We start from the raw sequence: 101,034 nt of genomic DNA, 5'->3' as shown, positions 1-101,034 counted from the left end.
CGCATGGCCATGCGCGGCGACGGCAAGCACAAGGTCAGCCTGGACAAGGTCATCAAGACCATGCGCGACACCGGCCGCGACATGCAGGACAAGTACAAGGAAACCAGCCGCGGTGGGCTGGCCGTCAATGTCATCGAATGCTGAATGCGACTCATGATGCTCAAGTCGCCATTCAAGGAGCCGCTATAGCTTTCGATGTAACCTCATGGAAGTGCGGGATTCAGGGGGAATCTCGATCGACAATCCATCCACCATCCGCCATCCGCGCCGGCCGCTGGCAACCGGCGCCGGACTGTTGGCTTGCCTATGGCTGCTGGTCCTGCTGGCGGTTTCCCTGCCGGCGGCCGCGCTGGATGCCGGCAAGCCGTTCCGCGATTACGTCACCGACACCTGGGGGGTAGACCAGGGCCTGCCGCAGATCAGCGTGCTGGCCATTGCCCAGGACCCGGCCGGCTATCTGTGGTTCGGCACCCAGACCGGACTTGCGCGGTTCGACGGCGTGCGTTTCGTGCGCTACACCCAACGCGACGCCCCCGAACTGGGCAACAACATCCTGGCCCTGCTCGCCGACGACAATGCACGGTTGTGGATCGGCACGTCCCAGGGGCTGCTGGTGCTGGAGGACGAACACTTCCGCGCCATCGCCCCCACCGTCGCCGACCGTCCGGCGCCGGCCAGTGCCCTGCTGAAGCTCGATGGCCGCATCCTGGTCGGTTGCGCGGAAGGCATCTGCGCACCGCAGGAGGGACGGCTGCGGCGGGTGCATGCGCTGCCGGAACCGGCACTGAGCCTGCTGGCACGCGACGATGGACTATGGGCCGGCGGCGAAGGCCGGGTATTCCACATCGTCGCCGGCAAGGTACGCACCCTGCCCCTGCCGGCAGCGGCCAACGGCGCATCGGTCACCGCGCTGGCGCAGGCCGATGGCGATCTCTGGGCCGGTACCCGCCACGGCCTGTTCCGCCTGCGCAACGGCAGCTGGCAAGCGGCTGACACCCATCCGGGCGACGCCCTGACGGTGGAAGCGATGCAGACCGACCGCGACGGCAACCTGTGGGTGGCCACGCCGCAATACCTGGAACGGCTGCGCGCCGGCCAGCCGCCCGAACGCATCCGCAACGCGCCCGGCGCCATCGCCGTCCGCTCGATCTTCGAAGACCGCGACGGCAACCTGTGGCTGGGCAGCATGGTCGAGGGCGTGACCCGCGCATGGAACGGCTGGGCGCGGCGCCTGAGCCAGGCCGATGGACTGGAAGACCCCCTGCTGTGGTCGATCGCCCCGGCACCGGACGGCAGCATCTGGGTCGGCAGCAGCGATGGCGTTGCCGTCTGGCGCGATGGCCGTTTCCGCAGCCGCGTGCCGGGCAACCGGCTGCCGCACCCGGAGGCCTACAGCCTGCTGCCCGAGCGCGACCAGACCTGGATCGGCACCCGCGCCGGAGTCGCCGTGCTGCGCGGCGACCGGATCGAGGAACCGCCCGAACTGGCCCCGCTGCGCGACGCGCAGATCAACGGCATCGTCCGCGACCATGCCGGCCGGCTGTGGTTCGCCACGACCCGCGGGCTGTTCCTGCTGGAGGACGGCAAGCGCCTGTCGCGCTATGGCGAACGCGACGGACTGGCCGATCCGCGCATCCGCCTGGTGCACGAAACCCGCGACGGCCGCATCCTGCTGGGCACCTACCAGGGCCTGTACGAATGGCGCGACGGCCGCATCCTGCCGACCGGCCGGCAGGGTGGACTGTCCGACGACACGCCGGTCACCGCCTTCCTCGAACTCGAGGACGGGCGCTGGGTGCTGGGCACCAGCAATGGCGAGAGCCTGCGCCTCTACGACGGCCATCGCTGGCACTGGCTGGACCGCGAACGCGAGCTGCCGGCCAATGTCGCCTTCCATCTGGCCGAGAACGGCAACGACCTGTGGGTCGCCGGCATGCGCGGCGTCTACCGCCTGCCGCTGGCGTCGCTGGACCGGGCGCTGGCCGACCCGCAGCAACCGCTGACCGCGCAGATCGTCATCAATTCCGGCGCCGACCGTGCCGGCGGGCAGCAGGACAAATGCTGCAACGGTGCCGGCAACAGCCGCGGCGTGCTGCGCGACGGCCAGCTGTGGCTGCCCACCCGCGACGGCGCGCTGCTGGTGGACGTAGGCACGGCCGCGGACAGCGCACCGCGCAAAATCAGGATCGACGACGTGCAGGTCCAGGGCCGCCGCCTGGCCGCCGGCCAGGGTGCGCTCAAGCTGCCACTCGATGCCCGCGACCTGCGCTTCGAATTCAGCCTGCCCGACTTCCAGCCGATGCATACCCCGCAGCTGCGCTACCGCCTGGCCGGCTACGAGAAAGACTGGCACGAGCTGGACAATCCGGCGATGCGCAACGCCAGCTACGCCAGCCTGCCGCCCGGCTACTACACCTTCGAGGTCGCCGACTTCAGTCATCCCGAGCCATTGCGCAACGCCGCCCATGTCGCGGTGGAGATCCCGCGGCGACTGCACGAGACCCTCGCCTTCCGCCTGCTGGCCGTGCTGGGGCTGGCGGGACTGATCTGGCTGGGCTACCTCGGGCTGCAGCACCGTTACGCCCGCCAGCGTGCGCAACTGGAACGCCTGGTCCAGGAGCGTACCCGCGACCTGCAGGCCGCCAACGCGCAGCTGAAGGCGATCAGCTTCACCGACCCGCTCACCGGCCTGCACAACCGGCGTTACCTGTCCCAGCAGATTCCCACCGACCTCTCGTTCTACGAGCGCGACGAGGGTTACCGCGACGGCAGCGAGGCGGTGGTGTTCGCCCTGCTCGACGTGGACCATTTCAAGTCGGTCAACGACACCCACGGCCACGCCGCCGGCGACCGGGTGCTTGAACAGATCGGCCAGCTGCTCGGCGAACTCAAGCGCAGTGGCGATTACGTGGCGCGCTGGGGCGGCGAGGAATTCCTGCTGGTGTTCCGTCCGCTGCCGCGCGGCAGCCTGGCGCGGCTGGGCCAGCGCCTGTGCACCCGCATCGCCGAGCATAGTTTCGACCTGGGCAACGGCCAGCGGCACCGCCTCACCGCTTCGGTCGGCCTGATCGAATGCCCGTTGTTCCCCAGCCATCCACGCCTGCTCGGCTGGGAGCAACTGGTCACCCTCGCCGACCGTGCGCTGTACCGGGCCAAGACTTCCGGGCGCAACGGCTGGATCGCCTACCAGGCGGTACCGGGCGCGCGGCTGCCCGATGACCTGTCCGCGCTCGCCGGCGATCCGTGGTGGCTGGTGGAAAACGGCCTGCTGGAGATGTTCGGCATCGAAGGCGAGATCCGCTGCGAAGCCACTCCGTAGCCTACGGGCGACGCGCCCGGTCCGGCTCCCGCCTCATTCTGCCGTGCATGCCGCAACGTATTGCGCTGGCTCTGGGCGACGCACCAGAATCCCACCTCACCATGGAGCCCCGGAGTTACGGATGCAGAACGGACAGCAATCCGATGGACCGGCACCGCCACGACGTCCCCGCACGGCCACGCCGGCGGCCCCGCGCAGCGGTGGCGGCCTGACCCTGCCCCGGCTCGTGTTCGCGGTGATCGTGCTGCTGGTGCTCGCCTGGTTCATCGGCAAGCGGCCGGCGGCAGTGGATCCGGCTGCCGCCGCAGCCACGCCGGAAGCAACGGCACCGGTCGCGTCCACGCCCGCCGCACGACCGGAAGCGCACGTCGTCCACGGAGAGAAATCGACCACGCTGGCGGACATCGGCGAAGCCCGCATGTCCCTGCAGGAGCAGGGCGATGCGTTGCGCGTGGAAGGCGGCGTGGGCCGTAACTTCGCCAGCGACCTGAAGGCGATACTGGACGCGACGCCCTCGGTGCGCCGCATCGATATCACCAGCGGTGGCGGCTATGCCGTCTCCGGACTGGAAGCAGCGCGGATCGTCCGCCGCAACAACCTCACCGTGCGCGTGCGCGGGTACTGCGCCAGCATCTGCGTCGCGCTCTGGGCCGCCGCCGCGCAGCGCCAGATGGAGCCCGATGCGGTGATCGGCCTGCACCAGCGCAACGCGCAGTGCGATGCCCTGCCGTCGCCGGCGCGGGAGGAATGCCACTACCAGGACCAGTTCGCCACCGAGCACGACTCCAGCTACAGCGCCTGGCTGCAGGCGGCCGGCTTCAACCGGCGCCTGCTCGACCTGCAGGCCCGCACCGCCTCGGAGGACATCGCCGTGCTCATGGCACCGCAGCTGTGGGACAACGGCGTCGATTTCAGCGTCGTCGACCGCAATGGAGCGCGCATGGGTCGTACCGAAGTCGAACGCTTTCTCAGCGAGAAATCCGCGCGGCGTTGAGAAGCCGCCCGCGCCCGCCATCGCTGCCCTGCGGGTAGCGCCCGACCATTGGCCGGGCGGGACTTTCATGTGTACCGGGCAATCGTGCCGACCCGCAGTCGGCACCACCATGGTCCGGTGGATCGCAGCCCACTGCACCGGAACATTGCATGCGATCCGCATGCTGGACAGGCCTGCATCCACCAAAAGCCTTGCGGCAGCAGCCGGCCGTTGGTCGGTGCCCACCGCGATGGTCGCGGACTCCCGCCCTCAACGATTGGCGATGCCCAGCACGTCGTCCAGCAGCGCGGCCGCGGTGACTTCGGCACCCGCGCCCGGTCCCTGGATCAGCAAGGGCTGCTCGCAATAGCGGTCGCTGTGGATCGCCACGCGGTTGTCGGTGCCGCGACCACCGGCCAGCGGATGGTCCGCCGGCAGCGCGCGCAGACCGACACTGGCGCCGTGCCCGTCCAGACGGGCGACGAAACACAACGACAGGCCTTGTTCGCGCGCGCTGAGCAGATGACCGGCGAGCGGCGCATCCAGTTGCGCCAGCGCGGCATCGACCTGCCCGGCCGGCAACGCGGCCAGCGCCGGCGGCACCAGCGATTCGACCGCCACCTGCTCCGCTTCCAGCGCCACGCCGGCCGCGCGTGCCAGGATCAGCAGCTTGCGGCGCACGTCCTCGCCGGACAGGTCGATGCGCGGATCCGGCTCGGTATAGCCGGCCGCGGCCGCCTCGCGCACGCAGTCCGAGAACGGCCGGCTGCCGTCGAAACGATGGAACAACCACGCCAGCGAACCGGACAACACGCCTTCAATGGAATGGATACGGTCGCCGCCGGCCACCAGCGCGCGGATGCTGGACAGCAGCGGCAGGCCCGCGCCGACCGTGGCCGCGTCGCCATAGCGCGTGTTGCCGGCGGCCACGATCCCGCCGATCTGGCGCGCGCGCGCCAGCGTGGTGCCGTTGCCCAGCTTGTTGGCGGTGACCACGTGGATGCCCCGCGCCAGCCAGTGGACGTGTTCGGCGGCGACGTCCTCGCTGGCGGTAGCATCGACCACAATGTCGCCGGCCTGCAGGCGTTCGATTTCCTCATGGTGCGCCGGTGCGTCGCCCTGCCGGTCCGCGTCGCGGGCGCGCGACAGCACGGCCTCGGGCGCATCGCCACAGGCCAGTGCGATGCGCGAGTTCGCCACCACGTGCAGCGACGGCAGTTCGAGCTGCCGTTGCCGCAGGGCCTGGTAACGGGCCACGAAGGCCGAACCCACGGTACCGGTGCCCAGCAGCACCAGCCGCGCCTGCGCTGCCGCCTGCGGACGCAGCTGTGCGCTCATGCATCCACCGTTTTTCGCTGGGCGTCGAGGCGGCTGTCGGCCAGCACGCGCGCAGCGCGCAGCAGCCCCGCCTGCAGGTCGGCCACCAGGTCCTCGCTGGCCTCGATGCCGACCGACAGGCGCAGCAGGCCGTCGCTGATACCGGCCTTGGCCCGCGCTTCGGCGGTCATCGCGGCATGGGTCATGGTGGCCGGGTGCGCGACCAGGCTCTCCACGCCGCCCAGCGATTCGGCCAGGGTGAAGTAGCGCAACCCTTCGACGAAGGCGCGCACCGCCGCGTGCGGGTCGGCGCCTTCGCACTGCGCCAGTTCGAAGGACAGCATCGCGCCGAAGCCCTTCTGCTGGCGCGCGGCCACCGCATGGCCCGGGTGCGATTCCAGTCCCGGGTAATAGACCCTGGCCACCACGTCGCTGGTGGCGAGCAGATCGACCAGGGCGCGGGTGTTCTCCTGGTGCACGCGCAGGCGCGCGTCCAGCGTACGCAGGCCGCGCAGGGTCAGGAAGGCGTCGAACGGCGAGCCGGTCAGGCCCAGTGCATTGGCCCACCACGTCAGCTGCTGGTGCACCTCGGCCTCGCGCGCGATCACCGCACCGCCAACCACATCGCTGTGGCCGTTGACGTACTTGGTGGTGGAATGCAGCACGACGTCGGCACCGAAGGCGATCGGGTTCTGCAGTGCCGGCGACAGGAAGGTGTTGTCGACCACCACCTTGGCGCCGGCCTTGTGCGCGGCGTCGATCACGAAACGCAGGTCGGTGATGCGCAGCAGCGGGTTGGACGGGGTCTCCACCAGCACCAGCGCCGGCGACTGCGCCAGCGCATCGGCCAGCGCGCGCGGGTCGGTCAGGTCGGCGGTGATCAGCTCGAAGTGGCCCTTGGTCGCCAGCGCGTTGAACAGGCGCCAGCTGCCGCCGTAGGCATCGTGCGGCACCACCAGCTTGTCGCCCGGCTGCAGCAGCGCGTTGAGCACCAGGTTGATCGCGCCCATGCCGGTGGAGGTGATGACGCCGCCGGCGCCGCCCTCGAGTTCGGCCAGCGCTTCGCCCAGCAGGTCGCGGGTCGGGTTGCCGCTGCGGGTGTAGTCGTACTGGCGCTTGTTGCCGAAGCCGTCGAAGCTGAAATTGGACGACAGCACGATCGGCGGCGTCACCGCGCCATGGGCGGTATCGCGGTCGATGCCCGCACGCACGGCCGCGGTGGCGCGGCAACAGGACACATCGGAAACAGTGGACAGGCTCATGCGTTTTCTCCGGGAAGGCGAAGGGCGTTGGCGAGAATCGCGTCGATGCGATCGGTTTCTTTCAGGAAGGCGTCGTGGCCGTAGGGCGAGCGCAGCACGCGCAGGCTGCCGCGCGTGCCCAGGCCCTCGACCAGCGAGACCAGGTCGGACAGCGGCACCAGGCGGTCGCCCTCGACCGCCACCACCAGCGTCGGCACGCTGACGGCGGCCGGATCGACGCGGTGCAGGTCGATGGATTCGGACAGGCGCAGATAGGCGTTGACGCGGGTGCGCGCCACGTACTGCGCGCCGGCGGCGTCGAGGTAGTCCTCGGCGGCCACGCGCACGCGACCGTTCACCACCTCGGGCGCGGCGTCGAAGCGCTCGCCGAATTCTTCCGGGGTGCGGTAGCTGAGCATGGCGAACTGGCGTGCCAGCGCCAGCCCATGCGTTTCGGCGCACTGCAGCTGGCCCAGCGCGACCGCACGCCGCTGCAGCGCGCGCCAGGCCGAGGCGTACGGATGCGGACGATGCGCGCCGCTGACCGCCACCAGCCGGCCCAGCCGCTGCGGGTGGCGGATGGCCAACTGCTGGCCGACCAGCGCGCCGTAGGAATAACCGACATAGCCGTGCAGGCAGTCGATGCCCAGCGCATCCAGCAGCGCGGCGACGGCATCGGCCTGGTCGGCGGTGTCGATCGGTGCATCCAGCTCGCCATCGGCGCCGATGAAATCAAAGCCGAGCAGGCGGCGGCGTTCCGGATCCAGTGCGCGGCCGACGCCGACCAGGCCGTCGGCCCAGCCCTTCTCGCCGAACACCGCATTGGCGGCGATGTGGCGGTGCGCGGAAATGCCGCCGGCCACCAGCACCACCGGCGCATGGGCGCGGCCGACCAGTTCATAGCGCAGGCGCAGGACGCGCTCGCCGGCGTGGCGCATCGCCAGGCGCACTTCGATTTCTCCGCGTACGGCGGCGACGGCATGCGGCGCGCTGTCGTGCGCGGCGGCCGGGAATTCACGGATGGCGGTAGCGGTGGCGAAACTCATGGCGATATCCGGTAAGGAGCAGCCATCGAGCTTCGCGGGCCCGTGTTCGCCGTGCGTGGCACGGATCGAACCATCTTTCGGCGGACACAGTGGTCACCGCAGGATTTGGCACCAGATACAGACGCTTGCGCATCTGCTGGTTGCCCCGGCTTCAAAGGGCCTGTCCCTCTGCCGGTCTCGATGGTGGGCACACGATGCCAGCCGCTCCGCCGCCTGTCAATCTCTTTATTCGGATGGAGCGATGGAGTTTCCGATGCAACCATGCCGGCATAATCCGGAGCCCACCTCCACCGCCACCGCATGCGCCGCCTGCCGCTCCTGCTCCTGTCCGCGACATTCGCCCTGCCCGCCCACGGCGATGACCCCGCGCCGCGCTGGCGCCAGGGCTGGGGGCTGAGCGCATCGACGACGCAGGCGAGTGACATCGGCCACGACACCGGCTTCGCGCGCCTGGTCGTGCAGCGCCGTGCCGGCGGCCACGAGGCGCAGGTGTGCAACCTGCTGTCCGGTCCCGTACAGGTCCGCCTGCGCGACGGCAGCGATGGCACCGGGGTGGTCGCGCCGGTGCTGCTGCCGGCCGGCGGACAGCGTCGCCTGCTGTGGCTGGCCGATGACGGCGCCCCCGTCCGCCTGCTGCTCGACGCCTTTCCCGGCGATCCGTCCGCCCGGCCCATCGACCATCTCTACCGGCTGCCGTTCGACAGCGTCCCGGTACGCGTCAGCCAGGGCATCGGCGGACCGCGCAGCCATGGCGATGCGCAGAACCGCTACGCCATCGACTTCCCCCTGCCCGAAGGCACGCCGGTCCTCGCCGCCCGTGCCGGCACGGTGATGCAGGTGGTGGCCGATTCGCCCGAGGACGGCTGCCTGGTCCGGATGCTGCACGCCGATGGCAGCATGGCGCTCTACGCCCACCTGCAGGCGGGCAGCCTGGCGGTCCGGCCCGGGCAGGCGGTCCAGGCCGGGCAGGCACTGGCCCGTTCCGGCAACACCGGCCACAGCACCGGCCCGCACCTGCACTTCGCCATACAGGCCAACACCGGGCTGGCGCTGGCCTCGATCCCGTTCCGCATGGCCGGCCCGCGTGGCGAACTGCGCTTCGCCCATGAGGCGGGCGCCCTGCCCTGAGCGGCTATAATCGCCGGCTTCCCTTTCCCAATGCGCGCCCGCCGCGGGCGCAGCCGCCATGTCCGAAGTCGCCTCCGAAGCCGCGCGCCGCCGCACCTTCGCCATCATTTCCCACCCCGACGCCGGCAAGACCACGCTGACCGAAAAGCTGCTGCTGTTCGGAGGCGCGATCCAGATGGCCGGTTCGGTGAAGTCGCGCAAGACCAGCCGCCACGCCACCTCGGACTGGATGGCGCTGGAGAAGGAGCGCGGCATCTCGGTCACCTCCTCGGTGATGCAGTTCCCGTACGAAGGCAAGATCGTCAACCTGCTCGACACCCCCGGCCACGCCGACTTCGGCGAGGACACCTACCGCGTGCTCACCGCGGTGGACTCGGCGCTGATGGTGATCGACGTGGCCAAGGGCGTGGAGGAGCGCACCATCAAGCTGATGGAGGTGTGCCGCCTGCGCGACACGCCGATCATGACCTTCATCAACAAGCTCGACCGCGAGGGCAAGGACCCGATCGAGCTGCTGGACGAGGTCGAGACCGTGCTCGGCATCCAGTGCGCGCCGGTCACCTGGCCGATCGGCATGGGCCAGCGCCTGAAGGGCGTGGTGCACCTGCTCACCGGCGAAGTGCACCTGTACGAACCGGGCCGCAACTTCACCCGCCAGGATTCGACGATCTTCCCGTCGCTGGACGCGCCCGGCCTGGCCGAACGCATCGGCGAGAAGATGCTGGCCGACCTGCGCGACGAGCTGGAACTGGTGCAGGGCGCGAGCCATCCGTTCGACAAGGACGCCTACCTGCGCGGCCAGCAGACCCCGGTGTTCTTCGGCTCGGGCGTGAACAACTTCGGCGTGCAGCCACTGCTGGATTTCTTCGTCGAGCACGCGCCGGCGCCGCGGTCGCGCGCCACCACCGGCCGCGACATCGCCCCGCAGGAAGACAAGCTGACCGGCTTCGTGTTCAAGATCCAGGCCAACATGGATCCGCAGCACCGCGACCGCGTGGCGTTCATGCGCGTGTGCTCGGGCAGGTTCAGCGCCGGCATGAAGACCTTCCACGTGCGTACCGGCAAGGACATGAAGCTGGCCAACGCGCTGACCTTCATGGCCAGCGACCGCGAGATCGCCGCCGAGGCATGGCCGGGCGACGTGATCGGCATCCACAACCACGGCACCATCTCCATCGGCGACACCTTCACCGAGGGCGAGGCGGTCACCTTTACCGGCATCCCCAACTTCGCCCCGGAACTGTTCCGCCGCGCGCGCCTGAAGGACCCGCTCAAGCTCAAGCAACTGCAGAAGGGCCTGGCGCAGCTGTCCGAGGAAGGCGCCACCCAGTTCTTCCGCCCGATCATGAGCAACGACCTGATCCTGGGCGCGGTCGGCGTGCTGCAGTTCGACGTGGCGGCCTATCGGCTGAAGGATGAGTACGGCGTGGAAGCCATCTTCGAGCCGGTCGGCGTGGTCACCGCCCGCTGGGTGCATTGCGGCAACGCCAAGAAGCTGGAGGAGTTCCGCGAGAAGAACGCCAGCAACCTGGCCATCGACGCCGCCGGGCAGCTGGTCTACCTCGCTCCGACCCGCGTGAATCTGCAGCTGGCGCAGGAACGCGCGCCGGACGTGCGCTTCTCCGCCACGCGCGAAGCCGCGCACACCGTTTCGGTGGAATGAATGCCCATGTAGGAGCACACCTTGGTGCGGGAGGGGCTTTCCCGGGAGAGCCTCATCGCGCACCAAGGTGCGCTCCTACCCCGCTGCATGACGCCATCCGGAACAGGCGCCCGGCGTACGGATGCAGCCCGTGCTGCATTGCGGTAAGTTGCAGCCCATGCCTACCGCCGCCCCCCTGCCGCATCACATCGCCGATATCCGCGAGGAAATCGCCAGCGCCCTGACCCATGGCCTGGGCGCGGTCACCGCGCTGGGTGCCAGCGCCGTGCTGATCACGTTGGCCGCGATCTACGGCGACGGCTGGCAACTGGCCAGCGCCATCGTCTTCGGCATCGCGCTGCTGCTGCTCTACACCGCCTCCACCCTGTACCACGCCATCCAGCATCCGGTGGCCAAGGGCCGGCTGAAGATATTCGACCACTGCGCGATCTACCTGCTGATCGCCGGCACCTATACGCCATTCACCCTGATCGGCCTGCGCGGCCCCTGGGGCTGGGGCCTGTTCGCGGCGATCTGGACCCTGGCGCTGGGCGGCGTGGTGTTCAAACTTTTCTACACCGGTCGCTTCAAGCGGCTTTCCACCGCCATCTACATCGCCATGGGCTGGCTGGTGATCGTCGCCATCGAGCCGATGTGGAATTCGCTGGACGGCTTCACCCTGGGCTGGCTGCTGGCCGGCGGCGTCTTCTACACGCTGGGCACCTATTTCTACCACCGCGAATCGGTGCGCTATTCGCACGCCATCTGGCACCTGTTCGTGATCGGCGGCAGCGTCTGCCACTTCGTCTCGGTGACCGCGCAGATCCTCTAGCACCCACTGTATTCCACCGGCGCGGCACACGCCGCGGCAACGATACCTGCACGCGGCGCGAATGAGCGCTTCGCGCCGCGTGCACGATGCCGCGGCAACCATGGCCGCGTGGATACTCCGCCTGTCCCCGCCACGCCGCGCGCGTCGCGCTGGCGTCCCAGCCGCCCCGGCAAGCGTGGCCAGCGCTGGCTGGCGGCGGTCGGCCTGCTGCTTGCGGCCATCATCGTGCTGCTGTTGCTGTGGGACTGGAACTGGTTCAAGGGCCCGCTGGAGCGCATGGTGCAGGCGCGCACCGGCCGCGCCCTGCACATCGGCCATCTCGATGTCGACCTGGGCGGCACCACCACCATCGGCGCCGACCGCGTCAGCTTCGCCAATGCCAGGTGGGCGCAACGGCCGGACATGGCCCACGCCGACCGTGTCGAGATCGACCTGCGCCTGTGGCCATTGCTGCGCGGCAACGTGCGGCTGCCGGAAATACGCCTCCTCCGTCCCGACGTGCTGCTGCAGGCCGCTCCCCGGCACGGCGAACCCGGCAACTGGTCCTTCCCCGGCGGTGGCGGCGGCCAGCGGCTGCAGCTCAAACGGCTGCGCGTGGACGACGGCAGGCTGCGGTTCCTCGACGAAGCCGGCCGCACCGACATCCAGCTCGCCGTCCACAGCGGCGCGCCGAAGCAGGCCAATGCCGCACCACCGCTGCTGCTGGAAGGCGAGGGCCGCTGGCGCGGCGCTTCGTTCACCGTGCGCGGCGGCACCGAATCGCCGCTGGAACTGGCCGACAGCGACCATCCTTTCCGCCTCCACCTCGACGGCCATGCCGGCGCCACCCACGCCATCGCCAGCGGCACCCTGACCAACCCGTTCCAACTGCAGGTGTTCGACCTGCGGCTCCGCCTCAGCGGCAAGGACCTGGACGACCTGTATCCGCTTATCGGAATCGCCATGCCGTCGTCGCCGCCCTACCGCCTCGAAGGCTGGCTCAAGCGCGACCATGACCTCTGGCGCTACGGGAAATTCAGCGGGCAGGTGGGCGACAGCGATCTGGCCGGCGATGCGCAGATCGACGTGGCTGGCGAACGCCCGCGCCTGACCGCGGACCTGGTTTCGCGCCGGCTGGACTTCGACGATCTCGCCGGTTTCGTCGGCGCGCCCCCGAAAGCCGGCGCCGGCGAGACCGCCAATCCCGGGCAGAAGGCCAAAGCCACGGCGCTGGCGGCCAAACCCACCGTGTTGCCGGACACGCCCTACAACCTCGACAAACTGCGCGCGATGGACGCCGACGTGCGCTGGAAGGCGCATCGCATCGATTCGCCATCGTTGCCGCTGGACGACATGGACGCCCACCTGCTGCTCGACGCCGGCCTTCTACGACTGGAGCCGCTGAACTTCGGCGTCGCCGGCGGCACCATCCGCAGCAACCTCCGCATGGACGCACGGCAACCACGCATCACCACCGCGCTCGATGCCAGCGTGCGCGGCGTGCAGTTGGGCCAGCTGTTTCCCGACGCGCGGCTGGCCAGGCAGGCGTCCGGCGGCATCGGCGGCCAGTTGCGCCTGTCCGGAAACGGCAACTCCGTCGCCGCCATGCTCGGCAGCAGCGACGGCAGCGTGGCCATCGGCATGGGCCGCGGCCATATCGGCAACCTCCTGATGGAACTGGCCGGGCTGGACGTGGCCGAGTCGCTGAGGTTCCTGTTCACCGGCGACCGCCAGATTCCACTGCGCTGCGCCTTCGCCGACTTCGACGTGAAGGACGGGCGGATGCAGGCGAACGCGCTGGCCTTCGACACCACCGACACCCTGATCGTCGGCGAAGGCAGCATCGACCTCAGGCATGAGCGGCTGGACCTGCTGCTGCGGCCGCGCCCGAAGGATGTCAGCATCCTCGCGCTGCGCTCGCCGCTGCATATCGACGGCAGCTTCAAGGACCCGTCGTTCCGCCCCGATTTCAAGGCGCTGGGCCTGCGCGGCGCCGTCGCGCTGACGCTCGGCAGCATCGCGCCGCCGGCCGCGCTGCTTGCCCTGATCGAAACCGGGCCCGGCAAGGACGCGGACTGCGGCGGCCGCTACGCGAAGTAGCACCTCCGGCATGCCGGGGCGTCAGCCGCCGACGATGTACTGCTGCAGTTGCCCGAGTTCCTGGCGCTGCTGCTCGATCACCGCCTTGACCAGGTCGCCGATGGAAATCACCCCCAGCACGGCGTCGTCCTCCACCACCGGCAGGTGGCGGATGCGGCGGTCGGTCACCAGTTGCAGGCAGTGTTCCACCGTGGCCGCTGGCGTCACCGTGACCAGGTCGGCGGTCATGATCGATGCCACCGGCGTATCGCGCGAGGAGCGGTCGCGCAGCACGATCTTGCGCGCATAGTCGCGCTCGGAAAGGATGCCGGCCAGCCGCGCGCCATCCATCACCAGTACCGCGCCGATGCCCTTCTCGGCCATCAGGCGGATCGCATCGATCACCGCGCTCTGCGGCGCTACCGCATGGATCTCAGGGGACTTGGTCCCGAGCAACTGACGAACGGTCTGCATGGCGTTCTCCCTTGCTGGCGGATGCGTCCGATAGTGCCACGTCCGCCGGCCGCCAGGTGTCAACCAGGTACAGCGGCCGCTGCTTGGCCTCCATGTACAGGCGACCGAGGTATTCGCCGATCAGACCCAGTGCGATCAGCTGCACGCCGCCCAGGAACAGGATCACCGCCATCATCGTCGGCCAACCCGCGACGCGGTCGCCATACAGCGCCGCCTTGCCCACCACCCAGGCGCCAAAACCGAACGACGAGGCTGCGGTCAGCAATCCCAGATAGGTCGCCACGCGCAGCGGCGCGGTGGAAAAGCTGGTGATGCCTTCCAGCGCGAAGTTCCACAGCTTCCAGAAACCGAACTTGCTGCGCCCGGCCACGCGCGGCGCGCGGTGGTACGGCAGGGCTACCCGGCGGAAACCGATCCAGCCGAACAGGCCTTTCATGAAGCGCTGCCGCTCGCGCAGCTGCCGCAGCGCCGCCAGCGCGCGCGGCGACAGCAGGCGGAAGTCGCCGGTATCGGCAGGAATCGGCGTCTTCGACAATCGTCCTATCACCCGATAGAACGCGGCCGCGGTGGCACGCTTCAACCACCCTTCGCCATCGCGCGCCAGGCGCGTGCCGTAGACATCGTCATGGCCTTGCCGCCACAGCGCGACGAACTGCGCGATCAGCTCCGGCGGGTCCTGCCCGTCCGCGTCCAGGATCAGCGCCGCGCCTTCGTCCACCAGGTCCAGTCCCGCGGTGAGCGCGGCCTCCTTGCCGAAATTGCGCGACAGGCGCAGCGCCGCCACCAGCGGATCGGCCTCCGCCAACTGCTGCAGCAGCGACCAGGTCGCATCGGTGCTGCCGTCGTCCACGTACAGCATCCGACCATCGATGTCGGGCAGGCGCTCCAGCTCGGCGCGGATGCGCGGATGCAGCAACGGCAGGGCATCCTGTTCGTTGCAGGCGGCGATGACGATGGTCAGCCGTTCGCGGTTTGTCATGCGCGCATTCTACGGAAGATGGAACGCGGGCCCGGGCGCCTCCCGCGCAGGGCGCCTTCAGTCATCGCCCACGGCATAGCCGGAACCGCCGAGCTGCCGCGCCTGGCGCTGGATCCAGTCGGCGCGCCGCTGCACGAACGGACCGGGATTGGTCGCACTGTAGCGGCGCGGCGATGGCAGCACCGCGGCAAGGCGCGCGCTCTCGCCCGCCGACAACCGCGCCGCATCCTTGCGCCAGAACCGCTGCGACGCGGCCTGCACGCCATAGACGCCATCGCCGAACTCGGCGACGTTGGCATACATCTCCAGGATCCGCTGCTTCGGCCAGAGCGCTTCGATCAGCACCGTGTACCAGGCTTCCAGCCCCTTGCGCAGCCAACTGCGGCCCTGCCACAGGAACAGGTTCTTGGCGACCTGCTGGCTGATGGTGCTGCCGCCGCGCAGGCGCTTGCCACGGGCGTTGTGGTCCATCGCCTTCTCGATCGCCTCCAGGTCGAACCCGTTGTGCAGCGGGAAACGCTGGTCTTCCGCGGCCACCAGCGAGATCGGCACGCTGGCCGCCATCGCGTCCAGGTCGCGCCACTGGTAATGGATGCGGAACCCCCAATCGCCCTGCCCCCAGGCTTCGGCCTGCCGCAGCGCCATCACCGTGGAAAACGGCGGGTCGACGAACCGCAGCACCGCCACCTGCACGACACTGAACACCGCCAGCCCACAGGGCGTGATCCACAGCCAGCGCCGCCACCTGCGCCGCGGTCGCATCTTGCGCTTGTCCTGCTCCGTCCCCATCTGACTGCCCGACCCCATGAATCCCGACATCGGTGCATTATCCGGCACCGGCGTCCCCATACGTGCAGATTCCCATGACCGAAACGTCCGATCTCCTTGTCCGCTTCCTCCTGCCCGAGGCCGGCGTGCGCGGCGTCCATGTCCGGCTCTCCGAGAGCTGGCGCGAAATCCTGTCCCACGGCGGCTACCGGCCCTCGGCCATGCGCCTGCTGGGCGAGGCCTGCGTCGCCTCGGCCCTGTTCACCGGCCACATCAAGATCGACGGGCGGTTGTCGGTCCAGCTGCGCAGCAGCTCACCCCTGCGCACCCTGTTCGCCGAATGCACGTCCGCCGGCACCCTGCGCGGCATTGCCCAGGTCGAGGAAGGCCAGGATGCCCCGGCCGACCTGGCCCAGCTTGGCGAAGGCGCCCTGCTGGCCATCACCATCGAGAACCCTGGCCTGGACCCGCGCGAACCACAGCGCTACCAGAGCCTGGTGTCGCTGCAGGGCAACAGCCTGGACGAAGCGTTCGAGGACTATTTCCGCCATTCCGAGCAGTTGCCCACCCGCCTGCTGCTGGCCGCCGACGGCGAACACGCCGCCGGCCTGCTGCTGCAGAAGCTTCCCGGCGACCAGGGCGACGACGATGGCTGGGTCCGAGCCGGCGCCCTGTTCGACACGCTCGGACGCGACGAACTGCTCGCCGTGGCCGGTCCCGGGCTGCTGCACCGCCTGTTCCATGAGGAACACCCCGAGACGATGGGCGACAAGTCCCTGCGCTTCGGCTGCTCCTGCTCGCGGGAGCGGGTGATCGGCATGCTGCAGTCGCTGGGCGAGGAAGAAGCCCGCGCCGCCGCGGCCGACACCGGCCAGGTGGAGGTGCGTTGCGAGTTCTGCGGGCGCGAATATCACTTCCCTTTGACCGAATTCGGCGTATTGTTCGAAGTCACACCAGCCAGCCAGGCCGCTCCAGAGCGGCTGCAGTAACGGCACCGACGAGCTGCGTTCCGGGGAGGACGGAGTCTTGTTAAGAAAACATAAACAACATACGATCAGAACCTCACGCGCCGGGAACTTCCCGGCCTTGGCCCTGTCTGATTGAATCCATGAACGCCTTCCTGCGCCTGCCGCTAGCCTTGCTGATCGCCCTCGGGGTGGCCACGGGCGCGCATGCACAGAGCAAGCCGCGCGCCACACCGGACAGCACCGTGCTGCCGGTGTGGAACAAGGGCAGCGGCAAGGTCGAGGCGCTGCTGTATCTGGAGCCCACTGGCGAACAGATGGCCGGCGCGCGTTGGCACTTCGGCCGCAACTCCCTCGACGCCGCCTTCGGGCTGTCGTCCGGCGACTCGCTCGGCCTGCTGTGCAACAGCAGCCGCGGCAGCAGCATCAGCGGGCTGGCCAGCCACTGCATGCTCGCCAGCCTGGGCGACGACGATGACGCCGGCGCCGGCCGCCACCTGTCCGCGACCACGGCCTTCAACCGTCCCGGCGGGCGCATCGGCCTGAGCGCAGGCACCGGCCGCGACACGCTGCCGGCCTGGCTGTCCGGCAACACCCGCGCGCCTGCAGCGCGCATGGAACAGAACGACCTGACCGTCTTCGGCCAGAAGAACATCGGCCGCGAAGGCTTCGTCTCCATCGGCGGCACCTACGCCAAGGCCCGCCTCGTCCCGCTGAGCGACGCTTCGCCCGCCCTCGTCGATCAATGGGACAGCAAGAGCCTGAGCATCGGCGGCGGCTATGGCCCCTTCAGCGCCAACATCATCGGCCGCGTCGTCGACGCCCCGGGCCAGGCGGGCAAGTGGGAAGGCATCGGCCTGGGCCTGACCTGGCGTACCCCGTGGAGCGGCCAGCTCACCGTGGGCGCCGAGAACGTCATCACCCGCGGCAAGAATCCCTTCTCGCCCCGCAACGAGAGCAACGACGAGGGAGCCATTCCCTACGTCCGGTACGAGCAGGACCTGTAAGGCTCCTCCATCCCCGAAAAATCACCAGAACGCCTCCGCAAGGAGGCGTTTTTGTTGCGCTTGCAACAATACTTTGCCGTATTTCACCAAATTCATGCAATTCATTAACGAAGCTTTAATTTCAGAAGAGACGGAAGTACTATCCGATCAGCCTCGCGGCTTTGGGACCGCATCTTTCGTTCCCACCCGCGCAGGTGATTCCACTTGTAACTACCAAGATCACTTGGAGAGAGAGCCCATGTATTGCAAGTCCAACAAGCTGCGTGACGCAGTGGTGCTGGCCCTGGTTGCAGGCGCCGCCGGCACCACCGGCACTGCCTTCGCCCAGGACAACAGCGGTGCCACCAACCTCGACCGCATCGAAGTCACCGGTTCGCGCATCCGCCAGGTTGACGTCGAAACCGCCCAGCCGGTCCTGACCATCTCCCGCGCCGAAATCGAGAACCAGGGCTTCAGCTCCGTCGCCGACATCCTGCAGAACATCTCCGCAGCCGGCAGCCCGTCGTTCAGCCGCGCCTCGCCGCTGACCTCCAACCAGGAAGCCGGTGGTCAGTACATCGACCTGCGCAACCTGGGCGCCCAGCGCACCCTCGTGCTGGTCAATGGCAAGCGCCTGGGCATCAGCCCGGCCGGCTACCAGGATATTTCCTCCATTCCGTCCGTCATCGTCGAGCGCATCGAAGTCCTGAAGGACGGCGCCTCCGCGATCTACGGCTCCGACGCGATGGCGGGCGTGATCAACATCATCACCCGCAAGAACTTCGACGGCGCCGAAGCCAACGTCTACACCGGCCAGTACAGCGAGGGCGACGGCCAGAAGCAGACCTACGACTTCATGGTGGGCTTCTCGGGCGAACGCGGCTCGGTCACCATGGGCGCCGAATACCACAAGGAAGACCCGGTGTGGGCGCGTAACCGCTGGTACACCGCTGAAGCCGACCCGCGCGATCCGGGCGGCAACAACACCACCGTTGGCCAGTGGGGCAACTGGCGCCCGTCGGGCACCAGCGGCGCGTGGCAGGCCCCGAACCGCGGCGGCAGCGCGATCGGCGCGGGCAGCTTCCACCCGCAGAATAGCGATGACACCAGCAACTCCATCGATCAGATGCAGCTGCTGACTCCGCTGGAGCGCCGCTCGCTGTTCGTCAATACGAGCTACGACATCACCGACAACGTCCGCTTCACCAGCGACATCGGCTATACCAAGCGCTCGTCGAACCGCCAGATCGCTGGTTATCCGCTGCAGTCCACGGCCGTCGGCGCCCCGATGTCGAAGGACAGCTACTTCAACCCGACCGGTGGCACCAGCGCCGTGGACTGGCGTCGTCGCGGCTGGGAAATCCCGCGCACCACCGATACCGACCAGACCACCTGGCGCTTCACCGCCGCACTTGAAGGCTCCTTCGAGATCGGCGAGCGCTATTTCGACTGGGACGCCKGCTACATGTTCAATGAAGCCGACACCAGTATCATCAACAACGGCAACTTCTATGTCCCGGCGGTCAAGGCTGCCGTGGGTCCGTCGTTCAAGGACCCGACCACGGGCAAGATCGTCTGCGGCACGCCGGGCAAGGTGATCGCCGGCTGCACGCCGTGGAACCCGTTTGCCGGCTTCGGCACCGGCGTCGTGGAGAATTCGCTGGACGACCCGGCCGTGCGCAACTTCCTGTTCAAGGAAGAGCATGCCGTCGGCAAGACCAAGACGCACGACTACTTCGTCAACGTCGCTGGTTCGATCATGACCCTGCCGGCCGGCGATCTGGGCTTCGCGCTGGGCTATGAACACCGCAAGGAAGAAGGCGGCTTCACGCCGGACGCCATCGCCCAGTCCGGCGACTCGACCAACCTGGCCTCGGGCCCGACCTATGGTTCGTACAAGGTCGACGAAGGCTACCTGGAACTGAACGTACCGGTCCTGGCCGACCTGCCGGGCGCCAAGGAACTGACCTTCAACGCGGCTACGCGCTACTCGAAGTTCGATACCTTCGGCAACACCACCAACAACAAGTTTGGCCTGAAGTGGCGTCCGATGGACGACCTGCTAGTGCGCGCCACCTACGCTGAAGGCTTCCGCGCTCCGACCATCGGCAACCTGTATGGCGGCGGCTCGCAGACCTTCGCAACCGGCTTCCAGGACCCGTGCGACGTTGTTTACGGCAAGGCCGCCAACTCAGCGCGCTGCCTGAAGGACGTTGGCGCGAACTTCCGCCAGCTGAAGCAGGGCTTCGTGCCGATCACCGGCCCGAACGGCAATCAGACTCCGATCCCGTTCGTTTCCGGCTCCAATCCGAACCTGCTGCCGGAAACCTCCACCTCCAAGACCGTTGGCCTGGTGTACAGCCCGCAGTTTGTGCAGGGTCTGACCATGGCGCTGGACTGGTGGCAGGTGCGCATCGACGACACTGTCGTGTCCGACTCGCCCAACAACATCATGAATGACTGCTATGTCAATCTGATCGAGTCGCGTTGCGCCATGTTCAAGCGTGACCCGGCCCAGGGCAACATCGTCAGCGACCTGACATATGGCACGCGTAACGCCGGTTACTACCTGACCGAAGGCTTCGACTTCGATGCCACGTACGCGCTGGACACCGATTGGGGCCGTTTCAGCGCCAAGTGGGCCACCACCTACGTCAGCAAGTTCGAGATCAAGAGCACCAACGACAAGGACGCCAAGCCGAGCCAGGCCAATGGCTTCGAGGACTACTTCCGCATCCGTTCCAACCTGAGCCTGGGCTGGAGCAAGGGCGACTGGGCCGCCAACTACGGCGTGCGTTACTACTCCAGCACCAAGGAAGACTGCTCCTACGACGACATCTGTTCGGATCCGAACTACTTCAGCCCGACCGCCAACAAGATCCTCCCGCAGAACCGCCTGGGCGCCGTCACGTTCCACGACGTGCAGGTCTCCTGGCAGGCTCCGTGGAATGCGCGCATCGCCATCGGTGCGAACAACGTGTTCAACCGCGTTGGTCCGATCATGTACAGCCAGGGCGCGTCTAACTTCTCGTACTACGGCGGTTTCGACACCGGCCGCTTCCTGTACCTGAAGTACAACCAGAAGTTCTGATCGGCTGATTGATCAGTGTGTGAAACAACGGCCCCGGAAGGGGCCGTTGTCTTTTGCACGGGGCGCGGCCCCCGAACGGAACGCATGAAAAAGCCGCGGCATGCGCGGCTGTTTTTCAATGGACGTCAACGTCCACCTCTCACCCGTTCGGAATCAACGTCTCGATCACATGCTCGACGTAGGACTCGAACTCCTCGCGCGCCTGCTTCGGTTGTTGCAGCTGCAGGGAAAGCTGCAGGAAGCCCACGTAAGCCGCATAGGCCAGGCGTGCGCGGTGGCGGGCGTCGGTGGAACTCAGCCCGGCCTGGCGGAACGAGGCCATCAGGTAGTCCAGGCGGCGCTGCGAGACGCGGTCGATCACCGGGCGCACCAGCGGGTTGTCCAGCGCCTTGAGCAGTTCGCTGTAGATGACATGCGGCGTCACTTCGTGCGCGACGAGCTGGAACAGCGCGCGCAGGCGGGTGCGCGGATCGGGCACTTCCTCCAGGCTGCCGAACACCTGCTGCTGCTCGACCAGCTCCCAGCGCTCCAGCGCGGCCTGCAACAGGGCGTCGCGGGACGGGAAATGCCAGTAGAAGCTGCCCTTGGTGACGCCGAGGCGGCGGGCCAGCGGCTCCACTGCGACGGCGCTGACACCCTGCTCCGCGATCAGGTCCAGGGCCGCCTGGGCCCAGTCGTCCGCGCTGAGGCGGCTGTTGCGCGTACCGCGGGTTTCCGCCGGGGAAGCTGAAGATTCGTTCATCCGCTGATTTAACCATACGCCGGGGACTGGTTGCAGTATGCGTCGCGCCAATGCCCCGCGCGACCGCCCATGGATGCCCGCCAAAGCCATGGCAGACAAGGCATCCCAATCCATACCCATCAGTATTGACAAGCGCAGCCGCGAATCCATACCATCGAGTACGGTTCCATCTTCGTGACCCTCGCATGCATGCGCAAGACATCCGGCTGGAAGGTGCCCATGGCATCGGACTGGCCGCCTCGAAAACCACCGGAAGCAGGCCGCCGATCCTGTTCGCGCATGGCTTCGGCCAGACCCGCGGCGCGTGGACGGCAACCGCCGAGGCGCTCCATGCCGCCGGCCATGCCACGCTGGCCTTCGATGCGCGCGGCCATGGCGGCTCGGACTGGAATCCGGCCGACCTGCCGTATCACGGCGAACAGTTCACCGACGACCTGATCATCGTCGCCGGCGAACTGCCGCGGCCGCCCGTACTGGTCGCCGCGTCGATGGGCGGGCTGTTCGGGCTGATGGCCGAAGCGCGCTGGCCCGGCCTGTTCGCGGCGATGGTGCTGGTGGACATCACCCCGCGCTGGGAAACACGGGGTGTCGAACGCATCCTGGCCTTCATGAGCGCGCATCCGGAAGGCTTCGCCTCGCTGGAAGCCGCCGCCGACAGCATCGCCGCCTACATGCCGCACCGCCCGCGCAAGAGCGAGGACGCGCTGCGCGCCCTTCTGCGTCCCAACGGCGACGGCCGCTGGAGCTGGCACTGGGATCCGCGGCTGGTGGAAGAACTGGCGCGCGACAGCGAGCAGCACCAGGACGCCATCGCCGAGGCCGCGCGCCGCGTCGAATGCCCGGTGCTGCTGGTCAGCGGTGGCCGCAGCGACCTGGTCACGCCGCAGACCGTGGCCGAATTCCTGGCGCTGGTGCCGCATGCGCGGCACGTGCATCTGCCCGACGCCACGCATATGGTGGCAGGCGATGACAACGACGCGTTTACCGCCGCCGTGTTGAACTATCTGGACGCGCTCTCCCCGGCTTCCGCCGCAGCGTCCGCCCGTACCGAGCACGTTACCGGAGCAAGTCCATGAGTATTGTCGTTCCCTTCCTGGCCCTGCTGCTGGCAGGCGCCTTCGTCGCCTACCACCGCATGCGGCTGGTCACCTGGACGGTGATCGGCGTCGTGCTGCTGGGCATCTGCTGGCTCGCTGGCGTCGACCAGACCGCGGTCATCGTCGCCGCGGCGATCCTGGCGCTGGTCAGCGCGCTGGTGCTGCTGCCGTTCCTGCGCAAGCCGCTGATCACCTCGCCGTTCATGGGCGTGTTCCGCAAGGTACTGCCGCCGCTGTCCAAGACCGAGCGCATCGCACTGGAAACCGGCTCGGTCGGCTTCGAGGGCGAATTGTTCACCGGCGACCCGGACTGGCAGAAGCTGCTGGACTACCCCAAGCCGCAGCTCACCGCCGAGGAACAGGCCTTCCTCGATGGCCCCGTCGAAGAGCTGTGCAGGATGGTCAACGACTGGGAAATCACCCATGTCCATGCCGACCTGCCGCCGGAGCTGTGGGCCTTCATCAAGAAGAACAGGTTCTTCGGCATGATCATCCCCAAGCAGTACGGCGGCCTGGGTTTCTCCGCGCTGGCGCACCACAAGGTGATCCAGAAGCTGGCCTCCATTTCCAGCGTGGTCAGTTCCACCGTCGGTGTGCCCAATTCGCTGGGGCCGGGTGAGCTGCTCAACCACTACGGCACGCAGGAGCAGAAGGACTACTACCTGCCGCGCCTGGCCGAAGGCATCGAAGTGCCCTGCTTCGGCCTGACCGGCCCGTTCGCCGGCTCCGACGCCACCTCCATCCCCGACTTCGGCATCGTCTGCAGGGGCATGTGGAAGGGCGAGGAGGTGCTGGGCCTGAAGCTGACCTTCGACAAGCGCTACATCACCCTGGCCCCGGTGGCCACGCTGATCGGCATGGCCTTCCGCATGTATGACCCGGACGGCCTGCTCGGCGACACCAAGGACATCGGCATCACCCTGGCACTGCTGCCGCGTGACACTGACGGCGTTGAAATCGGCCGCCGCCACTTCCCGCTGAACTCGACCTTCCAGAACGGCCCGATCCGCGGCAAGGATGTCTTCATCCCGCTGACCCAGCTGATCGGCGGCGCCGAGAAGCGTGGCCTGGGCTGGAACATGCTCAACGAGTGCCTGGCCGTCGGCCGCTCCATCACTCTGCCCTCCACCGCGTCGGGCGGTGCCAAGGCCGGCGCGGTGGTGACCGGTGCCTATGCGCGCATCCGCAAGCAGTTCGGCCTGTCGGTCGGCCGCTTCGAGGGCGTGGAGGAGGCCCTGGCCCGCATCGGCGGCAAGGCCTACAAGATCAGTGCGCTGTCACAGGCCACGGCCGCGGCGGTGGACCGCGGCGACGTGCCGTCGGTACCGTCGGCCATTGCCAAGTACCACTGCACCAACATGAGCCGCGAAGTCATCTCCGATGTGATGGACGTGATCGGCGGCAAGGGCATCATCCTGGGGCCGCGCAACTTCGCCGGCCGCAGCTGGCAGGCCGCGCCGATCGCCATCACGGTGGAAGGCGCCAACATCATGACCCGCAGCCTGCTGATCTTCGGCCAGGGTGCGATCCTCTGCCACCCGTGGGTGCTGAAGGAAATGAAGGCCGCGCAGGACGAAGACCGCGCAGCCGGTCTGCGCGAGTTCGACCAGGCGCTGTTCGGCCACGTCCGCTTCGGTATCTCCAACGCCGTGCGCTCGCTGTGGTTCGGCCTGACCGGCGCTCGCTTCGGCGCCGCACCGGGCGACGCCTACACCCGCCGCTATTTCCGCAAGCTGGACCGCTATTCGGCCAACCTTGCACTGATGGCTGACATCTCGATGATGACCCTGGGCGGCAAGCTGAAGTTCAAGGAGTCGCTGTCCGGCCGCCTGGGTGATGTGCTCAGCCACATCTACATGACCAGCGCGATGCTCAAGCGCTACCACGACGAAGGCGCGCCGACCGCCGACCAGCCGCTGCTGGCCTGGGCGTTCCACGACAGCGTGCACCGCATCGAGGAGTCGCTGTCGGCGGCGCTGCGCAACTTCCCGATCCGTCCGATCGGCTGGCTGATGTGGGCGCTGATCTTCCCGTTCGGCCGCCGCGCCGAGGCCCCGGGCGACCGCCTGAGCCGCCGCGTCGCCGCCACCCTGATGTCGCCCAACGAAGCCCGCGACCGCCTGGCGCAGGGCGTGTTCCTGACCCCGTGCGAGAACAACCCGGGCGGCCGCATCGCCAGCTATCTGACCAAGGCGGTCATGGCCGAGCCGGTGGAGCGCAAGTTCCTCAAGGCGCTCAAGACCAAGGGCATCGAGGCGCTCACCTTCCCCGCGCAGCTGGACGAGGCGGTAGCCGAGGGCGTCATCACCCAGGACGAGCGCACCCTGCTGGAAGAACTGCGCGCGATCACCCTGGACACGATCACCGTGGACGATTTCGAACCGCACGAACTGCGCGCGGCCTCGTACTACGACCGCCAAGGCCAGCAGCCCTCGCAGGTCGCCTGAGTCCAGGCAGCCATCGGCAACCGGAAACGGCGGGCGCAGGCCCGCCGTTTCTTTTCAGGAGGAAGGCATGACCGCTCCATTGCTCTCGCTCTACCGGCGCCTGTCGCGCTGGCCCTGCGGCCGCTGGCTGTTCGCGCGCGCGGTGTGCTTCAAGGCGCCCTACTTCGCCAGCATCTCCCCGCGCATCACCCTGCTCGAGGCCGGCCGCTGCGAAGGCACGCTCGCCGACCGCCGCAGGGTGCGCAACCACATCGGCACGGTGCATGCGATCGCGCTGTGCAACCTGGCCGAACTCACCGCCGGGCTGATGGTCGATGCCTCGCTGCCGGCCGACATGCGCTGGATTCCCAAGGGCATGGACGTGCGCTACCAGGCCAAGGCGCGTGGCACCCTGAAGGCGGTGGCCGTGCCGGAGCGCTTCATCGCCAGCGCCACGACCGGTTACGAACTGCCGGTGCGGGTCGGTATCCACGATGCCGCGGGTACCGAAGTATTCGTCGCCCGCATCGCGATGTGGGTGTCGCCGCGCCGCGGGAACGGATGAGCCATGGAGGGCGCCGAACTGCTGGTACGCCTGGGTGGCGTGCACAGCCTGGGTTTCGCGGCGTTCCATCTGGGCTTCTGGGAGCTGTTCGACTGGAAGCACGACCTCGCCCGCAACAGCCCGGCCAACCGCGCGATCATGCAGATCCTCAATCTGCGCTGGTCTACGTGTTCCTTGGCATGGGCGCGGTGTCGCTGGCCTTCGCCCGCGAGCTGCCGGCCACGCCGCTGGGGCGGGCGCTGCTGGGATTCATGGCGCTGTTCTGGCTGGGACGCGGCGTGGAGCAGTTCATGTTCCTGCGCATCGACGATTGGCGCGTACACCTGCTGAGCGCCCTGTTCGCGCTGGGGATGGCGCTGTATGCGGTGCCGCTGTGGCTGCTCTGGTGAGCATCCCTCGACGCCCGCCAGGCTCCAGCATCAGGCCGAAGGTCGCGCTTCCTGCGCCGACACGCCCTCGGGACGGCGCGACAGACGCCAGCCGATGCTGGCGGCGACCACCGCCGCGGTCGCGCTGACGCCGGCGAAACCGGCAGCGCCTACCCCAAGCAGGCGCAGCCAGTTCATGCCCAGGGCGATGGACATGTCGCCGAACCGCCATACTGCGGTATCCACCGCGTTCTGTCCCTTGTAGCGCACGTTGCGCGGCACGCGCGTGTACAGGCTGTGCCGCGCCGGCTCGGCCATGCCATAGGCCAGGCCGCGGCTGACGATCAGCGCGATCGCCACGGCCGGCATGCCCAGCAGCACCGGCGCATGCGGATCGTGCGCAAACAGCACCAGCGCCAGCGCGCAGACGCTGACCAGCGCCCAGATCATGATGACGATGCCCGGCCCCTTCCTCGGCAGCAGCCAGCGGGTCAGGGTGAGCTGGGTGATGGCGGTCAGCACGTTGCCGGCCAGGTCGATGTTGGCGGCGAAGCGCGTGCGCGCCACCGCATCGGCGAACGTAGCGCCGGAATAGTCGGTGACCAGCGCGTAGTTCACCGTTCCGATGCCGTCGGCCAGCAACAGCAGGATCGACATGTTGCGGATGAACGGGTCGGCGAACACCTGCTTGAGCCCGTCGAACATGCCGCCGCCGACCGCCGCCTCATTGCCTGGCTCATTCCGGCGCGCTCCGTGCCGCCGCGCCCAGCGCCCGAGCGCGACCACGCAGCCCAGTGCCAGGCACAGCAATGCCGCCGACACCACCAGCAGCGGCGCCACGCCGATCACGCCGACCAGCGAACGGGTCAGCATCGGCCCGGTGACCGCGCCTACCGTGCCGGCCACCGCGATGACCGGGAACAGGCGCCGCGACTGTTCGCTGTCCCAGATGTCGGACATGAAGCTCCAGAACACCGACACCACGAACAGGTTGAACACGCTGACCCAGACGAAGAACATCACGCCCAGCGTCTTCGGTGCCAGCAGGTCCGGCCACGCGAACAGCGGCACGAAGCCGATCAGGCAGGCGATGAAGAACACGTAGACCACCGGCATGACCACCCGGCGCGGCCAGCGCGTGACCAGCGCGCCGAACAACGGCGACAGCAGCAGGGTGCCGATGAAGGTGGCGCCATAGAACCACGGCAACTGGGTCGAGCCGACGGCGGCGGCCAGCTGCTCGCGCAGCGGGCGGATCACGTAGTACGCGGCCAGCACACAAAAGAAATAGGCGAAGGACAGCGCGACTGCCAGCCGCTCCCCCGTATGTACCCTGCCCTGACCGGACCGCATCGGCCTGTATCCCTTGCAACGAAGCGCGCAAGGTATCCGATGCACTGCAACATCGCCAGTGCGCGCGGACTTGAAACGCCGCCATTGCGGACCTCCTGCCATGGCGCCGGCAGCATCCACTGCAGCACGCGCTGGACGGTCCACTGCAGAGACCGGCGCCGCCAACGGCCGCCACTTCGACTGCCAACGACAAAAATCAGCAATATCAACGCGATGCCCATTCATCTTGCTCCTGTTTGTGCAATCGCGAAGAGCGGCGCTAGAATCGCCGACAGCCTTAGCTAGCAGGCATCGATCACGATGAAAGACAACAGCAGACGCCGGCGTTTCCGTCCGGTGGCATCGGGATTGCTCGGTGTGTTGATGCCCTTCGCACTGTCATCCACCGCCCAGACGCCCACCGCCCCGCAGCCGCTGCCGGAATCGGCGCCGCAGTTGCCGGTGAACCTGGAAAACGCGCCGATGCAGTCGCCGACGCAGCCGATGCCCTACCGGGCCGCGCTGCGCCCGGACCAGGTGCAGGCCCTGCCCGACGGCTTCAACGTCGCCGCCATCGAATCGATGGCCGAGCAGCTCACCTACGGCAACCGCGTGCCCGGCATCGCCATGGCGATCGTGCAGAACGGCCGCATCCTGTCCGCGCGCGGCTTCGGCGTCACCGACATCGGCAACCCGCAGCCGGTCGATGCGCATACCGTGTTCCGCCTCGCCTCGCTGTCCAAGGCCTTCGCCGGCACGATGGCCGGCCTGTTGGTCAACGACGGCACCCTGCGCTGGGACAGCAAGGTCACCGACTATGTGCCCGGCTTCCAGCTGGCCACGCCCGAAGCGACCGGCCGACTGACCGTAGCCGATGTGCTGAGCCATCGCGTCGGCCTGCCGTACAACGCCTACGACCGCGACATCGAAGCCAACGCCGACTACTACACGCTGACCCGCAGGCTCGCCAGCGCGCCGCTCAAGTGCGAGCCGGGCGATTGCTATGCCTACCAGAACGTCGCCTTCAGCCTGATCGGCGACGTGGTCTATGCCGCCTCCGGCAGCTTCTACGAGCAGGCGGTCGAGCGCCGCATCTTCAAGCCGCTGGGCATGAACGACGCCAGCCTCGGCCTGGCCGGCATCCAGGCCAGCCCGCGCTGGGCGCACCCGCACGTCCGCAGCCGCAACGGCTGGGTGTCGCTGTCGCCCAAGCCCACCTACTACCGCGTCGCTCCGGCCGCCGGCGTCAACGCCAGCGCCAGCGACATGGCGCAATGGCTGCTGGCCCACACCGGGCATCGCCCCGACGTGCTCCCCGCGCCGCTGCTGGCGACGCTGCACGCGCCACTGGTCAACACGCCCGGCGAGATGCGCTCGGGCTGGCGCCGCGAACGACTGGACTCGGCCGGTTATGCGCTGGGCTGGCGCGTGTTCGACTACGCCGGCCACACCGTGGTGTTCCATGCCGGCGCGGTGCAGGGCTACCGCGGCCTGGTCGCCCTGCTGCCCGAGCGCGATCTCGGCATCGCCGTATTGTGGAACGGCGAGAGCACAGTACCCAGCGGCCTGATGCCCACGATCCTGGATCGCGCCATCGGCCTGCCCACGCAGCGTTGGCTGGATGTGGATACCGACTTCGGCAGCGACAACCTGATGGCCGAGGATGCACCAGCCAGCGCCCCCCGCGGCAAGAAGGGCGTCGCCTCCGACCGCGCCACCGCCTCCCCGCGCTGACACGGCGACGCGGCATCTCTCTACCTGCAAGGCGGCTTCGGCCGCCTTTTTCATGACGCACATCCCTGTGCGTCACCCTTCGGGCGGCTTCGCCGTGAAAAACGGCTGTCCTGCCGTTTTTTCATGATGCATATCCCTGTGCACCACCCTTCGGGCGGCTTCGCCGTGAAAAACGGCTGTCCTACCACTTTTTCCATGGCGCACGTTCTTGTATGTCACCCTTCGGCTGGCTTTGCCCTGGAAACATCTGTCCTGTCGTCATCCAGGCGCGGGCGCCGTGCAACCAACATGCCGCTGCAATGACAGCCATGCCCCCCGCCCAGCAGCGAACGGGGCGGATCGATGAGATGGCGATGCCCCGGCACCGCGACCTTCGCCTCGGCCTCTGCCCGCGCCTTCCTGCAGTCGCGCCTTCGCCGCCTTCCGCGTACCCGGCATCCCGCTCGTCATTCCACCCGGCGGCCACTCCGTCGATGGCCCACCGTTCGTCCGCGCTGGCCGGACCACCGGACGAGCACGCATAAAAAAACTCCCTCCCCGCTGGGCAGTCGGGGAAGGAGTTCCAGGTACAGCTCAGCGCTGGATCAGATCAGCGGCGCCGGGGTGGCCGGAAGTGCGACCGGAGCCGCCTTCTTCTTGCGGGCAGCCGGCTTCTTCTTGGCAGCGACCTTCTTGGCGGCCGGCTTCTTGGCAGCAGCCTTCTTCGCGACCTTCTTCACCGCCTTCTTCGCGGCGGCCTTCTTGGCGACCTTCTTCACCGCCTTCTTCACTGCCTTCTTGGCAGTGGCCTTCTTGGCGACCTTCTTCACCGCCTTCTTCGCGGTGGTCTTCTTGGCAACCTTCTTCGCCGCCTTCTTCACTGCCTTCTTGGCAGTGGCCTTCTTGGCGACCTTCTTCACCGCCTTCTTCGCGGTAGTCTTCTTGGCAACCTTCTTCGCCGCCTTCTTCACTGCTTTCTTGGCAGTAGCCTTCTTGGCGACCTTCTTCACCGCCTTCTTGGCAGCAGCTTTCTTGGCGACCTTCTTCACCGCCTTCTTGGCGGCCGGTTTCTTCGCAGCTTTCTTCGTGGCCATTGGATGGCTCCTCGTCAGTGATCTATGGAATTGAAATGCCCAGTTGAAGCAAATCCGCGGTGTACCGCGGAGGACCGACGATGCGTCAGCCGCATCGTGACGGATACAGAAACACCCGCAACGATTCCCGCCACGGGTGCCATGTCTTGTTCGGGGGTGTTTCGCGGAAGGAAGCGGCTCCTGCTCCACCATCTGTGCACGTGGCGGATGTCCAGGTTGTGCTTCGCATCTGAATGTTGATCCGGCTCACTCGCTTCCGCAGCAAAGGTCTGCTGGGCGAAACCTAATCACGCTTTTTTTTACTGTCAACTACCCGCGCGAAACTTTTTCCGAAAAGCTTCACGTCGGTCGTGCCGACGACGCCCGTCTTCGCCGCGCCCACACCCATGGGCGACGCCGCCCGCATCGCGCATGCGTTCGCGGCGCATGTAAAAAACATCGTAAAAAAAGCACTATTCGTTCGCGACATGCGCGCACGCCGTTCCGCATCGCACACGCGCCGTGCGCTGGCGCGCGGCTCGGGCGGTGTGAAAAAAAAATGCCGCCGGAACCTGGATTCCATCCGCCGCGATCGCACTTTCGCGTGCCGCGGGCAACGTTTTGCGCAAACACTTCGCGCCTTCGCGAGCCGTTGTTGCCCTCCCGCGAATCGCGACGACGATATCCGGGCGTCGCTTCGTCGCCCCGATCGACTGTCGTGCGCGGCCATCGTCCATCGTCGTCGACACCCCTGGAACCGGGCGACGGATATCCGTCGTCATGCCGGTAGTCGCCTTGGCGATGCCCGGGATCATCGCCAAGGCGGCGCAGCGGCGACATGACGCCAACGAGCCGGATGCCGGAAACAGAAACGGCCGCACTGGGCGGCCGTCCTGTACGTCCGATGCGACCGGATCAGTGGTCGTCGTTTTCCAGCAGCTCGGCGTAGTCGTCCGGGCCCAGCAGTTCGTTCACCTGCTCCGGCTCGGACATCTCCACGACGAACAGCCAGCCTTCGCCGTAGGCGTCTTCGTTGATGGTCTCCGGCTTGTCGGCCAGGGCTTCGTTGACTTCGAGCACGGTGCCCGAGACCGGGCTGTAGACGTCGGAGGCGGCCTTGACCGACTCGACCACGGCGGCGGCGTTGCCGGCCTGCACCGTGTCGCCCACGCCGGGCAGTTCGACGTAGACCAGGTCGCCGAGCAAGCCCTGCGCGTGGTCGGAAATGCCGACGGTGACGCGGCCATTGCCTTCGACGCGGGCCCATTCGTGGGACTTGAGGAATTTGAGGTCGCCAGGGATCTCGCTCATGGAACTGCTCCGGAAGAAACGGTGGACGGGATGGATGCTTAGTTTAACGGACCGCGCTGGACGATGCCCCGCGCGGCCAAGGGGAATCAGACGTTGATGCCGGGCTGCGGCTGGCCGTCGCGCACGAACGGGAACTTGACCACGCGCACCGGGACTTCCTTGCCGCGGATGTCCACGCGCACGTCGCCCGGCTCGCCGGCCGGCACACGGGCGAAGGCAATGGCCTTGCCGAGCGTCGGCGAGAACGTGCCGGACAGGATCTCGCCTTCGCCGTTGGCGGTGAGCACCTTCTGCCCATGGCGCAGCACGCCCTTCTCGTCCATCACCAGGCCGATCATCTGCCGCGCGTTGCCGGCGGCCTTCTGCGCTTCCAGCACGCTACGGCCGGTGAAGTCACGGCCCTCGTCCAGGGCGACGGTCCAGGCCAGCGCCGCTTCGAACGGGCTGACGGTTTCGTCCATGTCCTGGCCGTAGAGGTTCATGCCCGCCTCCAGGCGCAGCGTGTCGCGCGCGCCGAGGCCGGCCGGCTTCACGCCCGCGGCCAGCAGTGCGTTCCAGAACGCGACGACCGCCGCCTGCGGCAGCAGCACTTCATAACCGTCCTCGCCGGTGTAGCCGGTACGCGCGACGAACAGCGGCACGCCGTCGGCGGAGGCGACCTCCAGCGCGGCGAAGCGGCCGAGCTTCTCGAGCGCGGCGCGGTCGGCCTCGGCGACCAGGCCGGCGACCAGTGCGCGCGCCTGCGGGCCCTGCACGGCGACGATGGCCAGGTCTTCGCGCTCGACGACCTCCACACCGAAGGCGGCGGCATGCTGGCGGATCCAGGCCAGGTCCTTCTCGCGGGTGGAGGCGTTGACCACCATGCGGAAGAAGTCGTCGGCCAGGAAGTAGACGATCAGGTCGTCGATCACCCCGCCCTGCGCATTGAGCATGCAGGAATACAGCGCCTTGCCGGTGACCTTGAGCTTGTCGATCGAATTGGCCAGCAGCTGGCGAAGGAACTCGCGGGTGCGCGCGCCCTTCAGGTCGACCACGGTCATGTGGCTGACGTCGAACATGCCGGCGGCGCGGCGTACCAGGTGGTGCTCGTCGATCTGCGAACCGTAATGGATCGGCATGTCCCAACCGCCGAAATCGACCATCTTGGCGCCGAGCGAGCGGTGGGTTTCGTTGAGGAGAGTCTTCAGGGTCATGGCCGTTCCATGCGAGGAAAGACGCCATTATCCCAGATGGCCGCGGGCAAAGCCCATGGCGGCGCGGGGAAGCCGCGCCGCCGTCGCCTCAGGCTTCCTGCACCTTCAGTGTCATGCCATCCACCGCCACCACGCGTACGTGGCTGCCGGCGGGCAGCTCCGGGCCGGCCACCACCCAGAACGCATCGTCGACCTTGGCCCGGCCGGCGCCGTTGGCGATGGCCTGGTCCAGCACCACCACCCGCCCGATCAGCTGCTCGGCGCGGCGGTTGAGCAGCGGCTGGTCGCTGGGCCGCGCGCGCCTGCGGAACCAGGTGCGGTAGATCTGGATCGAGACGAAGCTGAGCAGCACGAACAGCACCACCTGCATCAGCACGGCCAGGCCGTCGTATGCCCAGACCACCAGGAACACGGCGGTGGCGGCGAAGCCCATCCACAGCATGAACGCGCCGGGCGCCATCGCCTCGGCGGCGAACAGGATCACCGCCAGCGCCGCCCAGCCCATCACTTCCCAGCGCATGGCTCAGCGCCCCAGCGGCGGCGGATTGCCGCGCGACGCGGAAGCCTTGCGCTCTTCCTGTTTGGCGAACGCCTCCTTCGCCAGTTCCGCGACGCCGGCAATGGAGCCGATCACGCCGCTGGCCTCCATCGGCATCAGCACCAGCTTCTGGTTGGGCGAGCTGGCCAGCTCCTTGAAGGCTTCGACATATTTCTGCGCGATGAAGTAGTTGATCGCCTGCACGTCGCCCTGGGCGATGGCGTTGGACACCATCGTCGTCGCCTTGGCCTCGGCCTCGGCCGAGCGCTCGCGCGCCTCGGCATCGCGGAACGCGGCCTCCTTGCGGCCTTCGGCTTCCAGCACGGCGGCCTGCTTCTCGCCCTCGGCGCGCAGGATCTCGGACTGGCGTGAACCTTCGGCCTCGAGGATCTGCGCGCGCTTCTCGCGCTCGGCCTTCATCTGCCGCGCCATCGAATCGATCAGATCGCGGGGCGGCTGGATGTCGCGGATCTCGATGCGGTTGACCTTGATGCCCCAGGGATTGGTGGCATGGTCGACCACACCCAGCAGCTGCGCGTTGATGGTCTCGCGCTGGCTCAGCGATTCGTCCAGGTCCATCGAGCCGATCACGGTACGGATGTTGGTCTGCACCAGCGCGATCATCGCCACCTCCAGGTTGGCGACCTCGTAGGCGGCCTTGGCCGCGTCCAGCACCTGGAAGAACACCACGCCGTCCACCCGCACCACCGCGTTGTCCTTGGTGATGACGTCCTGGCTGGGCACGTCCAGCACCTGCTCCATCATGTTGACCTTGCGGCCGACGCCGTACACCACCGGGATCAGGAAGTGCAGGCCGGGCGACATGGTGTGGGTGTAGCGGCCGAAGCGCTCCACCGTCCATTCATAGCCCTGCGGCACCATGCGCACCGTCTTGAACAGCACGATGGCGCCGGCCACCAGGATCACCAATGCGAGAAAAACACCGCTGCCCATCAGTACGCTCCTTGTGGAATCCGATTCATGTCCGACCCGAGTATAGCCAGCCGGCGGACGCTAGAACGGCAATCGCCCGCGCAGCACCTCGGCGAACATCACCCAGTCGCCGGCGAAGGAATACAGCGGATGGCTGAACGTGGCCGGGCGGTTCTTCTCGAAGAAGAAATGCCCCACCCAGGCGAATCCATAGCCGCAGAACAAGGCGGCCAGCGCCCACGGCCAGCGCCCGGTCAACAGGGCCGCCAGCAGGCACAGCAGGGCGGCGCTGCTGCCGAGCACGTGCAGCCGGCGGCAGGTGCGGTTGCGGTGTTCGCGCAGATAGAACGGATAGAACTCGCGGAAGCTGCCGAAACGGGCCATGGCGCATCCCTCGACGGGCGATGCGCGCAGCATAGCGCCCTAGACCGTTCCGCCGCGCGGGCCGGCCATGATCACGCCCATGCCCAGCAGGCACAGGCCGGCGCCGAGCAGGTCCCAGCGGGTCGGCGCCACGCCGTCCACCCGCCACAGCCACAGCAGCGCGACGCAGACATAGACGCCGCCATAGGCGGCATAGACGCGGCCGCTGGCGGTCGGGTGCAGGGTCAGCAGCCAGGCGAACAGCGCCAGGCTGGCCGCGGCCGGCATCAGCAGCCACGCGCTGCCCTGCTGGCGCAGCCACAACCACGGCAGGTAGCAGCCGACGATCTCGGCCAGCGCGGTCAGCAGGAACAGCGCCAGCGTCTTGATCACGTCGCGCTCTTTTCGTCGCGCTTGACCGCCTGCCACAGCGCTTCCTGCTGTTCCAGGTCCAGCGCGGACATCGCCTGCCCGCGCGCGGCAGCCAGCGCTTCCATTGCGCGGAAGCGGCGCTCGAACTTGTGGTTGGCGCGGCGCAGGGCGCTGCCGGGGTCCACCCTGGCATGGCGGGCGAGATTGGCGCAGACGAACAGCAGGTCGCCGATCTCGTCTTCCAGGCGCGCATGGTTGTCCGCATAGGCCGCGGTCGCGAACTCGGCCTGCACCTCGCCGACTTCCTCGCGCAGCTTGTCCAGCACCGGCGCGACGTCGGGCCAGTCGAAACCGGTGCGCGCGGCGCGCTTCTGCAGCTTCAGCGCACGCTGCCACTCGGGCAGGCCGCGGGCAATGCCGGCCAGCGCCGAGTCATCCGTATCGCCCGCGTCGGCGCGCTCGCGCTGCTTGATCTGCTCCCAGTTGGCGACGACCTCGCCCGCATCATCGGCCCGCACATCGCCGAAGACGTGCGGATGCCGGCGCAGCATCTTGCCGCTGATCGCCGCGACCACGTCGGCGAAGCCGAACGCGCCCTGCTCGCTGGCCATCTGCGCATGGAACACCACCTGCAGCAGCAGGTCGCCGAGTTCGTCCTTGAGATCGGCCAGGTCGTTGCGGTCGATCGCGTCGGCGACCTCGTAGGCTTCCTCGATCGTGTACGGCGCGATGCTCGAGAAATCCTGCTGCAGGTCCCACGGGCAACCGCCCTGCGGATCGCGCAGGCGCGCCATGATCCGCAGCAGGGTGCCGATGTCGCCCGGCTCGCCCATGTCGCCGGCGCCGCTCACAGCCCGGCCACCCAGTCGCGCCAGGGCAGCGCCGGATCGCCCAGCGCCACGAAGTCGCCATTGAGCAGGCGCGGACGCCGGTTGTAGTGGAAGGGCTCGCCGGTATCGGCGGCCAGCAGCACGCCGCCGGCCGCTTCAAGCACGCATTGCCCGGCGGCGGTATCCCATTCGCTGGTCGGGCCCAGCCGCGGGTACACGTCCAGCGTGCCCTCGGCGATGCGGCAGAATTTCAGCGAGGAACCCTGCGCGACCAGTTCGATCTCGCCCATGCGCGCCAGCAGTTCGCCGGTACGCGCATCGCGGTGCGAGCGGCTGGCCGCCACCCGCAGCGGCAGCGCCGGTGGCCGCCGGGTGATGATCGCGTCCTCGCGGCCGCCCTCGCGGCGCCAGGCGCCCTCGCCGCGCGTGGCGTGCCAGGCGACGCCGGTCACCGGTGCCTGCACCACGCCGAACACCGGCGCGCCGTCGCGGATCAGCGCGATGTTGACGCTGAATTCGCCATTGCGCTTGATGAATTCGCGCGTGCCGTCCAGCGGATCGACCAGCCAGTAGTCCTGCCACTGGCGGCGGGTTTCCCATGGCAGCTGCGCCGATTCCTCCGATAGCACCGGCAGGTCCGGGGTCAACTGCGACAGGCCATGCACGATCACGTTGTGCGCGGCCAGGTCGGCGCTGGTGAGCGGGCTGTGATCGTCCTTGTGCTGGACGTCGAAGCCCTCGGCATAGACCTGCATGATCGCCGCGCCGGCCTGCTGGGCGATGGCGATGACGGCTTCGCGCAGTGCCGCGTCCAGGGCGCTCATCGCGCTTTCCCCAACCATTCGCGGGCGATGAACAGGGCCGCCAGCGAGCGGCCTTCGGAGAAATCCTCGCGCAGCATCAGACCGTCCAGGTCAGCCAGTTTCCAGGGCACCACTTCCAGTTCCTCGGGTTCGTCGCCGGCAAGGCGTTCGGGGTAGAGATCGCGCGCCAGCACCAGCCACGACTGGTGGCTCATGTAGGTCGGCGCCAGGGTCAGGGTGCGCAGCACGTCGATGCGGCGCGCACCGTAGCCGGCTTCCTCCTTGAGCTCGCGGTCGGCCGCCTGCTCTGGCGTCTCGCCGGCATCGATGCGGCCTTTCACCAGCCCCAGCTCGTAGCGGTGCAGGCCGGCGGCGTATTCGCGCACCAGCAGCACGGTGTCCTCGTCCAGCATCGGCACCACCACCACCGCGCCATGCCCGTGGCTGACCAGCCGCTGGAAATGCCGGCGCTCGCCGTTGGAGAACTCCAGGTCCAGGTGTTCCTGGTGGAACGGGCCGATGTCCTCCTCCACCACCTTGTGGATGAGCGGGAGCGGCCGGCTCATGCGCGGCCCCGGTCGGAGGATTGGCGGATCGCTAGAATGCGCACTGGCAGATACGTTTCCATGAGTCCGAAATGCTAGCAGACCCCGCCGTCGCGACGTTGATCCCGCTCCGTGGGAGCCGCGCATGCGCCTGACCCGCTGCGCCGTCGAACTGCCGCTGCGCGTCGGGCAGACCCTGCCGCTGCCGGAGGAAGCCGCCAATCACCTGGTGCGGGTGATGCGCCTGCGCGAAGGCGATGCCTGCGTGCTGTTCAACGGCGACGGCAGCGACTACGCCGCGACGCTGGTGGCGGTGGGCAAGCGCGACGCGCTGGTACGCATCGACGCCGCGCAGGCGCTGGACAACGAATCGCCGCTGGCCATCACCCTGCTGCAGGGCATCGCCCGCGGCGAGAAGATGGACCTGATCCTGCAGAAGGCCACCGAACTGGGCGTGACCGCCATCGTGCCGGTGAACGCCGAACGTACCGAAGTGAAACTGGACGCCGCGCGCGCGGAGAAGCGCATCGCGCACTGGCGCAGCGTGATCGGCTCGGCCTGCGGCCAGTCGGGCCGCGCGCGCATTCCGGCGCTGTCGCCACCGCTGGCGCTGTCCGCCGCGGCCGCGGCGCTACCCTTGCTGAGCCTGCGCCTGACCCTGGACCCGCAGGGCGAACACCGCCTGTCCACGCTGCCGCCGGCGCCGGCCGGCGGCGTGGTGATCGCCATCGGCCCGGAAGGCGGCTGGTCGCCGCGCGATCGCCAGCAACTGGCCGACGCCGGTTTCCAGGGGCTGCAGCTGGGCCCGCGCATCCTGCGCACCGAGACCGCCGGGCTGGCTGCCATCGCGGCGCTGCAGGCGCGGCTGGGCGATCTGTAGGAAGGCGACCGGCGGGATCGTCCGCGCGCAGACCGTCCCTCGCAACCGGCGTGGTGGCGGCGTCCCGATGTGGAAAGCGGCGCAACGCGCCGCTTCGATCGGACTCTGGTGTGCCGCGGCCGCTCCGGTCAGACCACCGCCGCCAGCGCGGCGAGCACCGCGCTTTCGATCGCATCGAGGTCCGGCAGCAGCGCACTCTGTTCGCCCAGCAGCACGCGCATGTGCACGCCCTGCGGCAGGCTTTCCTCGGAGGCGTCGGCCAGCAGGCCATCGCGCGGGACCGCGATCAGCTGCGGGAAGGACTGGGTCAGCAGCGCGAAGTACGGCATCTCCGGGTTGCCGCCCAGCGCCTTGAGCACCACCACCTTGTTGCTGCCGGCGACCGGCTCGTCACCACCGTTGAAGCGGGCATAGGACAGCAGCGGCACTTCCCAGCCCTGCCAGGCGATATAGCCGGCCAGCCAGTCGGGCGCGCCCTCGATGGGCTCCACCGTCACCCGCGACATCATTTCGGCGACGGTGGCGTTGGGCAGCAGTACGCGCTCGACGCCGGCCTGGATCAGGACGCCACGGACTTCATCGTTGCTTGCATAACTCATGGTCGATTCCTTGATCGTATGCGGCTCAGCCGAAGCTGCGCTGGACGAGCTCGCCGGCGAGGTATTCGGGCGGACCGGCCGGATGGCCGGCCACGGCCAGCTGGCTGGCGGCTTCCGGGTCGTAGCAGCCGTCGCCGCTCTGCCCGGCCACCCAGCCGCCGCGCCCGGCGAATTCCAGCGCCGCCGGCACCAGCGCCGGGTCGGCACCGCTGAGCATCACCACCGCCGAGCGCTCCACCGGCAGCGCCTGCAGCACCGGCGCCGGCTCGGCGGCGAAGCGCAACCCGCCCGCCTGCGGCATCACCCCGACGCCGTCCTGCAGCACATAGACATTGCCGCCTTCCAGCGCCTGCCCGGTTTCGGCCAGCGCGACCGGCAGCATGGTCACGCGCGACATCTGCTTGACGAGGTTGGCGTAGCGGCCGCCGTCCAGGCGCATCTGCACCAGCACCGGCAGCAGGTAATCGTCCGGCAGCGCGCTCAGCAGGCGGCGCACCGCATCCGGTCCACCGATGCCGGCCAGCACCAGCAGCACGCCCTGGGCTGCAGCCTCTGCTTCCGATTCCAGTTCGACCAGCGACAGCGCGCCGGTGCCGATGGCGGCGGCTGCGGCCTCCTGTGGCGCATCATCCACGGCCGGCGTGGCGACCGGCGATGCCGCAGCAGCGTAGGCATCGTCCTCGAGCAGCGACCAGCTGTGGAAGCTGCCAGGCAAAGGCCCGGTACCAACCGGAGCCGGCTCCGCGGCATCCGGGAGCGGCGGCAGTTCGGGCGGCAGCACCGGCGCGGCGCCAGCGTCGGGCTCCGGCCTGGATGGCGCCATGGCCATCAATTCCTCGAAGGTCAGCACTTCCGGCCGGTCGATGGCAGCCGGCGGCGCATACAACGTGTCGGCCGGCACCTCGTCGATGTGCAGCACGGCCTCGTCGACGTGGAACTGCAGCGGCGCATCGGCATGGCGCTCGTCCGGACGCTCCGGCATGCCCGGCTCGAGCAGCGGCAGCGCTTCTTCTTCCTGCCCCGGCGGCAAGACCTGGTCGTGGCCCTGCAGCTTGGCGGCGAGGTGTCGCGTCCAGCGCTGCGCGTCCCAGCCTTCACGGCGCGCGGCCAGTTCGGCCTCCTCGAACATCAGCTCCAGCTGTGGCGCTTCCAGTGCCGGGGCAAGGCGCTCCAGCGCGTCCTCCACCGCCGGCTCCAGCGCCACCAGCACCATCGCCGGCCCGACGGCCTGCAGTGCGGCCGGGTCCAGCGCGGCCGGATCCTCTTCCAGCACCAGCGCGCCGCCAGCGGCGAGCACCGCCTCCTTCAGGCGCTCGCGGGCCGCACCGGGCCGCGCCAGCAGGGCGACCGGCCTGACGGCGGAACGGTCACTCGCGGACACGGGCGATCCCCAGCAGGTCATAGACATTGCGCATCAGATCCAGCTCCTGGTACGGCTTGCCAAGATAGCGCTGCACGCCGATCTCGAATGCGCGCTGGCGGTGCTTGTCGCCGCTGCGCGAGGTGATCATCACGATCGGCACGTCCTTGTAGCGCGGATCGGCGCGCATCGCGGTGGCCAGCTCGTAGCCATCCATGCGCGGCATTTCGATGTCCAGCAGCATCAGGTCCGGTACGCGTTCTTCCAGCCGTTCCAGCGCCTCGATGCCATCGCGCGCGGCCACCACTTCGAAATTGTGGCGTTCCAGCACGCGGCCGGTGACCTTGCGCATGGTCAGCGAGTCGTCCACCACCATCACCAGCGGCACATGGCGCTGCTGGCCGACCGCGGCCACTTCCACCGGCTGCTGCGGCTGCGACAGGTGGCGACGCACCAGCGGCGCCACGTCCAGGATCACCACGACGTTGCCTTCGCCGGTGATGGTGGCGCCGTAGATGCCCGGGACCGAGGCGATCTGCAGGCCCACCGGCTTGACCACGATTTCGCGGTTGCCCAGCACCTGGTCGATCGCCACGGCGGCGCGCAGGTCGCCGGCGCGCACCAGCAGCAGCGGGATCTGTGGCTGGCCTTCGGCCTTGGCCGCGGCCTGCCCGACCAGCGTGCCGAGATCGTGCAGCGCGAAGTCCTCGCCGTTGTAGTGGTAGCCGCCCTGTCCGGATTCGAAACGCTCGCGGGCGATGCGGCCGATGCCGCTGACCGATGCGACCGGCACGGCGAAGGTGGTCTCGCCGATGCGCACGAACACCGCCTGGGTGACGGCCAGCGTCTGCGGCAGGCGCAGGGTGAAGGTGACGCCCTGCCCGCGCACGGTGTGGATGTCCACCGAACCGCCGAGCTGGCGCACTTCATTGCGCACCACGTCCATGCCCACGCCGCGGCCGGCGAGCTGGCTGACCTGCTCGCTGGTGCTGAAGCCGGAGGCGAAGATGAGGTTGTCCAGCTGCGTGTCGTCGAGCTGTTCGCCGGGCTGGATCAGGCCGCGCTGCTCGCCGCGGCGACGGATCGCCTCGCGGTCCAGGCCGGCACCGTCGTCGGCCACTTCCAGCACGATTTCCGAACCTTCACGGCGCAGGCGCAGGGTGATGCTGCCTTCCTCCGGCTTGCCGGCGGCGACGCGCTGTTCCGGCGTCTCCAGGCCATGGGCCACGGAGTTGCGCAGCATGTGCTCCAGCGGCGCGACCATGCGGTCGAGCACGTTGCGGTCGAGTTCGCCGTGCGTGCCTTCCAGGTTCAGGTGCACCTGCTTGCCGATGTCGTGCGCGGCCTGCCGCACCACGCGGCGCAGGCGCGGCACCAGGCCGTCGAACGGCACCATGCGCGCGCGCATCAGGCCGTCCTGCAGTTCCGAGCTGACGCGCGACTGCTGCTGCAGCAGGGCATCGTAGTTGCGTGACAGGTCGTCCAGCACGCCCTGCAGGCCGCCAAGGTCGGCCGCCGACTCGTTCAGCGCGCGGCTGAGCTGCTGCAGCGTGGAGAAGCGGTCCAGCTCCAGCGGATCGAACGCCTGGTCGGCCTGCTCCTGCTCGCGGCGGTAGCGGGCCACGATCTGTGCTTCGGTTTCCAGGTCCAGGCGGCGCAGCTGGTCGCGCAGGCGGGCGTTGGTCCGGTCCAGCTCGCCCATGGCGCTGCGGAACGCGCCCAGCTGCTGTTCCAGGCGCGAGCGGTAGATCGCCACTTCACCGGCGTGGTTGACCAGGCGGTCGAGCAGGTCGGCGCGGACACGCACCTGCTCCTGGGCACGGGTGGCGCCCTCCTCGTCCACGGCCTGCGTCTCGACGACCGGCGCCGACAACGGCTCGGCGGCGATGCCGGCAGGCGCCAGCGGCAGCAGTTCGGCGACCGGTGCGTCGGCAGCGGCCGGAAGTTCCTGGGCCATTTCCGCGTCGGGCGGAACGTCCGCGACGGCATCGTCGCCGGCATCGGCCATCGACAACGGTGCCAAGGTGGCGGTCGCTTCCGGTTCCGGCAACGCTTCCATTCCGGCGGCCGGCATCGATTCGACCGGCTGCAACGGCTGCGCGATGGTTTCCGGCGCTTCGGCGCGACCGGCGGTGCGGGCTTCGAACGCCTCGATGAGATCGACCGGCATCTGTACCGCGCGGTGCGCGCCGGTGCGGATCAGCAACTGGTGCAGGCGGTCGAAACCGCGCTCCAGCAGTTGCACGTCGCTGCGGCCGATCTCGGTACGGCTGGCCGCCACCGCTTCCAGCAGCGATTCGATGCCGTGGCCAAGGTCGCCGATGGCATTGATGCCCGCCATGCGCGCGCCGCCCTTGAGCGTATGCAGGTCGCGCTGCAGCCCGGCCAGCAGTTCGCGGTCTTCCGGCGCCGAACGCAGTTCGCTGATGAGGCGGTCGCAGTGGTCGAGCAGGTCCTTGCCTTCCTCGACGAAGATATCGACCAGTTCGCGATCGAGGTCGTCGAAATCGAGCGGGCCGGCATCGAATGCCGCCGCTTCCAGGGCTGCCGCGGGAACCGCGGTGTCCTGCACCGGCATGGTCAGCGGCGCCAGTTCGATCGGCGCTTCGACGACCGGCACGACGGGTTCGGGTTCGGCGACAACGTCGCCCTGCGTGGCCTCGATGGTGGTTTCAGTCGGTTCATCGACAAGCTCGGCCGCCGGTTTGGCAGCCTCCAGCACCGGCTCGACCGGAGCAGCCGTCTCTTCCACGGCCAGCGCGGCGAGCGAGTCGTCGAACGCGGCCACGGTATCGCCGGCCGCACTTTCTTCGAATGCACCCGCCTCGAACGCATCCGCCGGCGCAGCAACGGCATCGTCCACCACCAGCGAATGCCCGGACGGCTGCGGCTCCTTGTCAGCTGCGGCGACCGGTGCATCGTCCGTCACCGACGCCTCGACAGGCTCGACGACGGCCGGCGCCTCTTCCATCACCGGTTCGGCCACCAGCTCGGTGCCCGCATATTCCTCCGGCGCGACGGCATCCAGCGACAGCGCAGTCCCGGCGGCATCCGCCCCCCCGCCCAGCTCAGCGTGCGTTTCCGGCGCATCGTGCGACAGGCCGGAAACTTCCGGCTGTGCTTCGTTTTCAGGCTCGGCCGGCCATTCGAAGACCGACACCGCGGCCGGCTCTTCCACTGCGGCGGCAGGCGTTTCGGCCTCCACTGGCGGATGCTCCGCGGTGGCCTGGCCCGGCGAGCCGGCAAACGAGGTTTCCAGCAGCGCGGGATCGAAATAGGCGGAAAGATCGCTGATGCCGGCCAGTTCCTCGGCCACCGGCAGCGCTGCCGGCGTCGATTCCACGTCGGCGGCCGACGCGGGCGCGGCCGGCATGTCTTCCTCGTCGATGTCCTCGTGCACCTGCGGCGGCCACTGCACCTCCGGCAAGGCATCGGCCAGCGCCTGCAGGCGCGCGGCCAGCGGCGCGAACGACGGGATCAGCGGCGACGGCGCCTGCAGCGCGGTGATGGTGGTGGCCACGGCGGTGGCGGCCTCGCCCAGCGCGGCGACGCCCTCAACGGACGGAACCACCGCGTTGGCGAGCGAGCGCTTCACGAACGACTCGACCGGTGCGGTCACCGCGGTGATCTCCGGCACCTCGGTCATCGCGAAGGCGCCGCTCATGGTGTGCACGGCGCGCAGCAGCTCCTCGCTCGCCGGCTGCGGCTCGGGACGCGACTGCGACAGCCAGGCCTCGACCGTGGCCAGGTGCTGGCCCACTTCGGCTTCGAGGATCTCGCGCAGCACGCTGTCCACCGAGGCCGGCGTACCAGTGGCGGCCGCGGTCGCGGGCACTGCTGCCACCGGGGTCGTGGCCGGTGCCACGGCAGCCCCAGCGACATGGAAGGCTTCCTCGCCGGCGGCGACGCGGTCGGCGATGTCCTGCAGGCCCGGCACGTCGGCGTGGATGCGGCCGTTGTCGCGCAGTGCGGCATTGAACTGCGGCAACACGTCGAAGGCCTGGTTGACCAGGGCCACCACCGCCGGGCTGGCAGGACGGCTGCCGTCGAGCACGCGGTTGAGCATGCTCTCGATCTTCCAGCTGAACTCGCCGAGCGTGCGCGCGCCGACCAGGCGGCCGCTGCCCTTGAGCGTATGGAACACGCGCCGCACCGGGCGCAGGCGCTCCATGCTGTCCGGCGCGGCACGCCATGCCGGCAGCAGGCGCCCCAGGTTCAGCAGCTCCTCGTCGAACTCCTCGATGAACACATCGCGGATGTCCTGGTCGATCTGCTCGGCATCGTTGTCGAAACCGCCGTCCAGGCCTTCGCCAGCCTCAAGGGTGGCAACGGCCATCTCGGCCGGCGCCGCGGCGACAGGCGCCGCTTCCGTTTCGGCCGGCAACTCGAACGGATCGAAGGAGGCAGCGGCCTTGTCCAGCTCGGCCATGAAGGCTGCCATCTCGTGGTCCGCCGCGGGCGCCGCGTCGGCAGGGCCGATCGCAGCGGGAACCTCGGTTTCCATCGCGGCGTCATCGGCCGGCGTGGCGTCCATCCCGGACCGCGCGGCCACCTCGGCGGCAACCGGCTCCTCGATGGTGAATTCGAATGGCGATGCATCGATGGGCAGCTGCGTGCCGGCGTCGCCCGCCGCGGCCGGCGTCCACGACTCGGAACCGACCGGATCGAAGGCCAGGAAATCGCTGGAAGCAGCGTGTTCCGCCTGCGGCATGCCGTCGTCGGATGCCGGCTGGAAGCCGGTATCGAAGTCCAGCGGCGCGACGGTCGCGGCCGGACCATCCGCCTCGGCGGACAGGTCTTCGGCAGCCACTGGATCGAACGAGAAGGAGGAAGCGGCATCGAACGACGGCAGCGGCGGCGGCTCGGTGGCCGCCACCGGCGAAGCCAGCGCCGTACGTGCGTGGATGGCGTCGCCGAACACCAGCGGACGGGCCGGCGGCGCGAACGAAGCAACGGCCTCTTCTTCCTGTACCACCGGCGCGCCAGACAGCTGCCCAGCGTCTTCGACGAACGCCGTGACATCCCGGGTTTCCTGCCGATCCTGTACCTCGTCCACGGCGGACGCGGCAACCGGCGCCAACGGGGCGGAAACAGCCTCCTCCTGCGCGCCTGCCACCGGTACCGGCCAGTAGCGCAGCGCCTCCAGGCTGCTGCGGGTGATGTCCAGGATCTCCTCGCGGCCCGGGCGCCGCTCGCGCAGCGCTTCGAGGTAGTACTCGAGGCTGGCCATGGCATCGGCCAGCGTATCCAGCTGGCGCCCGCCGGGGATGCGCCTGCGCCCGATCAGTTCGACGCCGATGTACTGGCGGATGCCGTTCATGTAGTCCGCGGGCGCCTGCAGGTCAAGCATGCGCAGCGCGCCGGAAACCTCGTCGAGCAGGCGCGGCACGTCCTGCAGGCGCGCGTGGTCCCAGTTGGTCTCGATGAAGGCGACGAAGGCTTCGCGCGCGGCGGCGAAATTGGCGATGGCCTCGTGCGCCAGCACCTCGACCGTGCGCCGGGTCTCCACCGCGGCCGGGTCTTCATCGCCCTCCAGGTTGGCGCCGAGGTAGGCGACCTGGTCGTCCAGCGAGGCGTCGACGTAGAGCAGCGCGCCCGCGATGTCGAGCAGCAGGTTGTCGTCGATGGGACGGCTGCCGTCCACCACTTCGCGCAGCGCGTCGCGCTGCTGCGCGACCACGCCGCGGGCCACGCCCAGCCCCATCACGCCCAGCGTGTCGGACACGGCGCCCAGTTCGTTGACCTGGGTCTGCAGATCGGCGGTCGCACCGCCCAGACGCACATGCAGGTCCAGCGCATCCTTGATGCGCAGCAGTTCTTCCTTCACCGCGTTGCCGACCGTGTCCAGCAGCTCGCGGTTGCGCCCCTGCAGGCTGCCCCGCGCATGTTCCAGTTCGGCCTCGCTGGCCTTGCCCGCTTCCGGGTCGAAGGCCAGCAGCACGCCTTCGTTGATGCCCTCGGCGGCGCGCGCGGCGCGGATTTCATTGAGCAGCGGCAGCAGCACGATCGGAATGTCGCGGTGGCCGTTCTGCAGGCGCTCCAGGTAATCGGGCAGCAGCACGGTGCCGCGCATCAGGGTGGCGCAGGCTTCGTCGCGGTCCGGCACGGCGCCATCGCGCACGGCGTCGGCCAGCAGCTCCAGTTCCTCGGCCACCATCGCCGGGGCATACAGCTCGACCATCCGCAGCGTGCCCTGCACCTGGTGCAGGTAGCTGGCGCAGAAGCGCATGCGGCTGGTGTCGGCCGGATCTTCGACGAAGTATTCGATCTCGCTGCGCGCCTGGCGCAGGGTCTCGTCCAGCTCCGGCTTGACCCAGCCCAGCGCCGCGTGGCTCATCGCATCGCGCAAGGTACTCATCGCACTCCCCCGTGCAGCATCGTTCGCTTGCCGTCCGGGCGGCCCTGTTCTGCGGTATGACGACACATCATCTGCTGGTTCCTTTCCATCCCCGCCCGTTCAACCGGTTCAGGCCGGCAGCTTGAAGTCGGCCACCGAACGGCGCAGGTCCGCGGCCAGCTGGTTGAGCTGGCCAAGCGAATCGGCGGTCTGCCCGGCACCCTGCGAGGTCTGGCCGGTGATCTGCCGGATCACGCCCATGGTCTGGGTGATGTCGGTAGCGGCGGCGGCCTGCTGGTGGGCGGCGATGGAGATGTTCTTGATCAAGGTGTTGAGCGCGTTGGACACGCGTTCGATTTCGGTCAGCGCGGTACCCGCGTCCTCGGCAAGGCGCGCACCGGACACCACTTCGGCGGTGGTCTGTTCCATCGAGGTGACCGCTTCGTTGGTATCGGCCTGAATCGCCTGCACCAGGCCTTCGATTCGACGCGTCGCGCCCGAAGTGCGTTCTGCCAGTCGCTGCACCTCGTCGGCCACGACCGCGAAACCACGGCCCGCCTCGCCGGCCGATGCCGCCTGCACGGCCGCGTTCAGCGCCAGGATGTTGGTCTGTTCGGAAATGTCGTTGATCAGTTCCACGATCGAGCCGATTTCCTGCGACGACTCGCCCAGACGCTTGATGCGCTTGGAGGTTTCCTGGATCTGGTCGCGGATCTGGTCCATGCCCTGGATGGTCTGGCGCACCACGCCGGCGCCCTCGGTGGCGATGACCACCGAACGCTGTGCCACTTCGGCCGATTCGCTGGAGTTGCGCGACACCTGTTCGATGGACGAGGCGATTTCGCCGATGCGGTCCGAGGCGCTGGTGATCTCGTCGGCCTGGTGGCCGGCCGCTTCGGCCAGCTGCATGGCGGTGGCCTGGGTTTCCTGCGCCGACACCGCCACCTTGCTGGAGATGTCGTTGATCGTGGTCACCAGGTGGCGCAGTTCGTCCACGGCGTAGTTGATCGCGTCGGCGATGGCGCCGGTCATGTCCTCGGTCACCGAGGCCTTCACCGTCAGGTCGCCTTCACCCAGCGAGCTGATTTCGTCCAGCAGCCGCATGATCGCCTGCTGGTTGCGGCTGTTGAATTCCACCTGGGTCTGGTAACGCAGCTCCTGCTCGCGCGACCGGCTGCGCACCGTGCTCCACACGAAGCCGATGATCGACAGCACCGACAGCGCACCGAACACCACGCTCCACCAGAAATTCGGGAAGATGCGGGTGTCGCGGGTGGAACCGAACGCGGAGAAGGCGTCGAACAGCTTGCGGCTGTTGTCCAGCATGCGGTCCGAGCCGCTGGCCAGGGCCGCGGCCGAGGACTGCGCGGCGAACAGGTTGCGCGAGCTGGCCAGGATCGCGTCGGCGTCCTTCTTCATCTTGGTCCACTGGCTGGTCGACTGCTCCAGCGCCACCTGTGCGTTGGGGTTGCGCACCGCGGCGATGCCCAGCTCCTCGTTGCCGCTGCGCAGGCCTTCGAGCACCTGGGTGAACACCGTCATATCGCGCGCCAGCGCGTCGCCGGCACCGCTGGCGCCGGGGCCGCCGGCGCGGATTTCGGTGACGCGGCGGGCCATGGAGCCGACCACCACGACCTGCTGCAGGCCGTTGTAGATCTGCGCGGACTGGGCGCCGCCGGCGGTCATCGCGCGCACCACTTCGTTCAACTGCGCCTGCAGCTGCGGCACAGCGCCGACGAAGCTGTCGGCGTTGCCGGCCAGCGCCAGGACGGCGGGCTCGCTGGCCACGATCTGTTCGGCGTTCTTGGACAGCGGCTGCCAGGTCTCGACCAGCTGGCGCAGCGGCGCGGCCACGCCGGCCTCCTCGCCGAAGCGGCTCTTCAGCTCGCCCACGGTGCGGTCGACCTTGGCGCGGGTGTCCTTGAACGCGGCATAGGCCTCGCGGTTGCCGGCCACCGCCTCGCGGCCCTGGTTGGCCAACTGCTGCGACAGCACCTGCAGGTCGGCCGCGCCGGTGCCCGCGCCTGCCAGACGGCTACCCTGCCAGGTCGCGACGCCGGTGTTGGCGCCGAACACGATCATCGACAGTACCAGCAGGCCCAGCCAGAAATTGGTACCCACGTTGCCAAGCTTGCCGGCCTTGGCGGTGTCCGGAGCAGTACTCATGTTTCGACCTCGGTATCCAATACGGAAAGGCAGACCCGCACTCAGGCGGCGGCCTGCCGGAATTCAGGCGTGCGCGACAGGAGGGAGAGCGAGAACACGCCCCAGTCGTGGCCGCCATCGTTGAAGGCATGTTCGACGAAGTGGGCGTAGCGGCCCTGGGCGATGTCGCCGGCCGGGACCTGGCTGGACAGCTCGAAGCTGCGCTGCCCGTAGAGCTCGTCGATGCTGATGGCGACGTCGCCGCCGCTCTGGCGCATGATCAGCACGCGGTGGCCTTCCTGCTGGACGGTGCGCTGTCCTTCCAGGAAGTACTTCAGGTCCACCACCGGGAACAGGTTGCCGCGCAGGTTGCCCACGCCCAGCAGCCACGGCTGCGCGCCGGGTACCGGCGTGATCGGCGGCATCGGCACGATCTCGACCACCTCGCGGAAATCGGACACCAGGCGCCGGCCGCCGATGCGGTAACCCACGCCGCGCCACACGTCCGTGGAGAAGTGGCGTTCCGGCAACTGCACCGCATGCGCCAGACTGCGCCGCTCGTAGGCCTCGAGGATGTCGAAGGGAGATCGCATCAACCCACCAGTTTGTTGATCCGCGCGATCAGGTCGTCCTCGCGCGGCGGCTTCACCACGTAGTCCGACGCGCCCTGGCGCATGCCCCAGGCCATGTCGGTCTCCATGCTCTTGGTACTGACGATCAGCACCGGAATGCCGCGGGTGGCCTCGTCGCGCGACAGCGCGCGGGTGGCCTGGAACCCGCTCATGCCGGGCAGGACCACGTCCATCAGCACCAGCTGCGGCGTCTGGCTGCGCGCCATCTGCAGGCCGTCCTCGGCATTGTCGGTGGCGAGCACTTCGTGCCCGGCCTTTTCCAGCCATTGCGTGAACACCGCCCGGTCGGTCGGTGAGTCCTCGATCAACAGGATTCGAGCCATGTGCCTTACCCCCTGGTCAGGCGTTGACGTATGTGCGGATGGCGCCCAGCAGTTCTTCGCGAGTGAATGGCTTGGTCAGGTACTGCTCGGAGCCGACGATGCGCCCGCGCGCCTTGTCGAACAGGCCGTCCTTGGAGGACAGCATGATCACCGGCGTGGACTTGAAGAGCTGGTTGCCCTTGATCAGCGCGCAGGTCTGGTAGCCGTCCAGGCGCGGCATCATGATGTCGACGAAGATGATCTGCGGCTGCTGGTCGGCGATTTTGGCCAGTGCCTCGAAACCGTCGGTCGCGGTCACGACCTCGCAGCCTTCGCGCTTGAGCAGTGTCTCGGCGGTACGCCTGATGGTCTTCGAATCGTCGATGACCATCACCTTCAGCCCTGCGAGTTCCCCACCCGCAGCCATGTTTTCAACCATTGCGATTTCCCCGGGCGCGCAGCGCGCCATCTGAACGTGGCGCTGCTGCGAAAGCGGTCTATATCCCAGCCCTGCCGCGAACTGTCAAGGGCTGTCGTCGTTGCGGGGCCGGCGCCGCGCGCAGTGTGAACCCCATCGCAGTCGCTGCGCGGGGCCATTCAGCCCCGCAACGCTCCGGATCGCGCATGGCGCTGGGCGCCCGTCGCGCCGGGACGCTACCATCGCCACCTGACCCGAAAGGCCGTGGATCATGCTGGACGTCATCGTGGTGATGGACCCCATCGCCCAAATCAAGATCGCCAAGGACACCACCTTCGCCATGCTGCTGGAAGCCCAGCGGCGCGGCCATCGCCTGCATTACGTGCGCCCCGGAGGGCTGGCGCTGGAAGGCGGCCTCGCCGTGGCCGAGACCGCGCCACTGCAGGTGCGCGACGACCCGGCCGGCTGGTTCACCCTCGGCGGCTTTGCCCGCATGGCGTTCGGCCCCGGCCAGATCGTGCTGATGCGCAAGGACCCGCCGTTCGACAGCGAGTTCCTCTACGACACCCAGGTACTGTCGGTGGCCCAGGCCGCCGGCGCCTGCGTGGTCAACGACCCGCAGGGTTTGCGCGACTACAACGAGAAACTGGCCGCGCTGCTGTTCCCGCAGTGCTGCCCGCCGACCCTGGTCAGCCGCAGCAACGCCGCGCTGAAAGCCTTCGCCCACGAACACGGGCAGGTCGTGCTCAAGCCGCTGGACGGCATGGGCGGGCGCTCGATCTTCCGCAGCGGCACGGGCGATGCGAACCTCAACGTCATCCTGGAGACGCTCACCGACGGCGGCCGCCGGCTGGCGCTGGCGCAGCGTTTCATCCCCGACATCAGCGCCGGCGACAAGCGCATCCTGCTGATCGACGGCGAGCCGGTGGACTACTGCCTGGCGCGCATCCCGCAGGGCGACGAATTCCGCGGCAACCTCGCCGCCGGCGGCCGCGGCGAAGGCCGCCCGCTCAGCGAACGCGACCGCTGGATCGCCGCCCAGGTCGGCCCGGAAATGAAACGCCGCGGCATGCGCTTCGTCGGCCTGGACGTGATCGGCGACTACCTCACCGAGGTCAACGTCACCAGCCCGACCTGCGCCCGCGAGCTCGATGCCCAGTTCGGGCTGAACATCGCCGGCCAGCTGTTCGACGCACTCGAGGCCGGCCTGTCGCGATGAGCGTATCCGCGGATGCCCTGCCGCCGCCGGCACGGGTCACCGAACAGCAGCGGCTGGGCGCCACGCTGACGCTCTCGCTGCTGGTGCATGGCCTGCTGATCCTGGGCGTGGGCTTCGCGGTCGGCGGCAACGCACCGCTGGTGCCGACGCTGGACGTGATCTTCAGCCAGACCAGCACGCCGCTGACGCCGGAGCAGGCCGATTTCCTGGCCCAGGCCAACCAGCAGGGCGGCGGCGACCACGACAGGCCGCAGCGTCCGCGCGACAGCCAGGCCGGCATCGTGCCACAGCCCGACGGCGGCCTGGCGCCGGTACCCATGCAGCGCCAGGACGCGGCGGCGCCCCCGCCGCCGCAGACCCGCGTGGTCAGCAGCACCCAGGGCGAACAGGTCGTCGCCGAGGCGCAGCCGCGGCCGTTGCCCGAGCACCCCGACCTGGATGCCCCGATGACCGCGCGTGAGCAGCGCGACGCGGAGATGGCGCGGCTGGCCGCCGAAGTGCACCTGCGCTCGGAGCAGTACGCCAAGCGCCCGAACCGCAAGTTCGTCTCGGCCAGCACCCGCGAATACGCCTACGCCAACTACCTGCGCGCCTGGGTCGACCGCGCCGAGCGCGTGGGCAACCTGAACTATCCCGACGAAGCGCGCCAGCGCCGCCTCGGCGGCCAGGTGGTGATCACCGTCGGCGTGCGCCGCGACGGCAGCGTGGAAAGCAGCCGCATCCTGCGCAGCAGCGGCACGCCGCTGCTGGACGCCGCCGCGCTGCGGGTGGTGGAACTGGCGCAGCCGTTCCCGCCCCTGCCCCGCACCAGCGACGACATCGACATCCTGCAGGTCACCCGCACCTGGGTGTTCCTGCCCGGCGGCCAGCTGCACGACGACCGCTGAAGCGGGAGCGCCGGCCATCGCCGACGCTCCCTGCACGTCACTCCGCCTGGCCGAGCAGCGTCTTCTTCCAGAACTCGATCCCGGCCCAGAAGATGTAATCGCGGTTCTCGCGCTTGTGGAAGCCGTGGCCTTCGTTGCGCGCCAGCACGTGCCAGGCCTCGCCACCCTGCCCGCGCAACGCCTTGACGATCTGCTCGGCCTCGGAGGCCGGCACCCGCGGATCGTTGCCGCCGGCGGCGACCATCAGCGGAATGCGGATTTTCCCGACATTGCGCAGCGGCGATATCTCCGCCAGCCTGGCGCGCTGGGCCGGATCACGCTCGTCGCCGTACTCCACCCGCCGCAGGTCGCGCCGGTAGGCCTGGGTGTTCTCCAGGAAGGTGACGAAATCGGAAATGGCGACGGCGCAGCTGGCCGAGCGCAGGCGGTCGCTGTAGTGCACCGCCGAGGCATAGCACATGTAGCCGCCATAGCTGAAACCGTAGACGGCGAAGCGCGCCGCATCCAGCCCCTGGTCGCCCGCCAGCGCATCGATGAACGCGCCCACGTCCTTGACCGAGTCCTCGCGCTTCCACGGCCCGTTGTCCAGGTCCAGGAAACGGGTGCCATAGCCCGAGGAACCGCGCACATTGGGCAGGAACAGGGCCACGCCCAGTTCGTTGACCAGATAGTTGTCGGCGCCAAGGAACCCTGGCCGGCTCTGCCCTTCCGGGCCACCGTGGATGTCCATGATCAACGGGCGCTTGCCGGGGAAGCGGGCCGGATCGGGACGGTACAGGAAGCCGGAAACCTTCTCGCCGTCGAAACTGGCCACTTCCACGAGTTCAGGCTCGCGGTTGCGCTCCAGGTCCAGGCCGCCGGCCTCGCTCCAGGTCCAGCGCTTGACCGCCAGCGTCTGCGGGTCGATCGAGTAGACATCGCCGGGCACCCTGGCCGAGGACAGGCTCAGGCCGATCTCGCCCCACGGCGCGATCTGCAGCAGGCGGCCGATGCTCCAGTCCAGCACGCCGTCCGGCAAACCATCGACCTGCCGCAGGTTGCCGCCCTGGCCGTCGCCCACGCGCAGCCGCGACACGCCGGCGTCGTTGATCGCGTAGACCAGTACCTGTTCGTCATCGGATACCGCGTAGTCGGTCACGTCCCAGCGCGGTTCGCGGCTGACCGCGGCGAACGCGCCGTTGCGCGGGTCCAGCTTGCCCAGCCGGACGAAATCCGAATCGCGGTTGGACAGCACCCAGATCCGTCCATCGCGGGCATAGTGCGCATCGGCGTAGGACGCGCGTCCGCGCGCCGGCGTCAGCACCTTCATCCCGCCCTTGCGCAGGTCGATCTCGGCCAGCACGGCATGGTTGATGGAGAGCCGGTTGATGGCCAGTGCACGGCTGCCGTCGGGCGAGAAGTCGGAGATGTTCCAGCCACCGCCGCTGACCTGGGCGACCATGCGGTCGCTGCCTGGCCGGGACGGGTCCAGCACGTAGAGATCCATGTCCGCGCCGTTGCGCCGCGAGGAGGCGTAGCCGAGCAGGTGGCCGTCGCGGCTCCAGCTGCCGAACCAGTTGCGCGACCTGCCGTCGGTCAGCAGTTCCAGGCGGCCATCCTTCAACAGGTAAAGCTGGAAGAACTCGTTGCCGCCGATGTCCTTCTGCACCACCAGGTGGCCGCTGTCGCCCGGCGCATGGCTGGCGAAGGGAACCGGCTCGGCCTCGAAGCTCAGCTGGGTACGCGCAGCCCCAGGCGACCGCACGCTGTGCAGCTGGTCGGTGCTGCCGAAGCGGGTCTTCATCAGCACGGAGCGGCTCTGCGGATCCCAGCCGAGGAAAGCGGCGCGGCGGAATTCCAGGTAGCGGGCGCTGGCCTCGGCGGTCGCCTCGGGAATGGCGGGAACGCCGTCGGCGTGGATCGCCGGCGGCACCGGAACCGCTGCGGCCGCATTGCCGGCGACGGCGACTGCCGCCACCAGCAGGGCACGGATTGCATGATTCATTTCTGCTCCTCGTCGGTTGGCGGCGAGGCCGCTCAGAACTTCACCCGCACGCCGGCGGTGTAATAGGCACCCATGACGTCGTAGTAGGGCGAGAACGTCGCCGCGATGGGCGCTTTCTTGTTGAAGACATTGTTGGCGCTGGCGTACAGCTCGACCCTGCCCTCGCCGCCCAGCCGGTAGGCGCCGCCCACGTCGTAGTAGACGTAGCTGCCGATGCGGTTGTTGACGATGTTCTGGTTGCGGTCGTAATCGCCGGCCGACAGGTAGCGCGCACGCGCGTTGATCGAGAAGGCATCGCTGTCGAAAGCGACGCTGGACACCGCGCGCCACTTCGGCACGCCGAGGCCGAAGGCATAGCCCTGCGAACCGACGTACTCCATGCGCTTGACGCCGTCGTCGGTGCTCAGGCTGTTGACCCAGGTCGCCAGGGTGCGGAAGCGCAGGCGGCCGGAGACGCCGAACAGGTTGGCGTCGCGGCGGTACGAGGCTTCCAGGTCGACGCCGTCGGTCTTGTACTGCGACAGGTTGGTGTAGGTGGAGACGATGCGGGTGATGTTGCCTCCCGCGTCACGCTCGACCCGGCTGCACAGCTCGGCGTTGCCGGCAGCGCAGCGGCTGAGGATGTCCTGCAGGCCGATGGTGGTGATCACGTCCTTGATGTCGATGTTGAAGTAGTCCACCGAGAAATCCAGCCCTTCGACCGCGCGCGGCGACCAGCTCAGGCCGGCGGTCAGGGTGTCGGCGGTCTCCGGCCGCAGCCCCGGATTGCCGCCGCCGTTGCTCAGCGCGTAGACGGTCTGGTTGTTGGTTGGATCGGTGACGTAGCTCCAGCCGGTGGTGGTGGTGGTGAACAGCTCGCTCAGGTTGGCCGAGCGGATGTCGCGCGAACGGGCGAGGCGGCCACGGAAGCCATCGAAGAATTCATTGGTGAAGCCAAGTTTCCACGACCAGATCGCGCCGGTGGTGTTGTAGTCGGAGATGCGCGCTGCCGCGCTCAGGGCCAGGTTGTTCAGGCCCGGCACGTCTTTGACCAGCGGTACCAGCACTTCGCCGAAGGCTTCCTTGACGTTGAACGAACCCTTCATGGCGCTGAAGTTGAACGACCGGAAGGCCTTGGCCGCGTCCAGCTCGCCGACGCGCTGGTCGATCGCTTCGCGCCGCCCTTCCACGCCGAACGCCACCGAGACCGCGCCCGCCGGCAGTTCCCAGGGCTCGCCACGCAGGCTGGCGCCGAACACGTCCAGCGTGGTCTTGGCACGCTGCTGCGGGGTGCCGGTCACGTAGTCGATGGCCTCCTGCGACGGCGCGCCCTCGCCGAACACATTGATCGGCACGCAGTGCACCGCCGGGTTGCCCAGGCTGACGCGGCACACCGGCTTGCCGGTGACCGGGTCGGTCACCGAGTCGATCGCATTGGCCCAGGCATCGCGCAGGATGAACCCCGGCGTGTCGAAGTTGGCTTCGGCCTCGCCATGGCTGTAGTAGGCGCTCCAGCGCCAATCGCCGGCATAGCCATCGAGCGCGAGCGTGGCCTGGGTGGTCTTGCGCTCGAAATCGATATGCGGGTAGTTGATGTCGTTGTTGAAACGACCGATGCGCAACTTGGTTTCGCCGGCCTGCTGCATCGCCTCGCGCACATGCTGCGGCAGGAAGGCATTGTCGATACCGATGTCCAGGTTGTTGCGGTTGTGGTCGCCGAACCAGATGTAGTTGTTATACATCCGCGAATGACGCACTTCGGCAGTCAGGCGCACATCGTCGTTCAGGTCGTAACGACCGCTGGCCAGCACCGAGTAGCGCTTCTGCGGCGCGCTGAGCGGGCTGTAGTCGTCGTTCGACGGCCCTTCGCCGCCGCTCATCAGCGCGCCGACGACATGACCGTAGCGGAAATCGCGCAGCGAACCATCCGGATTGAAGGCCTTGCCCTTGAGCACGCCGGACAGGATCAGGCCGCCGTAGCCGGCGTCGGAGAAGCCGACATCAGGCATCAACTGGTACTGGCCGTTGCCGACCGACAGCGTCGACCAGCGGCCGGCACGGCTGCGCGAACTGCGCGGCACGATGCCGTCGTTGTCGAGGAACTCGCCACCCACCAGGAAATGGCCGCGCCCATCGGCGAAGTCCGTGCCCCAGGCCGCCTCGAAGCGCTTCTCCTTGCCGTCGTCGTAGGTGGATTGCCCGGCCTGGGCGCCGGCCTTGAAGCCGACGAAGTCGTGATCCAGGCTGATATTGACCACGCCACCAACCGCGCCCGAGCCCCAGGCCGCGGAGGCACCGCCGGTCACCACGTCGACGCTTTTGACGACGATCGATGGAATCGTGTTGAGGTCGTTGTCGCTGGAAATGCGGCGACCGTCCTGCAGCACCAGGGTGCGCGAAATGCCCAGGCCGCGCAGATCGACCGGCGCGTTTCCGGCGCCGGTGTTGGAACCGGTGGTCTGCGGCGAACTGGTGGCGCGGAACTGCGGCAGGTCGTTGAGCGCGGCGCCGATGTTGGTGCGCGAGTCGAGCTTCAGCTCCTCGGCGGTGATCGGCAGGGTCGGCGTCGGTGCCACCAGGTCGGGGCGGTCGATGCGCGATGCGGACACACTGACCGCGGCGAGATCGCTGACCTTGCGGTCGCTGCCTTCGTCCTTGGTCTGGGCATGGACGCTGGCCGAAGCGGCCAATGTCGCCAGGACGCACAACGTCAGGGGATGAAGCTGGAGTGGCTTGCGCATGTGTTCGTTACCCGGATTCGCAATGACTGGGGGGCCCGGTGTGCGGGCGCGCCGACAGTGCCAACTCGTGAACGAACAATGCCTAATGTCTATGGAAAGACAAACTTCATTACGGATGCAACGGGATTCGAGTACCGATGGCAGCGTCGAAGCGGCCGCATCGCATGCGCCGGAAAGTGCTTGTTTCGCAGCGTGTGGCGCATCTTACCGGGATTCCATTTCAAAATCCGCCCTCTTTTTCGTTGGACGGATTCCGTCACAGTCGACGAAGCCGCGGCGAGCGCATTGTTTCTTTCGCAACTTCGCCTGCGTGGCCGGATACGACCCTGGATTGCGCGGATTTCCCGCCCTCCTCACGAGGGCGGGAAGCCCGGCAGGCCGCATCAGCGCCAGTTGTAGTTGAACGAAACGCCGACGATGCGCGGCTCGTTGTAGACGGCTGCCATGTAGTTCTCGATCACGCCCTTGAGGTTCTTCTCGTTGGTGATGTTGCGCGCGAACGCCGCCACTTCCCACGCACCGTAGCCGCCGCTGTAACCGACCCGCAGGCCACCCTCGAAGTTGCCGTTGGAATAGAACTCGTCGGTGCGGTACAGGACGAACTGTGTCCGGCCCTGCCGGTTCCAGTCGGTGGCGAAGAACACCGCGCCATCGTCGCCTACCGGAATGTCGTAGCGCGCAGCGAGGTTGAGGTTGTACTTCGGCGCGTTCGGCAGCGGGTTGCCGTCGATCTGCGCGTAGACGTTGCTGCCGATCTTGATGGTCGGGTCCTTGACCGTGCACACGACCACGCCGTTGAGCGCGCAGACCTGCGCATACACGCGCTTGTCCTGGATCCTGCTGTGCAGCAGGCTCAGGCCGGCGCTCAGCGACAGGTTCGGAATCGGCCGCCAGTCCATGTCCGCCTCCAGACCGTAGGCGCGCGCCTTGTCGGCGTTGAACAGCACGCCATTGCCGTTGGAATCGTTGCCGTTGAGCTGGATGTCGTCCACCGCATAGGTGAAGCCGCTGACGTTCAGGCGCAGGCGGTTGTCGAACAGGCTGCTCTTGATGCCGGCTTCCCACGACAGGATGGTTTCCGAATCGGCGGTGGTGAAATCGGAATTGAACACCGCCGAACGGCCCTGGATGGTCGGCCCGCGGAAGCCGCGCGCCACGCGTGCGTAGACACTCAGTGCCCGATTGACTTCATACATGGCGCTCAGGTCCCAGCTGGGCTGGGTATCGGACATCTCCACGTTGTGGCGACCCTTGTAGGTCACCACGCCCGCGGCGGTATCGGCGGTCTTGAGCAGGCGCGTGCTCTTCTCGTCCCGGGTCGCACGCACGCCGGCGGTCAGGGTCAGCGCATCGCTGGCCTTCCAGCTCACCTGGCCGAAGCCGGCCCACGACGTATTGATGTTGCGCAGGCGTACCCAGTTGTTCGGGTTGCGCGCCGCGCCCTGCAGGAACCAGGCGCGCTGGTAGAAATCGGTGGTGTCGCGGCCGTCGAAATAGAACGCGCCGACCTGCCAGGACCACGGATCGGTGGTGTTGCTGGCCAGGCGCAGTTCCTGGGTGAACTGGCCGAGGTCTCGCACCTGCCCCATCGACTGGCCATAGCCGTTCGGCACGCCGCCGACCGGGAAATCCGCCGCGGCGCCGCCATCGGTATCGCCGCGGCTGTAACCGGAGGTGGTCTCGTAGGCGCTGATCGAGGTCAGCGTCGTCGCGCCGAAGTCGTAGATCGCCTTGATCGAACCGCCATGGGTCCGGTACGCCTGCGGGTTGTTGCCGGCCTCGTCGTAGGCGACCTTGTCGCGCGCCACGTCGACCTTGTTCGAGCCCTTGTGCATCGCCCCGCGCAGGAACAGCGTGGACGTGCCGTCATAGTCGCGGGTATGCGCCGAGGCCAGCAGCGAGAACCGTTCGCTGGGCTTGAACAGCATCTGCAGGCGCAGGTTGCGGTCGTCGTAGCCGCCCATGGCGTTGTTCTTCGGACCGACCGTGCCGTCGGCGCTGGGGCCGCTGTAGGTGTTGTCCACCCAGTCGCCGCGGTGCTGGTACAGCGTGGACACGCGGAAGGACAGCACGTCGTTGATCGGCCCGCCGATGCCGCCGTCGATCGCCACGGTGTCTTGGCTGCCATAGCTGGCGTTGACCCGGCCGCTGAACTCCTCGCCGGGCTTCACCGTGTCGAACTTGACGATGCCGGCGGTGGTGTTGCGGCCGAACAGCGAGCCCTGCGGACCGCGCAGCACTTCCACCTGGTCCACGTCGTAGACCGGGTTGGACTTGAGCACCACGTGTTCGAGCACGACGTCGTCCTGGATGATCGACACCGGCTGCGAAGCGCCCAGGTAGAAATCGATGTTGCCCAGGCCACGGATGTAGAAGCGCGGGAAGATGCGGCCGGTGGTGGTCTCGGCATAGAAGCCGGGCACCTTGCCAGACAACGCCAGCAGGGTGTCGTCGCCGCCCTCGGTAAAGGCGCGCATCGCCTCGCCCTGCACCACGCCCACCGAGACCGGTACATCCTGCAGGTTCTGCTCGCGGCGCTCGGCGGTCACGGTGATCGTGTCCAGCGCGGTGGCGGCGCTGCGTGCGGCCGGGTCGGCCGCCTCCTCCGCCATCGCCGCGGAGGCGCCCATCGACAGCACGAGCAGGGCGCAGGCCTGGGAAAGAGTGGAGCGACGGAGGAAGAAACGATGGGATGGGCTGCGGTCTACGGCACCGGAGCGGAAGCGGAGCTGCATGGAGTTCGCCTTGATGTTGGCGTGGGAGAAGCCCTCCGGCCGTGGCTGGCCCGATGGCGCGCGATTGAAGCGCGCAGAGCATGGGCAGCCAAGGTTGCAGCGTGGTTTCAGCGCCGCGGGGCGATGGCCTCCGCGGCGCCAGGAAGGTCAGCCCTTGTCCGCCGGTGGCGCGGCCTTGTAGACCGGCTCACCGTCGACCCAGGTGGACAGCACCTTCAGCTCGTCCAGGCGGCCACCGTTTTCGTCGAGCGGATCGCGGTCGAAGATGACGAAGTCCGCGCGCATGCCGCTGCGCAGGCGACCGACCTGGGCCTCGTCGTGACCGGCATAGGCCGCATCGCTGGTGAAGCCGCGCAGCGCCTCGGCCGCGCTCAGGCGCTGCTCCGGCTGCCAGCCGCCCGGCGGCTGGCCATCGCGGTCCTGGCGGGTCACCGCCGCGTACAGGCCCAGGCGCGGATCGACCTGCTCGACCGGGAAGTCCGAACCCAGGGCCAGGCGCGCGCCGCTGTGCAGGTAGTGCTGCCAGGCATAGGCGCCCTTGATCCGTTCCGGCCCCACGCGCTGCTCGGCCCAACCCATGTCCGAGGTGGCGTGGGTAGGCTGCATCGAAGCGATCACGCCCAGCTGGGCGAAGCGCGGGATGTCCTCCAGCGTCACCACCTGCGCGTGCTCCACGCGCCAGCGGTGGTCGTTGTCCTTGTGCGCGCCCAGCACCTTCTCGTAGGTGTCGAGCACGATGCGGTTGCCGCGATCGCCGATCGCGTGCGTGGCGACCTGCACCTTGCAGCCGTCGGCCCTGCGCACGGCCACCTCGTATTCCTCCGGCGAGGTCATCAGCAGGCCGCGGTTGTGCGGGTCGTCGCTGTAGTCGGCCAGCAGGGCCGCGCCGCGGCTGCCCAGCGCGCCATCCATGTACAGCTTCACGCCATGCATCTGCAGCCGCCCGCCCGGATGGGTGTACAGACCGTTGGCGCACAGATCGTCGAGCGCGCCGTGGTTGCCATCGGCGTAGGCGTCGATGCGCAGCGGCAGCTTGCCCTGGTCGGCCAGCCGCTTCATCACCGCCAGGTCCCCGCGCGACACGCCCATGTCGTGTACGCCGGTGAGCCCGTTGCTGACCGCCAGCTGCACCGCGGCCTGCAGGCGCTTCTCGCGCACGGCCTCGTCCGGCGCCGGGATATGCGCGCCCACCAGCGACGAGGCGCCATCCACCAGCACGCCGGTCGGCTTGCCGGCGGCGTCGCGCAGGATGCGCCCGCCGTCGGGCTGCCAGTCGCCGGACAGCGGCTTGCCCGCCTTCTCCGCGATCCGCAGCGCGGCGCTGTTCACCCAGCCGGCATGGCCATCGACGCGCTCCAGGTACACCGGCCGCCCGGGAAAGGCCGCGTCCAGGTCGGCCGCCGTCGGAAATGCGGTGTTGTCCCAGCGGTTCTGGTCCCAGCCCGCACCGAGCAGCCATTCGCCCGGCGCCAGCGTCTTCTCGAACGCCTGCAACCGCTTCACCACGTCGGCGCGGCTGCGCGCACCGGTGAGGTCGGCCTGCGCCAGCGTGTCGCCGAGACCGACCAGATGCGCATGCGCATCGATCAGGCCCGGCACCACGGTGACCTTGCCTGCATCGATGCGCGCGGCCTGCGGATAACGCTGCAGCACCGCCGCACGCTCGCCGACCGCGAGCAGACGACCGTTGTCCGTGTCCCACGCCAGCGCGCTGGCCGTGGGCTGCTGCGGATCGCCCGTGCGGATGGTATCGGCGAGCAGCACCCGCACTTCGGCCGAGGCCGGCGCCAGATGCAGGCAGGGAAGCAGGACGGCAAGACAGGCGGCAGTACGGCGCATGCGGGGACACTCCTGACCAACGGGAACGGCGACTATGCCGCCATCGGCCAGGCGTGACAACGAAACCGCGGAACCGGCCTGCCGCGGCGCCGGTACGCAACAGCCGCAGCGGCCGATGCCGCGCAGGATCAGTCGGCGCTGACGTCCACGCGCACCCGGATGCGTTCTCCCGGGTGGTAGTCGCGGCGGGTGTGGTACTCGCGACCGCCGTACTCGTAGGTGACGTCGTAGCCGTCCACGCGCTCGCTCTCGTAGCCGTAGCCCTCGCGGCCGTAACCATCGCGCTCGGGTTCGCAGACGCGCACATCCGAGCGCTGGTAGACCGGGCGGTTGTTCGCGTCGTAGATCGCACGCCCCGCCGCGCCACCGGCGACAGTGCCGATCGCGGTGCCCAGGTAGCGGCCATCGCCGCCACCGATGCGGCTGCCGATGATGGCGCCGGCCAGGCCGCCGATCACTGTCGCGATCTGACGGCCGCCATCGCTGCCCTGGCGATAGCCACCTGCATAACGGTCGTCACTGTAATCGCGGGTATCACGACGTTCCTGCCGGTAGCCATCCGGCCCGTATACGTAATCGCCATCGCTGCGCTCATAGCAGCGCCCCTGGCGGCCGCCGCCGTCGACGATGATCGGGTCCACACGCACCACGCGGGCGTAGTCGTAGACCGGGCCGTTGTCGCCGGTGTAATAGCGGTCATCGTCCTGGCGCCAGTCGCCGCTGACTGGCGATGGGCGATAGCGGCCGTCGTCGTAGCGCTGCGCCGAGGCGGAAAACGCCAGCAGGCAACCGAAGACCAGGACACCTGCAAGAGGCAACGATCGGGACATGGCGGCCGTACCGGCGGGGGTTGGAATGGACGGATGCTCCGGCGCGGCGCGTGAAACGCCCCTGAACCGGAACGCCGGGCCGGCGCGGACACCGGCCCGGCCGGCGGATCAGCCTTCGAATTCGGTCTCCAGACTGATCGGCACCGCACTCAGCGCCTTCGACACCGGGCAGTTCTGCTTGGCGTCGTCGGCCACCGCGCGGAATTTCACTTCGTCCATGCCCGGCACCACCGCCTTCACCTTCAGGCGGATCTGCGACAGCTGCGGGCCGCCGTCCATCGACAGGTCGACATCGGCGCGGGTGTCGAGCGCGCGCGGCGGAAAACCGGCTTCGGTCAGCTTCGCCGACAGCGCCATGGTAAAGCAGCCGGCATGCGCGGCCGCGACCAGCTCTTCAGGGTTGGTTCCCTTCTCGTCGCCGAAGCGGCTGGAAAAGGCGTAACGCGTGTTCTCCATCAAGCCGCTCTGCGGCGTGCTCAGGCGCCCCTGTCCGCTCTTGAGGTCGCCCTCCCAGTGCGCGGTGGCGTGGCGTGAAATACCCATGGTGTCTCTCCTGTGCGTGCGTGGAAGGTCGTTCCAGCCTAGGGCAGCGTTCGTTAGCGCCTTGTGCGCCGCAGCGGCGCGAGACCATCTCGATGCGGCTGCCGTCCATGCCGGGGACATGCCGGACATCGGCAACACGCGCGCGGAACCCCCGCTTTTCCCGCCTGTTCTGCCGCGAACGCTGCCCCATGCGCAGGCCGGAAGGCGGTTGGATGCAATTTTTATGGGGTTTTTGTGCCCCGCCCTATTGGCGATGCTCCGCGCATGCCCTACATTTCGCTTGCCGACGGGGTCGGCACGACCAACAACCAACCGTTCACGGAACAGGAAATCATGGCAAAGACCGCTAAGAAGGCTGCCCCGAAGAAGGCAGCGAAGAAAGTCGCTACGAAGGCAGCCGCCAAGCCGGCCGCTCCCAAGCCGATCAAGGAAGCCCTGACCAAGTCGGGTCTGGTTGCGCACCTGGCCGAGGCGACCAGCGTCGCCGCCAAGGATGTCCGCTCCATCCTGGCCGCGCTCGAAGGCGCCGTCGCCGCATCGGTCAACAAGAAGGGCGCTGGCAGCTTCACCCTGCCGGGCCTGTTGAAGATCTCCACCGTGAACGTGCCGGCCAAGCCGAAGCGCAAGGGCATCAACCCGTTCACCAAGGAAGAGCAGTGGTTCGCCGCCAAGCCGGCCTCCACCAAGATCAAGGTGCGCCCGCTCAAGAAGCTCAAGGACGCCGCGGTCTGATCCGCGCGCCTTCGGCGAAGAAACGGGACGGCCATGCCGTCCCGTTTTTTTTGCGCGACCTCCATGGCAGGCAGCGTCTCCTCCAGCAGCCGTTCGTTCACCGGCCATGACGCAACCGCCAGGGCCACGACGATCCGTTGCCCAAATGACTGCAATCCGTTTGCCAGCCCCCCGATAGGCACCAGGAGGAAAGCCCTCCGGGTGACGGGCACACCCAAGGCGCAGGGCTTGGAGACTCATGGGATGGGCGCCACGGCTTGCACCGCAGATCGTGGGGCGTCCGCGCGGAGGACCTCGCAGGAGCGATTTCCTACGTTGCAAAGCAACGACCCGCGGGGGTTCCCCGCAGGGATGACGGGAGCAATGCGACGGCGCATCGCACTGGAACACAGCGTCATGGGCCAACGCCTCGCCCCGGCCACGTGGCAGGCCTATGGTGGTCGCCAAGCCACAGCCACGCCCCACGCCATGTCCAGCAGCAAGCACCGCTACCGCATCACCGTCACGCCGATCGAAGCCGATGGCCTGCAGTGCAGCGGCCGTTGCACCATCGAATTCGAACAGCGCAGTTCTCGCAACTGGATGCGCGAACTGGAAGGCGCGCAGCGGCAGCGGCGCCTGTCCTGCAATGAGGATGCCGGCGTGGTGGTGGCCACCGGCCTGCTGGAGACGCTGGCCGCGGCGGCGCGCGAAGGCGGCCACCCGCTGGCGGTGCTGCAGCCGGAACTCGACGGCCTGATCGCGAAACTGCAGGCACTGCACGACGCCCAGTAAACGCGACGGCGATGCCGTTCCGCTAACCGGCCATTCACCGTTTCCGGGTATCGTGCATTGCTTCCGTCGCACTCTTCCCAGGCCGATACGATGAACTTCCGCTCCCTGCTGCTGCCCGCCGTCGCCTGCGTGGTCATGGCCACCAGCGCCCACGCCTCGCCACAGGTCAGCGGCCGCAAGCTGATGGTCGACGCGGCCGACGTGCAGCATTACCTGGATGGCAGCTTTCCCCGCTCGCAGAAGGCGCTCGGCGGGCTGCTCGCGCTGACGGTCAGCCAGCCGCGGCTGACGCTGCCGGCCGGCAGCCGCCTGAACCTGCAGTTCGACCTGGCCATGGCCGCCGCTGGCGGCGCACCGATGCCGGTGGGCAACGTGCAGCTCAGCAGCAGCCTGCGCTACGACACGACCACGCGCGGCTTCCACCTGGAACAGCCGACCGTCGACGCCTTCCGTCCGGCAATGGCCGGTGCCGAACTCGACTCCGGCACCCGCGGCCTGCTCAACAGCTGGCTGGCCGACTATGCGCGCCGCGAGCCGATCTACCGCATCGATCCGGCCATCGCCAACGTGATGGGCGCGCTGCAGGTGAAGTCGGTGGGCATCGAGAACGGCCGCATCGCGGTGGACTTCAACCAGGACCTCGGCAGGCTGGTGCCGCAGGGGCTGCTGGGGAACTGAGGTTCCGTGCGCCTGCCATGGTGCGGGGCGCCACGAAACAGACGGCTGTAGATGCGGGGCTTGCCCCGCATGGAGCTGCCCGGGGAAGTCCAGTGCCGGGCAGGCCCGGCACCTGCGGTCCAGATGGCAGTTCCACCTGAGATGGCAGTTCCGCCCGCCGGGAACGAAGAAGGCCGCCGAAGCGGCCTTCTTCATGTCCAGTCACCCGCTGCCGCTCAGCGCTTGGGCTGCAGCATGGTGCCGGTGCACCTGGGCGAGCCGCAGCGGCATTCCCAGATCTTCTTCAGGCGCGGGGTATGACGCTCGGCCAGGGTGATGCCGTAGTTGTAGGTCAGCTCCTCGCCCGGCTTGATGGTGCGGATCGCCTCGATGAACACCTTGTCGTCGGCCGGGTCATCGCCATCGGTCTCCTGGATCAGCGCCTCGCAGTTCGGGTCGCAGCTGTGGTTGATCCAGCGCGCGTCGTTGCCCTTGTGGTTGGCATCGATCACGTACACCTCGTTGAGCGTGAACAGGAAGGTATGCCCGCTTTCCACGTCGCCCGCATCGTCGGCGTCCACCTCGGCATGGGTCCGGCGCAGGCCCTTGTACTCGATGACGCGCTCGCCCTTGGCGATGGCCGCCAGCGCGAACACGCCGTTGCCGTGGATGGTGGATTTGCGCGCCTGGATCTTCTTGGGCATGTAGATGGCCGGAAACAGATGGGAAGGAGGGATTCTCGCGCAGTCGCGCGGGCTTCCCAAGCCCGGGGCCCCGGTGCGGGCCGCTTGACCTGCATCAACGCCCCGCCGCGGACCGGGTTTGAGGCGCCGCGCACAAAAGCGTACAATTTCGGTCCACATTGATCTCCACGCCCCACTTCCATGCTCCGCGTCACCAAGCTCACCGATTACGCCAGCGTCGTCATGACCGTGCTCGCCACGCGGCCGGACGAGGTGCTGAGCGCGACCGAACTGGCCGAAGCCGCCGGACTGGAGCCGCCGACCGTCAGCAAGCTGCTCAAGCCGCTGGCGCAGGCGGGGCTGGTCGAGGGCCTGCGAGGCGTGCGTGGCGGTTACCGCCTGACCCGCCCGGCCACCGAAATCAGCCTGATCGAGATCGTCGAGGCGATGGAAGGCCCGCTGGCGATCACCGAATGCAGCCAGGGCCAGAGCCAGTGCGGCATCGCCAGCCAGTGCGGCGTGCGCTCCAACTGGCGGCTGATCAACGATGTGGTCGCCGACGCCCTTCGTGGCGTGACCCTGGCGCAGATGCTGCACCCCCTCCCACTTGCCGACCGTCGACGCATCGACGTCAGCATCGTTTCCTGAATTCCGTAGGCAGCCTCATGGCCACCGAAACCATCGAAAACGTCGGCAGCGCCGACACCCCCAATCGCGAGATCCACGAACAGCTGGGCCGCAGGTACGAGGCCGGCTTCGTCACCGACATCGAGTCCGATTCGTTCCCGCCCGGCCTGGACGAGGACATCATCCGCGCGCTTTCGGCCAAGAAGGAAGAGCCGGAATGGATGACGCAGTGGCGCCTGGACGCCTACCGCCATTTCCTGACCATGCGCCAGCCGGACTGGGCCAAGCTGCAGATCGGCCCGATCGACCTGCAGGCGCTGAGCTACTACTCCGCGCCCAAGGGCCCGAAGTACAAGTCGCTGGATGAGGTGCCCAAGGAACTGCTGGATACCTACGACAAGCTCGGCGTGCCGCTGCACGAACGCGCCAAGCTGGCCGGCGTGGCGGTCGATGCCGTGTTCGATTCGGTTTCGGTCGGCACCACCTTCCGCAAGGAGCTGGCCGACAAGGGCGTGATCTTCTGCTCGATCTCCGAGGCCATCCGCGAATACCCGGAGCTGGTGCAGAAATACCTGGGCAGCGTGGTGCCGGTGGGCGACAACTACTTCGCCGCGCTCAACTCGGCGGTGTTCTCCGACGGCAGCTTCGTGTTCGTACCAAAGGGTGTGCGCTGCCCGATGGAGCTCAGCACCTATTTCCGCATCAACGCCAACAACACCGGTCAATTCGAGCGCACCCTGATCATCTGCGAGGACCGGGGCCACGTCTCCTACCTGGAAGGCTGCACCGCGCCGATGCGCGACGAGAACCAGCTGCATGCCGCGGTGGTGGAGCTGGTGGCGCTGGAAGACGCCGAGATCAAGTATTCGACCGTGCAGAACTGGTACCCGGGCGACGAGAACGGCGTCGGCGGCATCTACAACTTCGTCACCAAGCGCGCCGAATGCCGCGGTGCCCGCGCCAAGGTGACCTGGACCCAGGTGGAGACCGGCTCGGCCATCACCTGGAAGTACCCGTCCTGCGTGCTGCTGGGCGACGACTCGGTGGGCGAGTTCCACTCGGTGGCGCTCACCCACCACCGCCAGCAGGCCGATACCGGCACCAAGATGATTCATGTCGGCAAGCGCACCAAGAGCAAGATCGTTTCCAAGGGCATCAGCGCCGGCCGCGGCCAGAACACCTACCGCGGCCTGGTCAAGGTCGCCGCCGGCGCCGACGGCGCGCGCAACTACACCCAGTGCGACTCGCTGCTGATCGGCAAGAAGTGCGGCGCCCACACCTTCCCCTACATCGAGGTGAAGAACCCCAGCGCCACCGTCGAGCACGAGGCCACCACTTCCAAGATCTCCGACGACCAGATGTTCTATTGCCGTTCGCGCGGCATCGACCAGGAGAACGCGGTGTCGATGATCGTCGATGGCTTCTGCAAGCAGGTGTTCAAGGAACTGCCGATGGAGTTCGCGGTGGAAGCCAAGAAGCTGCTGGAAGTGTCGCTGGAAGGCAGCGTCGGATGAACCGGCTGCATCCGGCCAACAAGGCCGATCTGGTCCGGCAGCGCACCCGATGGCTGCGTGCCACTTTCCTTGATCGCGCCGACGGCGACCTCTGATCGCCCTGCTCCCCATTCAAATCGAAGACCGCACCTCATGCTGAAGATCGAAAACCTCCACGCAAGCATCGCCGGCAAGGAAATCCTCAAGGGCCTGTCGCTGGACGTGAAGCCGGGCGAAGTCCACGCCATCATGGGCCCGAACGGCGCCGGCAAGTCCACCCTGGGCAACGTGCTGTCCGGCCGTGACGGCTATGAAGTCACCGACGGCAGCGTGCAGTTCGAAGGCAGCGACCTGCTTGAGCTGGAGCCGGAAGCGCGCGCCGCCGCCGGCCTGTTCCTGGCGTTCCAGTACCCGGTGGAAATCCCGGGCGTGAACAACACCTACTTCCTGCGCGCCGCGCTCAACGCCCAGCGCAAGGCGCGCGGCGAGGAGGAACTGGATTCGATGCAGTTCCTCAAACTGGTCCGGCAGAAGCTGGCCGTGCTGCACCTGAAGGACGAGCTGCTGCACCGCGGCGTCAACGAAGGCTTCTCCGGCGGCGAGAAGAAGCGCAACGAGATCTTCCAGCTGGCAGTACTGGAGCCGAAGCTGGCGATCCTCGACGAAACCGATTCGGGACTGGACATCGACGCGCTCAAGAGCGTGGCCGACGGCGTCAATGCGCTGCGTTCGCCGGAGCGTTCGTTCCTGGTCATCACCCATTACCAGCGCCTGCTCGACTACATCAAGCCGGACGTGGTGCACGTGCTGGCCGATGGCCGCATCGTCAAGACCGGCGGCCCGGAATTGGCGCTGGAACTGGAAGCGCACGGCTACGACTTCCTCAAGGACCGCGTGGTGCGCGAGGCGGCCAAGTAATGAGCCCGCTCCTGGATTCGCTGGCTGCCGCCTTCTGCGGCAGCGACGAGCGCCGCGAAACGCTCGATGCCGCGCTGCGTACCGGCCTGCCCGCCGCGCGCAACGAGGCATGGAAGTACACCTCGCTGCGCCAGCTCGAACGCCGCAGCTTCAGCGCCGCCCCCCTGCAGGCACCGACCATCGACGCCGCGTTGCTGGCCGACATCCCGGCGCCGCGCCTGGTGTTCGTCAACGGCCGCCCCAGCGACGCGCACAGCGATCTGTCCGGACTCGATGCCGGCGTGCAGGTGCGCACGCTGTCGGCCGTGCGCCAGGACGAGCCGGAAGCCGCGCGCTTCCTCGACCGCCGCTTCGAGCGCGCCGAGGAAATCTTCGCCCAGCTCAACGCCGCGCTCGCCGACGAGGGCGTGCTGGTGCAGGTGGCCGATGGCGCCACCGGTGGGGCGCCGCTCCACCTGGTCTTCGTCAGCGCACCGGATGAAGCCGACCATGCCTGGCATCACCGGCATCTGGTCGAACTGCGCCGCGGTGCCTCGCTGAACCTGGTCGAGCACCATCTGCAGGCCGGCGACAGCGCGCATCTGGACAACACGCTGGTGCACGTCCACCTGGCGCAGGACGCGCAACTCTCGCACGCGCGCGTGCAGGCCGACGGCGCGCGCGCCACTTCGCTGCTGCGCACCGATGCGGTGCTGGCGCGCGATGCGCAGTACCGCCGCATCGACCTGGAACTGGGTGCGGCGCTGACCCGGCACGAACTCAACGTGCGCCTTGAAGGCGACAACGCCAAACTCGTCGCCAACGGCGTGCTGCTGGGCACCGGCCGCCGCCACATCGATACCCGCCTGGGCATCGAGCACATCGCCCGCGATACCCGCGCCGAACTGCTGTGGCGCGGCGTGGCCGCCAACCGCAGCCGCGTGGTGTTCCATGGCGGCATCCACATCCGCGAAGGCGCCGACGGCACCGACGCCAACCTGTCCAACAAGAACCTGCTGCTGTCCGCCGATGCCGAGATCGACACCCAGCCGACGCTGGTGATCGACGCCGACGAGGTCAAGGCCGCGCACGGCGCCACCGTCGGCCAGCTCGATGCCAATGCGCTGTTCTACCTGCGCTCGCGCGGCGTGCCGGCCGAACAGGCGCGCGCCATGCTCAGCGCTGCGTTCTGCCACGAGCCGCTGGCCGCGGTGGACGGCATCCTGACCGAAAAGCTGGTCCGCCACCTGGGCCAGGCGCTGCAACAGGCAGGCATGGCATGAACCTTTCCTCCCCGCGTCCGATTCCAGCCGCCGACAGCGCCCCCGACTGGGAGCGCGTGCGCGCCGATTTCCCGTTGCTGATGCGCGAGGTCAACGGCAAGCCGCTGGTGTATTTCGACAACGCCAACACCGCGCAGAAGCCGTTGTCGGTGATCGGCGCGGTGGACGAGTTCTATCGCCGCTACAACGCCAATGTCAGCCGTGCGGTGCATGCGCTGGGCACCGAGGCGACCGACGCCTACGAAGGCGCGCGCACCAAGCTGGCGCGCTTCCTCAACGTCCGCGCCAACGAACTGGTGCTGTGCAGCGGTACCACCTTCGCGATCAACCTGGTCGCATACTCGTGGGCGCTGCCGCGGCTGAAGACCGGCGACGTCATCCTCGTCTCGCGCATGGAGCACCACGCCAACATCGTGCCCTGGCAGCTGGTGGCACAGCGCACCGGCGCCAGCATCCGCGTGGCCGAGATCGCGCCCGACGGCTCGCTGGACATGGATGCGCTGCATGCGGCGATGACCCCCGACGTGAAGCTGCTGGCGGTCGCACACGTTTCCAACGTGCTCGGCACCATCAACCCGGTGCGCGAAATCTGCCGCGAAGCGCGCAGGCGCGGCATCGTCACCGTGGTCGATGGCTCGCAGGCCGCGCCGCACCTGACCGTGGACGTGCAGGCCATCGGCTGCGACTTCTATGCCGTCACCGGCCACAAGATGTGCGGCCCGACCGGCACCGGCGCACTGTGGGCACGCCGCGAACTGCTGCAGGAAATGCCGCCCTTCCTCGGCGGCGGCGAGATGATCAAGGAAGTCAGCTTCGACGGCACCGTGTTCAACGACGCCCCGCACAAGTTCGAGGCCGGCACGCCCAACATCGCCGGTTTCATCGGGCTGGGCGTGGCGGTCGATTATCTGGATGGCCTGGGCCGCGGGCACATCGCCGCCCGCGAGCAGGAACTGCTGGCGCATTTCACCGAGGAACTGCAGCGCATCGACGGCGTGCGCATCTTCGGCACCGCCCCGCACAAGGCGGCGGTGGTGTCCTTCCTGGTCGACGGCGCGCACGCGCACGACCTGGCCACCCTGCTCGACCTGCAGGGCGTGGCGGTACGGTCCGGCCAGCACTGCGCGCATCCGCTGCTGCAGTACTACGGCGTCGCCGCCACCTGCCGCGCCTCGCTGGCGTTCTACAACACGCACGCGGAGATCGAAGCGTTCATGGCCGCGTTGAAGAAGGTGCGCGCCCTGCTGGGCTGATCCCTCCATGGAGCGGGGCCTTGCCCCGCTCTACAATGCGGTCATGGACGCCCTCATCTTCCGCACCGCCACCCCGGACGACGTTCCGGCCCTGATCGAACTGGTCACCTCCGCCTACCGGGGCGACGCCTCGCGCGCGGGCTGGACCACCGAGGCCGACATCCTCGACGGCCAGCGGGTGGATGCCGAGGGCATCCTCGCCGACATCAACCGTCCGCGCAGCGTGATCCTGCTCGCCGAGCAGGCCGGTCGGCTGCTTGCCTGCTGCCATATCGCCGACGAGGACGGTCATGGCTATTTCGGCATGTTCGCGGTCGATCCCGTGGCGCAGGGCGGCGGCGTGGGCAAGCAGGTCATGCAGCAGGCCGAACGCCACGTGGCCGCGCAGTGGCGGCTGCCGACCATGCAGATGACGGTGATCGACTGCCGCGACGAGCTGATCGCCTTCTACGAACGCCGCGGCTACGCCCGTACCGGCATCAAGAAGCCCTTCCCCTATGGCGACGAGCGCTTCGGCATCCCCAGGCGCGACGACCTGCGCTTTGAAGTCCTGGAAAAACGCCTGGAGCCGGCGGCATGAGCGCGACCTGGACCTATGTCTGCGCCAGCGGCGAACTGTTGCCCGGAGAAATGAAGACCGCCTTCGACGAAGTCACCGGCGCGCCCATCGTCGTGTTCAACCTGGAAGGCGAGCTGTACGCGCTGGAGGACCAGTGCACGCACGAGGAATTCGAGCTGTCCTCGGGCAACCTCGACCCGGCCGAGGGCAGCGTCGAATGCATCCTGCACGGTGCCCGTTTCGATATCCGCGATGGCCGCGCCCTGTGCGCCCCGGCCTATACCCCGGCGCCGAAATTCCCGGTCAAGCGCGAGGACGGCGGGATCTGGGCCCGCGATGACCGCGACTGAGAACCGTCCCATACGGTAGAAGCGCGATTGCCTCCATCCGGGGCCTGCTGGAACGCATCTGCGGGCAGGCCCGCTCCCACGATCCCTGCCGACGCCCCGATACGGGGCTGCATGGCCTGCCCCGGCTGCCATCCATCCGTCGATTTCGTTGTTATTGATAACGATTATCGTTAGGATGCGCATCTGCCTCCGCCAGCCCCCCCACTTCCTGGGTGCCGCTGGGCGATCCGGACGGCATCCACCTCCCCCAGCTCTTTGCCAAGGGATCCTTCCCTTCCTTTCGCGACCGCCCATGAACCACATCACGTCCCGCAAGTACGCACCGCGCGCCACCCTGCTGGCCACGGCCACCCTCGCCGCCGGCTTCTCTTCCCTGTCGGCCCAGGCCGCGGATGCCGACAGCGGCGACGCGCCGGCCACCGATCTGGACAAGGTGCAGGTCCGCGGCAGCTGGTTCGCGCCGTCTTCGTCCAAGTTCACCGCCGAACTGCTGGACACCCCGAAGTCGGTGGCTGTGGTCACCGAGAAGACCATCCAGGAAATCGGCGCCACCAACCTGGTGGATGCGCTGCGCATGGTCCCGGGCATCACCTTCGGTGCGGGCGAGGGCGGTAATTCCACCGGTGATCGTCCGTTCCTGCGCGGCTTTGACGGCCAGAGCAACATGTTCGTCGACGGCCTGCGCGATGTCGGCACGCAGACCCGCGAGGTGTTCGACCTGGAGCAGCTGGAAGTGGTCAAGGGCCCGAGCTCGGCCTATGGCGGCCGCGATTCCGGCGGCGGCAGCATCAACCTGGTCAGCAAGACGCCGAAGCTGAAGAACGAAACCAGTGCCAGCATGGGCGTGGGCACGGACAGCTACGCACGCGGCACGGTGGATGCCAACTACGTGCTGGGCGACGGCATCGCCGCGCGCCTGAACCTGCTCAAGCACGAGTCCGACATCGCCGGCCGCGACGCCGCCAACGTCAGCCGCTGGGGCATCGCGCCGTCGATCGCCTTCGGCCTGAATGGCCCGCTGCAACTGATCGCCAGCCACTACCACCTGGAAACCGACGACCTGCCCGACGCCGGCGGCTTTCCGTACGCCGACCCGGCCACCGGCACCACCACCGGCAAGCCGCTGGTGCCCGACCGCAACAACTACTACGGGCTGAAGGACCGCGACTTCCAGCGCACCCGGGCCGACATCAGCACCATCGACGCCAGCTACGACCTCGGTGGCCACAAGCTGCGCAACATCGCGCGCCTGGGCAACACCAGCAACGACTACCTGTGGACCCAGCCGGACGACAGCAAGAACAACCCGAACAAGTACGGCACCCTGTGGCGTCGCACCAACAACCGCGCCATCGACACCAGGACCTTCGCCGACCAGCTGAGCCTGACTGGCGCCTTCCAGACCGGCGGCCTGAAGCACAGCTACAGCACCGGCGTGGAATACAGCGAGGAAAAGAGCAGCAAGGGCAGCTACGTGATCGGCGGCGCCGGCACCAACAACGCCATCGACGGCACCCAGATCTGCAAGACCACCGGTGCCGCGACCGGCTACAACTGCACCGATTTCTACAGCCCGAACCCGAACGACCCGTGGGCGGCGACCCACCCGGTCACCCGCAGCGACAAGGCGCTGGACATCAGGCAGACCACCAAGACCAGGTCGGTGTACGCGTTCGACACCATCGAACTGAGCCCGCGCTGGCTGGTCAACCTCGGCCTGCGCTGGGACGACTACGACACCGAACAGGTCACCCCGGTCGCGGGCAAGGCGCCGACGGTGCTGGGCAACAGCGAGGACTTCCTCAACTACCAGGCCGGCGTGGTATTCAAGCCGACGGCCAACGGCAGCATCTATCTCTCCTACGGCACCTCGTCCACCCCTCCGGGCATGGACAGCGGTGAGGGCAACGATTCGATCAGCGCCGCCATCCAGAACCTGAAGCCGCAGGAGACGAAGAACTACGAACTCGGCACCAAGTGGGACCTGTTCGACAACCGCCTGAACCTGACGGCAGCGGTCTTCCATACCGAGATGAACAATGCCCGCGTCGTGCTCGACAACGGCAACACCCAGAACGCAGGCAAGAAGGCGATCAACGGCGTGGAAATCGGCGTCAACGGCCAGATCACCGACCGCTGGAACGTCGCCGGCGGCTACACCTGGATGGATTCGGAGCTGAAGGACAACGGCTACGTCTGCTCGGTCTCCAGCCGCACCGGCTGCCCGGCCCCGGGCGTGTGGATCGTCTCGCCGAACAACGGCAACGTCTTCCCGAACACGCCCAGGCATGCCGCCACGCTGTGGACCACCTATGCCTTCCCGTTCGGCCTTACCCTCGGCGGCGGCGCCAGCTACGTCGACAAGCAGTTCGGCGACGCGGCCAACACCAAGTGGATCCCGAGCTATACGCGCTGGGACGCGATGGCCAGCTACGCGATCCAGGACAACATCAGCCTGCAGCTCAACCTGCAGAACCTGACCGACAAGATCTACTTCACCAAGGCCTATGCCTCGCATTACGCGAGCATCGCGCCGGGGCGTTCGGCCACGTTGGCGCTCAACGTCAGGTTCTGATCGACACGTGGAACGGACGGCGGCGGGTTTCCTGCCGCCGTCCTTCGTCTTTCCGGCAGTCCTGTCTTCTCTTCAACGCAAGGGTCCATCGAAGCCACCGATGTCCGAGTCCTCCCTTCCCCCGCTCGACGCCGATGCGCTGGCCGCGCTGTTGCGCTCCGACCCGCATGCGGCCTTCGCCGATGTCCGCTCTGCCGCCCGGGACGGACAGGTCGCAGCACAGTCGCTGCTGGCGCAGATGTACATGGAGGGCAAGGGTGTCGCGGCTGACGCCGACGCCGCGCTGCTGTGGTACGAAACCGCCGCCAACAACGGCGATGCGATGGCGATGAACATGCTCGGCCGCTGCCACGAGCTGGGCCAGGGCACCGCCGTCGATCCCGCGCTGGCCGCCGTCTGGTACCGCCGCGCGGCGGAAACCGGGCTGGACTGGGGCATGTACAACCATGCCAACCTGCTCGCCACCGGCCGTGGCGTGGCGCAGGACCGCCGCCAGGCACTCGCGCTCTATACCCGTGCCGCCCACCTCGGCCATGCCAAGTCGATGAACCTGCTGGCACGCCATCTGGAAGATGGACTGGAAACCGGGCGCGACCCGCAGGCCGCACTGGACTGGTACCGCCGCTCGGCCGAGGCCGGCGACTTCCGCGGACAGGCCAACTACGCCTCCATCCTGCTGCAGGAAGGCCGCATCGACGAAGCCCTGCACTGGCTGCGGATCGCGCTCGCGCACGGCAGCCCCGCGTTCATGACCCATATCGTCCCGGAACTGGCCGCCTCGCCGCATCCGCAGGTGCGCGGGCTGGTCGCCCACCTCGCAAGCTGAGGCCTCCCATGCTGCTGCATATTCCCAACGTACTCACACCCGGGCAGGTCGCCGGATTCCGCGCCAGGCTCGATGCCGCGCAGTGGACCGACGGCCGCGAGACCGTCGGCCACCTCGGTGCGCAGGCCAAGCGCAACGAACAGTTGCCGGAGGATTCGCCGCTGCGGCGCGAACTGGGTGAAACCCTCCTCGTCGCGCTGGCGAAGAACCCGCTGTTCTTCAGCGCCGCGCTGCCGTTGAAATACCTGCCGCCGCGCTTCAACCGCTATGCCGGTGGCGGCACCTACGGCTTCCATGTCGATGGCGCCGTGATGAACCTGTCCCATGGCGAACAGCTGCGCTCGGACGTCTCGTGCACCTTGTTCCTCAACGCGCCCGAAGAGTACGAAGGCGGCGAACTGATCATCAGCGACACCTATGGCGAGCACGAAGTGAAACTGCCGGCCGGCGACCTGATCCTGTATCCCTCCAGCAGCCTGCACCAGGTCACGCCGGTGACCCGCGGCGCGCGGCTGGCGTCGTTCTTCTGGGTGCAGAGCATGATCCGCGACGACGCGCGGCGGCGGATGCTGTTCGAGATGGACACCTCCATCGAAACCCTGCGCCGCGGCAATGCCGACGCCGACGCGGTGCTGCAGCTGACCGGCGTGTACCACAACTTGCTGCGGCAGTGGGCCGAGGTCTGAGCACGGCCTCCGGCGCATGGGTTGATCTGCGTCAAGCCTGCATCAAATGCAATGAATTCTTATTTGCATAAAGTAATGAATCCCAACTACAATTGAGCGACACCACCGGCCCATCTGGCCGATGCCTTGCGCCAACGGGGATTCGAGTGCGCCACCTGCTCCAGCCATACCGCCTGCCTGCCATCGCGCCACTGCGCGCTGGCCTGCGCGCGCCATTGCTGCTGGTACTGCTGGCGATGTTCTCGATGCTGGCGTCCGGCTGGCTGGGTCCCGCCCTGCCGGCGACAGCGGCTGGACTGGCGGCGCATGCGCCCGTCAGCGGCGAGGAAAGCCCGACCGGCGAGTCCGCCGAACGGGAATATCCGGCCAAACTCCGCCGCGCGGCCTCGCTGCAGGCGCCCCGCACTGCCTGCAATCGTCCCGCCCCGCCGCGCCCGGCGGCATGTGCGGACGATCAGGCAGTCGCCGCACGCTCCACCATACCGGCCGTCGCGCCGGCGCCACCGGCCGCCACGCCCGCGTGCTGGCGGCTGCAACGCAGCCAGGCACCTCCGCTGGCCTGATCGTCCGCCGCGGCACCGCGGCGCGGATCCATCTCCCTTCATTCCTGCCATGGCGCCCGTATGCGCCACGGCCAGCCACGCCTTTTCCCTTTCGCTTCCGAGGTCATCCCATGGCTCTGCGCCATCGTTTCCGCGTGCCCGCCGCGCGTACTTCCCTCGTCATCGCGCTGTTGGCCTCCATGTCGGCCCAGGCATCCGGCGTACCTGCCGGCCAACCGGCCACGCTGGATACCGTGGTGGTCACCGCCTCAGGCTTCGAGCAGAAGATCACCGACGCGCCGGCCAGCATTTCGGTCATCACCCGCGAGGAACTGGCCAAGCGTCCCTACATGACGCTGCTGGACGCGGTACGCGACCTTGAAGGCGTGGACGTGGGCGAAACCCGCGACAAGACCGGCCAGGGCACCATCTCCATGCGCGGCATGGGCTCGGACTACACCCTGATCCTGGTCAACGGCAGGCGCCAGAACAACCACGGCGACATCTATCCCAACAACTTCGGCGGCAACCAGTTCAACCATATCCCGCCGCTGGACGCGATCGAGCGCATCGAGGTGATCCGCGGTCCGATGTCCACGCTGTACGGTGCCGACGCCATGGGCGGGGTGATCAACATCATCACCAAGCGCACCCTCGATGGCTGGCATGGCTCGACCAGCGTTGCCCGAACCGTCGAGACCAGCGACGAGTTCGGCGACGACAGCACTGCGGACTTCTTTATCACCGGTCCGTTGCTGCCCGGTGTGCTCAACCTCAGCGCACGCGGCAGCTGGTACGACCGCAAGGCATCCAACCCGACCTACGCACCGGTCACCGATCCCGCCGGCGGCCTGCACACCCGCCCGCTGGGCTTCGGCAGCGGCGGCAAGACCGTGGACAACGCCAACAAGGCCGGCGGCATCACCCTGACCTGGATGCCGGCCGACAACCAGACCGTGTCCCTGGACTACGACACCTCGCGGCAGGAATACGACAACAGGATCAAGATCAACGACAGCGGGGTCGAGGAATATCCCGTCGGCACCGTGGACAACATCAACAGCGTATGGCGCGCCTCCAGCTTCTGCCGCGGCGCAACCGGCGCCAACGCCAATGCCTGCCATGCGAATGGCGGCACCTGGGCGCGCCGCGCCGATCCGCGCGTGGGCTACAGTTCCTCGCAGGAATTCACCCGCGACGCCTGGGCGCTGACCCATGAAGGCCAATGGGATTTTGGCAACAGCTTCGTCTCGCTGGCGCACGTGACCACCAACAACGACGGCCGCACCCTGCCGTTCACCGTGGCCGAACGTGAGCAGCTGCTGGCGATGATCGACGGCACCGGCCAGTACGCCGGCATGGCCCTGGCCGAACGCCGCGCGCTGGCCGAGTCCACCTTCCTGCCGCGCCCCAAGCGCACGCTGGAGAGCGCGCAGTACACCCTGGACGCCAAGCTCGACATCCCGTTCCAGGCCGCCGGCGAGCACACCCTGGTGGTGGGCACGCAGGTGATCCGCGGCGAGCTGACCGACGGCGTGTTCGGCACCGAGAAGGGCACGCCGGGCCAGAAGCAGGAGCACGACATGTACTCGCTGTTCGTCGAGGACAACTGGAAGGTGAGCGCGCCGCTGACCCTCACCGCCGGCCTGCGCTACGACGACCACGCGGTGTTCGGCGACCACCTGAGCCCGCGCCTGTACGGCGTCTACACTCTCGGTGAGCGGTGGACGGTCAAGGGCGGCATCAGCACAGGATTCAAGACGCCCAAGACCACCGACCTGTACGACGGCGTCACCGGCTTCGGCGGCCAGGGCACCTTGCCGTTCTTCGGCAACCCGGACCTGAAGCCGGAAACCAGCACCAGCACCGAACTGGCGGTCTATTGGCAGCATCCGCAGGGCCACAACTTCAACGCCACGCTGTTCCACAACCGGTTCGACGACAAGATCGACAGCCAGCCCTGTGGCGCCGGCCTGGCGCTGAGCTGCACCAGCAGCGGCGAGTATGCCGACCTGGGCTACTCGAGCAGCAACCGGACGGTGAACATCGACGAAGTCGTGATCCAGGGCGCCGAACTGGCCGGACGCTGGACGATCAGCGAGGCCTTCGGCTTCCGTGCCAACTACACCTTCACCGACAGCGAGCAGAAGAGCGGCGCCGAGAAGGGCCTGCCATTGGGCAACAGCGCGCGGCACATGGCCAACGCCACCCTCGACTGGCAGGCCAACGACCGCTTCAGCCTGTTCCTCACCGCTGAGGCGCGTTCCAGGCGCTACCGCGGCGTCAGCGTGGTCACCGGCAAGGAGCTGTACTACAAGGACTACACGGTGCTCCATCTGGGCGCGTCGTTCGAGGCCACCCCGTGGCTGACGATCAACGCGCGCATCAACAACCTGCTGGACCGCGACTTCACGACCTACCAGGCCTCGTTCAACGATCTCAATGGCAACGGCATCTACGGCGACGTAGGCAATGAAGTGCTGTTCGAGGACGACTACAACAACAAGGACAAGGCGCGCAGTGTCTGGATGAGCCTGAACATGCGCTTCTGATCCACCCTCCGCGGTGGAGGAAGACCCGTCTCTCCTCTCCGGGAGCGGGTCTCCTCCGGCCATGCAGGCAGGGATGCGGAACGATACAAATTGCGAATCATTCTCATCAATGTTCTAATTCCATCTCTTTCCTCCGCATCGCGCACGTGCCCGTCGAACGCTCTCCCACCGATCTCGTCCAGCAGCAGGCCAGCCGCGGCTTCTGGCTGCGCACGCTGCACCAGTGGCACTGGATAAGCTCGGCGGTCTGCCTGATCGGCATGCTGCTGTTCGCCGCCACCGGCATCACCCTCAACCACGCCGCGAAGATCGAGGCCAGGCCGCAGGTGACCAACCGCCAGCTGGAACTGCCGGCACCGCTGCTGCGGGCGCTGGCTCCGCAAGAGGACGGCAACGCCCCGCTGCCCGCCAAAGTCGCCGACTGGCTGTCGCGCGAACTGGATGTGGCCATCGGCCGGCGCATAGCCGAGTGGTCGCCGGAAGAGGTCTACCTGTCCATGCCCGGCCCCGGCAGCGACGCGTGGCTCAGCATCGATCGCGCAACCGGCGCGGTGGAATTCGAACAGACCCGCCGCGGCTGGATCTCGTATTTCAACGACCTGCACAAGGGCCGCAACGCCGGCGCCGGCTGGGGCTGGTTCATCGACCTGTTCGCCGTGGCCTGCCTGGTGTTCTGCATCACCGGGCTGTTCCTGCTCCACCTGCATGCGCGGCAGCGGCGCATGACCTGGCCGCTGGTCGGCCTGGGCCTGCTGATCCCGCTGCTGATCGCCCTGCTCCTCATCCACTGAACACGCTTCCCCTACGGAGTCGCACCATGCGCGTCACCCTGACCATCGCCCTGAGCGGGCTGCTCGCCGCCGCCCCGGCGGCCTATGCCGCGAGCCTGGACATCAACGTCGAGATCCCCAAGCTCAACGTGGCCGAGTACCACCGCCCCTACGTGGCGGTGTGGATCGAGGATGCGGGGCAGAAATCCGCGGCCAACCTGTCGGTGTGGTACCAGCAGACGTCCAACGCCGAAGGCCACGGCACCAAGTGGCTGCCCGACCTGCGCCAGTGGTGGCGCAAGAGCGGCCGCACCCTGCAGGTGCCGGTGGACGGCGTGACCGGCCCGACCCGGCCGGCCGGCAAGCACGCGCTGAGCTTCAGCGACAACCAGCCGCAGCTGCGCGGCCTGCCCGCCGGCCAGTACACCTTGGTGGTAGAGGCCGTGCGCGAAGTCGGCGGCCGCGAGCTGCTGAAGATTCCCTTCGAGTGGAAGGGCAAGGCCGGCAACGGCACCGCCCAGGGCCAGAGCGAACTCGGCCTGGTCACCCTCGCCATCAAGCCCTGACGTCCCGAACAAGGAGAGACACGCCATGAAACGCACCACCCTGCTCGCCGCGCTGATCGCAGCCGCGCTTCCGTTCTCCGCCCTGGCCCACAAGCAGTGGCTGCTGCCCTCATCCACCGTGGTCGCCGGCAACGACGTATGGGTCACGGTCGATGCGGCGGTATCCAACCAGCTGTACTACCCCGACCACGTAGCGATGCGCCTGGACAATGTCACCATCGCCACGCCTGACGGCGGCACGCTGCAGCCGCAGAACCCGGCCACCGGCAAGTACCGCAGCGTGTTCGACGTGCAGCTGGCGCAGGAAGGCACCTATCGCATCGCCAACCTCAACAGCGGCCTGTCCGCGCGCTGGGACACCCCGGAAAGCCTGGCCGCGGCCAAGGACAAGCCGGCGGCCGGCGGCATGGGCGGCCCCCGCGGCGGCTTCCTGCGCAATGCCACGCCTGAGGACCTGGCCACCAAGATCCCGAAGAACGCGCAGAACCTGATGGTCACCGAAGGCATCGGCCGGGTGGAGACCTTCGTCACCAAGGGCAAGCCGAGCAGCGTCGCCACCATCGGCAAGGGCCTGGAGCTGGTACCGGTCACCCACCCCAATGATCTGTTCGCGGGCGAGGAAGCCACCTTCAGGCTGGTGGTGGACGGCAAGCCCGCCAGCGGGCTGGAAGTGGAGATCGTGCGCGGCGCCACCCGTTATCGCAACGCACAGGACGAGATCAAGGTGACCACCGGCGCAGACGGCAGCTTCAAGGTGACCTGGCCGGAAGCGGGCATGTACTGGCTGGAGACGTCGACCACCGACGACAGGACCAGCGCGCCGCAGGCCAGGCAGCGCCGCCTGAGCTACGTCGCCACGCTGGAAGTGCTGCCGCAGTAAGGCAGGAACGGGTGAAGACGAGTGAGAGGAGCCGCAGCAATGGCAACGACCCGCTCCCCTCCTCCCGCTCCATGCCTGCGCTTGTCGAGAGGATGAGCAGGCACACCTGCCTGCTCCCACTCCTCACTCTTCTTCACTCGACTCTGGCTCCATGTCTCCTCCCGACATCGCCGCCCTCGGCGGCCACACCATGGGCACCACCTGGAGCGTGAAGCTGGTGGTGCCGTGCGGTCGCGACCTGCACCCGCTGCATGCGGGCATCCAGGCGCAGCTCGACCGCGTGGTCGCGCAGATGAGCACCTGGGAACCGGGTTCGGACATCAGCCGCTACAACCACGCCGCCGCCGGCAGCTGGCAGCGGCTGCCCGACGATTTCTGGTGCGTGTTGCAGGCCGCTCGTACGGTCGCCGAGCGCAGCGGCGGCACTTTCGATCCCACTGTCGGCCCGCTGGTGGCGCTGTGGGGTTTCGGCGCTGATGCCGGGCAACGGCGCGCGCCCGATGCCGAACGGCTTGCCGAGGTCGCCGCGCATTGTGGTTGGCAGCGGCTGCAGCTGGACGCGCAGGCGCAGGCCGCACTGCAGCCCGGCGGGCTGCAACTGGATCTGTCGGCGATCGCCAAGGGGTATGGCGTCGACGTGGTCAGCGGCTGGCTGCGCGGACAGGGCATCGACGCTGCACTGGTCGAGGTCGGCGGTGAACTGCATGGCCGTGGCCGCAAACCTGACGGCCAACCGTGGCGTGTGCTGGTCGAATCGGCCCCGGAGGAAGACGCCGGCGCCGATCATCCGCCGCGTGTATTGGCGCTCGACGAGCTGGCAGTGGCCACCTCTGGCGACCGCTGGCACCGCTACGAACAGGACGGCGTGAGCTACAGCCATACCCTTGACCCGCGCCGGCACGCGCCGGTGACGGCCGCGGCCGCCGCGGTCACGGTGATCCACCGCGAAGCGATGCTCGCCGATGCCTGGGCCACCGCGTTGACGGTGATGGGCGCGGACGAAGGGCTCGCCTTCGCCAACGCCCATGGCTTGGCCGCGCGCTTCCTCCAACATGGCGCAGACGGCCCGGTTGAAACCCTGTCGCAGGGCTTCCGGCAGCACCTGGACGCAGGCAGCGCATGAGCCGCACTACGTCCGCGCGCGTCATTGCCGGCAATGCCGCGGTCATCGCCCTGCTGCTGGCGATCGCCGGCCTGCTGCTGCGCCTGCATCTGGGCGGGGACTGGTGGCTGGCCGCACCACGTCCGGCACAGCGCTGGATCGCGCTGGCCGCCCTGCTGGCCTATGCGGCAGGGTGCGCGGCGCTGTGGTGGCGTGCGCGTCCGCGCAAGGACGATTCCACCGAGGCCGGCGAACCGCCGCTGCTGGTGGTCTGGGCCAGCCAGACCGGCTTCGCCCGGCAACTGACCGAACACACCGCGCAGAGCCTGCGCGATGGCGGCCGCAGGGTGCGCGTGCGCGCGCTGGACCAGGTCGACGCGGCACTGCTGGCCGGCACGCGCGAGGCGCTGTTCGTCGCCAGCACCACCGGCGAAGGCGACCCGCCGGACCATGCGCTGGCCTTCCTCGGCCGGGTCATGAAGCAACCGCTGGCGTTGCCGCAACTGCGCTACGCGGTATTGGCGCTGGGCGACCGCAGCTACGATCACTACTGCGCCTTCGGCCATCAGTTGGACGACTGGCTGCGCCAGCACGGCGCGCGGCCCCTGTTCGATACGGTGGAAGTGGACAACGCCGACCCGGCCGCCCTGCGCCACTGGCAGCAGTTGCTCGGCCAGTTCGGCGACGGCAGCGTCCAGGCCGACTGGAGCGCACCGGACTACCAGCCATGGTTGCTGCACGCGCGCCGGCAGCTGAATCCCGGCAGCGTCGGCGGACCGGTATTCCACCTGCACCTGCAGCCCGCGGATGGCGGCCTGCCCGCCTGGCAGGCCGGCGACATCGCCGAAGTCGGCCCGCGGCATGCCGCCGCCACCGTCGAACAGTGGATGCACACCCACGACCTCGACGTGCGGACGACGCTGGCCGATGGCCGCGCATTGCGCGAGGTACTGGCCGCCTCGAAGCTGCCCGGCGCCCTCGAATCCAGCGATCCCGATACCATCGCCGCCACGCTGCAGGCCTTGCCGCACCGCGAATACTCCATCGCCTCGCTGCCGTTGGAGGGCCAACTGCAACTACTGTTGCGCCGGCAGTCGCTGCCGGACGGCACGCCGGGGCTGGCCAGCGGCTGGCTGTGCGACCACGCCGCCATCGGCGGGCGCATCGACCTGCGCCTGCGTTCGAATGCCAACTTCCACCCGCCGGCGGACGACGCGCCGCTGGTGCTGATCGGCAACGGTACCGGCATCGCCGGCCTGCGCGCGCACCTGCGCGCCCGCATCGACGCTGGCCTGCGCCGCAACTGGCTGCTGTTCGGCGAACGCAAGCACGCCCATGACTTCCACTTCGGCGACGAGCTGGAACAGTGGCATCGCGAAGGCTGGATCGAACATCTGGACACCGTGTTCAGCCGCGACGGCGGAGCGCACCACTACGTGCAGGACGCCTTGGCCGCCCAGGCCGGGCGGTTGCGCCGCTGGGTCGACGACGGCGCCACCGTGCTGGTCTGCGGCAGCCTGCAGGGCATGGCGCCCGCGGTGGACGCGGTGATCGCGCAGGCGCTGGGCGGCGAACGCAAGGAACAACTGGTGATGCAGCGGCGCTACCGGCGCGACGTCTATTGATGGCAAGCACGAGTGGAAAGAAGCGAGGAACGGCGGGCATGAAACCCCGGCCGCCCCGGCGCCGCGCAACGCCTGCCGGGGGTTGAGTTGCAAAGCCCCGTGCGGGGCGAATCCCCGCACCTACGGCAACTGCGCCATCCACTGTCTGGCCAGCGCCGCTACCGCGGCACGCCGCGCTTCCAGTTCCCCGGCATCGTGGAATTCGAGCAGGGCGCGGTCCGGTCCCAGCCATGCGAGCAATCCCTCGGGATCGGCGATGGCCCCGGCCGGCAAGCTGCGCTTCTTCGTTCCCAGATGCAGAACCAGGCGCACCACGTCGGGCCTGCGCAACTGCATCGTGGCGAAGTGCTCCGTCGTGCGGAAGCTCGGCGCGTTCCATTTGACCGCTTCGGTGATCGAAGGATCGACCGCCAGCAACAGGGCGCGCAGCGCGCGTATCAACGGCGCCAGCGGGTGATCCAGCGCGTCGATGAACGCATCGACGTCCGTCGTCGTGGCCTTGCCCATCGCTCCTCCCGGTGGCCCCTGCCGGGCGCCATCATCGGCCGCCGCGCGCGGCCCTGTCCACGCTCCGGAGCCGTATCAGGCGCCGCCGGCCGGCGTGATCCGTATCGCCAGCAGCTCCCCGCCACCGGACAGCGCATGGCGACGACGCTCGCCTGCGCCCAGCCAGGCCGTATCGCCCGCCTGCATCGGCGGCAGTGCCGCATCCTCGAATGTCGCCTGTCCGGCCAACAGGTGGATCGCCCAGGCCGCCTGCGGCTCGGTGAAGAACAGCATGCTGCCGACCAGCGGCCGGTGCAGCAGTTCGGCATGCAGGTCCGCGCGACGCCACATCAGGTTGAAATCGCGGGTGACGCCGTCGACCAGTTCGCCGGTCAGTTCGTCCTCGCCGGCGAAGCGCAGCCGCTGGTAGGGCGGCAGCAGGGTCTGGCAACGGCCATCGGCGAAGCGCAGGCGCAGGCCCTCGCCTTCGAGCAGCACCAGTTCGCGTTCGATGCCGGGAAACGCGGAGAACGCCGCATCCTGTTCGATCTCGGCGATGGACAGGCGCAGCTGCCAGTCGCCCTGTCCGGGCAGGCGCAGGATTTCGCGGGTCCAGCCCAGGCCGTTGCGCCAGCGTTCGCGGTGATAGTCGGCGGCCGGGATGACGCGGGAGGGAGTGGTGAGGATTTCCATCGCGGCATGATGCCAGCGTCGCGCGCGTAGGAGCGCACCTTGGTGCGCGATGAGGCTTTACCGTTAATACCCCATCGCGCACTGAAGTGCGCTCCTATGGGTAACGGTCATTCCGGGAGGGCAAGGTTCCTGGCGGTCAACGGCTTGCCCGCGCGCGGCGTGGTCTCGATCACCGCATCGGCCGGCAATGGCGTGCCCTTGTCCAGGCGTTCCTGCACGCGGTCCAGCGCGGCATACACATAGGGCAGAAGCGGCAGGTAGCGCGCGCCGTAATCGGGCAGGCCGAGGAAGCCGTCGAAGTGCTGCACGTGGCGCACCTGCCAGTAGTTCACTTCGCGCCCGGCCGCCTTGGCCGCGGCCACATACGGCGCGCTGCTGAATGCCGGCGGGATCAGGCCGTCGTCGGTGCCGTGCACCACCATCACCGGCAGGCCCTTGCGCGGCAGGCTGGCGCGGGTGGCCTGGATGCCGGCCTGCACGCGGCGGGCATCCTCGCCCTGCCCGTCCCACAGGCCGCGCAGGCATTTCAGCCCGGCGTAGGTCAGGTCCGGCAACTGCACCCTGCTGTCCAGCAGGCCGACGCCGGCGCCCGGCGGAATGCCGCTGCCATCGGCGATCCATGCCGCCCGTTCGGCGGCGGTGGCCGCGCGCGGCGAGAAATCCGGGTTCTGCGCGGCGAAGTTGAAACCGCAGGGATGCTCGCCCACGCCGTAACGGCCATAGGCCGACGCATAGGTCGCGGCGACGGCGCGCCACAGGTCGAAACCGGTGGACAGCGCACCGGCGCGCAGCGCGGCATCGGTCCAGCCCTTGCTCAACATCAGCTCATAGGCCGCCTTGGCCTGCGCCGCCGGCGTGGCGCCGCCGATGACGCCTTCGGCCGCCAGCGTGGCGCAGCGCACGGTGGCGCCGGCCTGCAGCGCGGCGGTCAGCGGCGGCTGCGGCAGGTTGGCCATGTGCAGCTGCGCGCAGGGCATCAGCAGCGCCGCCTCGGTGGAATAGTCGTACAGCGCGCGGGCGCCGGGACCGTCGGACAGCACGCTCGGTTCGCCCGCAACCACCGCGTCCAGCCAGTCGCCTTCCAGTTCGGCCGCGCGCAGCACCGCGCCGCCGCCATTGGAGATGCCCACTGCGATGACGCGGGTATTGGCGAAGGTGAAGGGCGCCGCCTGCGGGAACGCCTGGTCCAGCGCCAGCAGCGCGAACTCGGCGGCCTGCTTCACGTGGCGGCCCCAGTCCGCCTCCGGGTTGTCCTTGGAATGCGCGTGCTTGAACGCCACGCCGGAGGCGTTGACCGGCGCATCCGGCACGAAGCCCAGATCGGCGGCTTCGCCCAGCGCACCGATCATGCCGTTGGCGCGCACGCCCATCTGCGCGTCCAGGTCGAAATAGTCGCTGCCTGCGCCCTTGTCGGTGTAGACCACCGCGCAGCCCTTGGGCAGGCCCCAGGCCGCCGCCACCGACACCGCACCGTAGATGCCGCGCGAACCGGAGGCCGGCGCCACCAGCACGCAGCGCTTGCCGGTGTCGAAATTGTCCGGCACCTGCGCCAGCACGCGGTGCGGCTGCTTCGCCCCGGGCAGGCGCGCATAGGCCGAATACTCGCGGCCCGGCACTGCCTCCAGCGTACCGAACAGCTCGCCGTAACCACCGCCCGGCGCAAGATCGGCGATACCGCGCCAACTGCCCCACAACGCGCGCCGGCGCAGTTCCTCCACGGTCGGCGCGCTGGCATCGGCGAAGGCCGGCGGCGCCATGCCGCGCAGCCCTGCCAGGCCGAGGCCGGCAGTCAACAGGTCGTCGTTGCCGCGGTGTTCGCTGCGCAGTTCGTTGCTGAACATGGAAGACTCCACGGACTTGGAGGCGGGGCCGCTGGCGCACGACGCCAGGCCGAATCCGATGACGAGGCCGCAGGCGGCGCGCAGGAGGGAAGTAGTCATGCCGGCACACTAGCAGAGCGCCCCGCCCGGCCCATCGTACTTTCGTACCACGCGGCGCTTACGTGCCGGCTGTTACGTTCTGCAGCATTCCCCCACTGTTTCACGGAGTTTCCCCATGGACCGCTTCCTGCAGGGCCGCACCGCACTGGTGACCGGCAGCACCTCGGGCATTGGGCTTGCCATCGCGCAGGCATTGGCCGCGGCCGGCGCCCGCGTGGCGATCAACGGCCTGGGCACGCCCGAGCAGATCGACGCCGCGCTCGCCAGCGTCGCCGCGACCGGCAGCGAATCGCGCCACTTCGGCGCCGACCTGCGCAACCCGGCCGAGATCGAGGCGATGATGGCCGCGGTGCAGGACTGGGGCGCGCTCGACGTGCTGGTCAACTGCGCCGGCATCCAGCACGCCGCGCCGCTGGCCGAACAGCCCGCCCATAAATGGGACGACATCATCGCCATCAACCTCAGCGCCGCCTTCCACACCATGCAGCAGGCGCTGCCCGGCATGGCCGTACGCGGCTACGGCCGCGTGGTCAACATCGCCTCGGTGCACGGGCTGGTGGCGTCGAAAAACAAGGCGCCCTACGTGGCCAGCAAGTTCGGCATCGTTGGCCTGAGCAAGGTGGCGGCGCTGGAGTACGCGACGGCCGGCAGCCGTGACAGCGGCGGCGTCACCGTCAACTGCGTGTGCCCGGGCTGGGTGGAAACGCCGTTGATCGAGCCGCAGATCCAGGCGCACCGCAACGGCGGCAGCCGCGACGACGGGGTGCGCGCGCTGCTGGAGGAAAAGCAGCCGAGCCTGCGCATGTCGCTGCCGGAAGACATCGCCGCGATGGTGGTCTGGCTGTGCCGCCGCGAGGCGCACAACCTTACCGGCGCGGCAATGCCGATGGACGGCGCCTGGACCGCGCAGTAAGCGCACAGGAGCGCACCAGGGTGCGCTCCTGTCGGATATTCGCCGACAATGCAGGCACCCGTCTCATCCGACATGCCCATGCCCAGTCTGCTGATCGCCGACGACCATCCGCTGTTCCGCGCCGCGCTGCGCCAGGCCGCGGGTGAGGCGATGGCCGACCTGCAAGTACGCGAGGCCGAATCGCTGGAAGGCGTGCTGGCCGCGCTCGACGCCGCGCCGGAGACCGACCTGATCCTGCTCGACCTGCACATGCCCGGCAACCATGGGCTGGCGGGGCTGGCGGCGATACGCGCCCAGCACCCGGGCGTGGCGGTGATCGTGGTTTCGGCCAACGACGACCCGCGCGTGGTGCGGCGCGCGCTCGACCATGGCGCCGCCGGCTACCTGCCCAAGAGTTCGGGACTGAACGAACTGCGCGAGGCGATCCGCAGCGTGATGGCCTGCGAGCAATGGCTGCCGGCTTCGCTGCGCGCGGCGGTGACGCGCGCGCAGTCCTCCAGCCACGACAGCGAACTGGCCGCGCGCCTGGCCAGCCTGTCGCCCCAGCAGTTCCGCGTGCTGGCGCTGGTCGCCGAAGGCCTGCTCAACAAGCAGATCGCCGACCGCCTGGACGTGCAGGAACGCACGGTCAAGGCGCACCTGTCGGCGATCTTCGAGCGCCTTGGCGTGCGCAACCGCACCCAGGCCAGCGTGGTGCTGCGCGAGCTGGAACTGAGCGACCCGGCCAAGCAGGCCGTGTAGGAAAGGCGGATCAGCGTCCGCGCAACAGGCGGTGCAGCGCCATGCCCACCAGCATCGCCGGCACGAACCACAGCGCTTCCGGAGACAACACGCCCAGGCCCACCAGCGCCGGCCCAGGGCAATAGCCCGCCAGCCCCCAGCCGATGCCGAACACGCCGGCACCGATCAGCAGGCGGGTATCGACGCCGCTCACCTCCGAAATCCGGAAACTTCCGGCCAACAACGGTGCCGGACGCCGCAGCACCAGGCGGAACAGCAACATCGTGGTACCCACCGCGCCGCCGAGCACGAACAGCAGCGTCGGATCGAACGCGCCAGCCACGTCCAGGAAGCCGAGGATGCGCAGCGGGTCGGTCATGCCCGACACCGCCAGCCCGAGGCCGAACAATGCACCGGCCAGCAACGCCGCCAGCAGGGTCCTGATGCCGCTCATGCCACATGCCTCACGATCCAGGTGGTGGCGATCGCCGTCGCCATGAAGACCAGCACCGCCGCCAGCGAGCGCGGCGACAACCGCCCCAGTCCGCAGACGCCATGACCGCTGGTGCAGCCATTGCCCATGCGCGTGCCGAAGCCGACCAGCAGCCCCGCGGCTACCAGCAGCACCGGCGGAAAGCCCTGTCGCGGCACATACGCACCGGGCACCCACCACAGCCACGCCGCGCCGGCCGCAATCAGGCCCAGCAGGAACGCCAGCCGCCACGCCACTTCGCCGCGCTGCGGCAGCAACACGCCGCCGACGATGCCGCTGATGCCGGCGATGCGTCCGTTCAACCACAGCAGCAGCGTCGCCGCCAGGCCGATCAGCACGCCACCGGCCAGAGCGGCAGGCCAGGCGCTCATCGCGTACCGCCCATCTGGTCCAGCGGCAGGCGGAAATAGCGGATGCCGTTGGCGTCCGGTTCCGGCAGGCGCCCACCGCGGATATTGACCTGCAGCGCCGGCAGGATCAGCCGCGGCACCGGCAGGGTCGCGTCGCGCTGCTGGCGCTTCTGCACGAACGCCGCCTCGTCGACGCCGTCCATCAGGTGCGGGTTGCTTTCCCTCTGTTCGTCGATGCGGGTCTGCGGCAGCGCGTCGCGCCGGTCGCCGGGATAGTCGTGGCACAGGAACAGGCGCGTGTCCTCCGGCAGGGCAAGGATTTTCTGGATGGAGGCATACAGCCGATGCGCGTCGCCACCGGGGAAGTCGGTACGCGCAGTGCCGGTATCGGTGGCGAACAGGGTGTCGCCGATGAAGGCCGCATCGCCGATCACATAGGTCAGGCTGTCGTCGGTATGGCCTGGCGTGGCGATCACCCGCGCGTCCAGCGTGCCGATGCGGAAGCTGTCGCCGTCGACGAACAGGCGGTCGAACTGGCGGCCGTCGGCGATGAACTCCTCGCCCAGTCCGAACAGCGCCTTGAAGCGCTCCTGCACCTGGACGATGCCGCGCCCGATCGCCACGGGCGCCCGCAGGATGTCGGCCAGGTAGCCGGCGGCGCTGAGATGATCGGCATGCGCGTGGGTTTCCAGTATCCACTCCACCTTCAGCTGCCGTTCGCGCACGAAGGCCAGCAGCGCGTCGGCCGAGGAGGTGCCGATGCGCGCGCCGGCCGGCTCATAGTCCAGCACCGGGTCGATGATCGCCGCCGAACCGGCCAGTTCGTCGTACACGACATAGCTGAAGGTTCCGGTGTCCTTGTCGAAGAAGGCTTCGACCCTGGGGGAAGGCTCTGGAATCCGGTGCATGGGAATCGTCGCTTTGTAATTTAGATTTTTCTAAATTAAACTCTCCCCATCCAAACCACAAGCCCCCGACCCGACGCACGCATGAATGCACCCGACCTGGATATCGCGCAGATGCAGGCCCATGCCGAGCAGGCTGCGCAGCTGCTCAAGGCCATCGCCCATCCGGCACGGCTGCGCGTGCTCTGCCAACTGGTGGACGGCGAGGCCTCCGTCGGCGAGCTGCAGGCCAGCGCCGGCCTGTCGATGTCGGCGCTGTCGCAGCACCTGGCGGTGATGCGCGAGGCCGGGCTGGTCGCCACCCGGCGCGAAGCGCAGACCATCTTCTACGCGCTCGCCGACAGCCCCGCGCTGGGCGTGATGCAGGCGCTGCACGACGCCTACTGCGGCAAACGCAAGCGCGGGCGCTCGACGTAGACGGGAAAACCGCCGCTACGGCGATGGCGCCTGCGCTACCGCGCGTGCGGCCAGCAGCCGGTCCATGATCGACTTCAGCGCCAGCGGGCGCACCGGCTTGTGCAGCAGGGTCAGCCCCTGTTCCAGCACTTCGCGGCGCGTGCCCAGGCTGTCGTCGGCGCTGAGGATCAAGGTCGGCCGCGTACCGAAGCGCTCGCCCAGCCGCGCCTGCAGCGCGGTGCCGGTGTCGCCGTCGTCCAGGTTGTAGTCGAACAGCCACAGCGCCGCCGGTGCGGCCTGCATCGCCGCGACCGCGCCGGCCTCGGCCGACGCCTCGGCCACCTCGTAACCCCAGCCGCGCAGCAGCGCCGCCAGGCCGGTCAGCGCCGCCGGATCGTTGTCCACGACCAGCACGCGGATCGCCTCGCGCTCATCGGCCGCGCCGCGCTTCGATGGTGCAGCTGTAGCCGCGAGCTGTACGGGCATCGGCACCATGGCCACCGCCACCGAGAACACCGTGCCGTGGCCCAGTTCGCTGCGCAGCCGCAGCGGCGCGTCCAGCAGGCCGGCGATGCGGTCGGCGATCGCCAGCCCCAGGCCCAGTCCCTGCCCGCCGCTGTCCTCGCCGCGCCGGAATTCCTCGAAGATGCGCCGCTGCTCGCCCTTGGCGATGCCCGGCCCGGTGTCATGCACCTCGATGCGCAGCCGGTCGTCGTCGCGGCGTACGCCCAGCAGCACGCCGCCATGCGCGGTATAGCGCACCGCGTTGGCCAGGAAGTTCTGCAGCACGCGCCGCAACAACTGCGGGTCGCTGTTCACCCATGCCCGGGTCGGCACGTAGCGGAAGGCCAGCCCGCGTGCCGCGGCCAGCGCGCGGAATTCCGAGGCCAGCGGATCGAGCACCTCGGCCAGCGGCATGTCGCGCGGCTGCGGCACCAGCCCGCCGGCCTCCAGCCGCGACATGTCGAACAGGCCGGTCAGCAACTGCGTGGTCGAATCCAGCGCACCGCGGATCTGCACCACCGCCTGCCGCTGCGGCGGCGCTTCCACCTGCTGCGCCAGCGTGTCGGTGAACAGGTGCGCGGCGTGCAGCGGCTGCAGCAGGTCGTGGCCGATGGCGGCCAGGAAGCGGCTCTTGGCATCGTTGGCGCGCTCGGCCTCGCGCTTGGCCGACTCCAGCAGCGCGGTGCGTTCGCCCACGCGCTGCTCCAGCGTCTCGTTGCTGCGCATCAGTTCCTGCTCGGTGCGGCGGAACTCGGTGACGTCGGTAAAGGTGGCGACAAAGCCGCCGCCGGGCATCGGGTTGCCGCGGATCTCGACGATGCGACCATCCGGGAACACGCGCTCGGTAAGGTGCGCGGTGCCGGCGCGCATCAACGCCAGTCGCCGGTCCACCGCGCGTTCGTCGCTGCCGCGCTGCGGCATCGCCTGCAGCGCCCAGCGGGTCAGGTCCATGATCGGCCGGCCTACCTGCAGCAGCTCGTCGGGAAAGCCGAACAGCTGCGCGTAGGGGCGATTCCACGCCACCAGCCGCTGCTCGCGGTCGATCACGCTGATGCCCTGGCTCATGTTCTGCAGCGCCGCCTGCAGCACCTGCTGGTTGAAGCGCAGGTCCAGCGAGGCCTCGCTGACGATGGCCGCGACGGTGGCCAGTTCGCCGCTCTCGCGGCGCGCGGCATCCAGCAGCAGCCGTGCCGATGCCGCGCCGAGCACGGCGGACAGTTCGCGCTCGACACTGGCCTCGGTCGCGGCCGGCACCGGCCCCTGCCGCGGCGCATCGGCGAGCAGCCGCTGCACCTTCTCCCAAGGCAGGAAACGGCGGCCGGCGTCGCGCAGCGCGTCGGCATCCAGATTGCGGCGGGTACGGTCCGGCGTGTCGCGCCGCCATGCCATCGCCAGCAGCGTCGCCGCCGTACCGACGAACAGGCTGGCGCCGACCGCGCGCCCCAGCGGGCTCCAGCCGGTCAGGCCGAACAGGGCGCCCGGCGCCAGCCAACGCCAGCCGAACGGCCCCTCCGCCAGCCACGTCGGTACGCGTCCGCTGTTTTCCAGCAGTGTCGGCAACAGCAGTACCCAGGCCCAGGTGGCAAAGCCGGCCAGCACACCGGCGATGGCCGCGCGCGGCGGCGTCTGCGGCCGCCAGATCGCGAAGCCCAGCACCGGCACCAGCGTGGCCATCGCCGAGAACGAGATCGCACCGATGTCGGCCAGCACGTTGCCGCCGCCGATCAGCCGGCTGTAGGCCCAGGCCAGCAGCATGATCACGCAGATGCCGGCGCGCCGCAGCCACACCAGTTCGCGGCGGTGGTCGCCGCCGGCGCGCGCCCAGGTGCTGCGCAGCAGGCCTGGCGCGAACCAGTGGTTGCCGATCATCAGACTCAGGGTCAGGGTGCTGACCACCACCATGCCGGTGGCCGCGCTCAGGCCGCCGAGGAAGGCGAACAGCGCCACCCCGGTATGCCCGGCCGAGAACGGCAGGGCCAGCGTATACATGTCGCTGGGCACGCTGTTGCCCAGCAGCGCGCCGCCGGCGCGCGCCAGCGGCAGGATCGGCAGCGCGATCAGCAGCAGGTACAGCGGGAACAGCCAACGCGAGGTGCGGATGTCGGCCGGATCGCGGCACTCGACCACGCCGACATGGAACTGGTGCGGCAGCAGGAACATTGCCAGCGCACCGAGCAGCACCAGCGGCACGAAACCGCCGGCAGGCGCATCCGCCGCGGGCGCAGGCGGCGGCATCGCCACCCCGTCCAATCCGAACCAGACGAAGGCGCCCAGCGCCAGCATCGCGCCGAGCTTGAACAGCGATTCGGCGGCCATCGCCAGCACCAGCCCGCGGTTGTGCTCGGACACGTCGGCGCGGCGTGCGCCGAACAGCATCGCGAACAGCGCCATCGCCAGCGCCACGTACAGCGCGCTGTCGCGCCACGGCGCAGCGTCCTGCACGGCGTCGGCCGAACGCAGGGTGAGCATGCCGAAGCTCATCGCCACCGCCTTGAGCTGCAGCGCGATGTAGGGAATCAGGCCCAGCGCGGCGATCAGCGTCACCGTCGCCGCCAGCCAGGCGTCGCGCCCCAGCCGTGCGGCGATCAGGTCGGCCAGCGAGGTGGCGTTGGTCTCGCGCGCCAGCCGCACCAGCCGCACCATCATGCCGATGGCCAGCGCATAGAACAGGATCGCGCCGACGAAGGTCGGCGGCAGCGGCCAGCCGTAGCGTGCGGCCTGGGTCACCGTGCCGTAGAACGTCCAGGAGGTGCAGTGCACCGCCAGCGACAGCGCGTAGACATGGCGCCAGTGACGCGCGAACACGGCGGGCCGGCGCTCGCCGTACAGCGCGACGCCGAACATCAGCACCAGCCATGCCACCCCGGCCAGGGCCACCGTCACCAGACTCAACATGCGTATGGATCCCCCGTGTGCATGGCGGGCAGGATACGGCGCGCGGCAGGCGCGGAGAAACAGCACGCCGGCCGCAAACCGTAGGAGCGCACTTCAGTGCGCGATGGAGCTTTCCCGGAACTGCAGGAAGGCTCGGCGCGAGGGTTCGTTGGGAAAGCCCCATCGCGCACTGAAGTGCGCTCCTACGGGATGACCCCATGGAACGCAGCCCAAAGGCCGCGCACATGGAAACGCCGCATGAAAAAACCCTCCCTGCAGGCGCAGGGAGGGTTTCGGTTCAAGGCCGGAACGGGCGCCTCAGAAGTTGTAGCGCAGCGACACGTACCAGTTGCGCGGCAGGCCGTAGTAGGCGGTCTGGATGTTGCCCACGCTGGCGAATTCCTGGCCTTCGGTCTTGTATTCCTTGTCGGTCAGGTTGCGCACGCCGGCCCGCACCTGCCAGGCCATCTGCGGCGAATCCCACACGCCGTAGACGCCCACCAGGGTGTAGGCGTCCTGGCTGAGCACGGCGCGGTTGTCCACGCTCAGCCAGGTCTCGCCACGGTAGGACACGTCTCCGCCAAAGGTCAGGTTGCCGTTGTCGCCCAGCGTGAACACGTGCTGCAGGGCCACGCGTGCGGTCCAGTCCGGCGAGAACGGCACGTGGTCGTGGTTCACGTTCGGATCGAAGCCCGGGTAGGACGGATCGAGGCGGAAGTCCTCGAACTTGTCGTACTTGGCATCCATCCAGCCGACCTGGGCGCTCAGCGTGGTGGCCTCACCCAGCAGCGCGCTGCCTTCCAGCTCGATGCCCTTGATGTTGAGCTTGGCCGCGTTCAGCACCGGGAAGGTACCCACGTCCTGCGAGACGCGCGCCTGGAAGTCGCTGTAGTTGCTGTAGAACGCCGCCGCGCTGCCGCGGAAGCGGCGGTCGGCCGAACTGCCCTTCAGGCCCAGCTCGTAGGTCCACACGTATTCCGGATCGAACTTGGCGTGCTGGGTATCGAACTTGGTGTTGGCGCGGCCGTTGAAGCCGCCGGACTTGAAGCCGCGGTTGGCCGACACATAGCCCATCAGGTTGTCGCCGAAGGCCTTCTGCAGGCTGATCGACGGCGTGACCGCCGTCCACGAGGCATTGGCGGCAAAGGCCACGGTCTCGTTCAGGGCAGTGAACGGCGCGCCCCAGAAGGTGCTGGTGGAGCGCTCGTAGTCCTTCTTGTCCTTGGTCCAGCGCACGCCGGCGGCCACGGTCCAGCTCGGCACGAACTCCCAGTTGACGTGGGCGAAGGCGGCATTGGAGGTGGTGGTCAGGTCGTCGTTGATGGTGCGCAGGAACGGCACCTTCGCCCCCAGGAACGAGAACAGGTCGTCGGCATAGGCCTCCTGGTACGACGGCACGTTCTCCTTCATGTAATACGCGCCGAAGGTGGCATGCAGGTTGGAGCCGTTGTCGTAGTGCAGCTGGAATTCCTGGCTCTTCTGGTCCTGGTTCAGCGCGACCAGCACGTCACCCAGCTCGTACTCGGAAGCGTCGATGTCGATGAAGGACCTGGTCTTGAGCTTGCGGTAGGAGCTGATGCTCTTCAGCGTCCACTGTTCGTTGATGTCCCAGTCCATCGCCAGCGAAGCGCCGGAGTGCTTCAGGTACTGGCCCTGGCCATCCTTGAACGAGGTGCGGGCGCGGCGGTTCCATTCGCCGGTCTCGCCCTTCTTCAGCACGATCACCCCGGCCGGCGCGAGGCTGGTCTGGCGCAGGTCGGCCATCGGCCGGCCCAGGGTCAGCGCGGCGTCCTGCTTGGTGGTGTCCAGCGACAGGGTGGCACGGAAGTTGTCGGCCGGGTTGAAGGCCAGCTTGACGCGCAGCGCTTCGGTGTCGTCGTCGTTGTAATGCTTGCCGGTGTCGGCATCCTTCACGTAGCCATCGTTGGTGATCTTGGCGCCGGCAACGCTGGCCGCGACAGTGTCGCTGAGCTTGCCCGACACGTAGAAGCGCCCTTCCAGACGGCCATAGTCGCCGGCGGTGACTTCGACCGCCCCGCCCTCGTTGTCGAACGGGTTCTTGGTGGTCAGCTTGATCGCGCCGCCGGTGGAATTCTTGCCGTACAGGGTGCCTTGCGGGCCGCGCAGCACTTCCAGCTGCTGGATGTCGAACAGCGAGAACAGCGCGCCGTTGATGCGCGAGTAGTAGACGTCGTCCACGTACATGCCCACGCCCGGGTCGAAAGTCTGCAGCGCGTCCGGCTGGCCGATGCCGCGGATGAACACGTTGACGCTGTTGGCCGAGCCGCGGCCCTGGGCGATGTTCATGTTCGGCACCGCGCCCTGCAGGCCTTCCACGGTGGAGGCCTGCAGATCCTTGATCTGCTCCTCGCCGAAGGCCGACACCGCCACCGGCACGTCCTGGATGGACTCGGTGCGGCGGCGCGCGGTCACGGTGACTTCATCCAGCTGGGTAGCCTGCTGGTGACCGGCCGGATGCGGCTGCTCCTGGGCCTGCACGAACGCCGCCGGTGCCAGCAGTGCACAGCCCACGGCCATGCTCAGATACTTGCGCTTCATTGGTCTCCCTCCTCCCGGGTATGACACGGCGGCACACGGATGCCGCCCACGCTGCGCACGTTAACGGGGCGTTAGCCCCCGGCGTATCGTCCGTTCGTACAGTGGGCCGGCCCGCCCCGGCTCCCGATACTCGCCGGCATCGTGTCTGGCCGGGGAGCCGTGGATGTCGTTTCTGATCGTGTTGGCGGCGCTGTGCTTCCTGATGTTCGTGGCCTACCGCGGCTACAGCGTGATTCTGTTCGCGCCGGTGGCGGCGCTGGGCGCGGTGCTGCTGACCGACCCCACGCTGGTGCAGCCGATGTTCACCGGCCTGTTCATGGACAAGATGGTCGGCTTCCTGAAGCTGTACTTCCCGGTGTTCCTGCTCGGCGCGGTGTTCGGCAAGCTGATCGAGATCTCCGGTTTCTCCAAATCCATCGTCACCGCCACCATCCGGCTGGTCGGCGCACAGCGGGCGATGCTGTCCATCGTGCTGGTCTGCGCGCTGCTGACCTACGGCGGCGTGTCGCTGTTCGTGGTGGTGTTCGCGGTCTACCCGTTCGCCGCCGAACTGTTCCGCCAGAGCAACATCCCCAAGCGGCTGATCCCCGGCACCATCGCGCTGGGCGCCTTCACCTTCACCATGGACGCGCTGCCGGGCACGCCGCAGATCCAGAACATCATCCCGGCCTCGTTCTTCGGCACCACCGGCTGGGCCGCGCCGTGGCTGGGCGTGATCGGCACGGTGGTGATCCTGATCCTGGGCATGAGCTACCTGGAATGGCGCCGCCGCGTCGCGATCGCCAGGGGCGAGGGATATTCCGGCCCCCATGAGGCACTGCGCAACGAGCCCGAGCCGTTCCAGGGCGACCGCCTGGCGCATCCGCTGGTGGCGGTGCTGCCGCTGGTGCTGGTGGGCGTGGCCAATTTCCTGTTCACCCGCTGGATTCCGGGCTTCTACGGCGAAAGCCAGTCGTTCGTGCCGGCGGTGATCGGCAACCCGGCACCGGTGGTGCAGGAAGTGTCCAAGGTCGCCGCCATCTGGGCGGTACAGGGCGCGCTGCTGCTGGGCATCCTCAGCGTCATCGCTTTCGCCTGGAAGCCGGTGGTGGCCGCGTTCGCCGAGGGCACCAAATCGGCGATCGGCGGGGCGATGCTGGCCTCGATGAACACCGCCTCCGAATATGGCTTCGGCGCGGTGATCGCCGCCCTGCCCGGCTTCCTGGTCGTGGCCAACGCGCTGGGTTCGATCCCCAATCCGCTGGTCAACGAGGCCATTTCCGTCACCGCCATGGCCGGCATCACCGGCTCGGCCTCGGGCGGCATGAGCATCGCGCTGGCGGCGATGGCCGACAGCTTCATCGCCAACGCGCAGGCCGCCGGCATCCCGATGGAGGTGCTGCACCGCGTGGCGGCGATGGCCTCCGGCGGCATGGACACGCTGCCGCACAACGGCGCGGTCATCACCGTGCTCGCCGTCACCGGCCTGACCCACCGTCAGTCCTACAAGGACATCTTCGCCATCACCGTCATCAAGACCCTGGCGGTATTCGCGATCATCGGCGTGTACTACGCAACCGGCGTGGTCTGAAGCTGCTGGCAGAGCAGGACGCATCCTGCGGGAACACTGCCGCGCACAATCCCCTGGATGCAGCCGGCAAGGAAAATGGCAAGCCCCTCCGGGTGACACCGACCGGGGCCAGGCCTTCGGTCCATCCGAGATCCGGCTGGACCACGGAAGCCTTCCGATGGAGCGGTGCGATGTCCCTCAGCGGCTTCATCGCAGCAACGCCATCGGATTGCCCGGTGCGACAGATGGCAAGGAGCCGATGGCTGATGCTGATCGGGAGCCATACCCTTGCCGTTCCCTTGATGCGGCCGGGACGACAGAGTTGCCTTGGTGCAGGGCGATGCCCGGCGCCGGGCTCCCTGTATCCCGATCAGTGCGTTGCCGGCAGGGCAAATAGCCGGCGCCTGCCGCCGGCATGGATCGGAGTCACATCTCCGATGGCCCCCGGGCCTGCCTCCGACAGAGTCCCGGTCCGCCGGCCCACTCCAGAACAGCAGGCAAAAAAATCGCCCGGCTGCACGTCACTGTGCAACACCGGGCGACTTCACTTCCCTGTAGGCTTCCTGCCTCTCCCCTGCCTCCTGGCTATGCGGGGTTCTCCGTGTGGCCGTCATCCAGACGGCGCACGTTTTTCGATTCCTTTCCGCTCAACGCCTTTCGACCGGCTTGGTCGTCGCCGCCTTGGCGCTCCTGGCGGCGGGGGCGGCTCCTGCGCCCACGCCGATCAGGTCACGATTCCGTTCGACCGTCTTCAATCCGATGCCCTTGACCAGCGCCAGTTCCTCGACGCTCTTGAAGGGACCGTTCGCCTGTCGGTATTCGACGATTGCCTGCGCCTTGGCGGCGCCGATATTCACCAATACCCGGTCCAGCTCCGCCGCTGTGGCGGTGTTGATGTCGACCTTGTCCGTGGCTTGCGCCGATGCGGTCAACAACAACGCCAGAACCAGTGACTTCAGCATCACGGTGAAAAGCTTCATCGCTGCAACTCCTTGTGGCTTGGACTGGAATGCCGGCATCCCCGCCGGCCAGACCAGTGTTCCGCGCCACATGAACACAGCCTATCCGCCAGCCTTCCGGCCCGCAGCCGGCAAACCGCCCGATTCCTTGTAGGAAAATTCCTACAAGACGGACGGCGTAGAATGGACGCATCTGAAACCTTGCAACCGGAGTTCCCGAATGGATAGCGCCAAGCTCGGCCAATTTCTCAGCGACAAGTGGGACAGCGACATCGTCCCGCAGCTGGTCGACTACATCCGCATCCCCAACAAGTCGCCGATGTTCGACGCGAACTGGGTTGCCAATGGCTATATGGACCAGGCCGTGGCGCTGATGGAAAGCTGGGCCAGGGCGCAGAAGATCCCCGGCCTGCAGGTCGAGGTGGTCCGCCTGGAAGGCCGTACCCCGCTGATCTTCCTGGAAATCCCCGCCACCGGCCCGGAAACCGGCGACGACACCGTGCTGCTCTACGGTCACCTGGACAAGCAGCCGGAAATGACCGGCTGGGACGCCGACCTCGGCCCGTGGAAGCCGGTGCTGCGCGGCGAAAAACTCTATGGCCGTGGCGGCGCCGATGATGGCTACGCCATCTTCGGTTCGCTGGCCGCCGTGCTCGCCCTGCAGGAGCAGGGGCTGCCGCACGCCCGCTGCGTGATCCTGATCGAAGCCTGCGAGGAATCCGGTTCCTACGACCTGCCCGCCTACGTTGACCACCTGGCCGAGCGCATCGGCCAGCCGTCGCTGGTGGTGTGCCTGGACTCGGGTTGCGCCAATTACGACCAGCTGTGGTGCACCACCTCGCTGCGCGGCCTGACCGGAGGCAACTTCACCGTGAAGGTGCTCAACGAGGGCGTGCACTCCGGCGATGCGTCCGGCGTGGTGCCGTCGTCTTTCCGCCTGCTGCGCCAGCTGCTGTCGCGCATTGAGGACGAGAACACCGGCCGCATCCTGCTCGAAGGCCTGCACACCGAGATCCCGGCCGAACGCCTGGAACAGGCCAGGCGCGCCGCCGACGTGGTCGATACCGCCATCTTCGACAAGTTCCCGCTGGTCGACGGCCTCAAGCCGATGAACGAGGACCTGACCGAGCTGGTGCTCAACCGCACCTGGCGCCCGGCACTGTCGGTGACCGGCATCGGCGGCATGCCGCCGCTGGAATCGGCCGGCAACGTGCTGCGCCCGGAGACCTCGGTGAAGCTGTCGCTGCGCCTGCCGCCGACCGCCAACGGCAAGGCCTGCGGCGAGCTGCTGAAGGAAGCCCTGCTGCGCGATCCGCCGAACGGCGCGCACGTGACCCTGGACCTGGAAAAGGCCTCCACCGGCTGGAACGCACCGGCCATGGCGCCGTGGCTGGAGCAGTCCATCGACGACGCCAGCCAGGCCTTCTTCGGCAAGCCGGCGATGTACATGGGCGAAGGCGGCTCCATCCCGTTCATGGGCATGCTGGGCGAGAAGTTCCCCGGCGCGCAGTTCATGATCACCGGCGTGCTCGGCCCGCACTCCAATGCGCACGGTCCAAACGAGTTCCTGCACATCCCGATGGGCAAGCGCGTCACCGCCTGCGTGTCCAAGGTGCTGTTCGACCACCACGCGGCCAGCCTGCGCGGCGAGACCAGCGGTTCACCGGTGGCGGCCGACAGCGGCACCCGCCACGGCGGCCACGGCTGCTGCTGAGCGGCGCGATGACGACGCAGCCTGGCCTTGCTAGGCTGCGTTTTTCCTTTGAAGCGGGCGGACACATGAGCGGACTGTTTGGCAGCGGCAGCTG

At 68.3% G+C, this 101,034-nt stretch carries 86 protein-coding genes and 1 riboswitch (1 of these 87 only partly in view); of the genes, 45 read left to right on the top strand and 41 right to left on the bottom strand.

Going from position 1 to position 101,034, the window contains the following annotated elements; all coding sequences use genetic code 11:
- The 3 genes from AC1DGW_RS09725 to AC1DGW_RS09715 all read left to right on the top strand — a co-directional run.
- On the top strand, positions 1–144 hold a 144-nt coding region (locus AC1DGW_RS09725), incomplete at its 5' end, for an L-serine ammonia-lyase, iron-sulfur-dependent, subunit alpha (RefSeq protein WP_180323354.1).
- Positions 145–295: 151 nt separating this feature from the next.
- A complete protein-coding gene (locus AC1DGW_RS09720; protein WP_478022208.1) occupies positions 296–3,319 on the top strand; it encodes a two-component regulator propeller domain-containing protein in 3,024 nt (1,007 codons plus the stop codon).
- Positions 3,320–3,440: 121 nt separating this feature from the next.
- Entirely contained in the window at positions 3,441–4,313 is an 873-nt protein-coding gene (locus tag AC1DGW_RS09715) for a hypothetical protein (RefSeq protein WP_478022206.1), read from the top strand.
- Between the two features lie 249 nt (positions 4,314–4,562).
- Here AC1DGW_RS09715 and AC1DGW_RS09710 read toward each other — a convergent pair whose 3' ends face one another.
- The 3 genes from AC1DGW_RS09710 to metX are packed head-to-tail and all read right to left on the bottom strand — an operon-like array spanning position 4,563 to position 7,896.
- Positions 4,563–5,630 carry a homoserine dehydrogenase family protein gene (locus AC1DGW_RS09710; protein ID WP_478022204.1) on the bottom strand — a complete coding sequence of 356 codons (1,068 nt, stop codon included), beginning with the start codon at positions 5,628–5,630 and terminating at the stop codon, positions 4,563–4,565.
- Positions 5,627–6,871 (bottom strand): O-succinylhomoserine (thiol)-lyase, encoded by a 1,245-nt coding sequence (locus tag AC1DGW_RS09705; protein ID WP_478022202.1) that lies wholly within the window; start codon positions 6,869–6,871, stop codon positions 5,627–5,629. The genes AC1DGW_RS09710 and AC1DGW_RS09705 overlap by 4 nt, the downstream gene beginning before the upstream one ends.
- Positions 6,868–7,896 carry a homoserine O-succinyltransferase MetX gene (gene metX / locus AC1DGW_RS09700; protein ID WP_478022200.1) on the bottom strand — a complete coding sequence of 343 codons (1,029 nt, stop codon included), beginning with the start codon at positions 7,894–7,896 and terminating at the stop codon, positions 6,868–6,870. The genes AC1DGW_RS09705 and metX overlap by 4 nt, the downstream gene beginning before the upstream one ends.
- 67 nt (positions 7,897–7,963) lie before the next feature.
- A riboswitch (SAM riboswitch) is annotated at positions 7,964–8,083 on the bottom strand.
- A 113-nt stretch (positions 8,084–8,196) separates the two neighbouring features.
- On the opposite strand from metX, the gene AC1DGW_RS09695 reads away from it, so the two are divergent.
- The 4 genes from AC1DGW_RS09695 (at position 8,197) to AC1DGW_RS09680 (ending at position 13,577) form a co-directional block, all read left to right on the top strand.
- A complete protein-coding gene (locus AC1DGW_RS09695) occupies positions 8,197–9,024 on the top strand; it encodes a M23 family metallopeptidase (RefSeq protein WP_478022198.1) in 828 nt (275 codons plus the stop codon).
- A gap of 58 nt (positions 9,025–9,082) precedes the next feature.
- Complete coding sequence (locus tag AC1DGW_RS09690; protein WP_478022196.1) at positions 9,083–10,687, top strand: peptide chain release factor 3; 1,605 nt, start codon at positions 9,083–9,085, stop codon at positions 10,685–10,687.
- A 157-nt stretch (positions 10,688–10,844) separates the two neighbouring features.
- The gene (gene trhA, locus AC1DGW_RS09685) at positions 10,845–11,498 is read left to right on the top strand and encodes a PAQR family membrane homeostasis protein TrhA (RefSeq protein ID WP_478022194.1); all 654 of its coding nucleotides are present in this window, start codon (positions 10,845–10,847) and stop codon (positions 11,496–11,498) included.
- Positions 11,499–11,606: 108 nt separating this feature from the next.
- Positions 11,607–13,577, top strand: coding sequence for an AsmA family protein (locus tag AC1DGW_RS09680; RefSeq protein WP_478022191.1), 1,971 nt, complete (start codon positions 11,607–11,609; stop codon positions 13,575–13,577).
- A gap of 21 nt (positions 13,578–13,598) precedes the next feature.
- Here the strand turns inward: AC1DGW_RS09680 and AC1DGW_RS09675 are convergent, their stop codons facing one another.
- From AC1DGW_RS09675 to mtgA, 3 genes are read right to left on the bottom strand one after another with little or no spacing between them, the layout of a single operon-like run.
- Positions 13,599–14,030: a CBS domain-containing protein gene (locus AC1DGW_RS09675; protein WP_478022189.1), complete on the bottom strand. Its 432-nt coding sequence runs from the start codon at positions 14,028–14,030 to the stop codon at positions 13,599–13,601.
- Positions 13,990–15,009 carry a glycosyltransferase family 2 protein gene (locus AC1DGW_RS09670; protein ID WP_478022187.1) on the bottom strand — a complete coding sequence of 340 codons (1,020 nt, stop codon included), beginning with the start codon at positions 15,007–15,009 and terminating at the stop codon, positions 13,990–13,992. Before AC1DGW_RS09670 ends, AC1DGW_RS09675 begins: the two co-directional genes overlap by 41 nt.
- Before the next feature lie 57 nt (positions 15,010–15,066).
- Positions 15,067–15,771, bottom strand: coding sequence for a monofunctional biosynthetic peptidoglycan transglycosylase (gene mtgA, locus AC1DGW_RS09665; RefSeq protein ID WP_478022185.1), 705 nt, complete (start codon positions 15,769–15,771; stop codon positions 15,067–15,069).
- 101 nt (positions 15,772–15,872) lie between these two features.
- On the opposite strand from mtgA, the gene hslO reads away from it, so the two are divergent.
- The 3 genes from hslO (at position 15,873) to AC1DGW_RS09650 (ending at position 20,819) form a co-directional block, all read left to right on the top strand.
- On the top strand, positions 15,873–16,766 hold the full coding sequence (gene hslO, locus AC1DGW_RS09660) for an Hsp33 family molecular chaperone HslO (RefSeq protein WP_478022183.1): 894 nt from the start codon (positions 15,873–15,875) through the stop codon (positions 16,764–16,766).
- Positions 16,767–16,885: 119 nt separating this feature from the next.
- Complete coding sequence (locus AC1DGW_RS09655) at positions 16,886–17,749, top strand: XOO1806 family protein (protein WP_478022181.1); 864 nt, start codon at positions 16,886–16,888, stop codon at positions 17,747–17,749.
- Between the two features lie 238 nt (positions 17,750–17,987).
- The gene (locus AC1DGW_RS09650) at positions 17,988–20,819 is read left to right on the top strand and encodes a TonB-dependent receptor (RefSeq protein WP_478022179.1); all 2,832 of its coding nucleotides are present in this window, start codon (positions 17,988–17,990) and stop codon (positions 20,817–20,819) included.
- Between the two features lie 139 nt (positions 20,820–20,958).
- Here AC1DGW_RS09650 and AC1DGW_RS09645 read toward each other — a convergent pair whose 3' ends face one another.
- Positions 20,959–21,561 carry a TetR/AcrR family transcriptional regulator gene (locus AC1DGW_RS09645; RefSeq protein ID WP_478022176.1) on the bottom strand — a complete coding sequence of 201 codons (603 nt, stop codon included), beginning with the start codon at positions 21,559–21,561 and terminating at the stop codon, positions 20,959–20,961.
- A gap of 185 nt (positions 21,562–21,746) precedes the next feature.
- Between AC1DGW_RS09645 and AC1DGW_RS09640 the strand changes: the two genes are divergently transcribed.
- The 4 genes from AC1DGW_RS09640 to AC1DGW_RS09625 all read left to right on the top strand — a co-directional run bounded on the left by AC1DGW_RS09640 (position 21,747) and on the right by AC1DGW_RS09625 (position 26,038).
- Positions 21,747–22,637, top strand: coding sequence for an alpha/beta fold hydrolase (locus AC1DGW_RS09640; RefSeq protein ID WP_478022173.1), 891 nt, complete (start codon positions 21,747–21,749; stop codon positions 22,635–22,637).
- On the top strand, positions 22,634–25,105 hold the full coding sequence (locus AC1DGW_RS09635; RefSeq protein WP_478022171.1) for an acyl-CoA dehydrogenase: 2,472 nt from the start codon (positions 22,634–22,636) through the stop codon (positions 25,103–25,105). The genes AC1DGW_RS09640 and AC1DGW_RS09635 overlap by 4 nt, the downstream gene beginning before the upstream one ends.
- Positions 25,106–25,172: 67 nt before the next feature.
- A complete protein-coding gene (locus tag AC1DGW_RS09630) occupies positions 25,173–25,649 on the top strand; it encodes a hotdog fold domain-containing protein (RefSeq protein ID WP_478022167.1) in 477 nt (158 codons plus the stop codon).
- 167 nt (positions 25,650–25,816) lie between these two features.
- Positions 25,817–26,038, top strand: coding sequence for a hypothetical protein (locus tag AC1DGW_RS09625; protein ID WP_478022164.1), 222 nt, complete (start codon positions 25,817–25,819; stop codon positions 26,036–26,038).
- 30 nt (positions 26,039–26,068) lie between these two features.
- Here AC1DGW_RS09625 and AC1DGW_RS09620 read toward each other — a convergent pair whose 3' ends face one another.
- Positions 26,069–27,370, bottom strand: coding sequence for an NTP/NDP exchange transporter (locus tag AC1DGW_RS09620; RefSeq protein WP_478022161.1), 1,302 nt, complete (start codon positions 27,368–27,370; stop codon positions 26,069–26,071).
- Between the two features lie 300 nt (positions 27,371–27,670).
- Here AC1DGW_RS09620 and AC1DGW_RS09615 point away from each other — a divergent pair, with 300 nt between their 5' ends.
- Positions 27,671–29,083 carry a serine hydrolase domain-containing protein gene (locus AC1DGW_RS09615; protein WP_478022157.1) on the top strand — a complete coding sequence of 471 codons (1,413 nt, stop codon included), beginning with the start codon at positions 27,671–27,673 and terminating at the stop codon, positions 29,081–29,083.
- A gap of 584 nt (positions 29,084–29,667) precedes the next feature.
- Here AC1DGW_RS09615 and AC1DGW_RS09610 read toward each other — a convergent pair.
- Positions 29,668–30,156 (bottom strand): hypothetical protein, encoded by a 489-nt coding sequence (locus AC1DGW_RS09610; protein WP_478022155.1) that lies wholly within the window; start codon positions 30,154–30,156, stop codon positions 29,668–29,670.
- A gap of 386 nt (positions 30,157–30,542) precedes the next feature.
- Here AC1DGW_RS09610 and AC1DGW_RS09605 point away from each other — a divergent pair, with 386 nt between their 5' ends.
- Positions 30,543–30,977 (top strand): hypothetical protein, encoded by a 435-nt coding sequence (locus AC1DGW_RS09605; RefSeq protein ID WP_478022153.1) that lies wholly within the window; start codon positions 30,543–30,545, stop codon positions 30,975–30,977.
- A 73-nt stretch (positions 30,978–31,050) separates the two neighbouring features.
- Here AC1DGW_RS09605 and gcvH read toward each other — a convergent pair whose 3' ends face one another.
- From gcvH to nudE, 9 genes are all read right to left on the bottom strand, one after another.
- Complete coding sequence (gene gcvH, locus AC1DGW_RS09600; RefSeq protein WP_478022151.1) at positions 31,051–31,446, bottom strand: glycine cleavage system protein GcvH; 396 nt, start codon at positions 31,444–31,446, stop codon at positions 31,051–31,053.
- 86 nt (positions 31,447–31,532) lie between these two features.
- Entirely contained in the window at positions 31,533–32,639 is a 1,107-nt protein-coding gene (gene gcvT / locus AC1DGW_RS09595; RefSeq protein ID WP_478022148.1) for a glycine cleavage system aminomethyltransferase GcvT, read from the bottom strand.
- Positions 32,640–32,727: 88 nt separating this feature from the next.
- Complete coding sequence (locus tag AC1DGW_RS09590) at positions 32,728–33,159, bottom strand: NfeD family protein (protein ID WP_478022144.1); 432 nt, start codon at positions 33,157–33,159, stop codon at positions 32,728–32,730.
- Between the two features lie 3 nt (positions 33,160–33,162).
- Positions 33,163–34,131, bottom strand: a complete 969-nt coding sequence (locus AC1DGW_RS09585; protein WP_478022141.1) for an SPFH domain-containing protein — start codon at positions 34,129–34,131, stop codon at positions 33,163–33,165.
- 60 nt (positions 34,132–34,191) lie between these two features.
- The gene (locus tag AC1DGW_RS09580) at positions 34,192–34,494 is read right to left on the bottom strand and encodes an Mpo1-like protein (protein ID WP_478022139.1); all 303 of its coding nucleotides are present in this window, start codon (positions 34,492–34,494) and stop codon (positions 34,192–34,194) included.
- Positions 34,495–34,533: 39 nt separating this feature from the next.
- Positions 34,534–34,863 (bottom strand): YnfA family protein, encoded by a 330-nt coding sequence (locus AC1DGW_RS09575; protein ID WP_478022231.1) that lies wholly within the window; start codon positions 34,861–34,863, stop codon positions 34,534–34,536.
- Positions 34,863–35,678, bottom strand: coding sequence for a nucleoside triphosphate pyrophosphohydrolase (gene mazG, locus AC1DGW_RS09570; RefSeq protein ID WP_478022229.1), 816 nt, complete (start codon positions 35,676–35,678; stop codon positions 34,863–34,865). Before mazG ends, AC1DGW_RS09575 begins: the two co-directional genes overlap by 1 nt.
- A 14-nt stretch (positions 35,679–35,692) precedes the next feature.
- Complete coding sequence (gene cysQ, locus AC1DGW_RS09565) at positions 35,693–36,499, bottom strand: 3'(2'),5'-bisphosphate nucleotidase CysQ (protein ID WP_478022137.1); 807 nt, start codon at positions 36,497–36,499, stop codon at positions 35,693–35,695.
- Positions 36,496–37,044, bottom strand: coding sequence for an ADP compounds hydrolase NudE (gene nudE, locus AC1DGW_RS09560; RefSeq protein ID WP_478022135.1), 549 nt, complete (start codon positions 37,042–37,044; stop codon positions 36,496–36,498). Before nudE ends, cysQ begins: the two co-directional genes overlap by 4 nt.
- Before the next feature lie 124 nt (positions 37,045–37,168).
- Here nudE and AC1DGW_RS09555 point away from each other — a divergent pair, with 124 nt between their 5' ends.
- Positions 37,169–37,903 carry a 16S rRNA (uracil(1498)-N(3))-methyltransferase gene (locus AC1DGW_RS09555; RefSeq protein ID WP_478022133.1) on the top strand — a complete coding sequence of 245 codons (735 nt, stop codon included), beginning with the start codon at positions 37,169–37,171 and terminating at the stop codon, positions 37,901–37,903.
- A 128-nt stretch (positions 37,904–38,031) separates the two neighbouring features.
- Here the strand turns inward: AC1DGW_RS09555 and AC1DGW_RS09550 are convergent, their stop codons facing one another.
- The 7 genes from AC1DGW_RS09550 to pilG form a co-directional block, all read right to left on the bottom strand.
- Positions 38,032–38,502, bottom strand: coding sequence for a chemotaxis protein CheW (locus tag AC1DGW_RS09550; RefSeq protein WP_478022131.1), 471 nt, complete (start codon positions 38,500–38,502; stop codon positions 38,032–38,034).
- Positions 38,503–38,527: 25 nt separating this feature from the next.
- Positions 38,528–39,883 (bottom strand): chemotaxis protein CheB, encoded by a 1,356-nt coding sequence (locus AC1DGW_RS09545; RefSeq protein ID WP_478022129.1) that lies wholly within the window; start codon positions 39,881–39,883, stop codon positions 38,528–38,530.
- Positions 39,870–46,220: an Hpt domain-containing protein gene (locus AC1DGW_RS09540; RefSeq protein ID WP_478022127.1), complete on the bottom strand. Its 6,351-nt coding sequence runs from the start codon at positions 46,218–46,220 to the stop codon at positions 39,870–39,872. Before AC1DGW_RS09540 ends, AC1DGW_RS09545 begins: the two co-directional genes overlap by 14 nt.
- 108 nt (positions 46,221–46,328) lie before the next feature.
- Complete coding sequence (locus tag AC1DGW_RS09535) at positions 46,329–48,365, bottom strand: methyl-accepting chemotaxis protein (RefSeq protein ID WP_478022125.1); 2,037 nt, start codon at positions 48,363–48,365, stop codon at positions 46,329–46,331.
- 41 nt (positions 48,366–48,406) lie between these two features.
- Positions 48,407–48,937 (bottom strand): chemotaxis protein CheW, encoded by a 531-nt coding sequence (locus AC1DGW_RS09530; protein ID WP_478022122.1) that lies wholly within the window; start codon positions 48,935–48,937, stop codon positions 48,407–48,409.
- A complete protein-coding gene (locus tag AC1DGW_RS09525; protein ID WP_153190889.1) occupies positions 48,937–49,299 on the bottom strand; it encodes a response regulator in 363 nt (120 codons plus the stop codon). The genes AC1DGW_RS09530 and AC1DGW_RS09525 overlap by 1 nt, the downstream gene beginning before the upstream one ends.
- Before the next feature lie 16 nt (positions 49,300–49,315).
- Entirely contained in the window at positions 49,316–49,717 is a 402-nt protein-coding gene (pilG, locus tag AC1DGW_RS09520) for a twitching motility response regulator PilG (protein ID WP_054667142.1), read from the bottom strand.
- A gap of 247 nt (positions 49,718–49,964) precedes the next feature.
- Here pilG and gshB point away from each other — a divergent pair, with 247 nt between their 5' ends.
- The gene (gene gshB / locus AC1DGW_RS09515; protein ID WP_478022227.1) at positions 49,965–50,915 is read left to right on the top strand and encodes a glutathione synthase; all 951 of its coding nucleotides are present in this window, start codon (positions 49,965–49,967) and stop codon (positions 50,913–50,915) included.
- A complete protein-coding gene (locus AC1DGW_RS09510; protein WP_478022118.1) occupies positions 50,912–51,802 on the top strand; it encodes an energy transducer TonB family protein in 891 nt (296 codons plus the stop codon). The genes gshB and AC1DGW_RS09510 overlap by 4 nt, the downstream gene beginning before the upstream one ends.
- A 37-nt stretch (positions 51,803–51,839) precedes the next feature.
- Here AC1DGW_RS09510 and AC1DGW_RS09505 read toward each other — a convergent pair whose 3' ends face one another.
- The 6 genes from AC1DGW_RS09505 to AC1DGW_RS09480 form a co-directional block, all read right to left on the bottom strand.
- Positions 51,840–53,786 (bottom strand): S9 family peptidase, encoded by a 1,947-nt coding sequence (locus AC1DGW_RS09505; RefSeq protein ID WP_478022117.1) that lies wholly within the window; start codon positions 53,784–53,786, stop codon positions 51,840–51,842.
- Between the two features lie 32 nt (positions 53,787–53,818).
- Positions 53,819–56,506 (bottom strand): TonB-dependent receptor domain-containing protein, encoded by a 2,688-nt coding sequence (locus AC1DGW_RS09500; RefSeq protein WP_478022114.1) that lies wholly within the window; start codon positions 56,504–56,506, stop codon positions 53,819–53,821.
- Positions 56,507–56,889: 383 nt separating this feature from the next.
- The gene (locus tag AC1DGW_RS09495; protein WP_478022112.1) at positions 56,890–59,136 is read right to left on the bottom strand and encodes a TonB-dependent receptor; all 2,247 of its coding nucleotides are present in this window, start codon (positions 59,134–59,136) and stop codon (positions 56,890–56,892) included.
- Positions 59,137–59,388: 252 nt separating this feature from the next.
- Positions 59,389–61,080: an amidohydrolase gene (locus tag AC1DGW_RS09490; protein WP_478022110.1), complete on the bottom strand. Its 1,692-nt coding sequence runs from the start codon at positions 61,078–61,080 to the stop codon at positions 59,389–59,391.
- Positions 61,081–61,208: 128 nt separating this feature from the next.
- Positions 61,209–61,910: a glycine zipper 2TM domain-containing protein gene (locus AC1DGW_RS09485; protein ID WP_478022108.1), complete on the bottom strand. Its 702-nt coding sequence runs from the start codon at positions 61,908–61,910 to the stop codon at positions 61,209–61,211.
- Positions 61,911–62,018: 108 nt separating this feature from the next.
- Positions 62,019–62,453 carry an OsmC family protein gene (locus AC1DGW_RS09480; protein ID WP_478022106.1) on the bottom strand — a complete coding sequence of 145 codons (435 nt, stop codon included), beginning with the start codon at positions 62,451–62,453 and terminating at the stop codon, positions 62,019–62,021.
- A 333-nt stretch (positions 62,454–62,786) separates the two neighbouring features.
- On the opposite strand from AC1DGW_RS09480, the gene AC1DGW_RS09475 reads away from it, so the two are divergent.
- From AC1DGW_RS09475 to AC1DGW_RS09465, 3 genes are all read left to right on the top strand, one after another.
- Positions 62,787–63,185, top strand: a complete 399-nt coding sequence (locus AC1DGW_RS09475; RefSeq protein WP_478022104.1) for an HU family DNA-binding protein — start codon at positions 62,787–62,789, stop codon at positions 63,183–63,185.
- A gap of 468 nt (positions 63,186–63,653) precedes the next feature.
- Positions 63,654–63,959: a DUF3861 family protein gene (locus AC1DGW_RS09470; RefSeq protein WP_478022224.1), complete on the top strand. Its 306-nt coding sequence runs from the start codon at positions 63,654–63,656 to the stop codon at positions 63,957–63,959.
- 90 nt (positions 63,960–64,049) lie between these two features.
- Entirely contained in the window at positions 64,050–64,637 is a 588-nt protein-coding gene (locus tag AC1DGW_RS09465) for a DUF1439 domain-containing protein (RefSeq protein ID WP_478022102.1), read from the top strand.
- Between the two features lie 215 nt (positions 64,638–64,852).
- On the opposite strand, the gene AC1DGW_RS09460 is transcribed toward AC1DGW_RS09465, so the two are convergent.
- Positions 64,853–65,320, bottom strand: a complete 468-nt coding sequence (locus tag AC1DGW_RS09460) for an SET domain-containing protein (RefSeq protein ID WP_478022100.1) — start codon at positions 65,318–65,320, stop codon at positions 64,853–64,855.
- 180 nt (positions 65,321–65,500) lie between these two features.
- On the opposite strand from AC1DGW_RS09460, the gene AC1DGW_RS09455 reads away from it, so the two are divergent.
- The 17 genes from AC1DGW_RS09455 (at position 65,501) to AC1DGW_RS09375 (ending at position 83,885) form a co-directional block, all read left to right on the top strand.
- Positions 65,501–65,947 carry an SUF system Fe-S cluster assembly regulator gene (locus AC1DGW_RS09455; protein ID WP_055771265.1) on the top strand — a complete coding sequence of 149 codons (447 nt, stop codon included), beginning with the start codon at positions 65,501–65,503 and terminating at the stop codon, positions 65,945–65,947.
- Positions 65,948–65,964: 17 nt separating this feature from the next.
- Positions 65,965–67,440: a Fe-S cluster assembly protein SufB gene (sufB, locus tag AC1DGW_RS09450; RefSeq protein WP_478022098.1), complete on the top strand. Its 1,476-nt coding sequence runs from the start codon at positions 65,965–65,967 to the stop codon at positions 67,438–67,440.
- Positions 67,441–67,572: 132 nt separating this feature from the next.
- Complete coding sequence (sufC, locus tag AC1DGW_RS09445; RefSeq protein ID WP_478022096.1) at positions 67,573–68,337, top strand: Fe-S cluster assembly ATPase SufC; 765 nt, start codon at positions 67,573–67,575, stop codon at positions 68,335–68,337.
- Positions 68,337–69,599, top strand: coding sequence for a Fe-S cluster assembly protein SufD (gene sufD, locus AC1DGW_RS09440; RefSeq protein ID WP_478022094.1), 1,263 nt, complete (start codon positions 68,337–68,339; stop codon positions 69,597–69,599). The genes sufC and sufD overlap by 1 nt, the downstream gene beginning before the upstream one ends.
- The gene (locus AC1DGW_RS09435; protein ID WP_478022092.1) at positions 69,596–70,852 is read left to right on the top strand and encodes a cysteine desulfurase; all 1,257 of its coding nucleotides are present in this window, start codon (positions 69,596–69,598) and stop codon (positions 70,850–70,852) included. Before sufD ends, AC1DGW_RS09435 begins: the two co-directional genes overlap by 4 nt.
- 43 nt (positions 70,853–70,895) lie before the next feature.
- The gene (locus tag AC1DGW_RS09430; RefSeq protein ID WP_478022090.1) at positions 70,896–71,432 is read left to right on the top strand and encodes a GNAT family N-acetyltransferase; all 537 of its coding nucleotides are present in this window, start codon (positions 70,896–70,898) and stop codon (positions 71,430–71,432) included.
- Positions 71,429–71,761 (top strand): non-heme iron oxygenase ferredoxin subunit, encoded by a 333-nt coding sequence (locus AC1DGW_RS09425; protein WP_478022088.1) that lies wholly within the window; start codon positions 71,429–71,431, stop codon positions 71,759–71,761. The genes AC1DGW_RS09430 and AC1DGW_RS09425 overlap by 4 nt, the downstream gene beginning before the upstream one ends.
- Positions 71,762–72,053: 292 nt before the next feature.
- Positions 72,054–74,336 carry a TonB-dependent receptor gene (locus AC1DGW_RS09420; RefSeq protein ID WP_478022086.1) on the top strand — a complete coding sequence of 761 codons (2,283 nt, stop codon included), beginning with the start codon at positions 72,054–72,056 and terminating at the stop codon, positions 74,334–74,336.
- Positions 74,337–74,436: 100 nt separating this feature from the next.
- A complete protein-coding gene (locus tag AC1DGW_RS09415; RefSeq protein WP_478022084.1) occupies positions 74,437–75,162 on the top strand; it encodes a tetratricopeptide repeat protein in 726 nt (241 codons plus the stop codon).
- An 8-nt stretch (positions 75,163–75,170) separates the two neighbouring features.
- Positions 75,171–75,848: a Fe2+-dependent dioxygenase gene (locus tag AC1DGW_RS09410; protein WP_478022082.1), complete on the top strand. Its 678-nt coding sequence runs from the start codon at positions 75,171–75,173 to the stop codon at positions 75,846–75,848.
- Between the two features lie 146 nt (positions 75,849–75,994).
- On the top strand, positions 75,995–76,411 hold the full coding sequence (locus AC1DGW_RS09405; protein WP_478022080.1) for a hypothetical protein: 417 nt from the start codon (positions 75,995–75,997) through the stop codon (positions 76,409–76,411).
- 110 nt (positions 76,412–76,521) lie between these two features.
- A complete protein-coding gene (locus tag AC1DGW_RS09400) occupies positions 76,522–78,942 on the top strand; it encodes a TonB-dependent receptor domain-containing protein (protein WP_478022077.1) in 2,421 nt (806 codons plus the stop codon).
- A gap of 146 nt (positions 78,943–79,088) precedes the next feature.
- A complete protein-coding gene (locus AC1DGW_RS09395; protein ID WP_478022075.1) occupies positions 79,089–79,733 on the top strand; it encodes a PepSY-associated TM helix domain-containing protein in 645 nt (214 codons plus the stop codon).
- Between the two features lie 26 nt (positions 79,734–79,759).
- Positions 79,760–80,278, top strand: a complete 519-nt coding sequence (locus AC1DGW_RS09390; RefSeq protein ID WP_478022073.1) for a DUF2271 domain-containing protein — start codon at positions 79,760–79,762, stop codon at positions 80,276–80,278.
- 25 nt (positions 80,279–80,303) lie between these two features.
- Positions 80,304–81,158: a DUF4198 domain-containing protein gene (locus AC1DGW_RS09385; protein WP_478022071.1), complete on the top strand. Its 855-nt coding sequence runs from the start codon at positions 80,304–80,306 to the stop codon at positions 81,156–81,158.
- 151 nt (positions 81,159–81,309) lie between these two features.
- A complete protein-coding gene (locus AC1DGW_RS09380) occupies positions 81,310–82,281 on the top strand; it encodes an FAD:protein FMN transferase (RefSeq protein ID WP_478022069.1) in 972 nt (323 codons plus the stop codon).
- Positions 82,278–83,885 carry a sulfite reductase subunit alpha gene (locus AC1DGW_RS09375; protein WP_478022067.1) on the top strand — a complete coding sequence of 536 codons (1,608 nt, stop codon included), beginning with the start codon at positions 82,278–82,280 and terminating at the stop codon, positions 83,883–83,885. The genes AC1DGW_RS09380 and AC1DGW_RS09375 overlap by 4 nt, the downstream gene beginning before the upstream one ends.
- Before the next feature lie 120 nt (positions 83,886–84,005).
- Here AC1DGW_RS09375 and AC1DGW_RS09370 read toward each other — a convergent pair whose 3' ends face one another.
- From AC1DGW_RS09370 to AC1DGW_RS09360, 3 genes are all read right to left on the bottom strand, one after another.
- The gene (locus AC1DGW_RS09370; RefSeq protein ID WP_478022065.1) at positions 84,006–84,392 is read right to left on the bottom strand and encodes a DUF1801 domain-containing protein; all 387 of its coding nucleotides are present in this window, start codon (positions 84,390–84,392) and stop codon (positions 84,006–84,008) included.
- Positions 84,393–84,467: 75 nt separating this feature from the next.
- Positions 84,468–85,064 carry a HutD/Ves family protein gene (locus AC1DGW_RS09365; protein WP_478022063.1) on the bottom strand — a complete coding sequence of 199 codons (597 nt, stop codon included), beginning with the start codon at positions 85,062–85,064 and terminating at the stop codon, positions 84,468–84,470.
- Between the two features lie 107 nt (positions 85,065–85,171).
- A complete protein-coding gene (locus tag AC1DGW_RS09360; RefSeq protein WP_478022061.1) occupies positions 85,172–87,004 on the bottom strand; it encodes a 3-hydroxybutyrate oligomer hydrolase family protein in 1,833 nt (610 codons plus the stop codon).
- A gap of 115 nt (positions 87,005–87,119) precedes the next feature.
- On the opposite strand from AC1DGW_RS09360, the gene AC1DGW_RS09355 reads away from it, so the two are divergent.
- Positions 87,120–87,917 (top strand): 3-hydroxybutyrate dehydrogenase, encoded by a 798-nt coding sequence (locus tag AC1DGW_RS09355; protein WP_478022059.1) that lies wholly within the window; start codon positions 87,120–87,122, stop codon positions 87,915–87,917.
- Between the two features lie 78 nt (positions 87,918–87,995).
- Positions 87,996–88,658: a response regulator transcription factor gene (locus AC1DGW_RS09350; protein WP_478022057.1), complete on the top strand. Its 663-nt coding sequence runs from the start codon at positions 87,996–87,998 to the stop codon at positions 88,656–88,658.
- 10 nt (positions 88,659–88,668) lie between these two features.
- Here the strand turns inward: AC1DGW_RS09350 and AC1DGW_RS09345 are convergent, their stop codons facing one another.
- The 3 genes from AC1DGW_RS09345 to AC1DGW_RS09335 are packed head-to-tail and all read right to left on the bottom strand — an operon-like array spanning position 88,669 to position 90,388.
- The gene (locus AC1DGW_RS09345) at positions 88,669–89,091 is read right to left on the bottom strand and encodes a DUF6691 family protein (RefSeq protein WP_478022055.1); all 423 of its coding nucleotides are present in this window, start codon (positions 89,089–89,091) and stop codon (positions 88,669–88,671) included.
- The gene (locus AC1DGW_RS09340; RefSeq protein ID WP_478022053.1) at positions 89,088–89,501 is read right to left on the bottom strand and encodes a YeeE/YedE family protein; all 414 of its coding nucleotides are present in this window, start codon (positions 89,499–89,501) and stop codon (positions 89,088–89,090) included. Before AC1DGW_RS09340 ends, AC1DGW_RS09345 begins: the two co-directional genes overlap by 4 nt.
- The gene (locus AC1DGW_RS09335) at positions 89,498–90,388 is read right to left on the bottom strand and encodes an MBL fold metallo-hydrolase (RefSeq protein ID WP_478022051.1); all 891 of its coding nucleotides are present in this window, start codon (positions 90,386–90,388) and stop codon (positions 89,498–89,500) included. The genes AC1DGW_RS09340 and AC1DGW_RS09335 overlap by 4 nt, the downstream gene beginning before the upstream one ends.
- 81 nt (positions 90,389–90,469) lie before the next feature.
- On the opposite strand from AC1DGW_RS09335, the gene AC1DGW_RS09330 reads away from it, so the two are divergent.
- Positions 90,470–90,802, top strand: a complete 333-nt coding sequence (locus AC1DGW_RS09330; RefSeq protein ID WP_478022049.1) for an ArsR/SmtB family transcription factor — start codon at positions 90,470–90,472, stop codon at positions 90,800–90,802.
- Between the two features lie 15 nt (positions 90,803–90,817).
- Here the strand turns inward: AC1DGW_RS09330 and AC1DGW_RS09325 are convergent, their stop codons facing one another.
- Both AC1DGW_RS09325 and AC1DGW_RS09320 read right to left on the bottom strand, forming a co-directional pair.
- Positions 90,818–94,180 carry a PAS-domain containing protein gene (locus tag AC1DGW_RS09325; protein ID WP_478022047.1) on the bottom strand — a complete coding sequence of 1,121 codons (3,363 nt, stop codon included), beginning with the start codon at positions 94,178–94,180 and terminating at the stop codon, positions 90,818–90,820.
- A 297-nt stretch (positions 94,181–94,477) separates the two neighbouring features.
- Positions 94,478–96,718, bottom strand: coding sequence for a TonB-dependent receptor (locus tag AC1DGW_RS09320; protein ID WP_478022045.1), 2,241 nt, complete (start codon positions 96,716–96,718; stop codon positions 94,478–94,480).
- A gap of 163 nt (positions 96,719–96,881) precedes the next feature.
- Between AC1DGW_RS09320 and AC1DGW_RS09315 the strand changes: the two genes are divergently transcribed.
- Positions 96,882–98,288, top strand: coding sequence for a GntP family permease (locus AC1DGW_RS09315; protein WP_478022043.1), 1,407 nt, complete (start codon positions 96,882–96,884; stop codon positions 98,286–98,288).
- 626 nt (positions 98,289–98,914) lie between these two features.
- On the opposite strand, the gene AC1DGW_RS09310 is transcribed toward AC1DGW_RS09315, so the two are convergent.
- Positions 98,915–99,319 (bottom strand): ComEA family DNA-binding protein, encoded by a 405-nt coding sequence (locus AC1DGW_RS09310; protein WP_478022222.1) that lies wholly within the window; start codon positions 99,317–99,319, stop codon positions 98,915–98,917.
- Positions 99,320–99,446: 127 nt separating this feature from the next.
- On the opposite strand from AC1DGW_RS09310, the gene AC1DGW_RS09305 reads away from it, so the two are divergent.
- Together AC1DGW_RS09305 and AC1DGW_RS09300 are read left to right on the top strand one after the other, a co-directional pair.
- Positions 99,447–100,940, top strand: coding sequence for a M20 family metallopeptidase (locus AC1DGW_RS09305; RefSeq protein WP_478022041.1), 1,494 nt, complete (start codon positions 99,447–99,449; stop codon positions 100,938–100,940).
- A gap of 65 nt (positions 100,941–101,005) precedes the next feature.
- Positions 101,006–101,034: the start of a GlsB/YeaQ/YmgE family stress response membrane protein gene (locus tag AC1DGW_RS09300; RefSeq protein ID WP_478022039.1), read on the top strand. The gene runs 241 nt beyond the window's last position; the window shows 29 of its 270 coding nt (coding positions 1–29); the start codon lies at positions 101,006–101,008; its stop codon lies beyond the right edge, outside the window.

The organism is Stenotrophomonas sp. 05N423 (genome assembly GCF_056397145.1).
Note: the sequence above shows the minus strand (reverse complement) of the source record. Positions and strands in the feature narration are given on the sequence as shown.

Coding starts and splice junctions, on each gene's coding strand:
- AC1DGW_RS09715 (WP_478022206.1), top strand. CDS start 3,441: ATGCAGAACGGACAGCAATCCGATGGACCGGCACCGCCACGACGTCCC.
- AC1DGW_RS09710 (WP_478022204.1), bottom strand. CDS start 5,630: ATGAGCGCACAGCTGCGTCCGCAGGCGGCAGCGCAGGCGCGGCTGGTG.
- AC1DGW_RS09705 (WP_478022202.1), bottom strand. CDS start 6,871: ATGAGCCTGTCCACTGTTTCCGATGTGTCCTGTTGCCGCGCCACCGCG.
- metX (WP_478022200.1), bottom strand. CDS start 7,896: ATGAGTTTCGCCACCGCTACCGCCATCCGTGAATTCCCGGCCGCCGCG.
- AC1DGW_RS09695 (WP_478022198.1), top strand. CDS start 8,197: ATGCGCCGCCTGCCGCTCCTGCTCCTGTCCGCGACATTCGCCCTGCCC.
- AC1DGW_RS09690 (WP_478022196.1), top strand. CDS start 9,083: ATGTCCGAAGTCGCCTCCGAAGCCGCGCGCCGCCGCACCTTCGCCATC.
- trhA (WP_478022194.1), top strand. CDS start 10,845: ATGCCTACCGCCGCCCCCCTGCCGCATCACATCGCCGATATCCGCGAG.
- AC1DGW_RS09675 (WP_478022189.1), bottom strand. CDS start 14,030: ATGCAGACCGTTCGTCAGTTGCTCGGGACCAAGTCCCCTGAGATCCAT.
- AC1DGW_RS09670 (WP_478022187.1), bottom strand. CDS start 15,009: ATGACAAACCGCGAACGGCTGACCATCGTCATCGCCGCCTGCAACGAA.
- mtgA (WP_478022185.1), bottom strand. CDS start 15,771: ATGCGACCGCGGCGCAGGTGGCGGCGCTGGCTGTGGATCACGCCCTGT.
- hslO (WP_478022183.1), top strand. CDS start 15,873: ATGACCGAAACGTCCGATCTCCTTGTCCGCTTCCTCCTGCCCGAGGCC.
- AC1DGW_RS09655 (WP_478022181.1), top strand. CDS start 16,886: ATGAACGCCTTCCTGCGCCTGCCGCTAGCCTTGCTGATCGCCCTCGGG.
- AC1DGW_RS09645 (WP_478022176.1), bottom strand. CDS start 21,561: ATGAACGAATCTTCAGCTTCCCCGGCGGAAACCCGCGGTACGCGCAAC.
- AC1DGW_RS09640 (WP_478022173.1), top strand. CDS start 21,747: ATGCATGCGCAAGACATCCGGCTGGAAGGTGCCCATGGCATCGGACTG.
- AC1DGW_RS09635 (WP_478022171.1), top strand. CDS start 22,634: ATGAGTATTGTCGTTCCCTTCCTGGCCCTGCTGCTGGCAGGCGCCTTC.
- AC1DGW_RS09630 (WP_478022167.1), top strand. CDS start 25,173: ATGACCGCTCCATTGCTCTCGCTCTACCGGCGCCTGTCGCGCTGGCCC.
- AC1DGW_RS09620 (WP_478022161.1), bottom strand. CDS start 27,370: ATGCGGTCCGGTCAGGGCAGGGTACATACGGGGGAGCGGCTGGCAGTC.
- AC1DGW_RS09615 (WP_478022157.1), top strand. CDS start 27,671: ATGAAAGACAACAGCAGACGCCGGCGTTTCCGTCCGGTGGCATCGGGA.
- AC1DGW_RS09610 (WP_478022155.1), bottom strand. CDS start 30,156: ATGGCCACGAAGAAAGCTGCGAAGAAACCGGCCGCCAAGAAGGCGGTG.
- AC1DGW_RS09605 (WP_478022153.1), top strand. CDS start 30,543: ATGGGCGACGCCGCCCGCATCGCGCATGCGTTCGCGGCGCATGTAAAA.
- gcvH (WP_478022151.1), bottom strand. CDS start 31,446: ATGAGCGAGATCCCTGGCGACCTCAAATTCCTCAAGTCCCACGAATGG.
- gcvT (WP_478022148.1), bottom strand. CDS start 32,639: ATGACCCTGAAGACTCTCCTCAACGAAACCCACCGCTCGCTCGGCGCC.
- AC1DGW_RS09590 (WP_478022144.1), bottom strand. CDS start 33,159: ATGCGCTGGGAAGTGATGGGCTGGGCGGCGCTGGCGGTGATCCTGTTC.
- AC1DGW_RS09585 (WP_478022141.1), bottom strand. CDS start 34,131: ATGGGCAGCGGTGTTTTTCTCGCATTGGTGATCCTGGTGGCCGGCGCC.
- AC1DGW_RS09580 (WP_478022139.1), bottom strand. CDS start 34,494: ATGGCCCGTTTCGGCAGCTTCCGCGAGTTCTATCCGTTCTATCTGCGC.
- mazG (WP_478022229.1), bottom strand. CDS start 35,678: ATGGGCGAGCCGGGCGACATCGGCACCCTGCTGCGGATCATGGCGCGC.
- cysQ (WP_478022137.1), bottom strand. CDS start 36,499: ATGAGCGCCCTGGACGCGGCACTGCGCGAAGCCGTCATCGCCATCGCC.
- nudE (WP_478022135.1), bottom strand. CDS start 37,044: ATGAGCCGGCCGCTCCCGCTCATCCACAAGGTGGTGGAGGAGGACATC.
- AC1DGW_RS09555 (WP_478022133.1), top strand. CDS start 37,169: ATGCGCCTGACCCGCTGCGCCGTCGAACTGCCGCTGCGCGTCGGGCAG.
- AC1DGW_RS09550 (WP_478022131.1), bottom strand. CDS start 38,502: ATGAGTTATGCAAGCAACGATGAAGTCCGTGGCGTCCTGATCCAGGCC.
- AC1DGW_RS09540 (WP_478022127.1), bottom strand. CDS start 46,220: ATGAGTACCTTGCGCGATGCGATGAGCCACGCGGCGCTGGGCTGGGTC.
- AC1DGW_RS09535 (WP_478022125.1), bottom strand. CDS start 48,365: ATGAGTACTGCTCCGGACACCGCCAAGGCCGGCAAGCTTGGCAACGTG.
- AC1DGW_RS09530 (WP_478022122.1), bottom strand. CDS start 48,937: ATGCGATCTCCCTTCGACATCCTCGAGGCCTACGAGCGGCGCAGTCTG.
- AC1DGW_RS09525 (WP_153190889.1), bottom strand. CDS start 49,299: ATGGCTCGAATCCTGTTGATCGAGGACTCACCGACCGACCGGGCGGTG.
- pilG (WP_054667142.1), bottom strand. CDS start 49,717: ATGGTTGAAAACATGGCTGCGGGTGGGGAACTCGCAGGGCTGAAGGTG.
- AC1DGW_RS09510 (WP_478022118.1), top strand. CDS start 50,912: ATGAGCGTATCCGCGGATGCCCTGCCGCCGCCGGCACGGGTCACCGAA.
- AC1DGW_RS09505 (WP_478022117.1), bottom strand. CDS start 53,786: ATGAATCATGCAATCCGTGCCCTGCTGGTGGCGGCAGTCGCCGTCGCC.
- AC1DGW_RS09500 (WP_478022114.1), bottom strand. CDS start 56,506: ATGCGCAAGCCACTCCAGCTTCATCCCCTGACGTTGTGCGTCCTGGCG.
- AC1DGW_RS09495 (WP_478022112.1), bottom strand. CDS start 59,136: ATGGGCGCCTCCGCGGCGATGGCGGAGGAGGCGGCCGACCCGGCCGCA.
- AC1DGW_RS09490 (WP_478022110.1), bottom strand. CDS start 61,080: ATGCGCCGTACTGCCGCCTGTCTTGCCGTCCTGCTTCCCTGCCTGCAT.
- AC1DGW_RS09485 (WP_478022108.1), bottom strand. CDS start 61,910: ATGTCCCGATCGTTGCCTCTTGCAGGTGTCCTGGTCTTCGGTTGCCTG.
- AC1DGW_RS09480 (WP_478022106.1), bottom strand. CDS start 62,453: ATGGGTATTTCACGCCACGCCACCGCGCACTGGGAGGGCGACCTCAAG.
- AC1DGW_RS09475 (WP_478022104.1), top strand. CDS start 62,787: ATGGCAAAGACCGCTAAGAAGGCTGCCCCGAAGAAGGCAGCGAAGAAA.
- AC1DGW_RS09470 (WP_478022224.1), top strand. CDS start 63,654: ATGTCCAGCAGCAAGCACCGCTACCGCATCACCGTCACGCCGATCGAA.
- AC1DGW_RS09465 (WP_478022102.1), top strand. CDS start 64,050: ATGAACTTCCGCTCCCTGCTGCTGCCCGCCGTCGCCTGCGTGGTCATG.
- AC1DGW_RS09460 (WP_478022100.1), bottom strand. CDS start 65,320: ATGCCCAAGAAGATCCAGGCGCGCAAATCCACCATCCACGGCAACGGC.
- AC1DGW_RS09455 (WP_055771265.1), top strand. CDS start 65,501: ATGCTCCGCGTCACCAAGCTCACCGATTACGCCAGCGTCGTCATGACC.
- sufB (WP_478022098.1), top strand. CDS start 65,965: ATGGCCACCGAAACCATCGAAAACGTCGGCAGCGCCGACACCCCCAAT.
- sufC (WP_478022096.1), top strand. CDS start 67,573: ATGCTGAAGATCGAAAACCTCCACGCAAGCATCGCCGGCAAGGAAATC.
- sufD (WP_478022094.1), top strand. CDS start 68,337: ATGAGCCCGCTCCTGGATTCGCTGGCTGCCGCCTTCTGCGGCAGCGAC.
- AC1DGW_RS09435 (WP_478022092.1), top strand. CDS start 69,596: ATGAACCTTTCCTCCCCGCGTCCGATTCCAGCCGCCGACAGCGCCCCC.
- AC1DGW_RS09430 (WP_478022090.1), top strand. CDS start 70,896: ATGGACGCCCTCATCTTCCGCACCGCCACCCCGGACGACGTTCCGGCC.
- AC1DGW_RS09425 (WP_478022088.1), top strand. CDS start 71,429: ATGAGCGCGACCTGGACCTATGTCTGCGCCAGCGGCGAACTGTTGCCC.
- AC1DGW_RS09420 (WP_478022086.1), top strand. CDS start 72,054: ATGAACCACATCACGTCCCGCAAGTACGCACCGCGCGCCACCCTGCTG.
- AC1DGW_RS09415 (WP_478022084.1), top strand. CDS start 74,437: ATGTCCGAGTCCTCCCTTCCCCCGCTCGACGCCGATGCGCTGGCCGCG.
- AC1DGW_RS09410 (WP_478022082.1), top strand. CDS start 75,171: ATGCTGCTGCATATTCCCAACGTACTCACACCCGGGCAGGTCGCCGGA.
- AC1DGW_RS09400 (WP_478022077.1), top strand. CDS start 76,522: ATGGCTCTGCGCCATCGTTTCCGCGTGCCCGCCGCGCGTACTTCCCTC.
- AC1DGW_RS09390 (WP_478022073.1), top strand. CDS start 79,760: ATGCGCGTCACCCTGACCATCGCCCTGAGCGGGCTGCTCGCCGCCGCC.
- AC1DGW_RS09385 (WP_478022071.1), top strand. CDS start 80,304: ATGAAACGCACCACCCTGCTCGCCGCGCTGATCGCAGCCGCGCTTCCG.
- AC1DGW_RS09380 (WP_478022069.1), top strand. CDS start 81,310: ATGTCTCCTCCCGACATCGCCGCCCTCGGCGGCCACACCATGGGCACC.
- AC1DGW_RS09375 (WP_478022067.1), top strand. CDS start 82,278: ATGAGCCGCACTACGTCCGCGCGCGTCATTGCCGGCAATGCCGCGGTC.
- AC1DGW_RS09370 (WP_478022065.1), bottom strand. CDS start 84,392: ATGGGCAAGGCCACGACGACGGACGTCGATGCGTTCATCGACGCGCTG.
- AC1DGW_RS09365 (WP_478022063.1), bottom strand. CDS start 85,064: ATGGAAATCCTCACCACTCCCTCCCGCGTCATCCCGGCCGCCGACTAT.
- AC1DGW_RS09360 (WP_478022061.1), bottom strand. CDS start 87,004: ATGACTACTTCCCTCCTGCGCGCCGCCTGCGGCCTCGTCATCGGATTC.
- AC1DGW_RS09355 (WP_478022059.1), top strand. CDS start 87,120: ATGGACCGCTTCCTGCAGGGCCGCACCGCACTGGTGACCGGCAGCACC.
- AC1DGW_RS09350 (WP_478022057.1), top strand. CDS start 87,996: ATGCCCAGTCTGCTGATCGCCGACGACCATCCGCTGTTCCGCGCCGCG.
- AC1DGW_RS09345 (WP_478022055.1), bottom strand. CDS start 89,091: ATGAGCGGCATCAGGACCCTGCTGGCGGCGTTGCTGGCCGGTGCATTG.
- AC1DGW_RS09340 (WP_478022053.1), bottom strand. CDS start 89,501: ATGAGCGCCTGGCCTGCCGCTCTGGCCGGTGGCGTGCTGATCGGCCTG.
- AC1DGW_RS09335 (WP_478022051.1), bottom strand. CDS start 90,388: ATGCACCGGATTCCAGAGCCTTCCCCCAGGGTCGAAGCCTTCTTCGAC.
- AC1DGW_RS09330 (WP_478022049.1), top strand. CDS start 90,470: ATGAATGCACCCGACCTGGATATCGCGCAGATGCAGGCCCATGCCGAG.
- AC1DGW_RS09325 (WP_478022047.1), bottom strand. CDS start 94,180: ATGTTGAGTCTGGTGACGGTGGCCCTGGCCGGGGTGGCATGGCTGGTG.
- AC1DGW_RS09320 (WP_478022045.1), bottom strand. CDS start 96,718: ATGAAGCGCAAGTATCTGAGCATGGCCGTGGGCTGTGCACTGCTGGCA.
- AC1DGW_RS09315 (WP_478022043.1), top strand. CDS start 96,882: ATGTCGTTTCTGATCGTGTTGGCGGCGCTGTGCTTCCTGATGTTCGTG.
- AC1DGW_RS09310 (WP_478022222.1), bottom strand. CDS start 99,319: ATGTGGCGCGGAACACTGGTCTGGCCGGCGGGGATGCCGGCATTCCAG.
- AC1DGW_RS09305 (WP_478022041.1), top strand. CDS start 99,447: ATGGATAGCGCCAAGCTCGGCCAATTTCTCAGCGACAAGTGGGACAGC.